General features: G+C 68.3%; 99 protein-coding genes, 1 tRNA gene and 1 riboswitch (1 of these 101 only partly in view). Of the genes, 48 read left to right on the plus strand and 52 right to left on the minus strand.

The window, feature by feature from the left end:
- Positions 1-116: 116 nt before the first annotated feature.
- From V7Q48_RS04775 to V7Q48_RS04810, 8 genes are all read right to left on the minus strand, one after another.
- Positions 117-773, minus strand: a complete 657-nt coding sequence (locus V7Q48_RS04775; protein WP_333836595.1) for a glutathione S-transferase family protein — start codon at positions 771-773, stop codon at positions 117-119.
- A gap of 68 nt (positions 774-841) precedes the next feature.
- The gene (locus V7Q48_RS04780) at positions 842-1,642 is read right to left on the minus strand and encodes a TrmH family RNA methyltransferase (protein WP_333836597.1); all 801 of its coding nucleotides are present in this window, start codon (positions 1,640-1,642) and stop codon (positions 842-844) included.
- A 54-nt stretch (positions 1,643-1,696) separates the two neighbouring features.
- Positions 1,697-1,993 carry an HPr family phosphocarrier protein gene (locus V7Q48_RS04785; RefSeq protein WP_333836598.1) on the minus strand — a complete coding sequence of 99 codons (297 nt, stop codon included), beginning with the start codon at positions 1,991-1,993 and terminating at the stop codon, positions 1,697-1,699.
- Positions 1,994-2,085: 92 nt separating this feature from the next.
- Positions 2,086-2,490, minus strand: coding sequence for a PTS sugar transporter subunit IIA (locus tag V7Q48_RS04790; RefSeq protein ID WP_333836599.1), 405 nt, complete (start codon positions 2,488-2,490; stop codon positions 2,086-2,088).
- 191 nt (positions 2,491-2,681) lie between these two features.
- On the minus strand, positions 2,682-3,647 hold the full coding sequence (gene rapZ, locus V7Q48_RS04795; protein WP_333836601.1) for an RNase adapter RapZ: 966 nt from the start codon (positions 3,645-3,647) through the stop codon (positions 2,682-2,684).
- A 61-nt stretch (positions 3,648-3,708) separates the two neighbouring features.
- On the minus strand, positions 3,709-4,125 hold the full coding sequence (locus tag V7Q48_RS04800; RefSeq protein WP_333836602.1) for an HPr kinase/phosphorylase: 417 nt from the start codon (positions 4,123-4,125) through the stop codon (positions 3,709-3,711).
- Entirely contained in the window at positions 4,122-5,762 is a 1,641-nt protein-coding gene (locus V7Q48_RS04805; RefSeq protein WP_333836603.1) for a sensor histidine kinase, read from the minus strand. Before V7Q48_RS04805 ends, V7Q48_RS04800 begins: the two co-directional genes overlap by 4 nt.
- Positions 5,763-5,772: 10 nt before the next feature.
- Complete coding sequence (locus tag V7Q48_RS04810; RefSeq protein ID WP_333836605.1) at positions 5,773-6,552, minus strand: response regulator transcription factor; 780 nt, start codon at positions 6,550-6,552, stop codon at positions 5,773-5,775.
- Positions 6,553-6,865: 313 nt separating this feature from the next.
- Here V7Q48_RS04810 and V7Q48_RS04815 point away from each other — a divergent pair, with 313 nt between their 5' ends.
- The gene (locus V7Q48_RS04815) at positions 6,866-8,470 is read left to right on the plus strand and encodes a phosphoenolpyruvate carboxykinase (RefSeq protein ID WP_333836607.1); all 1,605 of its coding nucleotides are present in this window, start codon (positions 6,866-6,868) and stop codon (positions 8,468-8,470) included.
- 90 nt (positions 8,471-8,560) lie between these two features.
- On the opposite strand, the gene V7Q48_RS04820 is transcribed toward V7Q48_RS04815, so the two are convergent.
- From V7Q48_RS04820 to V7Q48_RS04830, 3 genes are all read right to left on the minus strand, one after another.
- Positions 8,561-10,498, minus strand: coding sequence for a GtrA family protein (locus V7Q48_RS04820; RefSeq protein ID WP_333836608.1), 1,938 nt, complete (start codon positions 10,496-10,498; stop codon positions 8,561-8,563).
- Complete coding sequence (locus V7Q48_RS04825; RefSeq protein WP_333836609.1) at positions 10,495-11,577, minus strand: glycosyltransferase family 2 protein; 1,083 nt, start codon at positions 11,575-11,577, stop codon at positions 10,495-10,497. The genes V7Q48_RS04820 and V7Q48_RS04825 overlap by 4 nt, the downstream gene beginning before the upstream one ends.
- A gap of 210 nt (positions 11,578-11,787) precedes the next feature.
- Positions 11,788-12,444 (minus strand): alpha/beta hydrolase, encoded by a 657-nt coding sequence (locus V7Q48_RS04830; RefSeq protein WP_333836610.1) that lies wholly within the window; start codon positions 12,442-12,444, stop codon positions 11,788-11,790.
- 131 nt (positions 12,445-12,575) lie between these two features.
- Here V7Q48_RS04830 and V7Q48_RS04835 point away from each other — a divergent pair, with 131 nt between their 5' ends.
- The 3 genes from V7Q48_RS04835 to V7Q48_RS04845 are packed head-to-tail and all read left to right on the plus strand — an operon-like array spanning position 12,576 to position 15,019.
- Positions 12,576-13,604 (plus strand): cysteine desulfurase family protein, encoded by a 1,029-nt coding sequence (locus tag V7Q48_RS04835; protein ID WP_333836611.1) that lies wholly within the window; start codon positions 12,576-12,578, stop codon positions 13,602-13,604.
- The gene (locus tag V7Q48_RS04840) at positions 13,601-14,680 is read left to right on the plus strand and encodes a cysteine desulfurase family protein (RefSeq protein WP_333836612.1); all 1,080 of its coding nucleotides are present in this window, start codon (positions 13,601-13,603) and stop codon (positions 14,678-14,680) included. The genes V7Q48_RS04835 and V7Q48_RS04840 overlap by 4 nt, the downstream gene beginning before the upstream one ends.
- Positions 14,681-14,686: 6 nt before the next feature.
- Positions 14,687-15,019, plus strand: coding sequence for a 2Fe-2S iron-sulfur cluster-binding protein (locus V7Q48_RS04845; RefSeq protein WP_333836613.1), 333 nt, complete (start codon positions 14,687-14,689; stop codon positions 15,017-15,019).
- A gap of 108 nt (positions 15,020-15,127) precedes the next feature.
- Here V7Q48_RS04845 and V7Q48_RS04850 read toward each other — a convergent pair whose 3' ends face one another.
- The 4 genes from V7Q48_RS04850 to V7Q48_RS04865 all read right to left on the minus strand — a co-directional run bounded on the left by V7Q48_RS04850 (position 15,128) and on the right by V7Q48_RS04865 (position 18,896).
- Positions 15,128-15,598 (minus strand): molybdenum cofactor biosynthesis protein MoaE, encoded by a 471-nt coding sequence (locus V7Q48_RS04850; protein WP_333836614.1) that lies wholly within the window; start codon positions 15,596-15,598, stop codon positions 15,128-15,130.
- Entirely contained in the window at positions 15,582-16,397 is an 816-nt protein-coding gene (locus V7Q48_RS04855; protein ID WP_333836615.1) for a ferredoxin--NADP reductase, read from the minus strand. The genes V7Q48_RS04850 and V7Q48_RS04855 overlap by 17 nt, the downstream gene beginning before the upstream one ends.
- A 127-nt stretch (positions 16,398-16,524) precedes the next feature.
- Positions 16,525-17,838: a chloride channel protein gene (locus tag V7Q48_RS04860; protein WP_333836617.1), complete on the minus strand. Its 1,314-nt coding sequence runs from the start codon at positions 17,836-17,838 to the stop codon at positions 16,525-16,527.
- Positions 17,839-17,891: 53 nt separating this feature from the next.
- A riboswitch (Fluoride riboswitch) is annotated at positions 17,892-17,982 on the minus strand.
- 56 nt (positions 17,983-18,038) lie between these two features.
- Positions 18,039-18,896: a GGDEF domain-containing protein gene (locus tag V7Q48_RS04865; RefSeq protein ID WP_333836618.1), complete on the minus strand. Its 858-nt coding sequence runs from the start codon at positions 18,894-18,896 to the stop codon at positions 18,039-18,041.
- A 263-nt stretch (positions 18,897-19,159) separates the two neighbouring features.
- On the opposite strand from V7Q48_RS04865, the gene cobA reads away from it, so the two are divergent.
- The 7 genes from cobA (at position 19,160) to V7Q48_RS04900 (ending at position 25,561) form a co-directional block, all read left to right on the plus strand.
- Positions 19,160-19,927 (plus strand): uroporphyrinogen-III C-methyltransferase, encoded by a 768-nt coding sequence (gene cobA, locus V7Q48_RS04870; protein ID WP_333836619.1) that lies wholly within the window; start codon positions 19,160-19,162, stop codon positions 19,925-19,927.
- Positions 19,928-19,938: 11 nt separating this feature from the next.
- Entirely contained in the window at positions 19,939-20,238 is a 300-nt protein-coding gene (locus V7Q48_RS04875) for a DUF2849 domain-containing protein (RefSeq protein WP_333836730.1), read from the plus strand.
- Between the two features lies 1 nt (position 20,239).
- Complete coding sequence (locus V7Q48_RS04880; protein ID WP_333836620.1) at positions 20,240-21,874, plus strand: nitrite/sulfite reductase; 1,635 nt, start codon at positions 20,240-20,242, stop codon at positions 21,872-21,874.
- Positions 21,867-22,307: a DUF934 domain-containing protein gene (locus V7Q48_RS04885; protein WP_333836621.1), complete on the plus strand. Its 441-nt coding sequence runs from the start codon at positions 21,867-21,869 to the stop codon at positions 22,305-22,307. Before V7Q48_RS04880 ends, V7Q48_RS04885 begins: the two co-directional genes overlap by 8 nt.
- 5 nt (positions 22,308-22,312) lie before the next feature.
- A complete protein-coding gene (locus V7Q48_RS04890; RefSeq protein WP_333836623.1) occupies positions 22,313-23,110 on the plus strand; it encodes a phosphoadenylyl-sulfate reductase in 798 nt (265 codons plus the stop codon).
- 140 nt (positions 23,111-23,250) lie between these two features.
- On the plus strand, positions 23,251-24,663 hold the full coding sequence (locus tag V7Q48_RS04895) for an MFS transporter (RefSeq protein WP_333836625.1): 1,413 nt from the start codon (positions 23,251-23,253) through the stop codon (positions 24,661-24,663).
- A 67-nt stretch (positions 24,664-24,730) separates the two neighbouring features.
- Complete coding sequence (locus tag V7Q48_RS04900; protein WP_333836627.1) at positions 24,731-25,561, plus strand: 23S rRNA (adenine(2030)-N(6))-methyltransferase RlmJ; 831 nt, start codon at positions 24,731-24,733, stop codon at positions 25,559-25,561.
- Between the two features lie 62 nt (positions 25,562-25,623).
- On the opposite strand, the gene V7Q48_RS04905 is transcribed toward V7Q48_RS04900, so the two are convergent.
- The 5 genes from V7Q48_RS04905 to V7Q48_RS04925 all read right to left on the minus strand — a co-directional run bounded on the left by V7Q48_RS04905 (position 25,624) and on the right by V7Q48_RS04925 (position 33,237).
- Positions 25,624-26,559: an NAD-dependent epimerase/dehydratase family protein gene (locus tag V7Q48_RS04905; RefSeq protein WP_333836628.1), complete on the minus strand. Its 936-nt coding sequence runs from the start codon at positions 26,557-26,559 to the stop codon at positions 25,624-25,626.
- Between the two features lie 10 nt (positions 26,560-26,569).
- A complete protein-coding gene (gene proB / locus V7Q48_RS04910) occupies positions 26,570-27,703 on the minus strand; it encodes a glutamate 5-kinase (RefSeq protein WP_333836630.1) in 1,134 nt (377 codons plus the stop codon).
- A gap of 160 nt (positions 27,704-27,863) precedes the next feature.
- On the minus strand, positions 27,864-29,237 hold the full coding sequence (locus V7Q48_RS04915) for a class II 3-deoxy-7-phosphoheptulonate synthase (protein WP_333836631.1): 1,374 nt from the start codon (positions 29,235-29,237) through the stop codon (positions 27,864-27,866).
- Positions 29,238-29,560: 323 nt separating this feature from the next.
- A complete protein-coding gene (locus tag V7Q48_RS04920) occupies positions 29,561-32,470 on the minus strand; it encodes a M16 family metallopeptidase (protein WP_333836633.1) in 2,910 nt (969 codons plus the stop codon).
- A gap of 152 nt (positions 32,471-32,622) precedes the next feature.
- A complete protein-coding gene (locus V7Q48_RS04925) occupies positions 32,623-33,237 on the minus strand; it encodes an FKBP-type peptidyl-prolyl cis-trans isomerase (protein WP_333836634.1) in 615 nt (204 codons plus the stop codon).
- 373 nt (positions 33,238-33,610) lie between these two features.
- On the opposite strand from V7Q48_RS04925, the gene V7Q48_RS04930 reads away from it, so the two are divergent.
- The 6 genes from V7Q48_RS04930 (at position 33,611) to V7Q48_RS04955 (ending at position 37,582) form a co-directional block, all read left to right on the plus strand.
- Positions 33,611-34,186, plus strand: coding sequence for a NifU family protein (locus tag V7Q48_RS04930; RefSeq protein ID WP_333836635.1), 576 nt, complete (start codon positions 33,611-33,613; stop codon positions 34,184-34,186).
- Between the two features lie 19 nt (positions 34,187-34,205).
- The gene (tsaB, locus tag V7Q48_RS04935; RefSeq protein WP_333836636.1) at positions 34,206-34,883 is read left to right on the plus strand and encodes a tRNA (adenosine(37)-N6)-threonylcarbamoyltransferase complex dimerization subunit type 1 TsaB; all 678 of its coding nucleotides are present in this window, start codon (positions 34,206-34,208) and stop codon (positions 34,881-34,883) included.
- A complete protein-coding gene (locus V7Q48_RS04940; RefSeq protein ID WP_333836637.1) occupies positions 34,880-35,347 on the plus strand; it encodes a GNAT family N-acetyltransferase in 468 nt (155 codons plus the stop codon). Before tsaB ends, V7Q48_RS04940 begins: the two co-directional genes overlap by 4 nt.
- 173 nt (positions 35,348-35,520) lie before the next feature.
- A complete protein-coding gene (locus tag V7Q48_RS04945) occupies positions 35,521-35,979 on the plus strand; it encodes a MucR family transcriptional regulator (RefSeq protein ID WP_333836639.1) in 459 nt (152 codons plus the stop codon).
- Positions 35,980-36,228: 249 nt separating this feature from the next.
- On the plus strand, positions 36,229-36,651 hold the full coding sequence (locus V7Q48_RS04950) for a Fur family transcriptional regulator (RefSeq protein ID WP_333836640.1): 423 nt from the start codon (positions 36,229-36,231) through the stop codon (positions 36,649-36,651).
- Between the two features lie 55 nt (positions 36,652-36,706).
- The gene (locus V7Q48_RS04955) at positions 36,707-37,582 is read left to right on the plus strand and encodes a lysophospholipid acyltransferase family protein (protein ID WP_333836641.1); all 876 of its coding nucleotides are present in this window, start codon (positions 36,707-36,709) and stop codon (positions 37,580-37,582) included.
- A 29-nt stretch (positions 37,583-37,611) separates the two neighbouring features.
- On the opposite strand, the gene V7Q48_RS04960 is transcribed toward V7Q48_RS04955, so the two are convergent.
- Entirely contained in the window at positions 37,612-38,493 is an 882-nt protein-coding gene (locus tag V7Q48_RS04960; protein ID WP_333836642.1) for a homocysteine S-methyltransferase family protein, read from the minus strand.
- Between the two features lie 169 nt (positions 38,494-38,662).
- On the opposite strand from V7Q48_RS04960, the gene V7Q48_RS04965 reads away from it, so the two are divergent.
- Both V7Q48_RS04965 and V7Q48_RS04970 read left to right on the plus strand, forming a co-directional pair.
- Positions 38,663-40,000 carry an APC family permease gene (locus V7Q48_RS04965; protein ID WP_333836644.1) on the plus strand — a complete coding sequence of 446 codons (1,338 nt, stop codon included), beginning with the start codon at positions 38,663-38,665 and terminating at the stop codon, positions 39,998-40,000.
- Between the two features lie 193 nt (positions 40,001-40,193).
- Positions 40,194-41,048: a TorF family putative porin gene (locus tag V7Q48_RS04970; RefSeq protein WP_333836645.1), complete on the plus strand. Its 855-nt coding sequence runs from the start codon at positions 40,194-40,196 to the stop codon at positions 41,046-41,048.
- A gap of 24 nt (positions 41,049-41,072) precedes the next feature.
- Here V7Q48_RS04970 and V7Q48_RS04975 read toward each other — a convergent pair whose 3' ends face one another.
- The 4 genes from V7Q48_RS04975 to V7Q48_RS04990 form a co-directional block, all read right to left on the minus strand.
- Positions 41,073-41,357: a hypothetical protein gene (locus tag V7Q48_RS04975; RefSeq protein ID WP_333836647.1), complete on the minus strand. Its 285-nt coding sequence runs from the start codon at positions 41,355-41,357 to the stop codon at positions 41,073-41,075.
- Positions 41,358-41,541: 184 nt separating this feature from the next.
- Positions 41,542-42,807, minus strand: coding sequence for an N-succinylarginine dihydrolase (locus V7Q48_RS04980; RefSeq protein ID WP_333836649.1), 1,266 nt, complete (start codon positions 42,805-42,807; stop codon positions 41,542-41,544).
- Positions 42,808-42,825: 18 nt separating this feature from the next.
- On the minus strand, positions 42,826-43,863 hold the full coding sequence (locus V7Q48_RS04985) for an arginine N-succinyltransferase (protein WP_333836650.1): 1,038 nt from the start codon (positions 43,861-43,863) through the stop codon (positions 42,826-42,828).
- A 4-nt stretch (positions 43,864-43,867) separates the two neighbouring features.
- Positions 43,868-45,073, minus strand: coding sequence for a hydrolase (locus V7Q48_RS04990; protein WP_333836651.1), 1,206 nt, complete (start codon positions 45,071-45,073; stop codon positions 43,868-43,870).
- 442 nt (positions 45,074-45,515) lie between these two features.
- Between V7Q48_RS04990 and V7Q48_RS04995 the strand changes: the two genes are divergently transcribed.
- Together V7Q48_RS04995 and V7Q48_RS05000 are read left to right on the plus strand one after the other, a co-directional pair.
- Complete coding sequence (locus V7Q48_RS04995; RefSeq protein WP_333836652.1) at positions 45,516-47,672, plus strand: malate synthase G; 2,157 nt, start codon at positions 45,516-45,518, stop codon at positions 47,670-47,672.
- Positions 47,673-47,804: 132 nt separating this feature from the next.
- The gene (locus V7Q48_RS05000; protein ID WP_333836653.1) at positions 47,805-48,365 is read left to right on the plus strand and encodes a hypothetical protein; all 561 of its coding nucleotides are present in this window, start codon (positions 47,805-47,807) and stop codon (positions 48,363-48,365) included.
- 36 nt (positions 48,366-48,401) lie between these two features.
- Here V7Q48_RS05000 and V7Q48_RS05005 read toward each other — a convergent pair whose 3' ends face one another.
- Together V7Q48_RS05005 and uvrB are read right to left on the minus strand one after the other, a co-directional pair.
- Positions 48,402-48,974 carry a hypothetical protein gene (locus V7Q48_RS05005; protein ID WP_333836654.1) on the minus strand — a complete coding sequence of 191 codons (573 nt, stop codon included), beginning with the start codon at positions 48,972-48,974 and terminating at the stop codon, positions 48,402-48,404.
- Between the two features lie 201 nt (positions 48,975-49,175).
- The gene (uvrB, locus tag V7Q48_RS05010; protein WP_333836655.1) at positions 49,176-51,365 is read right to left on the minus strand and encodes an excinuclease ABC subunit UvrB; all 2,190 of its coding nucleotides are present in this window, start codon (positions 51,363-51,365) and stop codon (positions 49,176-49,178) included.
- Positions 51,366-51,561: 196 nt separating this feature from the next.
- Here uvrB and V7Q48_RS05015 point away from each other — a divergent pair, with 196 nt between their 5' ends.
- From V7Q48_RS05015 to V7Q48_RS05045, 7 genes are all read left to right on the plus strand, one after another.
- Positions 51,562-52,152 (plus strand): DUF3617 domain-containing protein, encoded by a 591-nt coding sequence (locus V7Q48_RS05015; RefSeq protein WP_333836656.1) that lies wholly within the window; start codon positions 51,562-51,564, stop codon positions 52,150-52,152.
- 261 nt (positions 52,153-52,413) lie between these two features.
- Positions 52,414-53,220: an esterase/lipase family protein gene (locus tag V7Q48_RS05020; RefSeq protein WP_333836658.1), complete on the plus strand. Its 807-nt coding sequence runs from the start codon at positions 52,414-52,416 to the stop codon at positions 53,218-53,220.
- 159 nt (positions 53,221-53,379) lie between these two features.
- Positions 53,380-54,813, plus strand: coding sequence for a circularly permuted type 2 ATP-grasp protein (locus tag V7Q48_RS05025; protein ID WP_333836660.1), 1,434 nt, complete (start codon positions 53,380-53,382; stop codon positions 54,811-54,813).
- A gap of 23 nt (positions 54,814-54,836) precedes the next feature.
- The gene (locus tag V7Q48_RS05030) at positions 54,837-55,784 is read left to right on the plus strand and encodes an alpha-E domain-containing protein (RefSeq protein WP_333836662.1); all 948 of its coding nucleotides are present in this window, start codon (positions 54,837-54,839) and stop codon (positions 55,782-55,784) included.
- Positions 55,785-55,903: 119 nt separating this feature from the next.
- Complete coding sequence (locus V7Q48_RS05035) at positions 55,904-56,719, plus strand: transglutaminase family protein (protein WP_333836663.1); 816 nt, start codon at positions 55,904-55,906, stop codon at positions 56,717-56,719.
- A gap of 77 nt (positions 56,720-56,796) precedes the next feature.
- Entirely contained in the window at positions 56,797-57,534 is a 738-nt protein-coding gene (locus V7Q48_RS05040; protein ID WP_333836665.1) for a proteasome-type protease, read from the plus strand.
- A 173-nt stretch (positions 57,535-57,707) separates the two neighbouring features.
- Entirely contained in the window at positions 57,708-58,322 is a 615-nt protein-coding gene (locus tag V7Q48_RS05045) for a response regulator transcription factor (protein ID WP_333836666.1), read from the plus strand.
- A gap of 156 nt (positions 58,323-58,478) precedes the next feature.
- Here V7Q48_RS05045 and V7Q48_RS05050 read toward each other — a convergent pair whose 3' ends face one another.
- Positions 58,479-59,405, minus strand: coding sequence for an SDR family oxidoreductase (locus V7Q48_RS05050; RefSeq protein WP_333836667.1), 927 nt, complete (start codon positions 59,403-59,405; stop codon positions 58,479-58,481).
- Complete coding sequence (locus V7Q48_RS05055) at positions 59,402-60,901, minus strand: carotenoid oxygenase family protein (protein ID WP_333836668.1); 1,500 nt, start codon at positions 60,899-60,901, stop codon at positions 59,402-59,404. The genes V7Q48_RS05050 and V7Q48_RS05055 overlap by 4 nt, the downstream gene beginning before the upstream one ends.
- Before the next feature lie 140 nt (positions 60,902-61,041).
- Here V7Q48_RS05055 and V7Q48_RS05060 point away from each other — a divergent pair, with 140 nt between their 5' ends.
- The 4 genes from V7Q48_RS05060 (at position 61,042) to V7Q48_RS05075 (ending at position 70,177) form a co-directional block, all read left to right on the plus strand.
- On the plus strand, positions 61,042-62,277 hold the full coding sequence (locus V7Q48_RS05060) for a TIGR04063 family PEP-CTERM/XrtA system glycosyltransferase (RefSeq protein WP_333836669.1): 1,236 nt from the start codon (positions 61,042-61,044) through the stop codon (positions 62,275-62,277).
- 91 nt (positions 62,278-62,368) lie between these two features.
- On the plus strand, positions 62,369-63,832 hold the full coding sequence (locus tag V7Q48_RS05065; RefSeq protein ID WP_333836670.1) for a hypothetical protein: 1,464 nt from the start codon (positions 62,369-62,371) through the stop codon (positions 63,830-63,832).
- A 258-nt stretch (positions 63,833-64,090) separates the two neighbouring features.
- Positions 64,091-68,731, plus strand: a complete 4,641-nt coding sequence (gene gltB, locus V7Q48_RS05070; protein WP_333836671.1) for a glutamate synthase large subunit — start codon at positions 64,091-64,093, stop codon at positions 68,729-68,731.
- A gap of 12 nt (positions 68,732-68,743) precedes the next feature.
- Positions 68,744-70,177: a glutamate synthase subunit beta gene (locus V7Q48_RS05075; protein ID WP_333836672.1), complete on the plus strand. Its 1,434-nt coding sequence runs from the start codon at positions 68,744-68,746 to the stop codon at positions 70,175-70,177.
- 98 nt (positions 70,178-70,275) lie between these two features.
- Here V7Q48_RS05075 and V7Q48_RS05080 read toward each other — a convergent pair whose 3' ends face one another.
- Positions 70,276-71,304 (minus strand): aromatic ring-hydroxylating dioxygenase subunit alpha, encoded by a 1,029-nt coding sequence (locus V7Q48_RS05080; protein ID WP_333836674.1) that lies wholly within the window; start codon positions 71,302-71,304, stop codon positions 70,276-70,278.
- 71 nt (positions 71,305-71,375) lie between these two features.
- Here V7Q48_RS05080 and V7Q48_RS05085 point away from each other — a divergent pair, with 71 nt between their 5' ends.
- Positions 71,376-71,927 carry a TetR family transcriptional regulator gene (locus V7Q48_RS05085; protein ID WP_333836676.1) on the plus strand — a complete coding sequence of 184 codons (552 nt, stop codon included), beginning with the start codon at positions 71,376-71,378 and terminating at the stop codon, positions 71,925-71,927.
- Between the two features lie 2 nt (positions 71,928-71,929).
- Here the strand turns inward: V7Q48_RS05085 and ung are convergent, their stop codons facing one another.
- A complete protein-coding gene (ung, locus tag V7Q48_RS05090; protein ID WP_333836678.1) occupies positions 71,930-72,613 on the minus strand; it encodes a uracil-DNA glycosylase in 684 nt (227 codons plus the stop codon).
- 126 nt (positions 72,614-72,739) lie between these two features.
- Between ung and V7Q48_RS05095 the strand changes: the two genes are divergently transcribed.
- Positions 72,740-73,030: a putative quinol monooxygenase gene (locus V7Q48_RS05095; RefSeq protein WP_333836679.1), complete on the plus strand. Its 291-nt coding sequence runs from the start codon at positions 72,740-72,742 to the stop codon at positions 73,028-73,030.
- A gap of 25 nt (positions 73,031-73,055) precedes the next feature.
- Here V7Q48_RS05095 and V7Q48_RS05100 read toward each other — a convergent pair whose 3' ends face one another.
- The 4 genes from V7Q48_RS05100 to V7Q48_RS05115 are packed head-to-tail and all read right to left on the minus strand — an operon-like array spanning position 73,056 to position 77,659.
- Positions 73,056-74,327, minus strand: coding sequence for an MFS transporter (locus V7Q48_RS05100; RefSeq protein WP_333836680.1), 1,272 nt, complete (start codon positions 74,325-74,327; stop codon positions 73,056-73,058).
- Positions 74,324-75,382 carry an amidohydrolase family protein gene (locus V7Q48_RS05105; protein WP_333836681.1) on the minus strand — a complete coding sequence of 353 codons (1,059 nt, stop codon included), beginning with the start codon at positions 75,380-75,382 and terminating at the stop codon, positions 74,324-74,326. Before V7Q48_RS05105 ends, V7Q48_RS05100 begins: the two co-directional genes overlap by 4 nt.
- Positions 75,379-76,665: a fumarylacetoacetate hydrolase family protein gene (locus V7Q48_RS05110; protein WP_333836682.1), complete on the minus strand. Its 1,287-nt coding sequence runs from the start codon at positions 76,663-76,665 to the stop codon at positions 75,379-75,381. Before V7Q48_RS05110 ends, V7Q48_RS05105 begins: the two co-directional genes overlap by 4 nt.
- A complete protein-coding gene (locus V7Q48_RS05115) occupies positions 76,655-77,659 on the minus strand; it encodes an MBL fold metallo-hydrolase (protein ID WP_333836683.1) in 1,005 nt (334 codons plus the stop codon). The genes V7Q48_RS05110 and V7Q48_RS05115 overlap by 11 nt, the downstream gene beginning before the upstream one ends.
- Positions 77,660-77,797: 138 nt before the next feature.
- On the opposite strand from V7Q48_RS05115, the gene V7Q48_RS05120 reads away from it, so the two are divergent.
- Entirely contained in the window at positions 77,798-78,391 is a 594-nt protein-coding gene (locus tag V7Q48_RS05120; protein ID WP_333836684.1) for a TetR/AcrR family transcriptional regulator, read from the plus strand.
- Between the two features lie 4 nt (positions 78,392-78,395).
- On the opposite strand, the gene V7Q48_RS05125 is transcribed toward V7Q48_RS05120, so the two are convergent.
- From V7Q48_RS05125 to V7Q48_RS05140, 4 genes are read right to left on the minus strand one after another with little or no spacing between them, the layout of a single operon-like run.
- Complete coding sequence (locus V7Q48_RS05125; protein WP_333836685.1) at positions 78,396-79,352, minus strand: fumarylacetoacetate hydrolase family protein; 957 nt, start codon at positions 79,350-79,352, stop codon at positions 78,396-78,398.
- Between the two features lie 17 nt (positions 79,353-79,369).
- The gene (locus V7Q48_RS05130) at positions 79,370-80,485 is read right to left on the minus strand and encodes an FAD-dependent oxidoreductase (protein ID WP_333836686.1); all 1,116 of its coding nucleotides are present in this window, start codon (positions 80,483-80,485) and stop codon (positions 79,370-79,372) included.
- Entirely contained in the window at positions 80,482-81,387 is a 906-nt protein-coding gene (locus V7Q48_RS05135; RefSeq protein WP_333836687.1) for a VOC family protein, read from the minus strand. Before V7Q48_RS05135 ends, V7Q48_RS05130 begins: the two co-directional genes overlap by 4 nt.
- Before the next feature lie 50 nt (positions 81,388-81,437).
- A complete protein-coding gene (locus tag V7Q48_RS05140) occupies positions 81,438-83,930 on the minus strand; it encodes a TonB-dependent receptor (RefSeq protein WP_333836688.1) in 2,493 nt (830 codons plus the stop codon).
- 223 nt (positions 83,931-84,153) lie between these two features.
- Between V7Q48_RS05140 and V7Q48_RS05145 the strand changes: the two genes are divergently transcribed.
- Positions 84,154-85,407 carry a Rieske 2Fe-2S domain-containing protein gene (locus V7Q48_RS05145; RefSeq protein ID WP_333836689.1) on the plus strand — a complete coding sequence of 418 codons (1,254 nt, stop codon included), beginning with the start codon at positions 84,154-84,156 and terminating at the stop codon, positions 85,405-85,407.
- A gap of 24 nt (positions 85,408-85,431) precedes the next feature.
- On the opposite strand, the gene V7Q48_RS05150 is transcribed toward V7Q48_RS05145, so the two are convergent.
- Positions 85,432-85,965 (minus strand): Lrp/AsnC family transcriptional regulator, encoded by a 534-nt coding sequence (locus V7Q48_RS05150; RefSeq protein WP_333836690.1) that lies wholly within the window; start codon positions 85,963-85,965, stop codon positions 85,432-85,434.
- Positions 85,966-86,121: 156 nt separating this feature from the next.
- On the opposite strand from V7Q48_RS05150, the gene V7Q48_RS05155 reads away from it, so the two are divergent.
- Positions 86,122-88,437: a transketolase gene (locus tag V7Q48_RS05155; RefSeq protein ID WP_333836731.1), complete on the plus strand. Its 2,316-nt coding sequence runs from the start codon at positions 86,122-86,124 to the stop codon at positions 88,435-88,437.
- Positions 88,438-88,616: 179 nt separating this feature from the next.
- Positions 88,617-89,810, plus strand: coding sequence for an acyltransferase family protein (locus V7Q48_RS05160; protein WP_333836691.1), 1,194 nt, complete (start codon positions 88,617-88,619; stop codon positions 89,808-89,810).
- Positions 89,811-89,911: 101 nt separating this feature from the next.
- Here the strand turns inward: V7Q48_RS05160 and V7Q48_RS05165 are convergent, their stop codons facing one another.
- Both V7Q48_RS05165 and V7Q48_RS05170 read right to left on the minus strand, forming a co-directional pair.
- On the minus strand, positions 89,912-91,261 hold the full coding sequence (locus tag V7Q48_RS05165) for an aldehyde dehydrogenase family protein (RefSeq protein ID WP_333836692.1): 1,350 nt from the start codon (positions 91,259-91,261) through the stop codon (positions 89,912-89,914).
- Positions 91,262-91,525: 264 nt separating this feature from the next.
- Positions 91,526-91,618: transfer RNA gene (locus tag V7Q48_RS05170), tRNA-Ser, on the minus strand.
- Positions 91,619-91,927: 309 nt separating this feature from the next.
- Here V7Q48_RS05170 and V7Q48_RS05175 point away from each other — a divergent pair.
- Both V7Q48_RS05175 and V7Q48_RS05180 read left to right on the plus strand, forming a co-directional pair.
- On the plus strand, positions 91,928-92,731 hold the full coding sequence (locus V7Q48_RS05175; RefSeq protein WP_333836693.1) for a DUF1134 domain-containing protein: 804 nt from the start codon (positions 91,928-91,930) through the stop codon (positions 92,729-92,731).
- 107 nt (positions 92,732-92,838) lie between these two features.
- Positions 92,839-94,014, plus strand: coding sequence for an amino acid aminotransferase (locus V7Q48_RS05180; RefSeq protein WP_333836694.1), 1,176 nt, complete (start codon positions 92,839-92,841; stop codon positions 94,012-94,014).
- 70 nt (positions 94,015-94,084) lie between these two features.
- On the opposite strand, the gene V7Q48_RS05185 is transcribed toward V7Q48_RS05180, so the two are convergent.
- From V7Q48_RS05185 to V7Q48_RS05210, 6 genes are all read right to left on the minus strand, one after another.
- The gene (locus tag V7Q48_RS05185) at positions 94,085-94,708 is read right to left on the minus strand and encodes a riboflavin synthase (protein WP_333836695.1); all 624 of its coding nucleotides are present in this window, start codon (positions 94,706-94,708) and stop codon (positions 94,085-94,087) included.
- A 22-nt stretch (positions 94,709-94,730) separates the two neighbouring features.
- Positions 94,731-95,705 (minus strand): bifunctional diaminohydroxyphosphoribosylaminopyrimidine deaminase/5-amino-6-(5-phosphoribosylamino)uracil reductase RibD, encoded by a 975-nt coding sequence (gene ribD / locus V7Q48_RS05190; RefSeq protein WP_333836697.1) that lies wholly within the window; start codon positions 95,703-95,705, stop codon positions 94,731-94,733.
- Positions 95,702-96,202, minus strand: a complete 501-nt coding sequence (locus V7Q48_RS05195; RefSeq protein WP_333836698.1) for a hypothetical protein — start codon at positions 96,200-96,202, stop codon at positions 95,702-95,704. Before V7Q48_RS05195 ends, ribD begins: the two co-directional genes overlap by 4 nt.
- A 266-nt stretch (positions 96,203-96,468) precedes the next feature.
- Positions 96,469-97,149, minus strand: coding sequence for a M48 family metallopeptidase (locus V7Q48_RS05200; protein WP_333836699.1), 681 nt, complete (start codon positions 97,147-97,149; stop codon positions 96,469-96,471).
- Between the two features lie 89 nt (positions 97,150-97,238).
- Positions 97,239-97,751, minus strand: coding sequence for a YcgN family cysteine cluster protein (locus V7Q48_RS05205; protein ID WP_333836700.1), 513 nt, complete (start codon positions 97,749-97,751; stop codon positions 97,239-97,241).
- 1 nt (position 97,752) lies between these two features.
- Complete coding sequence (locus V7Q48_RS05210) at positions 97,753-98,415, minus strand: SCO family protein (RefSeq protein WP_333836701.1); 663 nt, start codon at positions 98,413-98,415, stop codon at positions 97,753-97,755.
- A gap of 157 nt (positions 98,416-98,572) precedes the next feature.
- Between V7Q48_RS05210 and V7Q48_RS05215 the strand changes: the two genes are divergently transcribed.
- The 5 genes from V7Q48_RS05215 to ssb all read left to right on the plus strand — a co-directional run bounded on the left by V7Q48_RS05215 (position 98,573) and on the right by ssb (position 102,780).
- Positions 98,573-99,172: an ankyrin repeat domain-containing protein gene (locus V7Q48_RS05215; RefSeq protein ID WP_442947089.1), complete on the plus strand. Its 600-nt coding sequence runs from the start codon at positions 98,573-98,575 to the stop codon at positions 99,170-99,172.
- 34 nt (positions 99,173-99,206) lie between these two features.
- Positions 99,207-99,911 (plus strand): COQ9 family protein, encoded by a 705-nt coding sequence (locus V7Q48_RS05220; RefSeq protein ID WP_333836703.1) that lies wholly within the window; start codon positions 99,207-99,209, stop codon positions 99,909-99,911.
- A 108-nt stretch (positions 99,912-100,019) separates the two neighbouring features.
- A complete protein-coding gene (locus V7Q48_RS05225) occupies positions 100,020-100,277 on the plus strand; it encodes a FeoA family protein (RefSeq protein WP_333836704.1) in 258 nt (85 codons plus the stop codon).
- A complete protein-coding gene (gene feoB, locus V7Q48_RS05230) occupies positions 100,274-102,133 on the plus strand; it encodes a ferrous iron transporter B (protein ID WP_333836706.1) in 1,860 nt (619 codons plus the stop codon). The genes V7Q48_RS05225 and feoB overlap by 4 nt, the downstream gene beginning before the upstream one ends.
- A 98-nt stretch (positions 102,134-102,231) precedes the next feature.
- Positions 102,232-102,780: a single-stranded DNA-binding protein gene (gene ssb, locus V7Q48_RS05235; RefSeq protein ID WP_333836707.1), complete on the plus strand. Its 549-nt coding sequence runs from the start codon at positions 102,232-102,234 to the stop codon at positions 102,778-102,780.
- Between the two features lie 107 nt (positions 102,781-102,887).
- Here ssb and V7Q48_RS05240 read toward each other — a convergent pair whose 3' ends face one another.
- Complete coding sequence (locus tag V7Q48_RS05240; RefSeq protein WP_333836709.1) at positions 102,888-105,335, minus strand: hypothetical protein; 2,448 nt, start codon at positions 105,333-105,335, stop codon at positions 102,888-102,890.
- 199 nt (positions 105,336-105,534) lie between these two features.
- Between V7Q48_RS05240 and V7Q48_RS05245 the strand changes: the two genes are divergently transcribed.
- A complete protein-coding gene (locus tag V7Q48_RS05245) occupies positions 105,535-107,073 on the plus strand; it encodes a glycoside hydrolase family 125 protein (RefSeq protein ID WP_333836711.1) in 1,539 nt (512 codons plus the stop codon).
- A 24-nt stretch (positions 107,074-107,097) separates the two neighbouring features.
- Here the strand turns inward: V7Q48_RS05245 and V7Q48_RS05250 are convergent, their stop codons facing one another.
- The 3 genes from V7Q48_RS05250 to acs all read right to left on the minus strand — a co-directional run bounded on the left by V7Q48_RS05250 (position 107,098) and on the right by acs (position 112,427).
- A complete protein-coding gene (locus V7Q48_RS05250; RefSeq protein WP_333836712.1) occupies positions 107,098-108,666 on the minus strand; it encodes a carboxylesterase/lipase family protein in 1,569 nt (522 codons plus the stop codon).
- A 94-nt stretch (positions 108,667-108,760) separates the two neighbouring features.
- Entirely contained in the window at positions 108,761-109,939 is a 1,179-nt protein-coding gene (locus V7Q48_RS05255) for a carbohydrate porin (RefSeq protein ID WP_333836713.1), read from the minus strand.
- A gap of 538 nt (positions 109,940-110,477) precedes the next feature.
- Positions 110,478-112,427, minus strand: a complete 1,950-nt coding sequence (gene acs / locus V7Q48_RS05260; RefSeq protein ID WP_333836714.1) for an acetate--CoA ligase — start codon at positions 112,425-112,427, stop codon at positions 110,478-110,480.
- Positions 112,428-112,640: 213 nt separating this feature from the next.
- Here acs and V7Q48_RS05265 point away from each other — a divergent pair, with 213 nt between their 5' ends.
- The gene (locus tag V7Q48_RS05265) at positions 112,641-113,927 is read left to right on the plus strand and encodes a Xaa-Pro dipeptidase (RefSeq protein ID WP_333836715.1); all 1,287 of its coding nucleotides are present in this window, start codon (positions 112,641-112,643) and stop codon (positions 113,925-113,927) included.
- Between the two features lie 115 nt (positions 113,928-114,042).
- Positions 114,043-114,414, plus strand: the start of a protein-coding gene (gene acpA, locus V7Q48_RS05270) for an acid phosphatase (protein ID WP_333836716.1). Its footprint extends 1,260 nt past the window's final position; only the first 372 of its 1,632 coding nucleotides appear in the window; it begins with the start codon at positions 114,043-114,045; its stop codon lies beyond the right edge, outside the window.

Raw genomic sequence — 114,414 nt, forward strand, 5'->3', positions numbered from 1 at the left:
TGCGCGAGGCCTTCGAAAAGCTGAGGCCGAACGTGGCAGGGATTGGTGTTTTCTTCCGGCGCCTCGCTGACCGCAATCGCCGCCTCATAAGCGCGCGCCCGCATGCACAACCCCGCTCAAGCACCTGCCGCGAAAGCCTCGCGTTGCGCGGCGTAGGCCGCAACAAACCCGGGCCGTGCTTCGCCGCGATCGACATAGGCGCGCAAGGTCGCGTGCTCGTCGAGAAGTCCGCCCCGGCCAAGCCTGCGCAGCACGCAGACCATCATGAGGTCGCCGGCGGTGAACGTGTGTTCCAACCATTCGTGCTGACCCAGGTGATCGGCGAGGGACGCAAGCCGCACGCGTACGCGGTCGTCCAGCATCGCCTGGCGCGCATCGAACCACGGCTTGTTCCGCTCCAGCATCAGAGCCATGCTGCGCTCGACGATCGGTGGCTCTACCGTCGCGACGGCGGCGAACATCCAGGCGATGGCCCGCGCGCGTGCGGTGCCCGCATCATCCTTGCCCTTGGGCAGAAGGACGCCGTGCCGCTCGGCCAGGTACAGCACGATCGCGGCGGACTCGAACAGCGTGACGCCGTCATCTTCATAGGCCGGGATCTGGCCGAAGGGCTGGCGCGCGCGATGCGCCGGTTGCTTGAGCGCCTCGAACGACACACCGCGCGTGGCATAGGGCTGGCCCACCTCGGCCAGCGCCCAGCGCACCGCCATGTCGCGCGCCAGGCCGCGACCGCCATCGGGCGAACGCGCGAAGACGGAAAGGATCGGAGTCATGCCGCGCACGATCTCACGGCGGTGACGCGCCGGCAAGCCACCGGCAAGCGAGGCGCGCTCCTCGCTTGTCAGTCCAGGCTGGCGAGTACCTCGTATGCGAGGACGGCCGCGGCGACGGCGGCGTTGAGGCTGTCGGCGCGGCCCTTCATCGGCATGGTCACACGCAAGTCGCAGGCGCGCTCGTAGTCCTCGGGCAGCCCGCGCGACTCGTTGCCGACCATGACGAAGCAGGGCGCGGCATAGGGCGCGCCGCGATAGGGCACGGCCTCGCGCAGCGATGCGGCGACCAGTTGCCCCGATCCGCCACGCAGCCAGGCGATGAAATCCTCCCAGCGCGCCTGGGCCAGCCTTTGCGTAAAGATCGCGCCCATGCTGGCGCGCACCGCTTCGACCGAGAAGGGATCGACGCTGTCGTCGAGCAGGATCAGGCCGCCCGCGCCCACGGCATCGGCGGTGCGCAGCATCGTGCCGAGATTGCCGGGATCGCGCATGGCTTGTGCCACCAGCCACAGCGGCGCCGCATCGCGGTCGATCTGGTCGAGGCCGGTGTCCCACTCGGCAAAGACCCCGGCCACGGCCTGCGGGTTTTCCTTGCCGGTGACCTTGGACAGGATGTCCACGGGCAGCTCGATCACGTCGCCGCCCGCCGCATCGACCGCCGCCTCCAGCTCGTCGAGCAGAGGATGCGCGTCGCGCCCTTGCGCCATCAGCAGGATTTCGGGCAGGCGCCCGCCCTCGCGGGCATCGGTCAGCAGGCGCAGGCCTTCGGTCAGGAAGCGCTGCTCGCGCCGGCGGTGCTTCTTGTCGCGCAGGCTGCGGACGAACTTGACGGTGGGGTTGGAGAACCCGGTAATCGTGCGGCGGGACATGGGGCTGCCATGCGCCAGCCGTGCTGGCCGGGCAAGAGGGCAAAGGCCCCGGGATCAATCCTCGCCGAAGCCGTCCTTCACCAGGCCAGCCAGCTTGAGCAGGACCTGGTCAGCCTCCCCCTCGGGGCCGGCAACATGCACGTCGATGGTATCGCCCTTGGCCGCGCCCAGCATCATCAGGCCCAGAATCGACCCGCCATTGGCCTCGGTCCCGTCCTTGAACACCTTGACGTCGATCGCGTCAGGCAGCTTGGCCACGGCATTGACGAACTTGGCACTGGCGCGGGCGTGAAGACCGCGCTGGTTGACGATCGTGATCGTCTCTCGGGCAACGTAGCTTTGCGTCGTCATCGGCGATCCTCTCTCTTCCCCGCCCGGTCCCAGGCTGTGCCGCCGCGGCTTCGCGTCCGGCTCATGTCGCTGCGTTAAAATCCCGGCGCGGATCAGGCGTCCTGGCCGAGAAATTCCGATGCGATCGTTATGTAGTTGCGCCCCGCATCGCGCGCGGCCGATGTCGCCTCGCGCACGTTCATGCAGCCGCGCGCCTTGGCGAGGCGGATCAGCATGGGCAGGTTGATGCCGGCGATCACCTCGACGCGCCCAGCCTGCATCAGCGAGATGGCGAGGTTCGACGGCGTGCCCCCGAACAGGTCGGTGAGGATGATGACGCCATCGCCGCTGTCGACACGGCGGATGGCATCGGCGATCTCCTTGCGCCGCCGCTCCATGTCGTCGTTGGGGCCGATGCAGACGCCGATGACGTCCTGCTGCCGGCCCACGACATGCTCCATCGCATGGATGAATTCGTCGGCAAGGGCGCCGTGGGTAACGAGAATTAGACCGATCATGAAGGGAACGGGCTCCGAAATGCAGCCGGGCACTTTGCCATGGCGAACCTTAACATCGCCTTGGCGGGCGCCCTCCGGCTACCAGGACTCTGGTAATCACAAAGCATGTCTTTCGAAGCAGCCCCGTCCCGTTCGCGCCTCGTTGCTCGTGCGCGCTCATTGTATGGCAATCGTCGTGTCGCAATCGTCGATCAGACCTGAACCGCCTGCGCGCCTTCCAGCAGGCTGGCCGTGCGCGCGCTCAGATTGCGATGCAACAATGTGGGTGAAAATCCGGCATCGCGCAAGCCTTGTCCGATCTGCTCGGCCATGAAGACCGAACGGTGGCGTCCGCCGGTGCAGCCGAAGGCGATGTTGACATAGGCTTTGCCCTGCGTCTCGAAGCGGGGCAGCAGCAACAACAACAGCCCGAGAATGCGCTCGTAGGCCTCGGCAAAGGCCGGATCGCGGCGGATGTAATCCCCCACCGGAGCGTCCTTGCCGGTCATCGGGCGCAGCGCATCGTCCCAGTGTGGGTTGTTGAGAAAGCGCATGTCGAACACCAGGTCGGCCAGCGGCGGGGTGCCGCGCGCGAAGCCGAAGCTGCTGATCGTCAGCGTCGTGCGACTCGGAGAGATCGACGCGAACTGCTGGCGGATCGCCTGCTGCAGGTCGTTGGTGGTGAAGTCGGTGGTCGAGATGACCACGTCGGCCCAGCGACGCAACGGCGCAAGCAGGTCACGCTCGGCCGCGATGCCGCCGGCGGCCGGCTTGTCCTCGCTCATCGGGTGGCGGCGCCGCGTCTCGTTGTAGCGCCGCTCCAGTTCGGCACCACCGCAGTCGAGGAACAGGGTCGTGACCGACAGATCGGGCCGCGCCGCCAGCGCCTTGACCTTGGCGATCACGGCCTGCGGATCGAAGCCGCGGGTGCGCGTGTCGAAGCCGATCGCCAGCGGCGTCGCGTCCCCGTCGGCCTCGCTCTGCCCCGGCTCGGGCTCCAGCAGGCGATCGAGCAGGCGCAGCGGAAAGTTGTCGATCGCCTCCCAGCCGAGGTCCTCGAGCGTGCGCAGTGCCGTGGTCTTGCCCGCGCCCAGCAGGCCGGTCACGAGCAGGACGCGTTGCGGCGGGACACGTTGGGGCAGGGCAGCGGAACTGGCGGAATCGGTAACGTGCGACATGGCGGCTTTGTGCGCGCAATCGGCCTGGATGGGAAGATGTTCGCGCGACGGTGTTTCGCCCTCAGGGCAGGCCGTAGTGGCGCAGCGCCAGTTCGGCCCGCAGCGCCAGGACCGGGCTGTCGGGCCACAGTCGCACCATCGGCACGGTCGCACCGCCGCGCACGACCCACTCGGGCGACTCGACGAAGCGGGGCGCGCCGCGATCGAGCAGCAGGGCCAGCGCGACCGGCGCTTTGGGCAGGGGCGTCATCGGGACGAGGCCAAGGTTGCGTACCTCGATGAGACCGGTGGTGTTGGGATGGGGCCGGGCCATCGCCGTTGCGCCGACCGTCTCCAGCATCACGCCGTCGTCACCGATGAGGGCGGCGCCACGGTCGATCAGCGCCAGTGCCAGGCTGGACTTGCCGCTGCCCGGCGGCCCTTCGATCAGCACGGCGCGTCCGCCGATGGCGACGGCGGTGGCCTGGTATGCGATCATGGTTGCAGGTCTCCGGCCTGGGGCAGCGAGAGGACGAGGCAGGCGCCGCTTGCGCCATCGGCACGATCGACGATCGCCAGCTCGCCATCGTGTCCCTCGGCGATGGTGCGCGCGATGGCGAGGCCCAGCCCGCTATGCGCGCCGAACGCCTCCTCGGCCGGGCGGACCGAGTGGAACCGCTCGAACACCTTGTCGCGCTCGGCCATGGGGATGCCGGGGCCGGCGTCGGTGACACTGAGCAGCACGCGCGGATCATCGCGGGTGTCGTCGCTCGCCGGCTCGGTCCACACCGCCACGTCGACCAGCCCGCCCGGAGGCGAGAACGACACGGCATTGTCGAGCAGGTTTTCGAGCACGCGTTCGAGCCGCATGGCATCGCCCAGCACCAGCGGCGGTAGCGCGCTGCCAGCCGGTCGCAGCAGCCGGATCACCGCGCCGCCCCGCGTTTCGCGTGCGCCGCGGGCGCCCACGACTTGCGCGGCGAGCGCGGCGAGGTCCAGCCGCACGAATGTTGCGCGGCTCAGTTCGGCATCGATGCGGCTGGCGTCGGCGATCTCGGTGATGAGCCGGTCGATGCGCTGCACGTCGTGCGTGGCGATCGCGGTCAACTGGCGGCGCAACCCCTCGTCCTCGACCCGGTCGAGCGATTCGATCGCACTGGCCAGGCTCGCGAGCGGGTTCTTGAGTTCGTGCGCGACGTCGGCGGCAAAGCTCTCGACCGCGTCGATGCGGTGGCGCAGCGCCATGGTCATGTCTGAAAACGCGCGCGCCAGCATGCCAATCTCGTCGCCGCGATCGGGCAGGCGCGGGACGACCACCTCGCGGTCGCGCCCCAGCCGGACGCGCACCGCGGCGCGGACCAGCTGGCGCAGCGGCTGGACGATCGTGCGCGCGAGGAACAGTGACAGCTGGACCGACAGCATCAGCGCCAGACCGATGATGATGACCAGCGTCTGGCGCGCATCGCGTACCGCCTGGGTAACGTCGGTCGCATTCCGCATGCTCAGCAGCATGGCGCCGCTCCGGCCGACCGGCGTGGCGGCGGTCAGGATCGGGGTGCGATCGGGGGCATAGCGCAAGTGCACCTCGGTTGCGCCGGCGTTGCGGGCGCGCAGCACTTCGGGCCAGTTGTCTGCGCCCGATGTCGCCGGTTCCGCATAGCTCTCGATCGGCGGCGCCCCGACGATGAAATCGACCCCGCGATCGAGCAGCCGGGCAGCACGCTGCAGCCAGGTATCGTCCGCAGTGTCGGCCAGCACGAACGAGGGCGGCGCCAGGGCAAAGCTGTCGGCGATGAGCTTGCCCGCCGGGTCGAACAAGCGCAGGCGCAGGCGCTGTTCGCGGCCTATGCGCGCGAGTAAGTGCTTTTGCTGCGGCGCAGCATTGCCGTCTAGCGCGTCGGCCGCGATCTCCGCCTCGGCGCGGGCGAGCTTGAACCGTTCGCCGATCAGCTGGGTACGATAGCTGTCGAGGTAGAAGAAACTGCCCGCCAGCATGGCGAGCGCAATCACGTTGACCGCGAGGATGCGGGTCGTCAGCGAGAGGCCGCGGGGGCGCAGCGTACGCGGGACCCGCAGGCGCGGTGCATGCGCGGGCTGGCTTGTAGATTGAGCCGCAGAAGGGGGCGTGGCACTCATCGCCAGCGGATCATTCGTCGGTATAGCTGTAGCCGGCGCCGTACAGCGTCTCGATCGCGCTGAACTGCGGGTCGACCGCGCGGAACTTGCGCCGCAGGCGCTTGATGTGGCTGTCGATCGTACGATCGTCGACGAAGACGTCGTCGTCGTAAGCGGCGTTCATCAACTGGTCGCGGGTGCGCACCACGCCGGGGCGGACCGCAAGCGCCTCGAGAATCAGGAACTCGGTCACGGTCAGCGACACCAGCTTGTCCATCCAGGTCACGACATGGCGGGCGGGGTCGATCACCAGGCGGCCGCGGCGCACGGGTTCGGGCAGAGCCTCGGCCACGGCAGGGTCGGTCATGGCAGGATCGCGCTGGACGATGTCGCTGCGGCGCAGGATCGCGCGGATGCGGGCGATCAGCAGGCGCTGGCTGAACGGCTTGGCGATGTAGTCATCCGCGCCCATGGCCAGGCCGAGGGCCTCGTCGGCCTCGTCGTCCTTGCTGGTCAGGAAGATGATCGGCAGGTCGCTCGCCTCGCGCAGGCGGCGCAGCAATTCGAGGCCATCCATCCGCGGCATCTTGATGTCGCACACCGCAAGATCGGGCGGATTGTCGAGCAGCGCCTTCAGCGCAACGTCGCCGTCGGTATAGAGCCGGGTGGCGAAGCCCTCGGTCTGCAGCGCGATCGACACCGTCGTCAGGATGTTGCGGTCGTCGTCGACCAGCGCGATCGTACGGTTGGCCCGCTTGGCCGGGGCCGGAATGTCCGGAGGCGAGGCGGTGTCGGAAGGCGCAGTCGGCATGGCGATCGTGGATGTCCCGGGCGATGGCCGCGCAGGGTAGGCGTCCGCTCGTGCGCTGGCAAGAATCCTCCCGGTCGCACAGCTGCGCCGTCCGTGGCCTACGGGTGGTCAGTTGTAAATTGTGCAACTTGCTGCGCAAAAAACTTGCGCTGTTGCGGTTTGACGGCGGGAGGCCCCTCAATTATCCGAAGGAAGAATCGCGCATTCGTATTCGCAGTTCGATCGGCAAGATAGCAAATGAGTGTCCGCTTGGCGCCGCGCCGGATAACAGGCGAGACGGCTTCCTGACGGACCCGCCAAAGGGAGCCATGTGATGTCCGCCAACACGCTCAATATTTCGCTTTCCGAACAGGGCTTTCCGCAGAGCGCCGAGCTGTTTGCCAACCTCGGCACCGCGCCGCTGGTCGAACATGCCGTCAAGAACGGCGAAGGCGTTCTTGCCAAGGACGGCCCCTTCGTCGTCGCCACCGGCAAGCACACCGGCCGCTCGGCCAAGGACAAGTTCATCGTCCGCGATGCCGAGACCGAGAACACCGTGTGGTGGGGCAAGACCAACGTGGGCATGACGCCCGAGCACTTCGCCGCGCTCAAGGAAGATTTCCTCGCCGCGCTCGCCACCAAGGACAAGCTCTACGTCGCCGACCTGTTCGGTGGCTCGCAGCCCGAGCACCGCGTCAACGTGCGCGTCATCAACGAGTTCGCGTGGCACAACCTGTTCATCCGCACGCTGCTGGTGCGCCCCACGGCCGATGAACTCACCAGCTTCGTGCCCGAATATACCATCATCGACCTGCCCAGCTTCCGCGCCGACCCCGCGCGTCACGGTTGCCGCACCGAGACGGTCGTCGCGGTCAATTTCACCGAGAAGCTGATCCTCATCGGCGGCACCTCCTATGCCGGCGAAATGAAGAAGTCGGTCTTCGGCATCCTCAACTACCTGCTGCCGGTGAAGGGCGTCATGCCGATGCACTGCTCGGCCAATATCGGTGCCGACGGCAAGACCGCGGTGTTCTTCGGCCTTTCGGGCACGGGCAAGACCACGCTCTCGGCCGATGCCAGCCGCACGCTGATCGGCGACGATGAACATGGCTGGTCGGATACCGCCGTGTTCAACTTCGAAGGCGGCTGCTACGCCAAGATGATCCGCCTCTCGGCCGAGGCCGAGCCCGAAATCTTCGCCACCACGAAGCGCTTCGGTACGGTGCTCGAGAACGTGGTGATCGACCCCGAGACCCGCGAGATCGACCTCGACGACGCCTCGCTCGCCGAGAACAGCCGCGGCTCCTACCCGATCGACTTCATCCCCAATGCCTCGGCCGACAACCTCGGCCCGGTGCCGGCGAACCTCATCTTCCTCACCGCCGACGCCTATGGCGTACTGCCCCCGATCGCGCGGCTCACGCCCGACCAGGCGATGTACCACTTCCTCTCGGGCTACACCGCGCGCGTCGCGGGTACCGAGATCGGCGTGACCGAACCGGAAGCCACGTTCTCGACCTGCTTCGGCGCGCCGTTCATGCCGCGTCACCCGTCGGTCTACGGCAACCTGCTCAAGGAACGCATCGCCAAGGGCGGGGTCAAGTGCTGGCTGGTCAACACCGGCTGGTCGGGCGGCAAGGCCACCATGGAAGGTATCAAGCGCATGCCGATCAAGGCCACCCGCGCTCTGCTTAACGCGGCGCTCGACGGCAGCCTCAACAACGCCGAGTTCCGCGAAGATCCCAACTTCGGCTTCGAGGTTCCGGTCGCCGTGCCGGGCGTCGACACCGCGCTGCTCGACCCGCGCGGCGCCTGGGCCGACGGCGATGCCTACGACCAGACCGCACAGGACCTGGTCAAGAAGTTCATCGACAACTTCGAGCAGTTCGCCGACCACGTCGACGAAGGCGTCCGCAAGGCAGCGCCCGTCGCCGCTTGACCCGCGCGGCGGCCTGTTTAGGCCCTAAGCATCGAAAAGACCCCGGCGCGCGATGGCACGCCGGGGTCTTTTCGTGTCGGTCCTGTCGTCTCAGTGCAGCGCGGGGCAGTCGCGGTCGGTGAACGCTGGTGGCATCGCCATGCGGCGATACCCCGCGATCGAGCGCGTCATCGGCACCGGGGCGTAATAGCGCGCCAGCGTGTCGTGCAGCGCCGGTTCTTGCTCCAGATAAGTGCGCAAGTCGAAGCCTGCCGGCTGATAGGCGTACATGCGGCGGGTTTCGAACAGGATCAGCTCGGGCCTGCTGCATCGAACCTCTTTGGCAACCTGGCGACGCAGGGTGGCGGACAGATCGCGCAGTTCCGGCGTCTGCGGCCCGAGCATCCGGGCATGGGCGATCGCCGGAATCATCCACAGGCTGTAATAGCGCGAGCGCCATGCCAGGCCGTGGTCGGTCACGGTCGGCCAGGCCCACATCGGGTCGGTGGCGGCGATATAGACCGCAGCGCCGGGGCTGACGGATGCCAGCAATGGATCGACTTCGGCACGCAACGGGTTGTGATACCGCCCCGACGCAAACGGCAGCAGCAGCGGCAAAGCCACGCAGAGCGCGCCTAGCGCGAGCGGCAGACGGCGTGACTGCGACGGTGTGCCAACCGGCGCAGCGGTCAGGCACAGCGCCACGGCCAGCCCCATCATCCCCGTCACCGGGACGCTGTGGTACATCCAGCCCTTGTCCTGCAGGAAATAGGCAAAGGCGAAGCCGGCCGCACCGATGCACAAGGCATGGAGCAGCGTCGCCTCGCGGGACGGGATACGGCGGCCATAGGCGATCAGGTACAAGGCGCCGGCCAGCCACGCGATAGTCCACGGACGCAGCACAACCATGCGCCATGGCGATTCATAACCGGCGTAGGCAGCCCGGACCATCGGCACCACGCGGGTCATGAAATCCGGGGCGAAGCGCAGAACGGCCAGTGCATAGAGCACGGCGGCAATGCCGATCACTACTGTCTCGATCCGCAAGGGCCGCCAGCGCCGGCGCAGCCCGGCAATGAGCCACAATTCAAGCCCCAGCGGGATGGTCACGAAGAAATGCTTGAGCGCGAAGCCATAGGCCGCCGCCAGCGCGATGGCGAGCGCCAATCCGGCCGGGATCGCCTCGCCGCGCCGGCGCGCTGCCAGCAGAGCCACATAAGGCAGTGCCGCGATCAGCGCGAGTTGTTCGCGCTGGCCAAAATCATAGATCGGATTGACGGTGCACAGCCACAGCGCCAGCAGCATCAGCGCAAGCCGTCGCGACGGCGCGGCGATGCCCGACAATCGGCCCAAGGCCCAGGCAGCCAGCCCGGCCCATGCGACGATGATCGGCACCAGGATGCGCAGCGGCGCGAGGTGCATGGCATCGCTGAGCGCCACGATCGGCCGCGCGCTCCAGAACCACAATGGCGGGTTCAGTTCGAGAATGTCGCGATAGAGCACGGCGCCATGGCTCATCTGCCGGGCGATCCAGAATTGCCAAACGACGTCGTGCGTCAGCGGGATACCCCAGAGCGCCAGGGCAGTCGCGGCCGTCGCCACTGCCAGCAGCACGTCCGGGGCGTGCCGGGCCAACCATGGGGTCGGCTGGGTCATCGTCGGACGCGCATTGTCTGCCGATGGCGCGGTAAAGACGAATACGCGCATCGCGGCGAAGAAGGCGACCGAATAGACCGCCATGCCGGCAAAGTGGACGATCGGCTGGCCTATCATTCCTGCCGCCCGTCCACAGGCTATGACCAAAAGGTTGCAGCCGTAGGCCAGGGCGGCCGCCCCGACAAAGCGTGCGAATTCGAGCGGGCTGGGCGGCACCGCCGCGGCGAAGGTCACGCGGCGGTTGAGCAGATAGGAAACCACGATGCCAACGGCATAGCCGCAGGCGTTAGCGATATAATCGCCAAGGCCGATCCCGATGCACGCGATGATGATGAGAAAGCTGATCGCGGTATTGATGATCCCGACGCCGGCAAACCTTGCCAGAATGCTCATGCAGCGCGCTCCGGCGCCAAACTGCCGTTGGACGGGCTGTCAACGACAGGCATGGCCATGGCCGTGTGCACGATCGCCGGCGTCGCCGCGCGCACTTCGTCAATGATGAACAGCGGCCGGCGCTTGCTTTCCATGTACATGCGCCCGAGATATTCGCCGAAGATACCCAGCATGACCAGTTGCAGGCTGCCGATGATGAGGACGATCCCCGCAAGGCTGGTCCAGCCGGCCAGCGTGCGGCCCAGCAGATAGCACGCAAATACCCAGCCCAGCGTCACGACGCCGAGCGCCCCGGCGATGAAGCCGAGGTAGGTCGTCAGGCGTAGCGGCACGGTGGAGAAGCTGGTGATCGCGTCGAACGCGAAAGCGAGCATCTTGCGCAACGGATACTTGCTTTGCCCGGCAAAGCGCGCCTCGCGTTCATAAGGCAGGGCGACCTGGCTGAAGCCGATCAGGCTGACCATGCCGCGAATGAAGCGATACCGCTCGGGCATGGCGTTGAGATGGTCAACGACACGGCGGGTCATGATGCGAAAGTCGCCGGTGTCGCGAGGGATCGGCACATCGACCATGCGCTGCATCGTGCGGTAGAACAGACTGGCCGTCGCGCGCTTGAACACCGTTTCGCCCGCACGCGTCACGCGCTGGCCATAGACCACATCGTGCCCCTCGGCGAGGCGCTCAAGGAAATCGGGCAGCAGTTCGGGCGGGTCCTGCAGGTCGGCGTCCATCACGAGGACAGCATCGCCCCGGCAGACCTGAAGCCCGGCGCTGAGTGCCAGCTGGTGGCCATAATTGCCCGCCAGATTGACGAGCGTGAGATGCGGGTGCCGCTGTGCGAGCGCGGTCATGATCGGCCATGTGCGATCGCGCGAACCGTCGTTGACCAGCACGAGTTCGAAATCGTCGCCGACGCACGCGGTGCAGGCCGCCGTGACCCTGTGGACGAGGTGCGCGAGGCTCTCTTCCTCGTTGTAGCAGGGCACGACCACGGAAAGGGCGGGTGCGGTTGCCAGACCATGCGGGCCCAGCGCGCGGGCCGAGGCAAAGGTCGAGGGGGGCCAGGGTTCCATGTTCATGCGCAGCGCCTTGGTTCAGCGGGCCGGCCGTGACGGCGTGCGGCGTGATGGCCCCCTCTCGGCCGCTGCGGCAACTTACGGATGGAATGGTAAATGCGCGGTAAATCATGCCCGTCCCGCCATGCGGGGCCACGCGCTGCGGCGATACGAAAAGCCCCCGGCAACACGAGCGCTGCCGGGGGCTTGTCTGTCAGGTCTTGGGCTTGCGCCTCAGCGGATCGGGCAATCCGGCGAGAGGCGGAAGTCGAGGTAATTGTCGACCGACTTCATCATTTCGTCGAGTTCGTTCTCGAAGAAGTGATTGGCACGCGGGATCTCGTCGTGGTGGATCGTGATGTGCTTTTGCGTACGCAGCTTGTCGACCAGCTTCTGCACCGCGCCGGGGGTCACCACCGTATCGGCGGCACCCTGGACGATGATGCCCGAGGCGGGGCAGGGCGCGAGGAAGCTGAAGTCGTACATGTTCGCCGGCGGCGCGATCGAGATGAAGCCGCGGATCTCCGGGCGGCGCATCAGCAATTGCATGCCGATCAGCGCGCCGAACGAATAGCCCGCGATCCAGGTCGACGAGGCTTCGGGATGGATCGACTGCACCCAGTCGAGCGCGGCGGCGGCATCGGACAGTTCGCCCACGCCGTTGTCGAAGCTGCCCTGGCTGCGGCCCACGCCGCGGAAGTTGAAGCGCAGCGTGGCAAAACCGCGCGCCACGAAGTCCTTGTACAGCGCCTGGGTGATGCGATCGTTCATCGTCCCGCCCGCCTGCGGATGCGGGTGCAGGATCATGGCGACCGGGGCGCGGCTGCGCGTGGCGGGCTGGAAGCGGCCTTCAAGGCGGCCTTCGGGACCGGGGAAGATGACTGCGGGCATCGTTGGCTGATGAACCTGTTGGCTGGGCACGCGGCCTTGGACATGAAAAAGCGCAAGGCCGGGGCTGGGCATGGAACTGACCGCTATATAGAAACGATGCCCTGAAACGCAACTTTTCCGGGACATGCCGATTGCCGCCCTCGCTCTATCTCGATCATGCCGCGACCACGCCGCTGCTGCCCGCCGCGCGCGATGCGCTGGTGGACGGACTGGCGCGCTGGGCCAACCCGTCCAGTCCGCATGCCGCCGGGCGTGCCGCGCGCGCCGCACTCGAAAAGGCGCGCACGAGGATGAAGGCGGCGCTTGGCTGGGGCGGCGAGGTGGTCTTCACCAGCGGCGCCAGCGAAGGACTGGCGCTGGCGATCGGGCGCAGCAAGGCGCCACTGGCCGCGGTGAGCGTGGTCGAACACGAGGCGGTGTTGCGGCTGGCAGGCGATGCGGCGCGTCTGCCGGTCGATCGGCATGGCCTGGTCGATCCCGCCGCCTGCGCACTGCCGGGCCTCGTCGCGGTGCAGCAGGTCAACAACGAGACCGGGGTGATCCAGCCCCTGGCCGAAATCGCAGCGGCGGTGCGGGGTGCGGGCGGCGTCCTGCTGGTCGATGCGGCGCAAGGGGCGGGCAAGCTGCCCTTGCCCGAGGCGGATCTGATCGTGCTGTCGGCGCACAAGTTCGGCGGGCCGATCGGCACCGGCGCGCTGCTGGTGCGCGACTGGGCGATGCTCCACCCGGCCGGCGGGCAGGAGCGGGGTTATCGGCCGGGGACGGAGAACCTGCCCGGCGCACTGGCCATGGTCGCGGCGCTCGAGGCTGGCGCGGGCTGGATGGAACGCGCCGCGGCGCTGCGCCAGCGGCTGGAGAGCGCGCTGGTGGCGGCCGGGGGCGAGATCGTCGCGGCATCGGCCCCGCGCCTGGCCACGATCGGTTCGGTGCGCATGCCCGGCCGCTCGGCCACGGCGCAACTGATCCGCTTCGACGGCATGGGTATCGCGGTCTCGGCCGGAAGCGCCTGTTCGTCGGGCTCGCTGCGCGCGAGCCACGTCCTTACCGCGATGGGTGTGCCGCATGCCGGCGAGGTCATCCGCGTGTCGCTGGGCCGCGAGACGACCGAGGCCGACGTCGACCGCTTCGTCGCCGCATGGACCGAGGTGGCGCGCGCATGATCTATCTCGATTACCAGGCGACGACGCCGCTGGCGCCCGAGGCGCTCGATGCGATGCTGCCGTGGCTGGCAGGGCCGGCTGCGCCGGGCTTCGCCAATCCGCACAGCCCGCACCGCGCCGGGCGCGCGGCCGCCGCCGCGGTCGAGGTGGCGCGCGCGCATGTGGCGGCCTTGCTGCCGCCGGGCGGGCGCGTGATCTTCACCTCGGGCGCGACCGAGGCGCTCAACATCGCCCTGGCCGGCAGCGGCGCGCGGGCGCTGGCCGTCTCGGCGATCGAACATGCCGCCGTGCTCGACACCGCGCGCGCGCTCGATCCAGACCTGTGTGTGCTGCGCGTGAGCACCGACGGCCGCGTCGCGCCCGACGTCGCCATCCCGCACGGCACCGGCCTCGTCGCGGTGATGCAGGTCAACAACGAGATCGGGACGATCCAGCCGATCACACAGCTTGCTGCGCGCGCCCATGCCATGGGGGCGCTGTTCGTGTGCGACGCGGTGCAGGGCGCGGGCAAGCTCGCCGCGCCAGACGGCGCCGACATGGTGGCGATTTCGGCCCACAAGCTCCATGGCCCCAAGGGCATCGGCGCGCTATGGGTGCGCGACGGGGTTGCGCTGACGCCGCTGATCCACGGTGGCGGGCAGGAAGGCGGCTTGCGGTCGGGCACGCTGTCGCCGGCACTGTGCGCCGGGTTCGGCGCAGCGGCCGCCCTGTGCAAAAGTCGGTGGACAAGCGATGGAGAGCATGTCGAGCGCCTGTGGACGAAGGCCCGGGCGCTCTTCTCGGACTGGACGCTCAACGGCAGCGCCGACGAGCGCTGGCATGGCAATCTCAGCCTGCGCCGCCCCGGCCTCGATGTCGGCCGACTGTTGTCCGAATGTCGCAACATCGCCTTTTCGGCAGGATCGGCCTGTGCCAGCGGCTCGGGCCGGCCCAGCCATGTCTTGCGCGCGCTGGGACTTTCCGACAGGGATAGCAAAAGCACGATCCGCATCGGTTTCGGACGTTATACCCGGGAAGAGGAACTGGAGCAGGCAGCGGCCGTGTTGAACGCGGCGGCGCAAGCGCAGGGAGTCTAGTTGCCTATGGTCCGCGTCACCTTCCTCACCGCCGATGGCCGCAGCGTCGCGGCCGAGGGCGAGGCCGGTCAGGCCCTGCTCGAGGTCGGGCAGAATGCCGGGTTGCCGCTCGAGGGCACGTGCGAGGGGCAGATGGCCTGTTCCACCTGCCACGTCATCGTCTCGCCGGAATGGTTCGATCGCCTGCCCGATGCCTCGGACGACGAGGAAGACATGCTCGATCTGGCCGCCGGGGTCACGCGCACCAGCCGCCTCTCGTGCCAGGTCCTGCTCGAGGCGGGCCTCGATGGACTGGAAGTACGCCTGCCTGCCGAAGCGCGCGATATGCAGCCACGCTAGAGTGCGATGACAAAAAGTGGGAACCGGTTTTTGTCAAAAAATTGCACGATCACAAATATCTAGAGCGTGATGGCGGTTCATTGAAACGTCAACACGCTCTAAGCCGAATCAGTCCGCTTTCCAGCGGTTGCGATCGGCGAAGTCCACCGCGCGCGGTTCGATCCAGCGCCAGCCCTCGGCCGTCTTCTCGCGCTTCCAGAACCAGCTGTCGCTCTTGAGGTGATCCATCACGAAGTCGGTTGCGGCAAAGGCGTCGCGACGGTGACGCGCGGCGGCGGCGACCATGACGATCGGATCGCCGGGCCGCATGACGCCATGGCGGTGCAGCACGAGCAGCCCTTCGAGCGTCCAGCGGCCGAGCGCGGTCTGCGCAAGGCCGGTCATGCCGGGAAGGGTCAGCGGCGCGTAGTGCTGCAGCTCCAGCGCCTCGACCGCATCGCCGGCGCGGACCTGGCCGAGGAAGCTGACGATCCCGCCCGCCCCGCCGTGGGCCGCCGTGAATGCCGCCAGCTCGGCGGCGGGGTCGAACGGCTCGGCCAGGAGCCGGACGTCGGCTGAAAGATCAGCCGACGAAGGCACGTTCGATCACGAAGTCGCCCGGCTTGGCGTTCGAGCCCTCGACGAAGCCCATGCCCTCGAGCAGCGCGGCGAAGTCCTTGATCATGTCCATCGAGCCGCAGAGCATCACGCGATCGGTGGCCGGATCGAGGCGCGCCTCGCCGGGAATGCCCTCGAACAGCGCACCGCTCTCGATCAGCTTGTCGATGCGGACGTTGTTGCGGAACGGCTCGCGCGTGACGGTCGGCACGTAGTGCAGCTGCTGCGACGCCTGCTCGCCGACCAGCGGGTCTTCGGCAAAGCCGCTTTCCAGCTCCTCGTGGAACGCCAGCTCGCTGACCTTGCGCACCGAATGCACGACCACGACCTGCTCGTAGTATTCGTAGACGTCCGGGTCGCGCGCCAGCGACAGGAACGGCGCGAGGCCGGTGCCGGTCGAGAGCATGAACAACCGTTTGCCGGGCAGCAGCGCGTCGGTGACGAGCGTGCCGGTCGGCTTCTTGCCGAGATAGATCTGGTCGCCAGGCTGGATCAGCTGCAGGCGCGAGGTCAGCGGGCCGTCGGGCACCTTGATCGAAAGGAATTCGAGTTCCTCGGCCCAGGCCGGGCTGGCGACCGAATAGGCGCGCAGCAGCGGGCGGCCATTGTCGCCCTGCAGGCCGATCATCACGAACTCGCCCGAGCGGAAGCGGAACGAGGCGGGGCGCGTGATGGTGAAGCTGAACAGGCGCTCGTCCCAGTGCTTGACGGTCAGCACGGTTTCGACCGTGGCCGCGGCCGTGGGTTCGAGAGTGGCGAGGGGCGCCTGGGGTTCGGACATCGCGAGAGCTTTCCTTGGGCTGCGGCCGCGGGGCGGCCGGGGTGCCGGGTGGGAACGGCCCGGCAAGCGCCGCCCCCATAGGCAGAGCGGGCGGCGCTGTCAAAAACCTCGGCGGCGAATTTAGCTTTCAGGTGCTAAAGCGCTCTTGCCGCGCAAGGCGGCGCGCCTCGCGCAAGGCGCGCAGGCTCTCCCCGCCGGTGCGGCGCGGCCACTTGGGCCGGGCGATCCGCTGCGACAGATAGATGCCGCCATGCCCCGAGGCGAGATAGGCGGCGACGCAGCCGACGATCAGCGGCGGCGCCACGTCCAGTCCGAACAGCTCCAGCCCCATGATCGCGCAGGCGACGGGGGTGTTGGCCGCCGCGCCGAACAGCGCGACCATGCCCACGGCCGCGAGCACGGGCACCGGCACGCCCAGCACTGGCGCCAGTGCACTGCCAAGGCCCGCACCGATGAAGAACAGGGGCGTGACCTCGCCGCCCTTGAACCCGGCGCTCAGCGTCGCGACGGTGAAGACCAGCTTGGCCAGCCAGCTCCACCGGTCGGACGGCATGGCAAAGAAGCCCGGCAATGTTGGCGCACCAGGATGCGGGGAGAGCGTGCCGAGGCCGAGGTAATCCTGCGTGCCGAACGCGAAGGTCAGCGCAATCACCAGCAGCCCGCCGATCACCGGCCTCAACCACGCCCGCGCGACGAAGCGCTTGTAGAGATCGCCGAGGCCATGGTTCGCCTCGGCAAAGGCCCGCGCAACCGCTCCGCAGGCAAGGCCGAGGCCTGCTGCCTTGAGCAACAGGAGCGCGAAACCGGCGATGGCAAGGGCCGGCAGCGTGACATGCGGATAGGGCGTGTGATGGATGCCCCAGATGCGACAGCCGAAATCGGCTACAAAAGCGGCGGCGAGGCAGGGCACCAGCGCGGACAGTTCGAGCCCGCCCAGTGCCAGCACCTCGATTGCGAAGACCGCGCCGGCCAGCGGCGTGCCGAACACTGCGCCAAAGCCTGCCGCGACTCCGCCCATCAGCAGGAGGCGCCGCGCCTTGTCGTCGAGGCCGAGGCGCGTCACGAAGCCGTGGGCGAGGCTTCCGCCGATCTGCACCGCGGTCCCCTCGCGCCCGGCCGAGCCGCCGCACAGGTGCGTGGCCACCGTGCCGATGAAGATCAGCGGCGCCATGGCCAGCGGCACCCCCGCGCCAGGCTTGTGGATTTCATCTAGGACGAGGTTGTTGCCCGCCTCTGCGCGCGTGCCGAAGCGACCATAGAGCAGCGCAACCCCGGCGCCGACCAGCGGCAGGGCGTAGAGCAGCCAGGGTGCGGCAAAGCGCAGCCGCGTCACGGCATCGAGCGACCACAGGAACGCAGCGCAAACGCTGCCGACGAGCAGCGCCATGGCCACCTGGGCCAGCGTGAAGCGGATGCGGGACGGGGTGAAAAGGGCGCGCACGGGTTCCTCCTGGTGCATGTGAGCCATCCGATGTCATCTGGCTCAGGGCAGTCGATCAGGCAGGAATCATCAGCCCGGACCGGCACGAGGCAGGAACGGGCGGTTCGGCCGAAGGCCCGGCGGAAATCCATCGCCGTGGCCTGCGTATGTCGTGCCGGTGGGGCCGGGTCAAGATGGCCGGGGTCATGCCGGGAGGCGGATCAGGCCTCCATCGGGCTGCGCGCCAGGTTGCCCTGCGTCATCACGCGGTTGCGGCCACCGTGCTTGGCGGCATAGAGCGCGGCATCGGCGCGAGCGAGCGCGGCCTCGAGATTGCCGTCGTCGCATTGGCTGGTGCCGCCCGATACCGTGACCGGCCGGCCAGCGACCACGCCGATCGGCTGCTGCTGCAGCACGCCGGCGATGCGCGTCAGGATGTCGGCGGCGACATCCTCGGCGCAATCCGGCAGGAACAGCGCGAATTCTTCGCCGCCCCAGCGCGCCACTAGGTCGACCCTGCGGGTCTGCTTGACCAGCTCGCTCGCCAGCGCCTTCAGGATGCGGTCGCCCTCGTCGTGGCCAAGCGTGTCGTTGACCGCCTTGAAATGGTCGACGTCGATCAGCGCCACGCCGCCGCGCGCGCCCTGCTCGATCAGGGCATTGACCTCGTGCAGGAACCCCCGGCGGTTGAGAGCGCCGGTCAGCGGGTCTTCGTGGGCGGCGGCTTCGAGCGACTGCAGCCGCGCATCGGTGGCGCGGGCGGCGCGGTGGACCCCGGCGTAAAGCGACTGGATCACGTCCATCGCCTCGGGCAGCACGGGCGAGTCGGCGTGGTGCAGGCTGTCGGCCAGCGTGTGGATCGGGTTGAGCAGGGCGCCGATCCCGAGCAGCGCGAGGATCGTGCCGAACACCGTGGCGAGCGTCAGCAACACGAAATCCGCCAGTTCGATGCGCCCGGTGGCGAGGCCCCAGATGCTGTAGGCGATCAGCGGCATGTGCGTCGTGGCAAAGCACACGGTGAACAGGCGCAGCCGCAACGAGCGCGGAAAAATGAACGAAGTGACGAGATAGAAGCGCAAGATCGCAGTGTCCGTCTGATCGCGTGTCGATCAGCAAAATGCTTTGGTCCTGGTCAACAAAACACAGAAAACATTGGTTAATTGGTTTCCGATCGAGCGGCCGCGCAGGTTGCCGGGGCAGGTGCATTGCTGCGCGTGGGGCGGTCAGGGGCCTCGTTAACCCATCCAGAATGGCAGCGAATCCCGTGCCGCTAAAGTTTGCCTAGCGGGCATCCAATCGATTCTCGCTGGTATCGCCAGGCCCGCGCGCCCACATCGCGGCCATGAATCATGCCCCCTCCATCGGTACCGTGTATCTCGTCGGTGCCGGCCCCGGCGATCCGGACTTGCTGACCCTGCGCGCGGCGCGGCTGCTGATGCATGCGCAGGTCGTGGTCCACGACGGGCTGGTCGAGCCGGCCGTGCTGGCGATGGCCCCGCGCACCGCGCGCTTCGTCTCGGTTGCCAAGCAGCGCGCGCGCCATACAATGCCGCAGGACGAGATCAACGCGCTGCTCGTGCGCGAGGCGCTGGCCGGGCACGACGTGATCCGGCTCAAGGGCGGCGACCCTTTCATCTTCGGGCGCGGCGGCGAAGAGGCCGAGGCGTGCCATGCGGCCGGCGTTCCCGTGCAGGTGGTGCCGGGCGTCAGCGCGGCGCTGGGCGCGGCGGCGGCGGCGCAGATTCCGCTGACGCACCGCGAGAATGCCTCGATCGTCTCGTTTGTGGCGGGCCAGTGCAAGGGTCTTGCCGACCAGGACTGGGCCGGGCTGGCCGGGGTCGGCCGCACCTTGGTGATCTACATGGGCGTCGCGACGGCGGGCATGATCGCCGAGAAGCTGATGGCCGACGGTCTCGCCCCCGACATGCCGCTCGCGGTGATCGAAAATGCCTCGCGCCCGTCCATGCGCGTGGTAAGGGGCGCGCTGGCGGGACTGGCCGAACTGGTCGCGCGTGAAGCGGTGAAGAGCCCGGCGCTGATCGTCATCGGCGAGGTCGCCGCCCGAGGAGACATCATGGAATTGCAGCGGATGGTGGAGACGGCGCGGTGAGCGAGACGAAGATCGCGGTAATCACCGGCAACGAATTGCGCACCGGCGACGTGATCTGGTGGACCGGCGAAGGCTGGTCGCGCCATGTCGACGAAGCCGCGGCGGTGGACCACGATGCCGACGGCATCATCGCGCGCGAAAACGCCAAGCAGGTGGTGACCGACACGCATGTCATCGACGCCTTCCGCGGCGCGGACGGTACCGTGCGCCCGGCGCACATCAAGGACCGCATCCGTGCGCTCGGCCCGACCGTGCGCCTCGACCTGTCGCTGAAGCCTGCCGATCCCGCCGCCGGCAACTGGGTGATCTGAGATGTATCAATACGACCAACACGACCAGGCCATGGTCGATGCCCGCGTCGCGGAATTCCGCGGCCAGGTGGCACGCCGCCTCTCGGGCGAGCTGACCGAGGACCAGTTCAAGCCGCTGCGCCTCAAGAACGGCCTCTACCTCCAGCTGCATGCCTACATGCTGCGCGTGGCCGTGCCCTACGGCACGCTCAATTCGCAGCAGATGCGCACGCTGGGTGACATCGCCGACAAGTACGACCGCGGCTACGGGCACTTCACCACGCGCCAGAACATCCAGTTCAACTGGATCAAGCTGTCCGACACGCCCGAGATCCTCGAGGAGCTGGCCAAGGTCCAGCTTCACGCGATCCAGACCAGCGGCAACTGCATCCGCAACACCACGGCCGATCACTTTGCCGGCGCCGCCGCCGACGAAGTGACCGACCCGCGCCCCTATGCCGAGCTGCTGCGCCAGTGGTCGACCTTCCATCCGGAATTCGACTACCTGCCGCGCAAGTTCAAGGTGGCGATCATCGCCAGCGAAACCGACCGTGCGGCCATGCGCCTGCACGACATCGGCATCCAGATCGTTAAAAACGAGGCCGGCGAGATCGGCTGCAAGTTCTTCGCCGGTGGCGGCATGGGCCGCACCCCGATGATCGCGCCGTGCATCGCCGAATTCGTGCCCGCGCTGCAGATGATCTCGTTCCTCGAGGCGGCGCTGCGCGTCTACAACCGCCACGGCCGCCGCGACAACAAGTACAAGGCGCGGATCAAGATCCTCGTTCACGAAATCGGCGTCGCCGAATATCGCCGCCAGGTCGAAGAGGAATTCGCCCACATCCTGACCCTCGGGCTCGAGCCGCCGCCGGCCGAGTTGGAGCGGATCAAGGCGATGTTCGGCGACCCCGGCCTCGAAGCCGGCCTGTCCGACGATCTCGACCTGACCGACCCCGACTTCGCGCTGTGGGTCGACCAGAACGTCGATGCGCACAAGCAGCCGGGCTATGCGATCGTCACGGTCAGCCTCAAGCCCGTTGGCGGCATCCCGGGCGATGCCAGCGCCGACCAGATCCGCCTGCTGGCAGACCTGGCGCGCGACCACAGCCTCGACGAACTGCGCGTCACGCATGCCCAGAACATCGTGCTGCCGCATGTGAAGAAGGCCGATCTCTACGGCCTGTGGCAGACCCTGGAAGCGGCGGGTCTTGCCACGCCGAACCTCGACCTCATCACCGACATCATCGCCTGCCCCGGCCTCGACTATTGCGCGCTTGCCAATGCGCGCTCGATCCCGCTGGCGCAGAAGATCACCGACCGCTTTGCCGACATCGGCCGCCAGCGCGACCTCGGCGAGCTGAAGGTGAAGATCTCGGGCTGCATCAACGCCTGCGGGCATCATCACGCCGGCCACATCGGCGTGCTCGGCGTCGATCGCAAGGGCGTGGAGAATTACCAGCTCTCGTTCGGCGGCGCCGAAAGCGCGGATACCTCGCTCGGCACGATCACCGGCCCCGGCTTCACCGAGGACGGCGTGGTCGACGCCATCGAGAAGGCGACCGAGCTTTATCTCGCCCAGCGCGAGGAGGGCGAGCGGTTCCTCGATACCTATCGCCGCATCGGCATGGCCCCGTTCAAGGAGGCGATCTATGGTTGAGCTGGTCCTGCGCTATCGCGACGACGAGCCTGTGGGCGACCCGGCGGTGACAGTCGATGCCTTCGCCGCCCAGGCCAATGCCACCGCCGTGCGCATCGAGCCGGGCGACGACGCGTTGGCGCTGCTGCCGCATCTCGACCGGCTGGCGCTGATCGAGGTCAACTTCCCCTCGTTCGGTGACGGGCGCGGCTATTCGGCGGCGCGTTCGCTGCGCGAGCGCGGCTATGCCGGCGAACTGCGTGCGGTGGGCGACGTGCTGGTCGACCAGCTCAGCCACATGCGCCGCTGCGGGTTCGACAGCTTCGCGCCCGACAAGCCGATCTCGGCCGAGGCGGCGCAAGCGGCATTCGCCACCTGGCCCGAAGTCTATCAGAAGACCGTCGACGGCCGCGCCCCGATCTGGGCCGCGCGCCACGGCGTGACACAGGACTGACGCCCATGGCTGCCACCGCTCCCCGCATCCGCGACGTTCTCGACACGGCACCGCGCTTCACTGCGGCCGACGTCGAGGCGCTCAACGCCCGTTTCGAGGGCGTGAGCAGCGAGGCGATGCTGGCAGCGGTGCTGCGCGAGGGATTGGCGGGCCGGGCCGCGGTGGTCTCGAGCTTCGGCGCCGAAAGCGCGGTGCTGCTGCATCTGGTCGCCGCGGTCGACCCGGCGACGCCCGTGGTCTTTCTCGACACGCACAAGCACTTTGCCGAGACGCTGGCCTACCGCGACGCCCTGGTCACGCGGCTGGGCCTGACCGGCATGATGGTCATGGAGCCGGACGAGGCGGTGCTGGCCAAGAAGGACGAGGCGGGGCTGCGCTGGTCGTGGGATCCCGACGGCTGCTGCGCGATTCGCAAGGTCGAGCCGCTGGCGCGGGCGCTGGCAGGTTTTGATGCCACGATCACCGGCCGCAAAGGCTTCCAGTCGGCCACGCGCGCAGGCCTTGCCCGGTTCGAGCTGGATACGAGCGACGCGGCCGGGCGGCTCAAGATCAACCCCCTGGCCAACTGGGACAAGGCCGCGCTCGACGCCTATTTCGCGGCGCATGATCTGCCGGTCCATCCGCTGGTCGCACAGGGCTATCCTTCGATCGGTTGCGCGCCGTGCACCAGCAAAGTGGCCCCCGGCGAAGACCCGCGTTCGGGCCGCTGGAAGGGCTGGGACAAGACCGAATGCGGCATCCACGTCCCCGGCGGCAAGGACGGCGACAACGATCTCCCGCCCGAGTACCAGCCGGCGTTCTGACCGCGCGCGCTGTCGCGTCGATTTGCACTGGGCTTGACGACCACATCGGCTAGAGCGGGCCCCGCATACGCCCCCGCATATGCCCCTGCCTCAAGGAGCCCCCGGCCTTGACGTCACCCGCCTCCGCGTCCTCTCCGTCCGTGACAGACGATGCACCCGTGCCCATCGCACCGCTGCGTCGGCGCCTGATGATGGCGCTGGTTACCGGCGCGCTGTTCATGGAAATCCTCGATGGCACGATCCTGACCACGGCACTGCCGGCGATGGCGAGGACCTTCCACACCTCGGCGGTCGCGCTCGATATCGGGATCAGTGCCTATCTCCTCGCGCTGGGCGTGCTGATCCCCGCCAGCGGCTGGCTGGCCGACCGGTTCGGAGCACGATCGGTGTTTGCCGCGGCGATCGCGATCTTCACCATCGCCTCGGCCCTGTGCGGGCAGGCGCAATCGGTGCCCGAATTCGTCGCGCTGCGCGTGCTGCAGGGGGTGGGCGGTGCGATGATGACGCCCGTCGGGCGGCTGGTGGTCATGCGCCACACCCCGCGCGACCAGTTGATCGCCACGCTTTCGGCGCTGATCTGGCCGGCGCTGTTCGCGCCCGTCGTCGGCCCGCCGATCGGTGGCCTCATCACCGAGCATCTCGGATGGCGCTGGATCTTCTGGTTCAACGTGCCGATCGGCGCGGTGGCGCTGGCTGCCGCGCTGTGGCTGATCCCGGACGTGCGCGGGGTGCAGCGCCGATTCGACTGGCCGGGCTTCGGCCTCGTCGCGCTCGGCGTCGTGTTGTTGCAGGTTGGGCTGGAGCGCTGCGCGCGCGCGGTCGAACCCGTCGCCCTCACGCTGGTCGGCGGTGGGATTGCGGTGCTGGCACTGGCCGTCGCCCACTTGCGGCGCAGCGAACGGCCGCTGATCGACCTTGGTGCACTGGCGATCCCGACGTTTCGCGTGGCGGTGGGGCCAGGGCTGCTGATTCGCATGGCGATCGGCGCCGTGCCGTTCCTGCTGCCGCTGATGATGCAGGCGGGGTTCGGGTTCAGCCCGGTCCATGCCGGTCTGTTCGTCGTCGCGCTGTTCGCGGGCGACATCACGATGAAGTCGCTGGTCGAGCGCATCCTGCGCCGATTCGGCCACCGCCCCGTGCTGATGGTCAACGGGCTGGTCGCGGTGGCTTCGCTACTCTCGCTGGCGGTGATCACCCCGGCGATGCCCACCCTGGCGATCGCCGCGCTGCTTTACGTCAACGGGCTTACCCGCTCGCTCCAGTTCTCGACGCTGTCGACGCTGGCCTTCGCCGACATCGGGCAGGAGGCGATGAGCGATGCCAACGGGTTGTTCAACACGCTGCTGCAACTGGGGGCCGCCGCGGGTGTGACGGTCGCGGCGATGTGCGTGCATGCGGGGGCGCGTGCGGCAGGCATGCTGGGGATCGACGGCAGCGGCGCGGACTACCGTTTCGCCTTCGTCGCCATGGCCCTCGTCGCGCTGGCGGGTCTGCTGGGGGCCTGGCGCCTGCCGGCCGATGCCGGGCGGGCATTGACCGAGGCGCGGGCGTAGGGCGGGCCGTAGGCGGGGGCCCAGGAGCGTCTTGCATCGCGGCGGACAGTCTGGTTTCAGCACTGCGATGAATTACCGCCACGCCTTCCACGCCGGCAACAACGCCGATGTCGTCAAGCATACCCTGCTGATCGCCCTCCTGCAGGCGCTGCAGCTCAAGCCGAGCGCGCTGACACTGATCGACACCCACGCCGGTTGCGGGATCTACGATCTCGGCGGCGACGAGGCGCAGCGCACCGGTGAGGCGGCGCATGGCGTGATGCGGGCAATGGCGGATGCGAACCCGCTGCTGGACGACTATCACGCCGCCGTCCAGGCGGTGAATGCGGACGGCGAACTGCGGCTCTACCCGGGCTCGCCGCGCTTCCTCGCGCAGTTGCTGCGCGAACAGGATGCCTTGATCCTCAACGAGAAGCACCCGGTCGACGCCAACGCCTTGCGCGGCGCGATGCGCGGCACCGGTGCCGCAGTGCACGAGCGCGACGCCTACGAGGTCTGGCTGGCCATGCTGCCGACGCGCACGCCGCGCGGGCTGGTCGTTGTCGACCCACCCTACGAACAGACCGACGAGCGCGAGCGCATCACGGCGACGCTCGCCAGCGCGCACCGCAAGTGGTCGCACGGCGTGACGGCGATCTGGTATCCGCTCAAGGACGGCGGCACGCACTTGCGCTGGAAGGACCAGTTGCGCCGGCTGGGCATCCCCAAGATCCTCGCGGTCGAGCATTGGCTCTACGACCAGTATCAGCCGGGCGCCTTCAACGGGGCCGGGCTGTTCTTCGTCAACCCGCCCTATGCCTTCACGCAAAGTCTGCCGCCGCTGCTCGAAGCCTTGCGTGCCGCACTGGCGCCGGAGGAACAAAAGGGCCGGATCACGATGGAGTGGGTCGCCGCCTAGGCGGCCAGCTGCGCGCCACATTGATCCTCCCCGTACCTGCGGCACAGGGAGGATCTGAAAGGTCAAAGCCAGCCGGCTTCCTTATACCACGCCGCCGTGGCGTGGAGGCCGATCGTCGTCTCCACCTGCGGCTCCCACAGGCTGGCGGGAGGGCGGGCGCCGTCGCTGACGGTCCAGTCGGGGTGGCACATGTAGCCCACGCGATCGAGCGTCAGCTTGGCCTTGTCCTTGCGCGCCCAGCCGTCGGCCTTGGCGGCGAATTCCAGCACGCCGCGCGGCAGGGGCAGCGGGCGCACGCGCTTGCCCACCGCCATGCCGATCGCGCGGGCAAGGTCGGGGTGGCTCCAGCCACCGGGGGTGCCGTCGTCGGGCTCGAAGGTCTGGCTGGTCACGTCCTCGCCGCCGGGGACGAGCGCGATCAGCAGGCGGGCGAGGTCGTTGACGTGGATGATCGAGGCGCGGCCCTGCGGCGGCAGCGGGACCAGGCCCTTCTTCGCCAGCTTGAACAGCTCGAACATCTCGGTGTCGCGCGGGCCATAGACCGCGGGCGGGCGCACCACCGTCCAGTCGAGGCTCGAGGCGCGCACGATCATCTCGCCCTTGCGCTTGCTGGCGCCATAGACCGACAATTGCGGCTCGCGCGCCGAGAGCGAGGAGACGTGGATGAAGCGTTCGGCTCCGCCGGCCAGCGCGGCATTGACCATGTTGAGCGTGCCGGTGACGTTGCCGGCATGAAAGCCGGCCGAATCGGGTGCGTTGACCACGCCGGCGATGTGGACGACGACAGCGGCGCCGCGCACGAGGCGGGCGAGCGCTGCGGTGTCGTTGAGGTCGCCCTGGACCCATTCGACGCCTTCGCGCGCCGGTTGCGGGCGGCGGGTGAGGGCGCGCACGTCGAGACCGGCGCGCGACGCGATCTCGAGCACGGCCTGTCCGACGAAGCCGGTCGCCCCGGTCACCGCGAGCAGTTCGCCTGGACGCTGGCGCAGCGCCATCATGCCGCGATGCTCACAACAGGACCAGTTGGTCGCGGTGGATCAGCGCGGAGCGGGGCGCATAGCCGAGGATCGCCTCGTGCGCCGTGGAGGGGTGGCCGATCAGGCGCACCGCGTCGGCCGCATCGTATTCGCTAAGACCGCGGGCGAGCACAGTGCCATCGGGTCCATGCACCGCCACGGCATCGCCGCGCGCGAAGCTCCCCTCGATCGCGGTGACGCCGGCGGCGAGCAGGCTAGATCCGCGGCCGAGCGCGGCAGCCGCGCCGGCATCCACATGGACCGCCCCGCGCATGCGCAGCCGTCCGCCCAGCCAGGCCTTGCGTGCGGTATGGCGGCGGCGCGGCAGGAACAGCGTGCCGCGCGTGGCATCGAGCGCCGTGGCGATCGGCGTCTGCGGCTGTCCGTCGATGATCGCCAGCGCCATGCCGGCCATCTCCGCGATCTCGGCGGCTTGCAGCTTCGAGGTCATGCCGCCCGAACCAAGGCCCGACGACGATCCGCCGGTGGCCATCGCGTGGATTTCGGGCGTGACGCCCTGCACCACGGGAATCCGCGTAGCGCCGGGCTGGCGCGGGTCGCGATCGTAGAGCCCGTCGATGTCCGAGAGCAGCAGCACGGCCTGGGCCGCCGCGGCCTGGCCCACGCGCGCGGCGAGCCGGTCGTTGTCGCCGAAACGGATTTCCTCGGTCGCGACCGAATCGTTCTCGTTGATGACGGGCACGGCGCCGGCGGCCAGCAAGCGGCCCAGCGTGGCGGTGACGTTGAGGTAGCGGCGCCGGTCTTCGAGGTCCTCGAGCGTCAGCAGGATCTGCGCCGCGGTGATGCCGTGTTCGCCCAGCAACCCGGCCCACAGGCCGGCCAGCGCAATCTGCCCGACCGAGGCGGAGGCCTGCGCGTCGGCCAGGCTGCCGCGACCGCCCTTGGCCAAGCCAAGGCGGCGCGCACCCAGCGCGATGGCGCCCGACGATACGATGATGACTTGTTGCCCGGCTGCGCGCGCGGCGGCGATCTCCGCCACCAGCGCGGCCAGCCATTCGCGGCGCGGCTGCCCGTCGCGACCGACCAGCAGGGCCGAGCCGACCTTGATGACGATGCGGGGGCAGAGCGCCGGATCGGCGACGTGGGCAAGCTGGCGGATGCGCATGATCGGCGCGGCTTAGGGCAAATGGGGGGCGGCGGAAAGGCCGCTTGAAGGAAATGTGACACGGCCCGGCGCTGTCCGTGGAAGGGGTCCGTGGATGGGGGCCTGAAATGACGCGGCCCCCTCCCGCCGGGCGGGAGAGGGCCGGATCATGATTGTGCGATCAGGCCGCTTCGGCCTTGCGATCGGCATGCTCGAGGTTGAGCATCTCTGCCAGCAGGAACGCCAGCTCGATCGATTGCGCCGCATTCAGTCGCGGGTCGCAATGGGTGTGGTAGCGGTCGGCCAGGTTTTCCTGGGTGATCGCCACCGCACCGCCGGTGCATTCGGTCACGTCGCGGCCGGTCATCTCGATGTGGATGCCGCCGGCATGCGTGCCCTCGGCGCGGTGAACGGCGAAAAAGCCCTTCACTTCGCCCAGGATGCGGTCGAACGGGCGCGTCTTGTAGCCGTTATCGGCCTTGATGACGTTGCCGTGCATCGGGTCGCAGCTCCACACCACCTGATGGCCCTCGCGCTTCACCGCGCGGACCAGCGCGGGCAACCCGGCCTCGACCTTGTCGTGGCCATAGCGGCTGATCAGCGTGATGCGCCCGGCCTCGCGTGCGGGGTTGAGCGTATCGAGCATGCGCAGCAGCGCATCGGGCGTCAGGCTCGGCCCGCACTTCATGCCGATGGGGTTGCCCACGCCGCGCAGGAACTCGACGTGTGCCGAGCCTTCGAAACGCGTGCGGTCACCGATCCACAGCATGTGCGCGCTGGTGTCGTACCATTCGCCGGTCAGCGAATCCTGCCGCGTCATCGCCTGCTCGTACTGCAGCAGCAGCGCCTCGTGGCTGGTGTAGAAGCTGGTGCCCTGCAGTTGCGGGACGTTCGACGGATTGACCCCGCAGGCTTCCATGAAGTCGAGCGCTTCGCCGATCTTGTCCGCCATCTCGCCGAACTTGGCGGCCCAGGGGCTCTTGGCGATGTGGTCGAGCGTCCAGCCATGGACCTGGCGCAAGTTGGCGTAACCGCCACCCGCGAAGGCGCGCAGCAGGTTCAGTGTCGCCGCCGCCTGGCTATAGGCGCGCAGCATGCGGTCCGGGTCGGGGATGCGCTGCTCGGGCGTGAAGTCGATGCCGTTGATGTTGTCGCCGAGGTAGCTCGGCAGCTCGACATCACCCTGCCGCTCGACCGGCGAGGAACGCGGCTTGGCAAACTGCCCGGCCATGCGCCCGACCTTGACCACCGGCTGCTTGCTGGCGAAGGTCAGCACCACCGCCATCTGCAGCAGCACGCGGAACGTGTCGCGGATGTTGTTGGGATGGAACTCGGCAAAACTTTCGGCGCAGTCCCCGCCCTGGAGCAGAAAACCCTTGCCCGCCGCCACCTGGGCCAGATCGGCCTTGAGCGCGCGTGCCTCGCCGGCAAAGACCAGCGGCGGAAAGTTGCCGAGGGTCGCTTCGACCGCGTTCAGCTTCTCCGCATCGGGATAGACCGGCAGATGCCGCGCCTCGTGATCCCGCCAGCTCTTTGCATTCCAGTTTTGTGCCACTGTCCTCTTTCCTTTCAAGAGGCGCGGCCATACTCCGGCCCCGGCGGGAATGCAAAGAAAGCATTCTGCATAGAGTAATCGTAATTTTATTGCGTGAGTGGCGCGGCAAGGGCTGCCCCTCCACCACCGCTACGCGGCGGTTCCCCTCCCCATGGCATGGGGAGGATCTCGCTTGCTCCTCCCTGCCGAAGGCGGGGAGGGGGACCGCCCGCGAAGCCGGTGGTGGAGGGGCCTGAGACGGCCTCGCCCCTCCGTCAGTCGCGTACCGCGCCTGCCACCTCTCCATCGACGATGGGGAGGACCTGAGGTGCCGTTGCGCCTGCCTACTTCCCCTTGGGCAGCACTTCCACGCGCCACGACCGGTCCTTGACCAGATAGCGCGCGGCCAGCGCCTGCATCGCCTCGGGCGTGGTCTTGCTGTAGTCGACCAGGATCGAGCGGATGTCGTCGAACTTGCCCGGTTCGAGCGCGCCGCCGCCAAGCAGCGACATGTAGAAGGCGTTGCCGGTGCTCGCGCGGGTGATGAGCTGCTTGAGCGGCTCGGTCACGCGTTCGATCTCGTCGGCAGTGGGCGGCGCGGTCGCGAGGTCCGCGGCGATCTTGTCGGCGGCGGTGAAGAACGCCGGCAGGTCGCCGGGGCGCAGCTGCACCGTGGCGCCGAGGTATCCGCCCGAGGGCAAGTCCATCGGCCACGAGGATTCGACCTGCGGGGCATAGGACGCGCCGATCTTCTCGCGCATCTCGTCGAACAGGCGGTTGTTGACGATCTGGGCCAGGATCTCGAGCTGGCGCGATTCGTGAACCCCGGCGCGGCCGCCCCCCGTCGGCCATACGACCATCGCCGCGGCGGTGTTGGGGTCGCCGGTATGCGTCAGCACCACCGGCGTCTCGTTGTGCGCGGGGATGTGCGGGTTCAGCGGCGGGGGCGCGGCGGCCGGGCGCGGGGCGAGTTCGCCGAAGGTCGCGTTGAGCGCGGCCAGCGCCTGCTCGCGCGTGAAGTCGCCGAACATGTCGACCTCGATCGGGCCTTGCGCCAGTAGCGGCGCCCAGACGCGCTTGAAGTCCTCGGGCGTCACGGTGTCGAGCGCGGCGGGGTCGGCGACCTTGTAGCGCGGGTCCTTGTCCTTGAGCAGCCAGCCGATGTCGCGCTGCAGCGCGGCCATTGGCGAGGCGTCGCTGCCCGCATATTGCAGGCGGGCGGCGGCGACCGCGCGGACAATCGGGTTGGGGTCCCAGCGCGGCTGCGCCAGCTTGGCGGCGAACAGGTAGAGCTGGTCCTTGAGGTCGGCGGGGCGCGTGTCGGCCGAAAACTCGAAGGCGGTATCGTCGAGCTTGAAGTTCAGGTTGAACTTGCGCCCCGTCGCCAGCACGTCGAGCGCGTTGCGGTCGACGTTGCCGAAGCCGGTCTCCATCAGCGCCATGTCGCCGAGCGGCGCATAGATCGCGTCCTTGGGCGCGATCGCGGCCAGCCCGCCGCCAAAGCGGACGCGTACGATGATGCGCCCCGGTTCGGCATCATTGGCCCAGAGCAGCGCCTTGACGCCGTTGGACAGCGTCAGCCGCTCGATGCCGAGGATGCCGGTGGGCTGGGCTTCGGTGACGGTGGAGGGCTGGCCGAGCGCGGGCAGCTTGGCGAACGAGACCGCATCTCCGGGGAGGCGCACGCTGGTGGTCGGCACGGGCTTGGCGACCAGCGCTGTGCGCACGTCCGCCGCGGTGGCGCCGGTGTCGGTCGGGGTGGTCAGCATGCCGCGCACCACGGTGCCCTTGAACAGCGCGCGGGTGTGCTCGAGCACGGCCTTGGGCGTGAATAGCGCCGTCGACTTGCGGAAGATCGCGTAGACGGTGTCGGGATTGGCCACGGTCTCGCGGATGTCGACCGCCTGGGTGATGTCGTCGGCGAGCGCAGAGCCGGCCTGGGTGCGCTGCGTCTCGACCGGCACCTTGTACGACACCTCGAACTCGGCGACCTCGCGGTCTATGTCGGCCTGCGAGGGCGGGGCGGCCAGCGCATCGTCGATCACCGCGCGCACATCGGCGACCGAAGCCTTCCAGTCGTTGCCGAGCGGGGTGACGCTGACCAGTGTGGTGTCCGCCGAACGCGCATAGTTCTGCTGGTCGACCGAGGCGCTGAGGAAGCTGCCGCCGGCGCGGGCGCGCACCGCGAGGCGACGGTTGATGACCGCCATGGCCAGACGGTCGATCATCAGGCCCTGGTTATAGGCGATGGTGTCGGCGTGCTTCTTCCACGGGCGCACCACGGCATAGTTGAATTGCAGCGGCACCGTCGGCTCGACGATCACGCGGGTCTCGCCCACCGGGTTGGCCGGCGAGGCCCCCCTCGGCGCCACCGGCTTGCCGAAGTCGACCGGCTGCAGCTTGCTCGCCGGAGCCTGCCACGGGCCGAACCACTTGGAAATCTGCGCGATCATCGCCTGCGGGTCGGCATCGCCGGCCACGACGATGATCGTATTGTCGGGGCGATACCACTTGTCGTGGAATGCCTTGACGCTTTCGGGCGTCGCGGCCTGCAGCGTCTCGACCGTGCCGATGGGCGAGCGCGTCGCGGCGGGCTGTCCGGCGAAGAACAATTCGCGCGTCGCATCCATCACCCGGGTCTGCGGGCCGGAGCGCTCGCGCATCTCGGCCAGCACGATCGGCACCTCGGTCTTGACGCCCTGGGGCGTGAAGATCGGGTCGGCGATCATGCCCGACAGCAGCTTGAACGTCTCGTCGAGCTTGGCCGGCGTCGCGCCGGGCAGGTCAAGCTTGTAAACCGTCTGCGTGCCGCTGGTCTCGGCATTGGTGTCGCTGCCAAAGGTCGCGCCAAGGCGCTGCCAGGTCGGGATCGCCTCGCCCGACTTGAGATACTTGGAATCGCGGAAAGTCAGATGTTCGATGAGGTGCGCAAAGCCGCGCTGGCTGTCGGTTTCGTAGAAGGCGCCGGCATCGACCAGCACGCGGACCGAAACCTGGTCAGGCGGTACGCCGTTGTGGCGCACGGCATAGCGGATGCCGTTGGGCAGGCGGCCGAAGATCCACTCCTTGTCCTGCGGCACATCGCTGCCGGCATAGAGCCAGTTGGCGCTGGTGGCGGCAGCGGATGTGGAGGCAGGCGCTGCAGCCTTGGCCGCGGGCCGTGCAAGCGCGGGCGCTTGCGCCAGGGCCGTGCTCGCCAGAAGGGGGAGGACGAGAAGAACGAAGCGCCGCGACGGCCGGATTTTCGATCGCATGGGCTTTGTATAGGGAGCGTGAATGTGAAGGGCCAGTGAATAGAAGGGAGGGCCGATTGGCGCCCGCCTCCCGCGTTGCCCGGCTCCTCGTATGCCTGTTTTCGTAGCGGGCTGCCTCCTTCCGTTCGGGAGAAGGAGGCAGCCTTCGCGGATCAGGGCTTGGGCGGGGTTGCCGCGGCCGGGGCAGGGGCCTGGCCGGGTGCGCCCTCGGCGGCGCCGGGCTGGCCGGCCTGGGCCGCGGCGCGCATCGCCTCGACTTCGGCCGCGGTCTTGTAGTCGACCAGTTCGACCTGGAAAACGAGATCGGCATTGGCGGGGATCGTGTCGCCCGCGCCCTTGGCGCCATAGCCGATCGCGGCCGGCACGCAGAAGCGCCAGATGCTGCCCTTGGCCATCAGTTGCAGGCCTTCGGAGAAGCCGGGGATCACGCCTTCGACCGGGAAGGCGGCGGCGTTGGCCTGATCGAACACCTTGCCGTCGGCCGCGAGGTAGCCGATGTAATTGACCAGCACGAAGTCGGCCTTGGTCGGCATGGCGCCGGTCGCGGGCTTGAGCGTCATCGTGCCGAGGCCCGAAGCGGTCTTGGCGGTGCACTGGCGCTGGCCGGCCGCGATGATCGGCTGCAGCGGCACGGGCAGGATCGCGGCCGAGGCGGCCGGGGCTGCCGCAGCGCGCACCGGTGCCGGCGCGGCGATAGCGGGCGCGGCGCCCAGCACGAGGGAGAGAAGGGCGGCGGCGGGCGCGAGGCGCTGGCGGATATGGCTCATGGCCGTCGTCATAATCGGCGGCGAGGCCGCATTCCAGCGAAATAGCGGGCGTTTGCGGCCTTTAGGCGGCGTGGACAAATTCCACAACGCCACGGTTGCCCTGTAAAAGGCCTTGGCGAGGCGCGAGGACGCAGGAGGAGTGGGCTTCCTTCAAGGACGAGCAACGCTGCCAGGGCCTTTTACAGGGCAACCCCTTTCGGGGCTGGAGGCAAAAACCGCCATTTCCGCGTCGGCTCGTCGCGCAATATTCCCGATATTGTGCTTCCTCACCTCCTTGAACTGGCGGTTTTTGCCTCCAGCCGTGACGCTGTGGAATTTGCCCACGCCGCCTAAGGCCCTTGACCCATGCCCCCCCGGTCCTAAATGCAGGGGCATGTTCATCGAAACCGAAACGACGCCGAATCCGGCCACGCTCAAGTTCCTGCCCGGCGAACTGGTGATGACCAGCGGCACGCGCTCGTTTACTTCGCCCGAAGAGGCCGAAGTATCGCCGCTCGCCAGCGCGCTGTTTTCGCTGGGCGACGTGACCGAGGTTCTGTTCGGCCGTGAATTCGTGTCGGTGACGATCGCGCCGGGCGCCGAATGGGCCAGCGCCAAGCCGCAGGTCCTGGCGATCCTGCTCGACCACTTCGTGTCGCAGGCGCCGCTTTTCGCCGGCGGCAGCGCGGCCGAGATCGCCGTCCCGGCCGAGGACGAGGACATGGGCGACGATCCGGCCGATGCCGACGTGGTCGACCAGATCAAGGACCTGATCGAGACCCGCGTGCGCCCCGCCGTGGCCAACGATGGCGGCGACATCATCTATCGCGGCTTCCGCGAGGGCGTGGTCTATCTCAAGATGCAGGGCGCATGTTCGGGTTGCCCCTCGTCGACGGCGACGCTCAAGCACGGCATCGAAAGCCTGCTCAAGCACTACGTCCCCGAAGTGACCGAAGTCCGCGCGGCCTGACGTCGCGGGGGCGGGGCGCTTGGCCAACGAACCGGATATCGCTGCGCGCCGCCTGGTGATCGACAGCGCCACCGAGAATTGCTCGGTCGCGCTGTTCGAGGGTGACAGGCTGCTCGCGCATCAAGGCGCGATGCTGGGGCGCGGCCATGCCGAGGCGCTGGTGCCGATGATCGCCGCATTGCCCGATCGCGGGCGGGCCGCCACCGTTGTCGTCGACGCGGGCCCGGGCAGCTTTACCGGTATCCGTGTCGGCCTGGCCGCCGCCCGCGCGCTTGCGCTGGCATGGGGTGCGCGCGTCGAAAGCTACGAAAGTCTGGCGCTCGTCGCGGCCATGGCGCTGGCCGAGCGCGGCGACTCCGCGCGCCCCATGACTAGCGGCGCGGCCGTCGACGTGGTCATGACCGGCGGCCACGGCGAATGGTTCTTCCGCCCCTTCAATGCGGACGGCCTGCCGCTGGCGCCGCTGGCGTCACTCCCGCCCGAGGCTGTGCTGGCACGGCTCACCGCGCCGCTCGTTGCCGGCAGCCAGGCGGATGCCTGCGCCGCCGCGCGGCCGGATGTCATGGCCTATCCGCTCTGGCCCGATGCGCGCCACGCCGCCCTGCTGCCGGCCTCGGCGCTGGGTGATGGCGCCGCGCCCGCCTATGGCCGCGCGCCCGATGCCAAGCTGCCGGCGGGGGCGACGCTCCCGACATGAGCGCGCCCGCCGACGACTTGGACCGGATCATGGCGGTCATGGTCGCGGCCTTCCCGCCCGAATATGGCGAGGCATGGAACCGCCGCCAGGTCGGCGACGCCATGTTGATCAGCCGCACGCGGTACGGCCTCATCGGTGCCGACGGGGCTTTCGACATCGCCGACGATCAACCCGCAGCGGGCTTCTTTCTTTCGCGCAGTATCTTCGATGAAGAAGAACTTCTTCTTTTCGCGATAAGCCCTTCCCACCGCAGGCTCGGCCTTGGCGATGCATTGCTGGCTCGTTTCATTGAAGAGGCGCGCGGTCTTGGCATGGCGCGACTTTTCCTCGAAATGCGCGACGGCAATCCGGCCGGACATCTCTATCACAAGCACGGTTTCCGCCAAGTCGGCGTGCGACGCGGATATTATCGCTCTTCGGATGGCACCCGTATCGATGCGATCAGTCAGGAACTAAAGCTCTGAACAACCACGATTGCACTAAAGCACAGTGCGATCATTTCGTCGTATTTCGCGAAAACCGACCGTTCCGACATTGAATATCCCATGCGATGGCGTATAGATGTGGTTGATGGTCTGTGATGGGATGGATCCAGCAGAATTCGCAACGCCATCCATAAAAACGAAAGCGGTTCGCAATGACTGAAATCGAAAACGATATGCGTGAAACCCTGATCACGCTCACCTCCGACATTGTCGCGGCACATGTCAGCAACAACAGCGTGTCGGTTGGTGATCTCCCAACACTCATCTCGAACGTGTATTCCGCGCTCGCTGGTCTCAATCCGTCCGAACCGGTTGCCGAAGCGGCGCCCGAACCCGCCGTCTCGGTGCGTGCCTCGGTCAAGAACGACCACATCGTCTGCCTTGAAGACGGCAAGAAGCTGAAGATGCTCAAGCGTCACCTGGCCACGCGCTACAACATGACGCCGGAACAGTATCGCCAGCGCTGGAACCTGCCTGCCGACTATCCGATGGTCGCGCCCGCCTACGCCGAAAAGCGTCGCGAGCTGGCCAAGAAGATCGGTCTCGGCCGCAAGCCCGCCGAAACGCCGGCACCGGCCAAGCGCACCCGCGCCAAGGCAGCGGCGGACTGACCGGCACACCCGATCGGTGGCGCCAGGCGCACGATGACGCCGGCGTGTCCCGATGGGGATGCGCCGGCTTTTTCGTGGTCATGGCCTCGTCCTTGGCCCCCTTTCGCGGCCTGCATCCGGCAGGGCGCCGGCCGGGCCGCGTCGCCGGTTAACAACCGCGAAAAACTCCTGTAAGGCAGCTATCCGAATGACGTGGAACGGCGATCGCGCCGGCCTTGATCATAACGAGATGCCAATGACGAGATCCGTGTGCACCGATTGATTGACCTGGAAGCCCTCTGCGCCGAACGTGGCCTGCGCATCACCGACCAGCGCCGCGTGATCGCCCAGGTCCTGTCGGAAAGCACCGATCATCCCGACGTCGAAAAGCTGCACGAGCGCGCCGCCGCGCGCGATCCGCGCATCTCGATCGCCACGGTCTATCGCACCGTGCGCCTGTTCGAGGAGGCGGGCATTCTCGACCGGCATGATTTCGGCGACGGACGCGCCCGTTACGAGGCCACGCCCGAGGCGCATCACGACCACCTGATCGACGTGGAAACCGGCAAGGTGATCGAATTCGTCGATCCCGAACTGGAACAGTTGCAGCGCCAGATCGCCGAGAAGCTTGGCTATCGCCTGGTCGATCACCGAATGGAACTTTACGGCGTAAAGCTCGGCCGCGACGGCTGAGCTTGCGATCCACGCACCTAGCGACGCAAGCATCCTGGGAGGGGAGCCCGTTTCGATGATAGCATTCCGCCGCAAGAGCCGCAGTGTCGGCCCCGAGCGTGGCCGGCCGATCGATGCACTGGGCTGGTTCCGCGTCAGCTGGCGCGCCGCTGGCCTGCTGATTGCCCTGCTGATCTGCGTGCCGGTGCACTACATCTGGCGCGCGATCCACTACGGCTCGCCGATGCCACGCGTATTCCTCTACTGCGCAGCGCGGCTGTGCGGCGCTCGCCTGCGGGTCCATGGCACGCCGCTCAAGCGCGACGTGTTCTACATCAGCAATCACCTGTCGTGGGTGGACATCCTCGCGCTGGGCGGGGCGAGCGGCACGGCCTTCGTGTCCAAGGCCGAGATCGGCCAGGCGCCTTTGGTGGGCTGGCTCGCCAAGCTGAACCGCACGGTCTTCGTCAGCCGCGAGGATCGCCTGGGCGTCGCCGAACAGATCAATCGCCTGCGCGAGGCGCTGGCGGACAACTGGGCAATCACGGTATTCCCCGAAGGCACGACGACCGACGGGCAATCGCTCCTGCCGTTCAAGACCTCGATGCTGCGCGTGCTCGAGCCGCCGCCGCCCGGCGTGCTGGTACAGCCCGTGGCGCTCGATTACGGCGAAGTGGCGGAGTGGATCGGCTGGATCGGCACCGAAAGCGGCAAGGACAACGCCCTGCGCATTCTCGGCCGCCGCGGCTCGTTCCGGCTCGACATCCACTTCCTCGATCCGTTCGACCCGCGCGACTTCCCGGGCCGCAAGGCGATCGCCGCCGAGGCGCGCAATCGCATCGTCCCCGCGATGGAGCGCAATCTGGGCAAGGCGCTGCGCCCCTTCGCGCACGACGTGCCGCAGGTCGGCTATACCGTCGCCTCGGCCCGGCAACAGGACCGGGCTGCCTGACCTGATCGCCCCGGCCAAGTAGCAGGCCCTCAGCGCAACGCGGCGTGAAGCTGCGCGATATGCTCGGGGCCGATGCCGCAGCACCCGCCGATAATGCCCGCGCCCGCGCCGGCCCAGCCTCGCGCCAACGCGGCATAGCCTTCGGGCGTGAGGTCGGCGCGGATCGGGCTAAGGCCGCTGTTGGCTTCTGCATCCGCGCCCTGGGGCGGGAAGGCATTGGCATAGACGCCGATCGGCAGGGGCGCTTGTTTCCCAAGCGCTTCGCGCGCGTCCGTGATGGCCGCGGCCATGACTTCGGGCTGGCTGCAATTGAACAGCAGCGCCTCGGCGCCCAGCCGCCGTGCAGCGATGGCTGCCTGTGCCACCGTCTCGCCGGAGCGCAGCATCGGCGGCGCGGCCAGGTCTTCGTCCGCCAGGGTGAACGACAGCCATAGCGGCGCGCCGGTTCCGGCCACGCAGTCGGCGACCAGTTCGGCTTCGACCACGGCGGACAGCGTTTCGGCCAGCCAGAGGTCGACATGCGCGGCCAGCGCGCCGACGAGAACCGACAGCACCGCCCGGCTGCGCGCCTGGTCGATGAGATCGGGCCGGTAGGAGCCCGAGACCGGCGGCAGCGACCCTGCAACGCGCACCACGCGGGGCGCCGTGTCGGCGACGGCGCGGGCCAAGGCACCGGCCCGGTCGGCCAGCATGGCGCCCTGTGCGTCGAAGCGCTCTTGCCCGATATGGAAGGGGACGAGGGCATAGCTGTTGGTCGTGATGACGTCCGCGCCCGCGTCGACATAGCGCTGGTGAACGCGGGAGACGAACTCCGGCGCCTCGATCAGGGCGAGTGCCGACCATTCGGGCTGGCGGAACGGCGCGCCGATCCGCGCGAGTTCGCGGCCGGTGCCGCCATCGAGAATGAGCATGAGCCGCAAGCCCCCTATGCGATTGGTCCTGCGATCCGCGATGCCACAATGGCCGCAGGGCTGCTACCTCGGCGTGAAGGTGCCCCTTGATGGCATCCTGCAAATCCGCACTATGCGGCGACCGGGCCGATTGCGGCCCGCCCATTGCCAGTTGCCGGACAGACCCCGCTTGACCCGAACCACTTCGCCGCCTCCCGGCACCGCGCGTCCCCTGCCGCATCTCGGCCTTCCGCAGGCCTTGCTCGTCGCGCTCGGTATGGTCCTGTCGACCGACAGCCTGAAGACGGCGCCGACCGTGGCGGCGCATGCGCCAGGCGGGCATGTCTTGCTGCTGTGGGTGGCCGGGGCGCTGGCCAGCATGGTCGGTGCGTTGTGCTACGTCGAGATGGCGGCGGCATTTCCGGATTCGGGCGGGGAATATGCCTTCCTGCGCCGCGCCTGGGGGACGCGGCTGGCGCGGCTCTATGCCTGGTCGCGCTTTGCCATCATGCACACCGGCTGGATCGCGCTGATGGCGCATCTTCTCGCCGACTATGCCACGGCGATCTGGCCGATGGGACACGGCGGCCGTGGGCTGCTCGCACTCGCGATCGTCGCGGCGCTGACCGGGCTCAACCTCGTTCACGTACGCCTCGGTTTCCTGACTCAGGCCATGCTCGTGGCGCTCGTGGCCGCAGGGTTTGCCGGGATCACCATTGCCGGGTTCAGCACCGTTCCGGCCGCGGGCCAGGCGGCATCGCTGCCCGTAGCCGGCGCCTCCGGCGGTCTCGGCACAGCACTGATCTATGTCTTCCTCGCCTATGGCGGATGGAGCGACATGGCGACGCTGTCGGGCGAGGTGCGGGGCGGGCGGCGCGCGATGCTCGTCGTCGTGATCGGCGCGCTGGCGCTGCTGATGGTGATCTATTGCGCGCTCAATGCCGCGCTGCTGCATGGCCTCGGGCTTGCCGGGCTGGCCTCTGCCACAGCGCCCGGTGCCGAACTCGCCCGTGCCGCCTTTGGCCCGGCCGCGGCATGGATCACTGTCGCTATCGTCGCCATCTCGGCGACGAGCAGCATCAACTCGACGCTGATCGTCTGCTCGCGCGTGACGGCCGCCGCCGCCCGCGACCATCCCGCGCTGGCAGCCGTCGGCGCATGGCACCCGCAGCGCGGCACACCGGCCCGGGCCACGCTCGCGGTCGGCGGATTCGCGCTGCTGCTCACCGCGGTGTCGGGCTTGTCGGAAAGCGGGTTCGCCGCGATGGTCGACTACATGACGCCGGTCTACTGGGTCTTCGTGCTGCTGGGCATGGCCGCCTCGATCCGGCTGCGACGCCGGGCGCCCAAGCACGACTGGCCGGTGCGCACGCCGCTGTTTCCCTTGTTTCCAGCGGCCTTCATCGTCCTTTCTGCCGCGATGCTGTGGTCCTCGCTGACTCAACTCGGACCCGGCGCGCTGGCCGGTGCGGCCGTGTTGGCGCTGGGACTGGTGCTGGAGCGCATCGGCCCAAAGCCCGCCCGCTAAGACCGGGTGTTGCCTGAAAGGCACAGCGGAAACATGGCAATCTTTCGTCGCAATTGAGCAAAAAAGCAGACAGTCACGCGGCGTACCTATGGACTCGTCGCCGCAACCTGCAGCCGGATCACAGGTCCGAGACGAGCAGGCGGCGACACGCAGGCGGAACCGTTTTTTTGACCCATCCGGGAGGACGTTTCCGATGACTATCCGCACTGCGCTTGCCGCTGTTCTCGCTGGCGTGGCGATGGCCGCAGCCTCCAACGCCATGGCGCAGGATACCGCGCCTCCGTCCGCCATCACCGTCTCGGGCAGCGCTGCCGTCGTCACCGATTACCGCCTGCGCGGCGTGTCGCAGTCGAACAACGGCTTTGCGTTGCAGGCCGGCGTGACCATCGCGCACGAAAGCGGCTTCTACGTCGGGACCTGGGGTTCCAACCTCGCCGGCTGGGGTACCTTCGGTGGTCCCAACCTCGAACTCGACGCCATCGGCGGTTTCAAGAAGACCTTCGGTGCGGCAACGCTCGACGTCGGCCTGACCTGGTACATGTATCCGGGTGGCGCGGCGAAAACCGACTTTGCCGAACCCTTCGTCAAGCTGTCGGGCACCGTCGGCCCGGTTTCGGCCCTCGCCGGCGTCGCCTACGCGCCCAGCCAGCAGGCGCTCGGCAAGTGGTACGACAGCGGTGCCTCGGCGCAGACCGGCATTCCCGACCACCCCGGCGCTAAGAAGGACAACCTCTACCTCTGGGGTGACGTCAGCGGCGCGATCCCGAACACGCCGGTCACACTCAAGGGCCACCTCGGCTACAGCAAGGGCAACTCGGGCCTTGGCCCCAACGGCACCAGCGTCGCGCCGACCGGCGAATATGCCGACTGGCTGCTGGGCGCCGATCTCGCGCTGGGCAAAATCGTACTCGGCGTTGCCTATATCGACACCGATATCAGCAAGGCCGAGGCGGCGTACCTCCAGCCCAACTTCTCCAAGTACCAGGTGCCGGGCGGCGACTCGATCTCGTCCTCGCGCGTGGTCGTCACCGCGACGGTCAACTTCTGACACGATCGCGCAAAACCTGAACCGTCAGGAGGGGATCGTGTCCGGCGATCCCCTCGCTGGTGTGCCCGAATTCCCATTACGCTCAGCGGCTTGCCGCTCCTGCTCGAACCGCAGGCAGTCGAGGATCTTGGCGCCAGCCATGAAGACGGCGCAGGTCGCGGCCAGGAACAGCAGCTTGCCGCCATATCCCGGAAAACGCGTCAGATAGGCCTGCCCACGCTCGACCGCGCCGAGCGCGAGCGCATAGATCACCGCGAATGCCTCGAACCGGTTCTTGATGATGAAGAGTCGGCTGAATTTCCGAAGCATGCGGCCCTGTCCTTGTGTCCTCTCGACCTCGCAACGACCGTGCCAACCGCGCGGGCGCACCGTCAACGCAGGGTGCGATACGGTTAACCGCGTCGCAACTGTAAAACGCGGCGACAAGTGTGCCGCATTTCCCAAAAGAGGAACGGTCGGGCCTGCGCGCCAGTTCCACGCGCGGCCGAGGCCATCACAGCAGTTCGGTCAGTCCAAGTGTCCCGAGCAGGGACTGGCGGGCGGCGATCACGGTTCGGGCGAGCGCCTCGTTGCCGATGTCGCGCGGGTCGATCTGCTCGGGCCAATGCTGCGCCACCACGGCCGCGATCTGGTCGATGCGATCGTGGTCGAGCAGGAAGCGCGGGTCGACCGTGGCGGGATCGGCGACGACGCGCAGACGCAGGCAGGCTGGGCCGCCACCATTGGCCATCGATTGGCGCACGTCCACGGGCAGGACCTGCCGGATCGGACCGTTGCCGGCGAGCATGGTGTCGAGCCAGCCACGGACCGAGGGCATCTCCCAGGCCTCGAGCGGGATCACCAGCGCCATGCCGCCATCGGGCAGTGTCAGCAGTTGCGCATTGAACAGGTACGAGCGGATCGCGTCGGCAAGGCTAACCGCGCTGGCGGGCACGATCACGATCTCGGCCTCGGGCAGCCGGTCACGAATCGCGGCATAGGTGCCCTCGGGATCGGCGAAGGCCTGTTCATGCGTGAACAGCACGCGTTCGTTGGCGACGGCGACGACATCGTTGTGAAAGGCTCCGGCCGCGATCGCCTCGGGCGCCTGCTCGACGAACAGGCAGCGCGCGGGATCGAGGCCGTGCAGGCGTGCCACCGCACGGCTGGCCTGTTCGTGCTGGCGCGCGGGGAAGGCCCCGCCGGGGCGGCCGTAGACGAAGATCTCGAGGCCCGGCGCATCGTGGCTTGCGGCCATGCGCATGTGGTTGGCCGCGCCCTCGTCGCCGAAGCAGGCAGGGACGGCATCGTGCACCGCAAAGTGCGCGGCATCGGCAAAGGCGAGGCGCAATTGGCGCACCGTGTCGACCCATTCCTGCGAGCGGTGCGGCATGGTGACGAGATTGGCGGCGGTCAGGTGGCAGCGCCCGTCGGCGGTGTCGGGAGCGGGGCTGACCGTGGCGGCATTGGCGGTCCACATCGAACTGGCCGACCAGGCGGCGGCGCGCAGGCGCTTTTCCGCCTCGTCCGTCGGTGCGCGCGCGTCAAGACCGAGGGCATCGAGCAGGCCGGGGTTGGGGCGCGGCAACGGCACGAACAGGCCCTGCACCAGCTCGAGGTCGAGGTTGTGGCGCATCTTCGCCAGCCCCTGCAGCGCGGCGGTGCGCGGGTAAGAAGGGTCGCCGGCATGGCTGGCGGAGGCCAGGTTGCCCAGGCTCAGGCCCGCGTAGTTGTGGCTGGGCCCGACCAGCCCGTCAAAGTTGATTTCCACCAGTGCCATCGTCGTTCTCTTCTGTTGTCAGCGGGCCACGTGCCACACGGTATCGCCGGCGCGCACGTCGAGTGCGGCAGCGGAAATGGGATCGAGCACGAGGCCGTCGGGGCCATCGGCCACTTCGCCCAGGGTGCAGCGGAAATCGGCAAGGCGCCCGGTCGCGACCAGCACCTTGCGCGCCGGCCCGCTGCCTTCGGGTGCCGCAACATGGGCGATCGCCGCTTCGCGCGCATCGGCGATCGAGCGGACCTGGTCGGTGCGCGCCGCCATCGTCGGGCCACCGTCGAAAATGTCGACATAGCCTTCGTAGGCGAAGCCCTCGTTCTCGAGCATGCGCATCGCCGGGCGGCCATTGGGGTGCGGCATCCCGATCGCGGTGCGTGCCGCCTCAGGCAGCATCGCCACGTAGACCGGATGCTTGGGCATGAGGTCGGCGATGAACTGGTGCCCGTTCAGCGCGTTGAAATGATCGGCCTCATGAAATCCCATGCCGAAGAACTTGCCGCCGACCGCATCCCAGAATGCCGAGCCGCCGCGCTCGTCGATTACGCCGCGCAGTTCGGCCAGGATGCGCGGGCCGAACCGGCCGCGATGCATGGCGATGAACAGATAGCGGCTGCGCGCCAGCAGCAGGCCGAGGCCGCCCGCCCGCTCTCCGGGATGGAGGAACAGCCCGCCGACCTCGCTCGATCCTTCGAGATCGGTGACGAGGTGCAGCATCTCCGCGCGGACCGTACGGTTGAGCTCCTTGGAATGCTGGGTCAGCGTCGTCAGGCGATAGGAATAGAACGGATGGCTGTGGCCGACGCAGGCGAAGATCTGCGCCGTGCCACGCACGTCGCCGGTCTGCGTGTTTTCCAGGATAGTGACGAACAGCTCGTCGCCCGGGCCTCCGGGCAGGCTGTCGCGCGGATCGGCATAGGCCGCAGCGGCGCGGGCCAGCTTGGCCGCGAGCGAGGCCTTGTCGGCGGGCAGGTTGGTGAACCCGCTGCCGCCGAGCTTGGCCATTTCGTAAAGCTGGTCGAGATCGTCGGGATTGGCTGCGCGAATACGGAACGCCATCGTCTCATTCCCCTCCCGAGAGGCGATGGAGCACCAGCGCGGAAAGCGCGGCGCGTTCGGCCAGCGAGGCCACGATCAGGAACTCGTCGGCGGAGTGGATCGCTCCGCCGCGCACGCCCATGGTGTCGACCACCGGCACGCCGAGCGCGGCGATGTTGTTGCCGTCGCAGACCCCGCCGGTCGCCTTCCAGCGGATGTCCTGCCCCAGTGCCGCCCCGCAGCGACGCACCAGCCCGAACAGGTCCTCGGCCTCGGGCGTCAGGGGCTTGGGCGGGCGGCTGATCCCGCCGTGCACGTGGATCGCGACTTCGTGTGCGACTTCGACCGCCGTCACCGCCTCGCCCAGCGCGCGGGCAAAGGCGTCGGCGTCGGCCGTGGCGGCAGGACGAATGTTCCAGCGCAGCACCGCCTTGTCCGGCACCACGTTGTTGGCGCTGCCCCCGTCGATCCGCGCCGGGTTTACCGAGAGGCCGGGGCGGTGCAGCGCCTTGAGCCGCAGCGCGAGATCGGCGGCGGCAACCAGCGCGTTGCGACCCTCGTCGGGGTTGCGCCCGGCATGGGCAGAGCGCCCGGTGACCACAGCTGAATAATTGCCGCTGCCCGCGCGCGCGCCGGCCAGCGTGCCATCGGGCAGGGCCGAGGGCTCGTAGGTCAGCGCCGCCGCCTTGCCGCGCGCCAGCTCGGCGATGAGCGGGGCGGAGGCGAGGCTGCCGGTCTCCTCGTCCGAATTGATCAGCACGTCGTAGCCGACCGACGCAGCGACAGGGCTGCGCTCGAACGCGGCCAGCGCGGCCAGCAGAACCGCGATGCCGCCCTTCATGTCGGCCACGCCCGGTCCGTTCAGCGTTTCCCCGTCGAGCCAGGAGGTGTGCTGGAACGGGTGCCCGAGCGGGAACACGGTGTCCATGTGCCCGGTCAGCAGATAGCGGCGCGGCGCCTCGGGGCGTACCGAGACGACGAGGTGCGCGCCGTGGTCGAGCGCGGTGACGGCCCCGTCGGCGGTAACCGTCTCGACCGGGGCGGGGGCGACCATGCTCAGCGTGCCGGGCAGCACGGCAAAGGCATCGGCGAGCGCCTGCGCCTGCACGGCCAGGCCCGCCAGATTGCGCGTGCCGGTGTTGATCGCACTCCACGCCAGCACCTGCGCCAGGAGCGGCGCGGGGTCGATCGGAGCGAGCAGCGCCTGTTCGGCGGGAGAAAGCTGTTGCATCGGCAACCAGCCTAGCGGTTCCCTCGCGCGGGGTGAACCCCTCCCCGACGATCGCGCCCATGATAGAGGCCTCGGCGCATGGTCTCGCCCCTCCGTCAGTCGCTGGCGCGCCTGACACCTCCCCATCGGGGATGGGGAGGATCGGTGGGGCACGATCCTCCCTGCCGGAAGGCGGGGAGGGGGACCGCCGCGAAGCGGTGGTGGAGGGGCCCTTGCTTAAGGCCTCACCCCTCCGGTATGCGCTGGCGCGCCTGACACCTCCCGATCCACGATGGGGAGGATCAGAACGGCACGATCCTGCCCCATTGCCAATGCCCGTCTTTTGCGTCATCATCGCGTCTGTTCCTCCCCAGGTTCAATTGGCAAGTCGGTCCGGCTCCTGCAAAAGCAGGGAGTTCTGGCCGATCGCGCCGTGCCCGTTTGACGACAAAGGCAGATGACCATGGGTGAGTTTACCGACATTTCCGACCTGCGCCCCCGCACCGACCGGGCCGGCCTCAAGGTGGATGCCGCGCTGGCGACTTTCCTAGAGACCGAAGTGCTTGCGCCCGTGGCGCAGGACGTCGATGCCTTCTGGGCCGATTTCGCCGCGCTGCTGGCGCGCTTCGTGCCGGTCAACCGCGCGCTGCTCGCCAAGCGCGAGAGCCTGCAAGCAGCGATCGATGCCTGGCATGTCGGCCGCAAGGGCCAGCCGCACGACCCGGCCGCCTATCGCGCGTTTCTGACCGAGATCGGCTACCTGGTGCCCGAGCCGGCGCCCTTTGCCATCGGCACGCAGCATGTCGATGCCGAGATCGCGACGATGGCCGGGCCGCAGCTGGTCGTGCCGGTGCTCAACGACCGCTTCCTGCTCAATGCTGCGAACGCGCGCTGGGGCAGCCTCTACGATGCGTGGTACGGCACCGACGCCCTCGATGCCGCGCCGGCGCGTGCGGGGGGCTATGATGCGCAGCGCGGCGCGGCGGTGATCGCGGCGGGGCGTGCGTTCCTCGATGCCGCGCTGCCGCTGGCGCAGGGCAGCTGGACCGATTGGGACGGCGAGACGGTTCCGGCGCTGGCCGATCCGGCGCAGTGGGTCGGGCACAAGCCCGACGGCCTATTGTTCCGCCACAACGGCCTGCATATCGAGCTGTGCCTCGACCGCACGCATCCGGTGGGCGCGACCGATACGGCCGGGCTGGCCGACATCGTGCTCGAAGCCGCGCTGACCACGATCGTCGACCTCGAGGATTCGGTCGCCGCGGTCGATGCCGAGGACAAGCTCGTCGCCTACCGGCACTGGCTGGGCCTGATGCGCGGTGACCTGACCGCGCAGTTCGCCAAGGGCGGGCGCACCATGACCCGCACGCTGGAGGCGGACCGCGCCTGGCACGGCCCTGACGGGAGCGAACTGGTGCTGCCGGGGCGCAGCCTGCTGTTCGTGCGCAACGTCGGCCACCTGATGACCAACCCGGCGATCCTGCTGCCCGACGGCGGCGAGATTCCCGAAGGCATCATGGATGCGGTCGTCACATCGGCGATCGGGCTGCACGACCTGATGGGCCTTGGGCTGCATCGCAATACGCGCGAAGGCTCGATCTACATCGTCAAGCCCAAGATGCACGGGCCCGAGGAAGCCGCCTTCACCAACGACCTGTTCGACGCGGTCGAAGACCTGCTGACGCTGCCGCGCCATACGATCAAGGTGGGCGTGATGGACGAGGAGCGCCGCACCAGCGCCAACCTTGCCGCCTGCATCCACGCGGTGCGCGAGCGCGTCGTGTTCATCAACACCGGCTTCCTCGACCGGACCGGTGACGAGATCCACACCTCGATGCAGGCCGGGGCGATGATCCGCAAGGGCGCGATGAAGCAGTCGGGCTGGATCGCCGCCTACGAGGCGCGCAACGTCGGCATCGGTCTGGCTTGCGGTCTCTCCGGCAAGGCGCAGATCGGCAAGGGCATGTGGGCCGCGCCTGACCGGATGCGCGCGATGGTCGCGGAGAAGATCGCGCATCCGCTGACCGGCGCCAACACCGCCTGGGTGCCGTCGCCCACGGCCGCGACGCTGCACGCCACGCATTATCACCAGGTCGACGTCTTTGCAGAGCGCGAGGCGATCGCGTCGCGGCCCGTTCCTGCGCTGGACGCCCTGCTGGCGATCCCGCTGGCCGAAGGCGCCAACTGGTCGGACGAGGACATCCGCGCCGAGCTCGACAACAATGCCCAAGGCCTGCTCGGCTATGTCGTGCGCTGGATCGACCAGGGGGTCGGCTGCTCGAAGGTGCCCGATCTCGACGACGTCGGCCTGATGGAAGACCGTGCCACGCTGCGCATTTCCAGCCAGCATCTCGCCAACTGGCTGCTCCACGGCGTGTGTACGCGCGACCAGGTGATGGAGGCGCTGCAGCGCATGGCCGCCAAGGTCGATGCGCAGAACGCCGGCGATCCGCTGTACGAGCCGATGGCCGGGCAATGGGCGCAGAGCTACGCTTTCCGCGCGGCCTGCGACCTGGTGTTCGAAGGCGTGGGCCAGCCCAGCGGCTATACCGAGCCGCTGCTTCACGCCTGGCGCCGACGCAAGAAGGCCTCGCTGCTCGCAGTGGCTGAACCGGCCTGAGCCAACCCGTCTGACTTCGCGGGGGCATGACATCGCGGGCATGCGGCACCGGGCGCCGCATGCCCGCGCTTGCCCCGCGCGGCGCTTGTTGCCATGGCATGGGCTTTGATCGATCCGAACGGAACCTGTGACATGCTGCAACTGATCGAGGCCAACTGGCCGCTGGTGGCAGGCGCGGTGGCGGTGCTGCTGCTGCTCGCCGTCCTGCTGCTGCGTTCGCGCACCAAGACGCCCGAACGCCGCGAATTCAACGACGTGCTTTCCGAAGGTGCCGCGCCGGCGCAGCGCAACACCGCGCTGATCGATGCACCGCCCGCTGCCGCCATCGTCCCGCCGCCAGCCCCTGCCGCACCGCCGCCCCCGCCGGTGGACATGGCTCCGGCCGAAGTCGCGCCCGTCGACGTGGCCCCGGCTCCGGCCGCGCCCGAGGCGAATGTCGTGCCGCCGCCGGTTGTGGAAGACGACCTCACCCGCATCAAGGGTCTGGGTCCCAAGCTGCGCGCAACGCTTGCCGGTCTGGGTGTGACCCGCTTCGCGCAGATTGCCGCCTGGAGCGAGGCCGACATCGCGCGCATCGACGCGCAGCTCGGCGCCTTTGCCGGCCGCCCGACGCGCGACAACTGGGTCGAGCAGGCACGCCTGCTCGCTGCCGGAGAGACCGGCGCCTACGAAGAAAAGTTCGGCAAGCTGTAACGAAAGTACGCTCTCGCCCGCCGCGGGAGCGTGCGCCTATTCCTGCGCCTGCGGTGCCGCTGGCGCCGCGCCGGTCGCCGGCCGCGCGCCGCAGCGGCGGATCAGCGCACGGACCAGGTCGCTGCCGGGCACGCTGATCTTGCCGGCATCGGGCAGGGTGCCGGTAAACGGCCCCTCGAACACTTCGGACGCCGGATCGCCCGCCGGCAGGCTGCCCTGCCACAGATAGCCGCGCGAGCCGGGGACGGCGGTGGCATCAACCGCCAGCCGCACGATGCGCTTGCGCCCCTGCAAGGCGAACAGCGCCTGTGCGCCGACCTCGGCCGGTACATGGCGCGTCACCACCAGAACCCCCTGGCGGCAGGCCAGCGACAGGTCCGGCCCGGCGCCGGGCTGGCCGAAACGCACGCTGTCCCCGCCCGGCGCACCGGCCCATAGCGGCTTGCCCCCCAGTGGTTCGCCTTCGCCCGCCACCGGCAACGGCTGGCTTTCGGGCAGGGCGACGCGCACGGCATTGAGCGGCGTGCCGCTGTCCTGCGGGGCCGGGGCCTTGGACGAGCAGGCAGCGAGCAGAAGCAGCACGGCGGGGGCGATCGAGCGGGCGGTCATGGCATGCGTGCTATCGCGGCGGCGAGGGCGGTGCAATGTGGTTCGGGGCGGTTCGGGCGTGGGAATGACCCCTCCGTCAGGCCTTGCGGCCTGCCACCTCCCTGCCGCCGTGCGGCAGGGAGGATCTTGGCGATCCTCCCCATGCAATGGGGAGGGGGACCGCCGGCGGAGCCGGTGGTGGAGGGGTAAGGGAGCAACCCCCTACTTCTTCCCCCACTTCTTCTGCACCTTGCCATAGCGGGTCTTGCGCGTGCCGGGCTTGCCCTCGTTGCTGCGGCCCACGATCGGCGCCTTGTGCTCACTCTCGGGCAGGCCGAGTTCGGTCGCCTCGAGACGGCGGATCTCGTCGCGCAAGCGGCCGGCTTCCTCGAATTCGAGGTCGGCGGCAGCGTTGCGCATGCGCTTTTCCAGGTCCTCGATGTAGCCGCGCAGGTTGTGGCCGACGAGGTTGTTGGTGGCATCGTCCTCGAGATCGACCACCACGCCATCGCGGCTGGCGGTGTCGGCGATGATGTCGGCGATCCCGCGCTTGATCGTCGCCGGCGTGATGCCGTGTTCCTCGTTGTAGGCGCTCTGGCGCGCGCGGCGGCGGTCGGTTTCGGCGATCGCGCGCTCCATGCTGCCGGTCATGCGATCGGCATAGAGGATCACGCGCCCGTCGACGTTGCGCGCGGCGCGGCCGATGGTCTGGATCAGCGAGGTTTCGGAGCGCAGGAAGCCTTCCTTGTCGGCATCGAGGATGCAGACCAGCCCGCACTCGGGAATGTCGAGGCCCTCGCGCAGCAGGTTGATGCCCACCAGCACGTCGTAGACGCCTAAGCGCAAGTCGCGGATCAGCTCGATGCGCTCCAGCGTCTCGACGTCGGAGTGCATGTAGCGCACGCGCAGGCCCGCCTCGTGCATGAACTCGGTCAGGTCCTCGGCCATGCGCTTGGTCAGCGTGGTGACCAGCGTGCGATAGCCGTTGGCGGCGGTCTCGCGACACTCGTTGATGCAGTCCTGCACCTGGTCCTCGACCGGGCGGATCAAGACCGGCGGATCGATCAGGCCGGTGGGGCGGATGACCTGCTCGGCAAAGACACCGCCGGTCTGCTCCATCTCCCAGTTGCCGGGCGTGGCGGAGACCGCGACGGTCTGCGGGCGCATCGCGTCCCACTCGTTGAAGCGCAAGGGGCGGTTGTCGATGCAGCTGGGCAGGCGGAAGCCATATTCCGCCAGCGTGATCTTGCGACGGTGGTCGCCTCGCGCCATCGCGCCGATCTGCGGCACGGTCTGGTGGCTCTCGTCGACGAACAGCAGCGCGTTGTCGGGCAGGTATTCGAACAGCGTCGGCGGCGGCTCGCCGGGCAGGCGGCCGGTGAGGAAGCGCGAGTAATTCTCGATGCCGTTGCAGCTGCCGGTCGCCGCGATCATCTCGAGGTCGAAGTTGGTGCGCTGCTCCAGCCGCTGCGCCTCGAGCAGCTTGCCTTCGGCCTCCAGCTCCTTGAGCCGCTCGGTCAGCTCGAAGCGGATCGCTTCGCTCGCCTGCTTCATCGTCGGGCCGGGGGTGACGTAGTGCGAGTTAGCGTAGACGCGCACCTTTTCCAGCCGCGTGCCGGCCTTGCCGGTCAGCGGATCGAATTCGGCGATTTCCTCGATTTCATCGCCGAAGAAGGTGATCCTCCAGGCCATGTCCTCGTAGTGCGAGGGGAAGATCTCGAGGTTGTCGCCACGCACGCGAAAGGTGCCACGCTGGAAGGCGTGGTCGTTGCGCTTGTACTGCAGTGCCACCAGCTTGCGGATGATCTCGCCCTGGTCGACGCTGTCGCCCTTCTTGAGGTCGAAAATCATGGCCGAGTAGGTTTCGACCGAGCCGATGCCGTAGAGGCACGAGACCGAGGCCACGATGATGACGTCGTCGCGTTCGAGCAGCGCGCGCGTGGCCGAGTGGCGCATGCGGTCGATCGCCTCGTTCACCGAGCTTTCCTTCTCGATGTAGGTATCCGACCGGGGGACATAGGCCTCGGGCTGGTAATAGTCGTAGTACGATACGAAGTACTCGACCGCGTTCTCGGGAAAGAAGCTGCGCATCTCGCCATAGAGCTGCGCGGCGAGGATCTTGTTGGGCGCAAGGATCAGGGCGGGGCGCTGCAGTTCCTCGATCACCTTGGCCATGGTGAAGGTCTTGCCCGAACCGGTGACGCCAAGCAGGACCTGCGTGATTTCACCGTCCTTGGCGCTGGCCACGAGATCGGCGATCGCGGTGGGCTGGTCGCCAGCGGGCTGGTAGTCCGAGATCACGCGGAACGGCTTGCCTGCGTCGACCTTGGCGGGACGCTGCGGCTTGTGCGGGACGAAGTTGCCCGAGGTATCGGGTTCCTCGAGTCCGCGTCGGATGATGAGTTCGGCCATGGGCAACATATGGGGAACGCGGGGGCGCGAAGACAAGGGGGCTTCGCCGCATCCAGGCACTTCGGGCGGCGGGGGAACCGAAGCCCGTCGGGGCAATTGATTGCCGCGATGGTCGGGCGCGGTTAGCGGGCGATGCTTTGCGCAAGCCAGTGCCGCAACCTTGTGACATGATGCGCGCACGAGAGGGGAAGAGACGATGTACCGCATGCCGATGAAGCTGGCTTTCGTGCCCCTGGCTCTCGCTGACCTTTGGCTTAGCGGTTGCAGTAAGCAGCCGACGGTCATCGCGCGCGACGCCGATGCCGGCGAAGTGGCCGCCAAGGTCGCCAGCGCGGGCGTCAAGTTTGCACCCGGCGCCTGGCAGACGCAGGTCAAGGCGCTCGACATCTCGGTTCCCGGCATGCCTCCCGAAATGGCCGAGAGGATGAAGGCGGGGATGGGCGAGGCGCACCAGCAGCGCTCGTGCCTGACCCGCGACAAGGCCGCCCGGCCCGATGGCGATTTCTTCGGGCAGGCCGACAAGTCGTGCAAGTACAAGACCTTCACCATGGCCGGCGGCAAGATCGACGGCACGCTGGTCTGCACGCACGGATCCTCGACCCAGACGATCAAGCTCGACGGCACTTATGCGGCCGACAGTTTCGTGATGGACATGGACATGCAGGGCGCCGGCCCCGGCGGCAAGGCCATGCGGGTCCGGGTCAAGACTGAGGCGAAGCGTGTCGGCGAATGCACCGCGCAGGAAAAGGCCCAGGCCGAGGCCGACGAGAAGGCCGCAGCGATCTGATTTTTTTTGGGGGGTGTGCTGCGCCTACCCCTCCGTCAGCCGCTTACGCGTCTGCCACCTCCCCATCGTGGATGGGGAGGATCTTGTGCGATCCTCCCTGCCGCAGGCGGGGAGGGGGACCGCCGCGCAGCGGTGGTGGAGGGGAAGGATCCCGCCCACCGATCTCAAACCGGCCCAAGGCGATTATGACAGAAATATGAAACTTCCCGCCGTTTGTGGCGTTTTGCGGTCACCCCGCCTAGAGCGCCGCAGGTGACACAGATGGCTTCGCTTCCTTCCCCCAACCGCAGCACCTGGCAGCAGCTGGGCACGCTTGGCGTTGAACTGGCGCGCCGGCGCGCGCTGGCGTTCGAGCCGCGGCCCGAGGGCGTGCGCGGTCCGGCATGGCAGCGGCTGCTGGGCGAGCTGGCGACGCCGATCGAGCATTGGCAGGCGGCGCGCCGCGCGGCGGCACTGGCCGCGGCCATGCGCGAGGCGCCGCAACCGGTGCCGGCGCATTCGCGTCCCGTCATGCTGTTACCCGGCTTCGGCACGCACCCGGCGCGGATGAAGCCCCTGGCAACGACGCTGGAGCAGGCGGGGCACCGCGTCAGCGACTGGGGCCTCGGTTTCAATTTCGGGCCGAGCGAAGACCGCTTTGCCCGGCTGGTCGATCGTGTGGCGACGATGGCCCGGCGCGAGGAGCAGCCGCTGGTGCTGGTCGGATGGAGCCTCGGCGGCCTGTTCGCGCGCCAGATCGCCAAGGCGCTGCCCGACGAGGTCGCGCTGGTGGTGACGATGGGGACGCCCTTCTCAGGTGATCGCCGTGCCAACAATGCCTGGCGCGCCTATCAGCTGGTAGCCGGCCACAGCGTGGACGAGGCGCCGCTGGCGCAGGACCTGGCGACCAAGCCGCCGGTGGCCACGGTGGCGTTGTGGAGCCCGCGCGACGGGGTGATCCATCCTCGCTCTGCCGCCGGCTGGCCGGGCGAGCGCGATGCGGCGCTGGCGCTGCGGGTCACGCACCTGGGTTTTGCCGCGCATCCCGAGGTCGCGCGCACACTCGTCGATGTGATCGCACGCTACTGATCCCGCGGGCCTAAGGGCCGAAGCGCGCGGATGCTGCCACGCAGGCCTGACCTGCGCAAGTCCTGTTCTGTGATCGCTCAAATTGTTTCGCATGCGCAGCATCTGCGCTTGCGGCGGTTCCCGACGTGTGCAAGCACTGTTGCAGACGGGAGGTTCTGCATGACCATTTCCTCGCTCTCGTCCTATGACGAGATGCATGATGCCGACGGTAGAACGCGCGGCGCATACAGTGGATATTGCGAATGGCTGCAACAGCAGCCGGACGAACTCCTGCAACGCAAGTCCGGCGAGGCCGAGGCCTTCTTCCGCAAGACCGGGATCACCTTCAACGTCTATGGCAGCGAGGACGCCGAAGAGCGGCTGATCCCGTTCGACATGGTCCCGCGGATCATCGACGCGGCCCAGTGGCGGCGGCTGTCGCGTGGGATCGAGCAGCGGGTGCGCGCGCTTAACGCCTTCTTGCACGACCTCTATCATCGCCAGGAAATCGTGCGCGCAGGGCGCCTGCCCGAACGCGTGCTCAAGGGCAATTCCGCGTTCCTGCCGCAGATGGCCGGCTTCGTGCCGCCCGGCGGCGTCTATACCCACATCGTCGGCATCGACCTCGTCCGCACCGGCGAGGACGACTTCATGGTCCTTGAAGACAATGCGCGCACCCCCTCGGGCGTGTCGTACATGCTCGAGAACCGCGAAACCATGATGGCGATGTTCCCCGAGCTGTTCACCAAGGTGCGGGTGCGCGAGGTGTCGGACTATCCGCGCCGGTTGGCACGCAGCCTCGCCGCCTGTGCGCCGCCCGCGGCCAAGGGGCACAAGCCGGTGGTGGCCGTGCTCACCCCCGGCACGTTCAACAGCGCCTATTACGAACACGCCTTCCTGGCCGACCAGATGGGCGCCGAACTGGTCGAGGGCAGCGACCTGCGTGTCGAGGACGGGCGCATCGCCATGCGCACCACGCGCGGGTGGGAGGCGATCGACGTGCTTTATCGCCGCGTCGACGACGACTATCTCGATCCGCTGACGTTCAAGGCCGACAGCGTGCTGGGCGTGGCCGGTATCATGGACGTGTACCGTTCGGGCGGCATCACCATCGCCAATGCGCCGGGCACCGGGATCGCCGACGACAAGGCGATCTACAGCTTCATGCCCGAGATCGTCGAATTCTACACCGGCGAGAAGCCGATCCTCGCCAATGTGCCGACCTGGCGCTGCGCCGAGGTGGACTCGCTGGCCTACGTGCTCGACAATCTTGCCGACCTCGTGGTCAAGGAAGTCCATGGCTCGGGCGGCTACGGCATGCTGATCGGCCCGACCTCCTCGCGCGAGGAGATCGAGACTTTCGCGCACAAGCTGCGCGCCAACCCTGACAATTACATCGCGCAGCCCACGCTGTCGCTGTCGACCGTGCCGATCTTCACCGAGGCGGGGCTTGCCCCGCGCCATGTCGACCTGAGGCCCTTCGTGTTGGTCTCGCCGCAAGGGATCGACATCACGCCGGGCGGGCTGACCCGCGTGGCGCTGAAAGAGGGATCGCTGGTGGTGAACTCGTCGCAGGGCGGGGGCACCAAGGACAGCTGGGTGTTGGACGACTGAGGCAGCAAGGACACAAGACGATCATGCTCGGACGTTCCGCCAACGGCATCTTCTGGCTGTTCCGCTACCTCGAACGCGCGGAGAACGTGGCGCGCCTGGTCGAGGCCGGCTTTCGCATGGCCCTGACCCGCGCGGCCAGCGACGCGAGCGACGAATGGCGCTCGGTCATCGTCACGCTGGGTCTCCAGGCCGCGTACGAGGCCAAGTACGGCGACGACTACAACGGCACGCAGGTCTACAACTTCGTGCTGCGTGATCGCGACAATCCCGGCAATGTCCTCGCGATCGTCGAGCAGGCGCGCCACAACGCGCGCATGGTCCGCACCGGCATCACGCGCGAGGTGTGGGAAGCGGTCAACGAAAGCTGGATGATCCTCAAGCACGAGTTGGGCCGCAGCGTGACCGACACGCGCGTGGGCAGCGTGCTGGGCATCATCCGCAGCCAGTCGACGCTGGTGCGCGGTGCCATGGAAGGCACGATGCTGCGCAACGACATCTATTACTTCGCGCGCGCGGGCAGCTTCATCGAACGGGCGGACAACACCGCGCGCATCCTCGACGTGAAGTACTACGTGCTGCTGCCATCGGTGTCCTACGTCGGCACCAGCCTCGACAACGTGCAGTGGGAAAACGTGCTGCGTGCGGTGGCCGGGGATCGCGCCTATCGCTGGCTCAACGCCGGGCGGATGGAGGCGCGCGGCATCGCCGAATTCCTGATGCTCGACGACCGCTTCCCGCGCAGCCTGGCGTTCTGCTACGCCCAGTTGCGCGACTACCTCGACCGGCTGGGCGAGGAATATGGCGCCCGGCTCGACACGCACCGGATCGTCGCCGAGACGCACGACAGCCTGCAGAGCCAGACCATCGAGTGCGTCTTCGACAAGGGTCTGCACCAGACGATCGGCCAGTTCATCGCCCGCAACAACGCGCTCGCGCAGCAAATCCAGCGCGACTATCGCTTCATCGACTAGAGCGTGATGACGTTTCCATGAAACGCCATCACGCTCTAGATATTTGTGATCGTGCGATTTCTGACAAAAACCGGTTCCCACTTTTTGTCATCGCACCCTAAGGGAAAGGCAGGCGGTCCATGCGCCTCGGCATCAGCCACACCACCCGCTACGGCTTTTCCGGGCCGGTCAGCCACGGCCTGCAGCGCTTGCGGCTCACCCCCTTGCGGCTGGCGGGGCAGACCGTGGCGTCATGGTCGCTCGACCTTGAAGGTGCGCGGCACGAGGCGGGCTATACCGACGCCTACGGAAACCGGGTCGACCTCATATCCTTCCTGCCGGGGGTGGAGGCGGTGAGCATTCACGCTCATGGCGTGGTGGATACGCGCGACAATGCCGGCGTGATCGGCACCGCGCAGGGCATGCTGCCGCTGTGGCACTTTACCGAACAGACCCCGCTGACCGAAGGCGGGGCGGCGATGGCGGCATTGCTCGACGGGCTGGGCGGCGGCGAAGACGACGTGCTGTCGCGGCTTCATGCGCTGGCCGGGCTGGTGCGCGAGGCCGTGGCCTACGAGCCGGGCCATACCGACGTCGCCACCACCGCCGAGGCGGTGCTGGAGGCGGGGCGCGGGGTGTGCCAAGATCAGGCACACGTCTTCATCGGCGCGGCGCGTTCGCTGGGCATCCCGGCGCGCTATGCCAGCGGCTATCTGATGATGGACGAGACCATCGAGCAGGAGGCCAGCCACGCCTGGGCCGAGGCGCACGTCCCGGGCCTGGGCTGGGTCGGCTTCGACATCGCCAACGCGATCTGCCCCGATGCGCGCTACGTCCATCTCGCCACGGGCGCGGACTATACCGCCTGCGCGCCGATCACCGGGCTGCACCAGGGCGCCCGCGACGAGGCGATGCACGTCAGCCTTGCGGTTGAACAACAGCGCGTCGAACAATAAGGCGTCGCACATTAAGGCAGGGCTGCCGCGCGCCGGGTGAGGGACCTAGCGCCAGGGCGGCCGACCGGGGGCGGATCATGACGTATTGCGTGGGGATGATGCTCGACAAGGGGCTGGTCCTGATGAGCGACACCCGCACCAATTCGGGCGTCGACAACATTTCGGTGTTTCGCAAGATGCACACGTGGCAGGTCCCGGGCGAGCGGATCATCACGATCATGACCGCCGGCAATCTCGCCACCACGCAGGCGGTGGTCAGCCAGATCGACGAGCGCAACAAGGCCCCGGGCGAGCGCCGGCCCTCGATCCTCGAGGAGCCGACGATGTTCCAGGTCGCGACGCATGTCGGCAACCTGCTGCGCGGGGTGATCGAGGGGCGCCAGTCCGGCCCGGTCCAGGGCGAGGGCGCGCGCTTCACCGCGACGATGATCGTCGCCGGGCAGATTCGCGACATGGAGCCGCGGCTGTTCATGGTCTATCCCGAAGGCAACTTCATCGAGGCCAGCTTCGACACGCCCTTCTTCCAGATTGGCGAGACCAAGTACGGCCGCCCGATCCTGCTGCGCGGCTATGACAAGGCGATGGAGTTCGAGCAGGCGGTCAAGCTGCTGATGGTCTCGTTCGACTCGACGCTGGCGGCCAACCTCTCGGTCGGGCTGCCGTTCGATCTGACGGTGATCGCGCGCGATTCCTTCGAGCCGCTGCACCAGCGCCGAATCCAGGCGGACGATCCCTATTTCCGGGCGATTTCCTCGGGATGGAGCGAGGCGCTGCGCCAGGCGTTCTATCAGCTTCCCGACTACAGCTTCGGCTGATGGCGGCGGGCCAATGCCACCGAAGGTAAACGCGCTGCGCTAAATCGTCTCCGCATCGGAGGTGAAATCCCTCAGGCAGATGCGAAGGGTGCGCCGCCTCCCGCCGGTTGAAGCGTTCAGAACGAAGCATTCGCGCGTGGCGCGTGAGGGTGGTCCGGTGGTTACCTCGGTCCATGGTCGAACGTGTCACACTCCACATCCTCGATAGCGATTCCGCCCGCCGGGCGCAGCTCGCACGCCTCGCCTTCGCCGCCGGCCACCATGCCGAGATCTATGGCAGTGCGGAGGAGCTGCTGTCGCATGCGCCCAGCGGGGGATTGCTGCTGGCGCACGACGACCCCGCGGGGGAGGCCGTCCCCGCGCTGATCGCGGCGATGATGCGCGCCGGGCACTGGCTCCCCGTGATCGCGATCGGCAACGCGCCCGAAACCGGCGCCGTGGTGCGCACGATCAAGGCCGGCGCGCTCGACTACATGGGCATCCCCACCCAGATCGCCCCGTTGAACGACGCGATCAGCCGCGCCGCGCACGAAGCCGAATCCCACCGCGCCCAGCGCGCCCGCGCGGCAGAAGCGCGCCAGCGCATCGCCCGCCTCTCGATGCGCGAGCGCGAGGTCCTCGACCGCCTCGCCGAAGGCTGCAGCAACAAGGCCATCGCCCGCGACCTCGAGATCAGTCCGCGCACCGTCGAGATCCACCGCATGAAGATGATGGGCAAACTCGGCGCCCGCCACGCCGCCGAGGCCGTGCGTCTGCGGATCGAGGCGACGGGGCTGGATGCGGCGTGAGGCGGGGGTGGTGGAGGCATAGCGCAACCCACCCGTCTCGACGGGTTTGGGCGGGCATCGCGCGACCGAGCGCGGTGTCCCGCTAATGGCAATAGCCCAGCGCCAATCGGGCGTAGCACCGCACCTTGCTCCGCCCCACGGCCTGTTGCCCCACCATCACCCCGCCGCCGCCGCGCGCAAGATGGCGACATTCTCTTCCACCATCTGCCGCGTGCTGCGCGCGGGCCGGCCGGTCAGGCGCTCCACGTCGCTGCTGCACACTTCCAGGAAACCCTCGCGGATGGCGCGGCCGAAGGTGACCATGTCGTCGCTGTTCCACGGCACGCCGGCGACGGTCTGGTCGTCGACCGGGCGGCGCGGAATGCCCATGGCATCGAACATGGCGTATTGCGCCTCGTCGCTCAGGTCCTCGTAGCGGACGGGGCAGCCGGTCACCTCGGCCATGATCGCGGCGACTTCGGCGAAGGTCTCCAGCGTGGGGCCGGTAATGTCGTAAGTCCGGTTCTCGTGCCCCGGCGTGGTGAGCACGGCGACGGCGCTGGCGATGCAGTCGTCGCGCCAGACCATGGCCTCGCGCCCGTCACCGGCATTGCCGTACCACACGCCGCTGCGCATGACCTGCGGCCCGGCCATCAGCAACATGGCGTCGGCATAATGCGCGTCGCGCAGCATGGTCCAGCGGCAGCCGCTGGCGCGGATGAGGCGTTCGGTCTCGATATGGTCGTGGCGCACTTCGGCCGGGTTGGCCGGGTCGTCGATGCCGATGAAGCTGGTATAGACGATGCGGGTGACGCCCGCCGCCGCCGCTGCGTCGATCGCGGCCTTGTGCTGGACGACGCGCGCGCCGACCCGCGTGCCTGAAATCAGCAGCATCGTGTCGGCCCCGGCGACGGCTGCGGCCAAAGTCTCGGGCCGGTCGAAATCGCCTTCGCGCACGGTGCAGCCCTGTGCGACGCGGTCCGCCAGCTTGGCCGGGGTGCGGGTGATAAGGATGAGGTCGGCGGCGCGCCCCTGGGCCACCAGCGCGTCGGTGACGCCGCGGCCGTAATTGCCCGAGGCGCCGGTGATGACGATCCGCGTCACGCAGCGACGCCTGCCGTGGACGGGGCATCGAGCTGCGCCTGGGGAACCCACCAGCCATGCACTTGCGGACGCAGCCGCGCCGGGATGTGCACGCTCGCCACCGGCCCGGCGCCGAGGTTGCCTGCATCGAGCACCCAGGCGAAATGCTCGAACGCGTCCTCGCCCAACTGGTGATCGACCATCGTCACCAGCCAGCCGTCATGGCCGGGGGTGGCGGCCGGGACGTGGACCGGTTCGTTATAGCACCAGCCGGGCTGCATCGGCAGCGCCTGCGTGACCTGCGGCGTCGCGGTGTCGAGACCGTCGAGCCGCAGCAGCATGTCGAACATCGCCAGCACCGGTCCGCCCATCACCGGCGGGCCCTGCCGTTCGGGGTTCATCGTCAGCATCCAGCCGGTCTGGTAGGGGCGGCCTTGCTTCGCGGCGGGAATCACCGGAAAATCGCCCGGCGGGCCGATCACGGTTTCGGTCACCTCGCCAGCGGGGCCCTTGGGATCGACGGTCCAGCGGGTCAGGCCACCGGTAATCTCCCAGGGGTTGAGGAACAGCCCGGCGGGCTCGCGGATGAAGGCGAAGGCATTGCTGCTCGACAGGCACTGGTCGAAATGCAGCAGGCCGTCCGCATCCTCCCACGCGTTCATCATGTGGTAGCTGTGGACGCCCTTGGGCCCCTTGAACCACTTGATGTCGGCCACGTCGCCATCGCGCGGCATCACGCCGAGCCAGGAATCGAGATCCTGCTCGTGATGCCAGTGCTCGCCGCCGGCACGCAGCCGGTCGAGATCCGCCGTGGTCGGATAGATCGGGAACAGCGCCCAGTTCCGGCTGATGGTGAAGTCGTGCATCATCGCGCAATAGGGCGCATCGAACCACTGTTCGGACTTCAACTCACCATCGGCACCGACGCGGGCATAGGCGACCTTGGTCGAGGCGAGGCCATCGGCTTCGTACCCGTAGAAATAGAGGTCGCCGCTGTCGGGATCGATGCGCACGTGCGCGGTCATCGTCTCGGAGCGCAACAGGCCGTCGAAGTCGTAGCTGCCCAGCGTGTCGAGCGATTGCGGGTCGATGCGATAGGGGCGCCCGTCCTCCTTGGTCATTAGCAGGCGGCCGGCGTGCCACACCGGGGTGGTATTGGCGACGGTGCGGTCGACCCCAGCCATGGTCTCGTCGTCGGTGAAGGGGTTGCGATACTTGCCGAACAGGGCGCGGCCCGCGGCTTTTTCCGCCTTGTGGCGCGCGGTCTCGACGAAACGGATCGCGTAGTCCGCGGTGTTGTTGGCGTTGAAGCGCACGCGGCTGATCATGCCGTCGGCGGACAGCGTGTGGTCGTCGGCGAACTTGGGCGCGAAGGCCGGATCGGGCACGGCGCGGAAGAAGGCGCCATGCACCTCGGGCGGCAATGTCCCGGTGACGGTCAGGCCCTCGAGCGAAACCTCGGTGCGCACCGGCGCATTGAGCCCGGTGAAATAGGGGGTCGGCGGAAACGCGCCCATGGCATCCTCATCCTATCAATTGTTACAATGATCCTATCGTTCGGGACCGCGTCGATCAAGCGGATTCGGGTGTCGCGTGCGATCGGCCGGTGAGGCATCAGGGTACGGACTTTTAAGGCTTGCCGTGGCATGTGCGGGGCATGACCCGGATTCTCCACGTCCTCGATCACGCCCTGCCGCTGCACAGCGGCTATACGTTCCGCACCCGCGCCATCCTCAAGGCGCAGGAGGGGCACGGGCTGGAGGTGCGCGGCGTGACCGGGCTGCGGCACAGTGCGCCGATCGAGGCGCAGGATCCCGGCTGGCACGACGGGCTGGCGTTTCATCGCACCCCGGGCGAGGCGGGAGGGCCGCCGGGCCTGCGCGAATGGCGCGAGGCCGAGGCTCTGGCGGATCGCATCATCGCGGTGGCGCAGGACTGGCGCCCCGATGTGCTCCATGCCCATTCGCCGGCGCTGTGCGGTCTGGCGGCGGTGCGCGCCGGCCGGCGGCTGGGCCTGCCCGTGGTCTACGAGATCCGCGCGTTTTGGGAGGATGCAGCGGTCGGCAATGGCACGGGGCGCGAGGGCAACGCCCGCTATTGGCTGACGCGCCAGCTGGAAAACCACGTCGTTGCGCGCGCCGATGCCGTCGTCACGATCTGCCGCGGGCTGAAGGACGATCTCGTGGCGCGCGGGGTGGCTTCCGACAAGATCACGATCATGCCCAACGGCGTCGACCTGACGCTGTTTGGCACGCCGCCGGCACGCGACCCGGCGCTGGCGGCCGAACTCGGGCTGGATGGGACAGGGCCGGTCATCGGCTTCCTCGGCAGCTTCTACCCGTACGAGGGCCTCGACGACCTGATCGCGGCGATGCCGGCGATCGTCGCGGCGGTGCCGGGCGCCCGGCTGCTGCTGGTGGGTGGTGGCCCCGCGGCCGAGGCCTTGCGTGCGCAGGCGGCGGCCTCTCCGGCTGCCCACGCCATCCGCTTCGTCGGCCGTGTGCCGCATCACGAGGTCGACCGCTATTACGCGCTGGCCGACGTCGTCTGCTATCCGCGCAAGGCCATGCGGCTGACCGACCTCGTCACCCCGCTCAAGCCGATGGAGGCGATGGCGCAGGGCAAGCTGGTCGCGGCCAGCAATGTCGGCGGGCATCGCGAACTGATCGTCGATGACGAGACGGGAACGCTGTTCGCCCCCGACGATCCCGCCGCGCTGGCGGAGGCCATGGTGGCGTTGTTCGGGCGGGCCGACACCTGGGACCGGCAGCGCGCCATCGCGCGGGCCCATGTCGAGAACGCCCACGACTGGGCGCGCAACGCCGCGCGTTATCTTCCCGTTTACCAACAGCTGATAGCTCCGGGTAATGGCAGGAGCCGCTGCGCCGCCTGAAAGATCAGGCTGATTATGCAGCAAAGGTGCTTGCCACAAGGCCGATTCGCCCTGCATCAGGGGCGGCTCGCCCATCAGGGGGTACGCACAGGTGACGATGACCAAGGGCATGTCGGACAAGAAGCGCAAGACGACGACCAAGCGTTCGAGCCGCCCCATCGCCGCGCATCGCCTGTTCCCGGTGATGACGGCGCTGTGGTGCGCAGCCCTGCTCGGTCTGGTCTGCGCGATCCTGCCGGCCGATGTGCTGGGGCGTATCGTCGCCGCCACCGGCTTGCCGCACCTGATCGCTGCTGCCGCGCCGCCGCTGGGCTTTACCGCAAGGGTTCTTTCCACCGTCGCCATGGCGGGTCTGGGCGCGCTGCTCGGCCTGCTGGTGGGCTTGCGCTTGGCCGCGCGCCATCGCCTGCCCGAAGGGGTTGCGCCGCCACAGGCCGCGCCCCGCCGCGAAACCGATGCGACACGCGGCGCCGCCGATGCCCCGCGCGTCCGTGCCCGCGACGCCCATCCCGATGCCCCGCCGCGCCGCCCGCTGGTGGTCAGCGACGACATGATCGATGATGCCGAGACGCAGATTCTCGATGACGCGCCGGTATTCGGTCGGCGGCTAGCGGTCGATGCCGGCTTCGATCCTTTCGCGATCTACGAATCCGACGCGGCCGAGGCCGCGCCCTTCGCCCCGCCGGCATTCCTGGCCGATGCGCTGGCCCGCGAGCCTGTGGCCGATGGGGTGGAAGAAATTGCCACCCCCGACCTGGCCGAACCGGCTAGCGCAGTGATCGAGATCGAGCCCGAAATCGTCGAGCCTGCGATCGTGGTGGAAACCCCTGCCGCCATCGCGCCAGAGCCCATCGAAGACGAAACGGCGCACGACCAGGCCGAGGTCGAGCCTGCTGCGCCGATCGCGAGTGCACCGCCCGCTCCCTCGCTGTTCGCCACCGCCGGCGCGCTTCCCGAAGAAGGCGCGCGTACGGTGCTCGCGCGTGCCGACGTCGACGGCATGGGGCTGGTCCAGCTGGTCGAGCGGCTGGCGCTGGCGATCGCCGAACATCGCGCCGCGCTCGACGTGGCCGTGCAGGAAAGCGGCGAGGCATCCGACGCTGTTTCAACTGCTTCGCCGGCCAGCGATGCCGCGCCGGTCATGCCCGCCCCTTCGACCATGCTCGAAATGCGCCAGCCTGCCGCCGCCGGGAGTGCCGCAGTGGTCGAGCTGCCGCGCCTGCTCCGCCCGATTTCGGCCGTGGACACGACCGGCGAACCCGAAGCCGCTCTCGAGGACCGCTACTCCTCGCTGCTCGACATGGCCGCCGCCGTGCGCCGGATCGATACGGCGCGCGCCACGCGCCAGCCCGTGGTCATGTTCCCCGGCACTGCCCGTGATGGCGTGGTGCGCGATGCGATCGGTGCGGCGGAACGCCCGCACCTCGCCGCTGTGCCCTCGCGCCGCGATGCCGGCGATGAAGCCGACGCGGGCGAGCCGCGCGATGCCGAGCGCACCGAACAGGCGCTGCGCGACGCGCTGGCGACCCTGCAGCGGATGACCGCCAACCGTTGATCCCGGCGAGGCGGCACGAGCGGCAACGCACGTCCAGCGCAGTGCAACAGGCCCGTCGGCACCCCGGCGGGCCTGTTGCACTGCGACATTTGCGCATCGCCTGTGTTTTTCGCGGCATTCTTTGCCCGTTGCGTCGTGCAGACAGGTTGCAAAATAACTTTCCTGCAGTCATGGGGGTTTCTCGCGCAACTTTTGGCACTTCTCCGCGCCATGATTCGTGCGAGCTGTCTTTTTTCGAGTGTAGGGACGATCAACGCGATGGGATTTCCGCCGGTTCAGGGCCTGTATGATCCGCGTAACGAGCATGACGCATGCGGCATGGGCTTCATCGCCCATATCAAAGGCGTAAAAAGCCACGCGATTATCGGCCAGGCCCTGGAGATTCTGCGCAATCTCGACCACCGCGGTGCGGTAGGTGCCGACCCCTTGCTGGGTGACGGTGCCGGCCTGCTGATCCAGCTGCCCGACGCCCTGTTCCGCAAGTGGGCGGCGAGCGAAGGCAAGGAATTGCCGCAGCCCGGCGATTATGCCGTGGCGATGTGCTTCCTCCCGCAGGAGGAGGCCGCGCGCAATTTCGTCACCGAGTTCTTCGAGAAGTTCATCGCCAAGGAAGGCCAGGAGCTGATCGGCTGGCGTGACGTGCCCGTCACGCTCGACGGCCTCGGCAAGACCGTGATCGAATCCATGCCGGTGATCCGCCAGTGCTTCATCAAGCGTGGCGAGAACTGTGCCGACCAGGACGCGTTCGAGCGCAAGCTGCTGGCGATCCGCAAGCAGACGCAGAACCCGCTGGCGGCGATGGCCGAAAAGCATGGCCTGCCCGGCGTGACCGAGCTCTACCTGCCGAGCTTCTCGACGCGCACCATCGTCTACAAGGGGCTGCTGCTGGCCGGGCAGGTCGGCTCGTTCTACGACGACCTGCGCGATCCCGACTGCGTCTCGGCGCTTGGCCTCGTGCACCAGCGCTTCTCGACCAACACCTTCCCGAGCTGGAAGCTGGCGCACCCGTTCCGCTTCGTCGCGCACAACGGCGAGATCAACACCGTGCGCGGCAACGTCAACTGGATGAACGCGCGCCGCCGCACCATGGAATCGGAGCTGCTCGGCCCCGATCTCGACAAGATGTGGCCGCTGATCCCGCACGGCCAGTCTGACACCGCCAGCCTCGACAACGCGCTCGAGTTGCTGGTCGCCGGCGGCTACGGCATCGCGCACGCGATGATGATGCTCATGCCCGAGGCCTGGGCCGGCAATGCGCTGATGGATGCCAAGCGCCGCGCCTTCTACGAATACCACGCCGCGCTGATGGAACCGTGGGATGGCCCGGCCGCCGTCGCCTTCACCGACGGGCGCCAGATCGGCGCGACGCTCGACCGCAACGGCCTGCGCCCCGCGCGCTTCTCGATCACGCGGGACGATTTCGTGTGCATGGCCTCGGAAAGCGGCGTGCTGCCGTTCCGCGAGGAAGACATCGTGCGCAAGTGGCGCCTCCAGCCCGGCCGCATGCTGTTGATCGACCTCGAGCAGGGCCGCATCGTCGAGGACGACGAGCTCAAGGCGCACCTGTCGTCGGCCGAGCCTTACGAGGAATGGCTGGGCGCGGCGCAGTACAAGCTCAAGGAACTCGAGGTCGTCGATCCCGAGGTCGTCGCCGTCCCCGCGCCGGCCGACAGCCTGCTCGATCGTCAGCAGGCCTTTGGCTACACCCAGGAAGACGTGACCAGGTTCCTCGAGCCGATGGCCGCGATGGGCGAGGATCCGATCGGCTCGATGGGCACCGACACGCCGATCGCGGTGCTGTCGAAGCGGTCGCGCCTGCTCTACGACTACTTCAAGCAGAACTTCGCACAGGTCACCAATCCGCCGATCGATCCGATCCGCGAGGAACTGGTGATGAGCCTGGTCTCGATGATCGGTCCGCGCCCGAACCTGCTGGGCCGTGACGCGGGCAGCCACAAGCGGCTCGAGGTCGACCAGCCGATCCTGACCAACGACGACGTCGCCAAGATCCGCTCGGTCGAGGCCGCGCTCGACGGCGCGTTCCGCACCGCCACCATCGACACCACCTGGGATGCCGCCAGCGGCGCCGCGGGCCTCGAGATGGCGATCAAGGAAATGTGCTGGGCCGCGACCGAAGCGGTGCTGGCCGACAAGAACATCCTGATCCTGTCGGACCGCGCACAAGGTTCGGACCGCATCGCGATCCCGGCGCTGCTGGCGACCGCGGCGGTGCACCACCACCTGGTGCGCCAGGGCCTGCGCATGCAGACCGGCCTCGTGGTCGAGACCGGCGAGGCGCGCGAGGTGCACCACTTCTGCGTGCTCGCGGGCTATGGTGCCGAGGCGGTGAACCCCTATCTGGCGTTCGAGACGCTCGAGGCGATCCGCGTCGAGAAGGGCCTGCCGCTGACCCCGTACGACGTCCAGAAGAACTACATCAAGGCGGTCGGCAAGGGCATCCTCAAGGTCATGTCCAAGATGGGCATCTCGACCTACCAGTCGTACTGCGGCGCGCAGATCTTCGACGCGGTCGGCCTATCCTCGGCATTCATCGACAAGTACTTCACCGGCACCGCCGGCACGATCGAGGGCGTCGGCCTCAAGGAAGTGGCCGAGGAGACGGTGCGCCGTCACCAGGTCGCCTATGGCGACAACCCGGTGTACCGCAAGATGCTCGACGTGGGCGGCATGTACCAGCTGCGCCTGCGCGGCGAGGAACATGCCTGGACGGCGGGCAACGTCGCCAGCCTGCAGCATGCCGTGCGTGGCAACATTCCTGAAAAGTACCAGGAATTCGCGCAGACCATCAACGACCAGTCGGAGCGCATGCTCACGATCCGCGGGCTGATGGAGCTGAAGAAGGCGGACAAGCCGCTGTCGATCGACGAGGTCGAGCCGGCCAGCGCCATCGTCAAGCGCTTCGCCACCGGCGCGATGAGCTTCGGCTCGATCAGCCGCGAGGCGCACACCACGCTGGCAATCGCGATGAACCGCATTGGCGGCAAGTCGAACACCGGCGAGGGTGGCGAGGAGCCGGATCGCTTCAAGCCGCTGGCCAACGGCGATTCGATGCGCTCGGCGATCAAGCAGGTGGCCTCGGGCCGCTTCGGCGTCACCGCCGAATACCTCGTCAATGCCGACGACATCCAGATCAAGATGGCCCAGGGCGCCAAGCCCGGCGAAGGCGGCCAGCTGCCGGGCGACAAGGTCGACAAGGTCATCGGCAAGACCCGCCACTCGACGCCGGGTGTCGGTCTGATCTCGCCGCCGCCGCACCACGACATCTACTCGATCGAAGACCTTGCGCAGCTGATTCACGATCTCAAGAACGTCAACACCAAGGCGCGCGTCTCGGTGAAGCTGGTGTCGGAAGTGGGCGTGGGCACCGTGGCCGCGGGCGTGTCGAAGGCGCGTGCCGACCACGTCACGATCTCGGGCTACGAGGGCGGCACCGGCGCCTCGCCGCTGACCTCGCTGACCCATGCCGGCAGCCCGTGGGAAATCGGCCTGGCCGAAACCCAGCAGACCCTGCTGCTCAACAACCTGCGCAGCCGCATCTGCGTGCAGGCCGATGGCGGCCTGCGCACCGGGCGTGACGTCGCCGTGGCCGCGCTGCTCGGCGCCGACGAGTTCGGCTTTGCCACCGCGCCGCTGATCGCGGCCGGCTGCATCATGATGCGCAAGTGCCACCTCAACACCTGCCCGGTCGGCGTGGCGACGCAGGACCCGGTCCTGCGCGCACGCTTCACCGGCCAGCCCGAGCACGTGATCAACTACTTCTTCTTCGTCGCCGAAGAGCTGCGGGCGATCATGGCCGAAATGGGCTTCCGCACCGTCGCCGAGATGGTCGGCCGGGTCGACCGGCTCGACACGCGCAAGGTCGTCTCGCACTGGAAGGCCGACGGCGTCGACCTGTCGCGCCTGCTGCACAAGGTCGAGCCGGTCGAGGGCACCGGTCTCAACTGGACCGGCCACCAGGATCACGGCCTCGATGCAGCGCTCGACAACGACCTGATCGCCGCGGCCGAGCCTGCGCTCGACAGCGGCGAGCCGGTGCGCATCGAACGTCCGGTCATCAACGTCAACCGCACGGTCGGCGCGATGCTGTCGGGCGAAGTGGCACGGCGCCATGGTCATGCCGGTCTGCCCGACACCACGATCAACATCGCGTTCAAGGGCGTGGCGGGCCAGTCGTTCGGCGCGTTCCTCGCCCATGGCGTGACGCTCGATCTCGTCGGCGATGCCAACGACTATGTCGGCAAGGGCCTGTCGGGCGGGCGCGTGATCGTGCGCCAGCCCTCGCATGTCGACCGCGTGGCGGACGAGAACATCATCGTCGGCAACACCGTGCTTTACGGTGCGATCGCCGGTGAGGCGTTCTTCAACGGCGTGGCGGGCGAACGCTTCGCGGTGCGCAACTCGGGCGCCCTTGCGGTGGTCGAGGGCACCGGCGATCACGGCTGCGAATACATGACCGGCGGCGTGGTGGTGGTGCTCGGCAAGACCGGGCGCAACTTTGCCGCAGGGATGTCGGGCGGCGTCGCCTATGTCTACGACGAGGCCGGCACGTTCGCGCCGCTCGTCAACGGTGCGATGGTCGACATCCTGCCGGTTTCGGCCGATCGCGACGAGGAGGATGGCGCAGGCCGTCCGCAGCAGCGCGGCGTGGACGTCAACGACTTCGGCATGGGCGACATGCTGCGTCACGATGCCGAGCGCCTGCGCGTGCTGATCGAGCGCCACCTGCTGCACACCGGCAGCAAGCGCGCCCGCGCGATCCTGGACGATTGGGACCAGGCCGTGCAACGCTTCGTCAAGGTCATGCCGCGCGACTACGCGCGTGCGCTCCGCCAGCTCGAGGCCGAGCGCCTCGAAGCCGCGTCGGTCGCTGCGGAATAAGGATAGAATACGATGGGTAAGGCAACCGGCTTTCTCGAACTCGACCGCAAGGACCGGAGCTACGACGCTCCGGCCGAGCGTCTCAAGCACTATCGCGAGTTCATCGTCCCGCACGACGACGCGTCGCTCAAGGGGCAGGCGTCGCGCTGCATGAACTGCGGCATTCCGTATTGTCACAACGGCTGCCCGGTGAACAACCAGATCCCCGACTGGAACCATCTGGTCTACGAGAACGACTGGCGCGAGGCGCTGGACAACCTGCACTCGACCAACAACTTCCCCGAGTTCACCGGCCGCGTCTGTCCTGCCCCGTGCGAGGCGGCGTGCACGCTGAACATCGTGGACCAGCCGGTGACGATCAAGTCGATCGAATGCGCAATCGTCGACAAGGGCTGGAAGGAAGGCTGGATCGAGCCGCAGGTCCCGGCACGCCGCACCGGCAAGTCGGTTGCTGTCGTCGGCTCGGGCCCTGCCGGCATGGCCGCCGCGCAGCAGCTGGCGCGCGCCGGCCACTCGGTCACGGTGTTCGAGAAGTCGGACCGCGTCGGCGGCCTGCTCCGCTACGGCATCCCCGACTTCAAGATGGAAAAGCACCTCATCAATCGCCGCCTGGTGCAGATGATGGCCGAAGGCGTGGATTTCCGCACCTCGGTCGAGGTGGGCGTGACCGTCTCGGTGGATTCGCTGCGCGAGAACTTCGACGCGGTGGTGATGGCGGGCGGCGCGGAAGATCCGCGGCCGATCAACATCCCCGGCTTCGAACTGCCGGGCGTGCGCTATGCCATGGAATTCCTGACCCAGCAGAACAAGCGTGTCGCCGGTGACGACGAGATCCGCGCCGCGCCGCGCGGCTCGCTGACCGCCACGGGCAAGCATGTCGTCGTGATCGGCGGCGGCGACACCGGGTCGGACTGCGTCGGCACCTCCAACCGCCAGGGTGCGCTTTCGGTCACGCAGCTGGAGATCATGCCCCAGCCGCCCGAAAAGGAAGACAAGGCGCTGAGCTGGCCGAACTGGCCGCTCAAGCTGCGCACCTCGTCGAGCCACGAGGAAGGCGTCGTGCGCGAATTCGCCGTGCTGACCAAGCGAGTGGTCGGCGAGAACGACGTGAGCGGCCTCGAATGCGTGCGTGTCGAATGGGTCGACGGCAAGATGCAGGAAGTGCCGGGCAGCGAATTCGTGCTCAAGGCCGACCTCATCCTGCTCGCCATGGGCTTCGTCGGCCCGCGCAAGCAGGGCCTGCTCGAGCAGGCCGGCGTCGCGCTGGATGCGCGCGGCAACGTCAAGGGCAACGTGGTCGACTACAAGACCAGCGTCGAGGGCATCTTTGCGTGCGGTGACATGCGCCGCGGCCAGAGCCTTGTCGTCTGGGCGATCCGCGAGGGCCGCCAGTGCGCCCGTGCGGTGGACGAGGCGCTGATGGGCGTGAGCGAACTGCCGCGCTGATCCCGACCCTGCGCTTGCGCTGCGGGCGGAGGTGTCCCACGCCCTTCGCCCGCCCAATACCGAAAAAGCCTCTCCGTAATCCGGGGAGGCTTTTTTCGTCAGGCCTCCTCGCGCGCCAGCTTTTCGACCAGCCGGTTGAACAGCGTCACCCCGCGATCATGGACGGTGGGCATGATCCGTGGTTCGGGCGTCATGTCGATCACGCGCTGTTGCGCCTCGATCATCGTCTTGTCCTCGGCGAAAGCTTGGCCCGCCATGACCATGAGAGCATCGCGCAACTTTGCATCACCATGGTCGCGGTGCGGCCCCCAAGAAAAGAAGTAGCGCGCCGTATGGCCCGCCATCGGCGTCACCGCCTGGCTGGTGAAGGTCACGCCACCGGTCGCCAGCGCAGGATCGGGCACGCAATGGCCACAGCCTCGTGCGGTGCCCAGCGGATACGTCCCCCCGGTCATCAGCAGCACGCCGGGAATCAGGAAATCATAGGTCATGTAGACGTCGGCGGGCTCTGCGCTGCGCCGCGCGGAGGAGCCTCGCGAGTTCTCGTTCCAGCGTTCGTAACGGATGCCGCGCGGGAGGGGCGTGATCCGGCCCGGGGTCTCGGCAAATTCCGGCCCCGAGCCGAAGCTCTGGGCATGGACGAAGCTGAGGTGGCTGAAATCGAGCAAGTTGTCGTTGATCAGCCGCGCCTCGGCCGCATAGTCCAGCTGGCCATGCCCCAGCACGTAGTCGGGATCGTTCAGCCCGACTGCAGGCGGAATCAACGCCTCGTCGGCGCGGGCCGGATCGCCCATCCACACCCAGATCCAGCTGTGGCGCTCAGCCACGGGATAGGCGCGCACCCGCGCCTGGGGCGGAACGGTGTCCTGCCCGGGGATGGCCAAGACGCGGCCATCGGGGGCAAACAGCAGGCCATGGTACATGCACCGCAGGCCTGCGTCTTCGCAGCGCCCGAGCGAGAGTGGGGCGAGGCGATGGACGCAGCGGTCTTCCAAGGCGTGCACGATGCCATCCCCGTCGCGCCACAGCACCAGCCGCTCATCAAGGATCGTGATGGCAAAGGGGGTGTTGTTCGGCAGGTCGCGATCCCAGCCGGCGACGTACCATGCATTGCGAACGTAAGGCATCACGGTCTCCAGATCATCGCTCTCCTTGGCCGACGTTGACTTAACACCGTTAAGGAGTCAATCGTCGAGCCATGGCGCCACGACATCAACCTGGCTTGGATCGCGATCGCGTTGTCGCGGCGGCATTCGAGCAACTCGAGGAGGATGGCCTCGAGGCGCTGAGCATGCGGCGCCTCGCCGCACGCCTCGGCGTGCAGGCGCCGGCGCTGTACTGGCATTTCGGGGACAAGGCCGAACTGCTCGGCCTGATGTCGGCACGGATCTACGCGATGGCCCTGGCGGAAACCCAAGGCGCCATCGATTGGCGAGGGTGGCTTGTCGCTTATGGCGAAGCCCTGCGTCGCAGTTTCGCCGCCCATCGTGACGGCGCCCTGCTCTGCGCGCGAGCCCGGCCGCCCCAGGCCATCGAACCCGATGTCCAGGCGGCGCGGCTGGCGGCGCCACTCGTGGCGCTGGGGCTCGACCAGGCGAGGGCGCTATCGGCGCAGGCTGCCGTCATCGCCTTTGCGCTGGGCTGGGCGATGTATGCCGCCAATGGGCCGATGCGCGACCACCTCGCGCAGATGCTCGACTTTGACGCAGCCTTTGCGCAAGGCCTTGCGGCGCTCGTGCGCGGGCTTTGACCTCAGGGTTGCCAGTCGATCGCCCCGCGCCCTTGCGCCTCGAGGAATGCATTGGCCTGGCTGAAGTGGCGGCATCCGAAGAAGCCGTTATGTGCCGAGAGCGGGCTGGGATGCGCGGCCTGCAGCACCAGATGGCGCGTGTCGTTCAGCCCGGGCAGGCGCGCGGCTTTCTTCTGCGCGTGGTTGCCCCAGAGCAGGAAAACCACCGGGTCGGGCCCCGCCGCGACCGCCGCAACCGCCGCATCGGTAAACTCCTCCCAGCCTTTGCGCTGGTGCGACCCGGCCTTGCCTTCTTCCACCGTCAGCACGGTGTTGAGCAGCAGCACACCCTGTTCGGCCCAGCGCACGAGGTTGCCGTGATCGGGCCGTGGCAGGCCGAGGTCGGCGTGGAGTTCCTTGTAGATGTTGGCAAGGCTGGGCGGTACGCGCACGCCGCGGCGCACCGAGAATGCCAGGCCATGCGCCTGCCCGGCGCCGTGGTAGGGATCCTGCCCGAGGATCACGACCTTGACCTGCGGCAGCGGCGTCAGGGCCAGCGCCGCCAGTCGTTCGCCCTCGGGGGGAAAGATCGTGGCGCCGCGTTCCGCCTCGGCACCCAGAAAGGCGGTCAGCCTGGCGAATGCGCGACTGGCGACCACGGGATCGAGTGCGGGCGCCCAGCTGGCGGGAGGAGAAATCTGCGTCATCGCCACGGGACCTAGCACGGGGCGTCGGGACCCGTCACCGACCGGGATCGGCGAAAAAGAGGCGGCGCGATCGATGCACCGCGACTATGGTCGCGGCCCGGGCCGTCGCCCTCAGGAGTTTCCCCAATGATCCACGAAGTCGCCATCCTCACCATCGACCCGGCCAAGGCCGACGCGTTCGAAGCCGCGGTTGCGCAGGCGAAGCCCTATTTCGAGGCCGCCGAGGGCATGAAGTCGTTCGGCCTGCGTCGCTCGATCGAAACGCCGGGCCGCTATCATCTCGTGATCGAGTGGACCTCGGTCGAGGCGCATATGGTCGATTTCCGCGAGTCCGAGAACTTCCAGCGCTGGCGCGAACTGGCCGGGCCATTCTTCACCGGCCCGGTGGAGATGGAGCACGTCCTCACGGTCATCTGACCATCGCAGCAACCCGGCCGGGCGTTCAGCTGCCGGCCGGGTTGCGGCGGGTGGCCAGCACGAAAAGCGCTGTCGCCACCGGGATCGACACGAGCATGGTGGCAAGCCCGTAGCGCAGCGATTCCGCGCCGAGGCTTGCGGCCAGTGCATCGCTGGTGACCCCGACGACGAAGGGACCGAGTGCGCCGCCGACGAGGCCCAGCGCGGTCAGGACGATGGTCGCGGCGAGTGCGCGGTCGGGCGGCGGGGCGACGTTCACCACCCAGCTCATTGTCGGCGGCACGGCCGCGCTCAGCAGCAGGTTCATGACGCCGGCGCAGATCATCGCCGGGCCGAGCGACGGGGCGAAGACGAACCCGGCCATGAAAGGCAGGGCGAGCGGAACACAAACCAGCGGAATGCGCAGGACGCGGCCCGGCGACGCGCTGGAGCGCAGCAGCCGGTCGGCAAGGAACCCCGACAGGATCGTGCCGACGATGCCGCCGAGCCCCACTGACGGCCCGATCACGACGCCGACCTCGGCCAGGGGTACACCGTGCGAGCGTTGCAGGAAGGCGGGGGCCCAAGCGCCCAGCACCGAGCCGACCATCATCGCCACGCCAAGGCCCAGGGCGAGCGCGACGAAGCCCGGGATCGCCAGCACGCGGCGGGTGCCTGCGACGAGATCGGGCCAATAGGCGACCGGCTCGCCCACGGTTTCGGCCTGCCGCGCCGGCTCGCGCACGGTGAGCACCAGCACGAGTGCCAGGGCCACGCCCGCCAGCCCGCAGGCCTGGAACATCCCGCGCCAGCCCAGCGCTGCCGCCAGGATCCCGGCGAAGACCGTGCCCGCGACGATGCCGACGAAATTGCTCGACTGGAACAGCGCCAGCGCCCGGCCGCGCGCGTCGGCGCGAAACAGGTCGGGAATGAGCGACAGCGCCGCCGGAAAGGCGCTCGCCTCGCCGATGCCGACCGCGATGCGCGCCAACGCGAGGGTGCCGTAGCCCGTGGCATATCCGGTCAACGCGGTGGCGGCGGACCACAGCGCAATCCCGGCGGCCAGGATGCGGATGCGATGGCCGCGGTCGACGAGGCGGGCGATGAATAGCCCGCCCACGAGATTGACCAGCACGAAGAACAGCCCGCTGGCGAGCGACAGCTGGGTGTCGGACAGCGCGAGGTCATGCTTGATCGGCTCGGCCACCACGCCGAACAGCATGCGGTCGCCCCAGTTGAGGGCATTGGCGAGAAACAGCAGGAGCAGCGCCCACCTCGCGGCGATCCGGCCATGCGGCCTGGGCGCTGCGATGGTCACGCCCCGGCCGGTTTCGGTGCGAGGCCGAGCAGGTCGGCGGCGTTGAGCCCCATGATGCGGTCCTGGACCTCGGGCGCGAGGTGGGCATGGAAGCCGACCGGATCGGGCTCCGACATGTCGAACGGATAGTCGGTACCGAGGCACAGCTTGTCCGCCCCGTGCGTGCGGATGAGGCTGTCGAGCTGGTCGCGGTCGAAGACCAGGGTGTCGAACCACAGCTTGCGCAGGTAGCTCGAGGGTTCGTGCCGGCAATGCTCGCTGCAGTCGGCACGCGCGCGCCAGCCGTGGTCCATGCGGCCCCAGTAGCCGGGCATGTAGCCGCCGCCGTGCGCCACGCAGAGGCGCAGGCCGGGATGGGCATCGAGCACGCCGCCGAAGATGAGGTGCCCGACCGCCAGCGTCGATTCGAGCGGATTGCCGATGAGGTTGTTGAAGTAGTACTCGCTCATCCGCTGGCCCTGGGTGAAGCCCAGCGGGTGCAGGAAGACGAGCACGCCCAGGTCCTCGGCGGCGGCCCAGAATGGGCGCAGCGCGTCCGCATGGAGGTCGGTGCCGTTGACGTTGGAGCTGATCTCGATGCCGCGCAGGTCGAGGTCGCGCACGCAGCGGCGCATTTCCTCGATCGCCATCTCGGTGTTCTGCAGCGGCACCGTGCCCATGCCGACGAAGCGCTCGGGATTGCTGGCGACGGCTTCTGCCATGCCGTCGTTGACCGCACGCGCTGCATCGCGGCCGGTCTCGGGATCGGTGTAATAGAAATACTGGCCGGGGCTGGGCGAAATTGCCTGCACGTCGATGCCGAGGCGGTCCATGTCGGCCAGCCGGGTGTCGAGTGTGTTGAGCGTGCGGCCCATGGAAGCGAACTGCGCGCGGTTCACTTCCGAGGTCTTGGCGCTGGTAAAGTCGTTGATCCCCGGCGGCGGGCCGGGATAGCGCGCCTGGACGATGGCATCGGCGGCGGGGATGCCGAGGTGGCAGTGGATGTCCACGACCAGTCGGTTTCCGCGCGCGGACACGGGGATCGGGCGGCGATCGCCGCAGGTGAAAACGCTCATGCCGGGTTCCTCGAAGGATGGATCGTCCCGGCGCATTCGCCGAAGCCGATCGAAACGAAACCGTCTCGCCGCGCGCGGCCGCGCAGGACCAGCGTGTCGCCGTCCTCCAGCATCGTACGCGTGCTGCCGTCGGACAGGGTGATGGGCGCGCCGCCACGCAGCGTGATCTCGGCAAGACAGGCGCGTGCCTCGTCCTCGGCGCCCGAGACGGTGCCGGTGGCGATGAGGTCACCGGTTTCCAGCGGCGCGCCGTTGGAGGCCTGGTGCGCGACCATCTGCGCCAGCGTCCAGTACAGGTCGCGCAACTGCGTGCGCACGATGCGCTGCGGGGCGAGGCCCGGCCCGGCCAGCTCGGCGGTCAGCTCGACATCGAGCCCGCCGTGTTGCGCGTCCTCGGCATCGGCGAGGTGGGCCGCGACTGCGGGCTCGCCCTCGGCACGCCCGGGCGCGGCGGTGCGGAACGGGGCGAGGGCGGCCGTGGTGACGATCCACGGGCTGATCGTGGTGACGAACGACTTGCCGAGGTGCGGGCCGAGCACGGATTCGAAGAACTGGATGCCGCGCGCCGACCAGTCGTTGACGAGGCAGAACCCGAACAACGCGTCGCGCGCCTGCGCCATCGACAGCGGCGTACCCAGCGCGTTGCCACCGCGCAGCCAGGCGCCGAATTCGAGTTCGAAGTCCAGCATCGGCTCCGGCCCGTATTGCCGCTCGCCGCTGCCGGGCCTGGTTTCGAACTGGCCGAGCGGGCGCACCACCGGCGTCCCCGTCACCGCGACCGAACTGGCCCGCCCGTTGTAGGCGACCGGCAGCGCCAGTGCGGCAAGGCCGGGCTTGCCCTGCGCCATGCGGGCAATGTGATCGTAGGAGGTGCAGAAGTCGGTGAAGGCGGTTGGCCTCAGCGGCAGCAGCATCCGCGCCTGTGCCATCGGCACGAGCACGCCTTGCAGTTGTGCCACGTCGCCACTGCCGCCCTCGCGGAACAGGTCCGACAGTTCGTGGCGCAGGGCATCGGTGGCGGCAGGGGCACAGGCGAGCAGCGGCGCCAGCGTCGGGCCCGATGCCGCGAGTGCGGCCTCGCGTGCCTCGTCGCCCAACACGCCGAGCGCCGCCAGCGCGCCAAGGTCGATGATCTGATCGCCCAGCGCCACCCCGCCGCGCGCGCGGCCTTCGTGCTCGAACAGCCCGAACGGCAGGTTCTGGATCGGGAAGTCGGTCTCGTCCGCATTGGCCGAGGCAAGCCAGGCGCGGCGCGCGGGATCGTGGGTGGCGTCAGTGGGCATGGCCGCAGCCTTCGCCGTGGTTGCACGTCTCGCCATGCGCGGCGGTTTCGCGGGCATAGCGGCCCATTTCGCCGAACAGGTCGCGGCCATCCTCGGGTGCGATCGGTCCGCCCCACTGGCGATAGAGCGCAAAGACGTTGGCGACGATGCGTTCGGGATCGGTCCAGTGCGCATAGCGGCGCATGTCGATGTCGCGCGCGGCGTCCTTCCAGCCCATGCCGGCGTCGAGGCGCTGGCGCGTCTGCTCGCTGACGTAAGTGAAGTAGTCGGCCATGCCGGCGACCGCCGAGGTGTCGGTGATCGGGCCATGGCCGGGCACGACGATCTCGGGCTTGAGCGCGATGATCCGCTCGCAGGCGGCGATCCAGTTTTCGACCGGACCGTCCCACATGATTGGATGCCCCTCGTTGAACAGCAGGTCGCCGGTAAAGACCACGCGGTCGTCGGGCACCCAGGCGATCGTGTCCGATCCGGTGTGCGCGGGGCCGAGGTCGATCAGCTCGACCGCCTTGTCTCCCACCTCCAGCGTCAGCGCGCGCTCGAACGTGCGGTCGGGCTTGGGCAGCGGCTCGAGGTCGGTCCAGTCGAACTTGCGGCCCATCGTCTCGTAGAGGAACGCGCCGGCGTCGCCCATGGCCTGCCAGTTGTCGACCAGGCTGGCAAAGCGGACGGGATCGAATTCGCCCATCTCGCGCGCGGTCTCGGTGGTCATGATGATCTCGGCGCCCTCGACCAGCCCGTTGCCGACGAAGTGGTCGGGGTTGGCGTGGGTGTTGACCAGCCGGTCGATCCGCGCGCCGCCGTCCACCTTGGCGAAGTCTTCGAGCATTATGCGGGTCAGGCTGCGGCTCATCAGCGTGTCGACCAGCAGGGTCTGGCCCTGCGATACGACGAGGCCGGCGTTGGACCAGCCCCAGGTGCCATCGGGCTGAATATACCCGTAAATTCCGTTGCCCAGATCCTGGACGCCCTGCGTGAAGGGTCTGTTTGCCATGGTCGCTCCTACTCCTTGGGGAAGCCTAGACGCTTTATTCCTGTTCTCAAGAATTTTTTGCCGGATTATGGCTCCTGGATGCCGAATCAAACGAAGCAGAAACGCGGACAGGGTCGACCATCAGGAACAACGCCAGCCGTGGGACGCGATGTCCTCGTGGCCGCCGCGCGCCGCCTGTTGCAGGATCTGCCGCCGGCCCAGGTCACCAATGCGGCGATCGGGCGCGAGGCGGGGGCCGACCCGGCGTTGATCCGCTACTACTTCGGCTCGCGCGAGGCGCTCTTGTTCGAAGTGGCGCAGCAGATCGCCTCGTCCGCCGAGCCGATGGGCAGCTTCGAGAAACGCACCCCCGAGGAACAGGTCGAACTCCTCATTCACCAGACCTTCCGCTTCACCCGCTCGGCCCGCTACGTGCAGCGCCTGATCGGCGAGGAACTGAGCCAGGCCCGCTCCCCCGAAATCCGCGACAGGTTGCGCAAGTGGCAGCGCATCCCGGTGCAGCTTTACGAAAAGGCTCGCGACAGCGACCAGGGCGAACAGCTGACCGAATTCGATCCGCTGTTTCTGCACCTGGCGGTCATCGGCATCAGCGACTTCTTCCAGTCCGGCGAGGAAGTCGTGAAGATGCTGGTGCCCGAGGGGACGGACCTTGCCGCGCTGGAACGCGACTACGAGACCTTCATCAAGAACCTGCTGCTCGACGGCTTGCGCCGCCGGGCCGGGCAGGACTGATCGCCTATTCGGCGCGGCACGGATTGCGTTGGGTGCCGAGCCCGGCGATCGTCCCTTCGATCACGTCCCCGTCCTTGAGATAGACCCCGAAGGCCGAGCCGTTGCCATAGGGCGAGCCGGTGCAGATGACGTCGCCGGGCATCAGCTCGGTGATCTGCGACAGGAACGAGACCTGCCGCTCGATGCCGATCATCATGTCGGCGGTCGACTCGTCCTGATAGACCTTGCCGTTGACCGAAAGCCGGATCGAGAGGTCGTAGGGATCGCCGATCTGGCCCCGCGGAACAATCATCGGTCCGAACGGCAGGAATGTCGGGAAGCTCTTGCCCGCCAGCCAGTCCGCGCCGATGGCCGAGCCGTCCTTGCGGAAGATCAGCTCGCGCGCGGTCACGTCGTTGACCACGGCGTAGCCTGCCACGTAGTCCATCGCTTCCTCGGGCGAGACGTAGCGGCAACGCTTGCCGATCACCACGCCCAGCTCCAGCTCCCAGTCGGGCTTTTCCACCGCGCGCGGCAGGACCACCGTATCGTTGGGGCCGATCACCGAGGAGGGCAGCTTGATGAAGCAGAACGGCGTGGAGGACCGCGCCTTCTCGTCCATCACCCGCTCGGCATGGGCGCGCAGTTCCTCGGGCGACTTGGCCTGCATCTCGGGCGTGCGCATCGAGGGATCGCCCATCATCAGGCCGATAACGTGCTTGCGATAGTTCGCGCCGGTGCAGAACACCTGCCTCGGGATGTAGGGGACAAGCGCCGCGTGCTCGTCGAAGGCAGGCGCATCGCCCCATGCCTCGGCGGGCAGGGCGGCGATGGCGGCAAGCACCGCGTCCCAGTCGTCGAGCAGGGCGAGAATGTCGCCCGAGAGGCCGGCGGCGGATACGGGCAGGGCACGGTCACCGCGGACCAGCACGGTCTGCGGGGTGCCATCGAGGGTGGTGCGGGCGAGGGCGACAGGGGGCATGGGTTCGGCCATCTCGTTCAATAGGGTTGCTGAAGCATGGCGAGCGTGCTGCCCAGCATGCGATTGGCCTCGACCTGGTCGCCGCCGGTCATCTCGATCTCGCCGATGCGCACCGAATTCTCGACCACCGCGCGGGCCCGCTCGAAGCGGTGCGCGACGAAGGCATCGAGCGCCTCGGCGACACTGTCGTGGCGGGCTATCTCGCGCGCGAGAACGATCCCGTCCTCGATCGCAAGGCCCGCGCCCGAGGCCATGTGCGGCGTGGTGGCATGCGCGGCATCGCCGATCAGCACGACGCGGCCCTTGTGCCAGGGCGCCGGGCGCATGTGCCATTCGAGCGGGCGATAATTGACCATCGACCCCGGGCCGATCGCATCGCGCACGCGCGGGACGTCGCCGCCGAAGCCCTCGAGCAGCGCCTTGAGCCGGTCTACCAGTTCGTGGTCGGCGTAACGCGGGTTGTCGGGCACGTGCTCGAGCGCGAAGAGGTACATGTCGGTGGCCGAGACCGGGTTGAAGCCCAGCTTGACCTTGCCGCCGAAGACCATCTCCGTCCCGGTCATGCCCTCGCGGCGGGGGACCACCGCGCGCCAGCAACCCTGCCCGGTGAAGACGGGGGGTGGCGTCTCGGGAAACAAGGCGCGCCCCGTCGCCGAATAAATGCCGTCGGCGCCGACAACGAGGTCGTAGCGGCCTTGCCGGCCATCGTCGAAGCGCACGGTCACGCCTTCGCCGTCGTCGTCGAACGCGGCGACACGGCAGCCGAGGTGGACGGATATCCCGGCGGCGCGCACGCGGGCGGAGAGGATGTCATGCAGCACGGGGCGCATGATCCCGCCAGAGGACTGGACCGGCTCAGGGTTTTCCAGCGGCGGGACCGCGAAGATCACCGTGCCGTCGGGCGCCAGGCCGCGGATCCCCGAGCCGATGTGGCTGCGGGCGCGAACCTCGTCGAGGACGCCGAGATCGTCCAGCGCACGCAGCGCTATGCCGGTCATGCTGATGCCGGCGCCATAGACCTTCCAGTCGGGATCGGCGTCGATCAGATCGACCGACACGCCGGCGCGGTGCAGGGCAAGCGCCGCGGACATGCCGCCGACGCCGCCACCGACGATGAGAGCCGAGCCGATCAAGCTGGAATCTGCCACAGGCCCGCGTCGGGCGCCATTTCGGCATGCGGCTTGGTGCCCGGCAGCAGGCGGCCCGTTCCCCAGTTGTCCATCGTCTCCAGTCCCGGAATGTGCACCTTGGGTTCCCAGGTGTCTTCGTCCACCACCTCGAGGTCGGAGGTATATTCGACGGTATTGCCGCCGGGGGTGGTGTAGTAGGTGAAGGTGTTGTTGCCGGCCGTGTGGCGGCCCGGCCCCCACTGCAGCTCGATCCCCGCCTTGGTCATTCGCGCTAGCCCGCGCATCAGCGCGTCGACCGAGGCGACGTCGAAGGCGATGTGGTTGAGCGCCGGCGGCCCGGGCAGGATGGCGAGGCGGTGATGCGCCGGGTTGCAGCGCAGGAACACCATGAAGTCGCCCAGCCAGTCCGACAGGCGGAAGCCCAGCACTTCGCGGTACCAGCGCTCGAGATCCTTGTGCGCGGGCGAATGCAGCACGACGTGGCTGATCCGCAGGGGCACCCCGGTGTCGGGTGCGAGGGTGTCGACCGTGCGCTGGGTAGCGCCGGCGATCACCTCGAACGCGCGTCCATCGGGATCGAAGGCACGGAAGGCGCGGCCCCCGGCAGGCCCGTCGGCCGGGCCGGGCTCGGCGATGATCTTCGCCCCCGAGGCCTTGACCTGTCCGAACAGCGCGTCGAGGTCGGCCTCCTCGGCCGAGAAGCCGATCAGGTCGGTCTTGCGCACCGGCCCTTCGCGCAGGCGCAGGACATAAGGATGCGACGAGCCGGCGGCGGCGAAATACCGCGCGCCCCCGCTCTCGCCCGCATCGACGAGTCCCCAGGTCTCGACGAAGAACGCACTTTCTGTAGCCAGGTCGGGCACGGTGAGTGCCACGTATTGCAGATCGGTAACGCCGGTCACCATGACGGATAAGCCTTCCCTTGCCGCAGGCCGAGGCCTGCGGCGTTGTCGTTTCAGAACTTGAAGCTGGCCCTGACGCCATAGGTCCGCGGCTGTTCGGCGTTGGTCTGGATCAGGTTGGCAGAGGTGGCGGTCGGGTTGAGGATGCGTTGGTTGTTCTCGACGTTGAACACATAGGCGGTGAGCGACCAGCGATCGTCAGCCTGCGCGACCGTGGCCGACAGCGTCGTCACGAAGTTGGACGCCGCCTTGAGGTAGCTCAGATAGTCGGCGCTGAGGTACGTCGCGGTGCGGAACCGCGTGCCGGCCTGGAGCACGAGCTTGTAGTCGCCGAGCGGAACGGTCTGCTGCCCGTCCACGGTGACCGACCATTTCGGCGCGTTGAACGCCGGGCGGCCCGAGCAATCCACCGCGAAGACCGAAACCGTGCCGCCGGGCGTGGTCTGCGTCGTCGGGGTGAAGCCGCAGGCGGTGTTCGGCGGCAGGCCCTGGTTGGGGACGTAGTAGACGAAGCTGTCGTACTTGGTGTCGAGGTACTGCACCGTGCCCGACAGGCGCGTGTTCGGCATCGGCTGGAATTCGAGGTCGAGGTCGAAGCCCTTGAGCGTGCTGGTGCCGATATTGCGCGTCAGGAACACCGTCGAGGGCGGGTTGCCGAGGTCGTAGCCGAACTGCGTGAACTGCTGATTGCGATACTTCCAGTAGAACGCCTCGAGGTTCACTTGCAGGCGGTTGTCGAGGAAGCGGTTCTTGGTGCCCAGCGTATAGGCGTCGAGCGTCTCGGGCGCGAAGGTTTCGAGCCCGCGGGCGAACGAGAAGCCGCCGGCGTGATAGCCGGTCTCGAAGCTGGCGTAGATCATGTTGCGCGGGCTGAGATCGTACTGCGCGGCGAGGCGATAGGTGAACTTGTTGTTCTTGAGCCCCGAATTGATCACGATCGGCGAGCGCAGGACGAAGGGCGCGGTCTGCGACCCACCGGCAAACGGCGGCAGCACGAACAGCGGCACGTTGGTTACCGGAACGCCGGCGCGGGCGTAGAACGCTTCGACGTCGGCCCCGCTCTGCACCGCCGGGATAAACGGCAGGTTGGGGCAGGAATTGCCCGCTGCCGGGTTGCCGCAGAACAGGATGTATACGTCGGAGCGGCCATCGAAGGTCTTGCGGTCCGAGGTATAGCGACCGGCTGCGGTCAGGCTGAGGTTCTCGACCGGGCGGAACGTCAGCTTGCCGAACCCGGCGGCGGATTCGGTCCGGGTGCGGAAATTCTGGAAGGGCGACAGCGACCACTGGTTATAGCGCGCCACGGCCGAGATGCGCTCGTCGAAGTAGATCCCGCCCAGCAGGTAGTCGAGCTGTGTGCCGATCTTGCCGGCCCAGCGCGCCTCGATGCTGGTCTGCTTGTCCTTCTCCTTGGTCGCGGCATCGCGGAACAGGTTGGTGAAGGCATAGTCGAGGCTGGCTTCGCGATAGGCGGGCTGCACCGTCAGCGTCCCGGCATCGGTGTGAAGGTTGAATTCGGCTGTCGCGCCGAAGAAGCCGTTGTCGTTGCGCGGCCGGCCATCCTGCACCGCACCGGCACGGCCGACCTGGGCATAATAGCGCGAGGCGAGCAGCGCCTGCGAGCGCGGGTCCTGCGTGCCCTGCTGCGGCGAGAAGCCCGAAGGCACGAACTGGTAGCCCGCGAACCCGGTCGGGCCGAAACGAGGGTTGACCGAGCCGAGGTAGAACCCGGTCGCACTGGCGCCGCCCTGGTGGGCATAGTCGATCGACAGGCGCGCGTCGAAATCGGGGCTGGGCTCGGCATAGGCCTGGAAGCGTACGCCCGCCTCGCGCTGATTGCCGGTACCGTCGCTCTGGAAGGCATCATGGCGCGAGAGGCTGCCCGCGAGGCGCAACGCGACCTTGTCGCCCACCGGCACGTTGATCGCGCCCTGCGCGGTCAGCCAGTTGTAGTTGCCATAGCCGACGGTGCCCTCGGCGCTCATGCTGTTCAGCTTGGGACGGTTGGGGATGACGTTGATCGCGCCGCCGGTGGCGTTGCGGCCATAGAGCGTGCCTTGCGGGCCCTTAAGCACCTCGACGCGGGCAAGATCGTAGAACACCCCCGAGGTCGAGCTGGGGCGGCCGATGTAGACGCCGTCATAGTTGAAGGCGATCGCCGGGTCGGAATAGGAGTTGAGCGTATTGTTGCCCACGCCGCGCAGGTAATAGACCGTCGTGCCGCCCGCGCCGCCGATCGCGGCGAGCGCCGGCGACAGGCGCGAGAGATCCTCGGCGCGGGTCACACTCTGCTTGACGAGGTCCGCCGAGGAGATGACGTCGATCGCCAGCGGCGTCTTCTGCGCGCTGGTGGTGACGCGCTCGGCCGTGACGATGATTTCCGCCAGCTGGCCATTGGCGGTGGTCGCCGGCTGCTCCGCAGTGGCGGGCGCCTGAGGGGCGGATTGATCCTGTGCCTGATTTTGTGACTGGGCCAGGGCCATGCCCGGGGCCAGGGATGCGATGCCCAGGGCCATCGCCGATACGCCGCGCGCAAAACTTTTCATGCAAGCTCTCCCTACTTGCTCGCCCGCTATTTCCGGGTCGAAGGAATATTTATTCCGGCTAACATGAATATGGGGGGGTGTGCAAGCCGCGGGGACGGGCGGACACAAATACATACAGTTATTCTTGATAACAGGAATATCGAGGCATATGCTCGCCCCAACGGCCGGCAAAGGCATGGGCAGCGGCGGCGAATCGCGGCGCTCGACAAATGGGAGAATGGGCGTGAACCAGGCGGATAACGAACTGCTGACGCGAATCGGACCCGGATCGGCGATGGGATCGCTGCTGCGCGAGTATTGGGTGCCGGCCTGCCGGTCGGCCAAGCTCGTCGCCGATGGCGCCCCCGAGCGTGTGCGGCTGTTTGCGGAAAACTTCGTGGCCTTCCGGGCGACCGATGGCCGCGTCGGCTTCCTCCAGGAAGCCTGCCCGCATCGCTGCGCCAGCCTGCGTCTCGCCCGCAACGAGGGCAACGGCCTGCGCTGCATCTTCCACGGGTGGAAATTCAGCGTCGACGGCGAATGCGTCGATGCGCCGACCGAGCCACGCGCCCAACGTGAGAAATTCGCGCGCAGCGTGCCCGTCCGCCATCATCCCACGCACGAGGCCGGCGGCCTGGTCTGGGTCTACATGGGCAAGGAGGCGGTGCCGCCCCGCTTCCCCGACTTCGAGTTCACCCACCTGCCGGTCGACCGCGTCGCGCCGTATCGCGGCATCATCCGCACCAACTGGCTGCAAGGCCTCGAGGCGCTGCTCGACTCCGCGCATGTGGGCATCCTCCACGGCACCAACCTCGACAGCGCCGCGGGCCGCGCCCTGTTCCAGGACGAGAGCGACCTCATGCTGGGTGATGGCGCGCCCATTTTCGAATTCGACGAGCAACCCTATGGCTTTCGCGAAGGCGCGGTCCGGCAGGAATTGGGCGACAATCACTATGCCCGCGTGCGCGAGGTGGCGCTGCCGTTCTTCAGCTTCATCCCGGCCGCGCCGCGCGGGTCGCGCATTGCCTGCTGCTCGATCCCGATCGACGAGACGACCACCGCGCAGTGGTACATCTCGTACAATGCCGATGGGCCGCTGTCGCCCAACGCCATCTCGATGCTGGGGCGGTGGAGCGAAGACCCGGATCACTTCAACGCAGACATGGGCGATGCCGACAACCTCTGGCACCAGGATCGCGAGGCCATGGCCGCCGGGCACTGGTCGGGCATCGTCGACCGCGGCAACCCTTACGAGGACTTCGCGGTGCAGGAATCGATGGGGCCGATCGTCGATCGCACCCAGGAATACCTCGGCACCTGCGACCGCGTGATCTATCGCGCGCGCCAGCTGCTGCTCGACGCGGTGCGGCGGCATCAGGCGACGGGCGCGGTCGCCTTCCGCGACGAGGTCGTCGACTTCGCCAGGATCCGCGCGCTCAGCTATGTCTTCCCGCGCGAGGGCGACTGGCGCACCGCGCATCGCGAATACGCGATCTGAAGGTGCCTGTCCGCGGGCCTGCGCTCACACCGGAAGAGCGGTGCGGTAGACGATCGGCCTGAGCGCAAAGCTGGTCGTCACCCCGGCAACCCCCGGAATGCGCGTCAGCCGCTGGCGCAGGAAATCCTCGAACGAGCCGAGCGAGCGCACGACCACGCGCAGTTGGTAGTCGGCGTCCCCGGTCATGAGGTAGCATTCCATGACTTCAGGAAACTCCGCGATCGCCTGCTCGAACCGGGCGAGATGGCGATCGTCCTGCTGGTCGAGCCGGATGCGCACGAAGGCGGTGACGCTGAAGCCGACCGCCTCTGGATCGACCAGCGCGACATAGCGCGAAATCACGCCGTCGGCTTCCAGCTGGCGCAACCGGCGCAGGCAGGGCGAGGGCGAGAGGCCCACGCGCTCCGACAGGTCCTGGTTGGTCATGCGGCCGTCGGACTGCAGTTCGGCGAGAATGCGGCGATCGGTGCGGTCGATCGTCGCGGCCTCGCGCTTTTGCACGTCTGGGGTGGAATCTGTCGTCGAATGCTCCATGACCGGCAGTGTCTGCCAAATCATGCGGAATGCAAGGCTGATTTCGCAAGGACACGGCAGGCCTTCCGCGCATAGACTGAACCTCTCGCGGGTCTTGAGAGCCCGAGCCGAAAAGGTGCCCCGATGACCGCCGACACTGCCACCCTTTCCGCCAGTTCGCCGGCCACGGCGCCGTCGTCGATGGACCGGGAGGATCTGGTCGCCACGCTCGAGACGCTCGAGCAGCGCCTGCTGTGGCTGTCGTCGTGGACGATCCACAACGCCAATCACATCCGTGAAAAGCGCGACGGGCTGAAAGTGGGCGGTCACCAGGCCAGCTGCGCCTCGATGACCGCAATCATGGCGGCGCTCTATTTCCATGCGCTCGGGCCGAACGACAAGGTCGCGGTCAAGCCGCATGCCGGGCCGGTGCTCCAGGCGATCCATTACCTGCTCGGCAATCAGAGCCTCGAGCGGCTCGAGCGGTTCCGCGCGCTGGGGGGCGCGCAAAGCTATCCCAGCCGGACCAAGGACGCGATCCCGGTGGATTTCTCGACCGGCTCGGTGGGCCTGGGCGTGGCGATCACCGCGTTCAGCAGCCTGGTGCAGGACTACCTCATCGCGCATGGCCAGCTGGCCGAAGCCGATGCGGGCCGCATGATCGCGCTGATGGGCGATGCCGAGCTGGACGAGGGCAACATCTACGAGTGCCTGATCGAGGGCTACAAGCACGACCTGCGCAATTGCTGGTGGGTGGTCGACTACAACCGCCAGTCGCTCGACGCGACGACCGCGGATCGCATGTTCCGCCGGTTCGACGACATCTTCGAGACCTGCGGCTGGCGCGTGGTCACGCTCAAGCACGGCAAGTTGCAACGCGCCGCCTTCGCCCGGCCCGGCGGGCAGGCGCTGGAGGCGTGGATCGACACTTGCCCCAATGCCGAATTCGCGGTGCTGACTTACCAGGGCGGGGCGGCCTGGCGCGAACGCCTGACCGCCGACATCGGCGACCAGCCACACGTTGCCGCGCTGCTGGCCGACTACGACGACGATGCGCTGGCGCAGATGATGACCAACCTCGGCGGGCATTGCATCGAGACGCTGATCGACGCCTTCGACGCCGCCACCGGCGACCAGCCGACGCTGTTCATTGCCTATACCGTCAAGGGCCACGGCCTGCCGCTCGCCGGGCACAAGGACAACCATTCGGGCATGATGAGCCCGACGCAGATGGACGTGTTCCGCGAGCGGCAGGGCATCGCGGCCGGCGAGGAATGGGCCAAGTGGGGCGCGCTGGGCGACAATGCGGCGCAGCGGCTGGAAGCCTTCGTCGCGACCAGCCCGATCGCCCGCCAATTGGCCGAACCCATGGCGCCGGCCGTCCCGGTGCCGGCGATCCCCGTGCCGGCAGGGGCCGAGCAATCGACCCAGGCCGCGTTCGGGCGCGTCATGCTCGACCTTGCCAAGTCGGGCGAGCCGCTCGCCGACCGGCTGGTGACCACCGCGCCCGACGTCACTCAAACCACCAACCTCGGCGCATTCGTCAACCAGCGCGGGCTGTTCCGCCGGCAGGAACTGGCCGACGTGTTCATGAACGCGCGCATTCCCTCGGCGCAGAAGTGGGTGCAGCATGCAGCCGGCCAGCACATCGAGCTGGGGATCGCCGAGAACAACTTCTTCCTCGCGCTCACCGCGCTGGGCCTGGCCGCACCCCATTTCGGCACGCGGCTGCTGCCCGTGGGCACGGTCTATGATCCCTTCGTCGCGCGTGGCCTCGATGCGCTGAATTACGGCTGCTATTCCGATGCGCGCTTCCTGCTGATCGGCACGCCTTCGGGCATCACGCTTGCGGCCGAGGGCGGCGCGCACCAGTCGGTCAACACCCCGCTGATCGGCATGGGCCAGCCCGGCCTGACGACCTACGAACCCGCCTTCGCCGATGAAGTCGCGCTGATGATGGGCCACGCCTTCGATCTGATGCAGCGCGAGGGGGGCTCGTCTGTCTACCTGCGGCTCTCGACCCGCGTGATCGCGCAGGAGACCCGCGAGACGGACGACTGGCAGGCCGACGCGCTGGCCGGCGGCTACTGGCTGCGCCGCCCGGGCGAAGGGACCGGCGCCGCCGTGGTCTTCTCCGGCGTCGTCGCGCCCGAAGCGATCGCCGCGTGGGAGCAACTGGCTGATGACATTCCCGGCCTCGGCCTTTTGGCTGTGACCAGCCCTGACCTGCTGCATCGCGGCTGGTCGGCGGCCCGCGCCGCGCGCTGGCAGCACGGCGCGCCGCAGCAAAGCCACGTAGAGCGCCTGCTCGCCCCGCTGGCGCGCGATGCCGGCTTCGTCACCGTGATCGACGGCTCGCCCGCCGCGCTGTCGTGGCTCGGCGGGGTGCGCGGCCATCGCGTCAGCCCGCTCGGCACCGACCGCTTCGGGCAGACCGGCGACCTGCCCGATCTGTATCGCACCTATCGCCTCGATACCGACGCGATCATCGACGCCGCGGCAGAGCTGTTCCTGTAATCGCGAGCGCGAATGGGGGGGCGTTTCCCCTGCGGCCCAGACACGGCGTAACCGTAAATTTGCAAATGGTCCCTAGGGCGTTTGCCGATACGTCGGCGGGCTGGATCGTCCAGGTCCTCAAGCCCACCGGTGTCACTCGACTTGGGGGACGGGGGACATGAAGCGACGGAAATGGCCGCGTGGTTGACCATTACCTGCTGGCAGGTGTGGCCGTCTCGACGCTGTTCGCGATAGTCATTGGCGCGGCGCTGGCGACCTGTGGCTTTCCACTACCGCGGGGTGTCCGCTTCGGCTGTGTGGATGGCTTGCGCGGTTATCTGGCGATATTCGTCGTTTTCCACCATTTCGTCATATCGATCGCCTGCAAGACGGACCACCTTTGGGCCGAGCCGGCCGCGAACGTCTACAACGAGTTCGGAAAGGCGGCCGTAGCCTTGTTCTTCATGGCCACGGGACTGGTTTTCTACCCGCGGGTAGTCGACGGCTTTGTCAAGACGGATTGGCCGTCGGTTTATAGCGGGCGCCTGTTCCGCATCATTCCAATGCTTCTGGTGTCTACCTTGCTTTGCGCGTTGATCGTTGCGACCGAACATCGCGTGACGCTATCGGCGCACTTGCCAGTAGAAATCCTGGAATGGCTCGAAGGACAGCAAGTCCCGCTGTTCGACGTCAGGACCAGCTATCAGGTCAATGCCGGGGTATTCTGGTCGATCTGGTGGGAATGGTTGTTCTATTTCCTTGTCCTGCCGCTCACGGCCTTGATCCGCCAGGCTTTCGCGCGGGATGGCATGCGCGTCATGCTGATCCTGCTGCTGACCCTGTCCCTGCTGGGGCGGTTGAGCGGCATGGCGGTATTCACGTATCTCCCCCTGTTCGTCCTTGGCATGCTGATCGCCGAAATCGCCGCGTATGCTCGCGTGCGCCAGGTTTTCTCGCAGCCATGGGCGTCCCTGCCACTGCTAGCGGCGCTGGTCTGTGCGGCGACCTTGTTCCACGTCCCTTACGGTGTCGTTCCCATGGCGCTGCTGGGCGGCGTTCTGCTGGGCATCGCTGCCGGAAACGATCTGTTCGGTTTGCTGTCGAACCGCGGGGCGAGGATGCTGGGAGAAATATCGTTCTGCATTTACGTGCTGCACGGCATCGTCCTGCATATCGCTTTTCGCTTCTACCCAGTCGAACGGAACCAACTTGCGGTTCTGCCGATTCTCGTGGCGGTCATCGTTGTCGCTTCCGCCCTGTTGAGCCTCGCGGTGGAGAAGCCGGCGATAAAGATAGGCAAGCAGAGCAATGCGGCCTTGCCGCGCTATCGCGCGCGTTTGACGCGGCTGGGGCGTGCGAATGCAGTCCGGCAGGGCGCCCGCCCCACGGTCTGACGCCGCGCAGCCCACTACGCGGCGACCAATAGTCAGGCATGGCATGCCGGAGGCATTGTGCCCCCGGAATGCCATGTTCGCTGCATTACTGGTGGCGCCGGTTACTGGTGACGATAGACCGCGCGTTCGTGGCTGAAGCACTTGAAGCCGAAGTAGCCGTGGTAGCTGCCCATGCCGCTGGTGTTGACGCCGCCGAACGGCAGGTTGTTTTCCAGATAGTGCGAGAACACGCCGTTGACCGTGACCCCGCCCGACGAGGTGCGCGCAAGCACGGTGTCGACCACGGCTTCGTCGGCGCTGTAGACATAGAGCGCGAGCGGCTTGTCGCGGGCCTCGATGTAGCCGATCGCCTGGTCGAGCGTATCGTAGGTCATCACCGGGATGACCGGCGCAAAGATCTCGTCCTGCAGGATCGTCATCTGCGGGGTGACGTCGGTCAGCATGGTGGGGTGAACGGTCAGGTCGTCGGCCTCGAACGTCCCGCCGACGGCGACCGTCGCGCCCTTGGCGACGGCATCGTCGAACATGCCCTTCACGCGGTCGAAGTTGGCGCGGTTGACGACCTGCGCGATCCCGTCCTTCTTGAGCTGCCCGTCCTCGCCATAGAGATTGGCGCGGACGCTGGCGGCGAAGCCATCGACCAGCGCGGCCTTCTGCGCTTCCTTGACGAAGACGTAGTCGGGGCTGATGCAGGCCTGCCCGCCGTTGAACTGCTTGGCAGCGGCGAGTTGCGCCGCGACCTTGGCGATGTCGGCGCCCTCGTCGACGATGACCGGCGACTTGCCGCCCAGTTCGAGCGTCACCGTGGTCAGGTGCTTGGCCGCGGCTGCCATGACGATCTTGCCCACGCGCGGGCTGCCGGTGAAGAAGATGTGCGAGAACGGCAGGTCGAGCAGCGCGGTCGCGACCGAGACATCGCCCTCGAACAGCGCGACGTCCTTTTCATCGAAGGCTTCGCGGATGATCGTGGCCGCGACCCGCGCGGTCGCCGGGCAAAGGTCGGTCAGCTTGACGATGCAGGTGTTTCCTGCCGCGACCGCCGCCGCCACAGGCCCCAGCGCGAGGCCGAGCGGGAAGTTCCACGGCCCGAGCACGAGGCACACGCCGCGCGCTTCGTAGATGATCTGCGCGCGGTCGGCCGGGTTGAGCGAGGGCGTCACTTCGGTGGGCGCCATCCACGCATCGAGGTTGTCGATGTTGCGCTGGATGTTGCCGGTCACGTTGAGCACTTCAGTCACGCGGATCTCGCCGACGGGCTTGCGCGTATCCTCGAGCACGGCGGCGACGATGTCGTCGGCATGCGCCTCGACCGCGGCCTTGAGCTTGGCCAGCTTGGCCTTTCGGACCTCGGCGCTCGAAGCCTTGGCTTCCCACTGGTGCGCCTGCTGCAGGTCGAAGACGCGACGGATGTCGTCGGCAAGGTCTGCGGCGGTAGGGGCAGTCGTCGTCATGGCTGGGGTATCCTGCTCGGAGCTTATGGTTCGTTAGCGTAACTAACGAGTTTGCGCGGCACTGGCAACGCTGTCCGGAAGGGGCCGTGCACGCCGCTGCGCTGCCGGCTCAGCCGAGCGAGGTCCATTTGATCGGCTTATGCGCACGTCGCAATGCGGAACCCGCAAACGCGCGAGGGGCAAGCGCTTCGCGCGTTTACATCGGTTTTGGTCGGGATTGGCGCCGCGCGGATCGATTTCCACCTGTCATGGAAAGCGATGCGGTGGCGGAGACGGAGGGATTCGAACCCTCGGTACCGGATTTACCAGTACGACGGTTTAGCAAACCGTTGGTTTCAGCCACTCACCCACGTCTCCGGATCGCAGCGGCGAGGGCGGCCTATAACCGGGGTTTTCGGGGCGGGCAAGGGGTGGGTGATTTTTTCCCCAGCCCTGTTTTCGTGGGCCAGCCTTGCTGGGTTGCTCGTGTGGCACGGGCCTTGCGGCGCCGGCGGCTTGTCGCATGGCGGGTTTCGGCTCATCGTCGGTTCATTGTGCGGACGCGAGGTTGGGGCGTACGGCGCGGGTTCGCGGTTGACGGGGCCGGCGTGTTGGCGAAGGTGGAAAGGGCGGGGGCGTGCTGCAGTGGCGGTGCGTGGCCGGCGCCCTGGAGGGGACGGATACGAGATGAAGATTGCCATCCATCAACGCCTGACGCTGCTGGCGGCCGGGCTGTCGCTTGCCATTGCGCCCTCGGCCGGCGCGCAGGTGCAGACGATCGATCCCAATTCGGCGATCGACAGCGACCTGGCGCCGCAGCCGGGCACGACGCCGGCACGACCGGCCCCGCGCCCTGCGCCGACCACACCGCCCGCATCGGGGGCCAGCTATGCGAACCTCGTGGGCAGCGAGCGCGCACCGGACGCGCCGCCGGCGCGCGACCCGGGGTACATGCCGGGCGCAGGCATGGTGCCGCCACCGGCCGGACAGCAGGCGGGTGCGCGCGGCCAGTCCTGGCACGAGGACGACCTGATCGGCGCGGCCGAGGGGGTCTTCGGCAAGGGCGCCAAGGGCCTGGCGATGATGATCCGCGACGTTCTCAAGAAGCAGGGCGAGCCGATCGGCTACATCACCGGGCGCGAGGCGGGCGGCGCGCTCGTCGTCGGCCTGCGCTATGGTTCGGGCACGCTGCACCACAAGATCGAGGGCGACGTGCCGGTCTACTGGACCGGGCCCTCGGTGGGCTTCGATGCCGGGGCCAACGCCGGCAACACGTTCGTGCTGGTCTACAACCTCTACGACACCGCCGAGATGTTCCATCGCTATGGCGCAGGCGAGGGGCAGGCCTACCTGATCGGCGGCTTCAACGTCAGCTACATGCGCCGCGGCGACATCGTGCTGATCCCGGTGCGCATGGGGGCGGGCCTGCGCCTGGGCGTTAATGCCGGCTACATGAAGTTCAGCCGCAAGCAGACCTGGATGCCGTTCTGATCGACCCGGCGGCGCGGCGCCGCATGCTGTATTTTCTTGCGCCGCCGCGCCCCCGGCGGCATGGGGGCGGCGCTCTTTTCAGTCAGATTTGAAAGAAAGCCACAGCCATGCTCGAAAACCTCGCCCCGCAGCCGGCCGATGCCCTGCTCGCGCTGATCAAGCTGCACAACGCCGATCCGCGGGCGGACAAGATCGACCTGGGCGTGGGCGTCTATCGCACGGCCGAAGGCGCGACCCCGGTGTTCCGCGCGATCAAGGCGGCCGAGGCCAAGCTGCTCGAGACGCAAGGGTCGAAGGCCTATCTCGCCCCGGAGGGCGACATGGGCTTCGTCAACGCGCTGGTGCCCTACGTGTTCGGCAAGGACTTCGACACGGCGCGGGTCGACGGGATGCAGGCGCCGGGCGGCACGGGCGCGGTGCGCCTGGCGATCGAGGTGGCCAAGCGCGCCGGCATCAAGCGGGTGTGGATGGGCACGCCGTCGTGGCCCAACCACGCGCAGATCGTCGCTGCAGCGGGTCTCGAGCTCAAGACCTTCGCACATACCGCGGCGGATGGCACGGCCGACCTTGCCGCGCTGAAGAATGCCCTGGCCGAGGCTGCGGCCGACGACCTCGTGCTGCTGCACGGCTGCTGCCACAACCCCACCGGCGTCGACTATACCCCGGCGCAATGGGACGAGATCGCGCCGCTGCTGGCCACGCGCGGCGTGCTGCCGCTGATCGACCTCGCCTACCAGGGCCTGGGCGAGGGCATGGAGGCCGACGCCTATGGCCTGCGCAAGGTGCTGTCGGCAGTACCCGAGGCGCTGGTCGCCTATTCGTGCGACAAGAACTTCGGCCTCTACCGCGACCGCGTCGGTGCCTTCTATGCCGTGACCGGCGATGCGGATGCGCTGGCGCGCGCCATGTCGAACGGTGCCACGATCGCGCGTGCGTCGTGGTCGATGCCGCCCGATCACGGCGCAGCGGCCGTGCGCCTCATCCTCGAGGATGCGGACCTTACCGCGATGTGGTTGGCCGAGCTCGACGAGATGCGCGACCGCATGCGCTGGGTGCGCGATCGCCTCGCCGCCGCCGGGCAGGTCGGTCCGATCGCGATGGAGGTGCTCGGCACCCAGAACGGGCTGTTCTCGATGCTGCCGCTGTCGGGCGAGCAGATCCTGGCGCTGCGCGAGGCGCATGGCATCTACATGGCAGGCAGCGGGCGCATCAACATCGCCGGGCTGACCACGGGCAACATCGACCAGTTCGTGGAATCGCTGCGCGCGGTGACGGCGGGCTGAGGCCAAAAAAGGGGCGAGGCCGCAATGCCTCGCCCCTCTTTTTCCATGTGAGGCAGCCTTCTGCCGGCGCTCAGGCCTTGGCGGACAGACTCTGCATGCGCTGCAGGTAGCGTGCCAGCACGTCGATCTCGAGGTTGACCTTGCGGCCGACCGCCAGCTGGCCAAGGGTCGTGACTTCTGCCGTGTGCGGGATGATGTTGAGCAGGAAGTGGCAGCTGCCGTCGCTCTGGTCCTCGACCGCGTTGACGGTGAGCGAGACGCCGTCGACGGTAATCGATCCCTTGCCGGCGATGTAGGGTGCCAGTGCCGGCGGCGCCGCGACGGTGACGCGCAGGCTGCCGCCCTCGTGCGCCAATGCGGCAATCTCGCCCACAGCGTCGACGTGGCCGGTGACGATGTGGCCGCCCAGTTCGTCGCCCAGGCGCATCGCCGCCTCGAGGTTCACCGGCGCGCCTTCGGACCACTGCGCGGGCGCAGTGCGGCTGATCGTCTCGCCCGAGACGTCGACCGCGAACCAGCTTTCACCCGCGACGCCGCCCTTGTCGACCACGGTCAGGCACACGCCCGAACAGGCGATCGAGGCGCCCATGGCGATCCGGGCTGGGTCCATGGCGCAGGAGATCGTCACGCGCTTGTCGCCCTTGTCGGCGATGGCGATGACGTTGCCCACTTCGGTGACGATCCCGGTAAACATGGCCTGCTCGGTTCCTTACTGTTCAGCGCCGGCGGTGGTAGACGGTGAGGGTGTCGCTGCCAAGCCGGCGTTCATCGGCCCTGTCCCATCGGTCATGCGCATCGGCCAGCGCAGCGAGTCCGAAATCGCCCACCGCGGGAAGGCCCGGTCCGACGAGGATGGGCGCGCGATAGAGCAGCAGGCGGTCGACCATGTCCGCCGCCAAGAAAGCGGCCGCAGCACCGGCCCCGCCTTCGACGAAGAGCCACTGCGTGTCACCGAAGGCGCCTGGCTCGGTGATGTCGGCCACCGCGTGCCAGTCTGCCGGTGCGACGCCTCGGGTCAGCACCCAGCGCCGAGGGCTGCGCGCCTCGAGGCCGGGCAAGCGCACGTCGAGCCGGGGCGCATCGGCGCGCAGCGTGCCGCCGCCCACCAGGATGCCGTCGGCGCGGGCGCGCTCGGCATGGCAATGCGCGCGCGCCGAGGCCCCGGTGATCCACTGGCTGCTGCCATCGGGCAGCGCGATCATGCCGTCGAGCGTCAGCGCCAGCTTGAGCGTCACGTGCGGGCGTCGTGCCGTGGTGCGCAGGAGGAAGCCGGCCAGGGCCGCGCGGCAGGCGGGCGCATCGACGAGATCGGTGGCGATGCCCGCCGCACGCAGGCGCGCCCGCCCGGCGCCGGCGGTGCGGGGATCGGGGTCCTGGCAGCCGACGACGATCCGCGCCGGCCGGGCTGCCACCAGCAGGTCGGCACAGGACGGGCCGCGCGGCGAGGCATGCGCGCAAGGCTCGAGGCTGACATAGACTGTGGCGCCGGAGACGTCGCCCGCCGCAGCGAGCGCCATGGCCTCGGCATGGGGGCGGCCGCCGGGCTGGGTCCAGCCGCGAGCGATCACCCGGCCCTCGCGCACGACCACGCAGCCGACGGCGGGATTGGGATGGCTGAGCGGACGGCCACGCAAGGACAGCGCGGCGGCCACGTTCAGCCAGCGCGCGTCATCGTCGCCCGCAGGGGTCACTGCGATCCCGGAGGCGAGGCTGGGGTGGGAGCGACGGTCGGCGAGGGGGGAACCGGCTTGCCGGTGATCTGGCGCAGCAGCGCGGCGTTGCGCTCCTTCTCGGCCTTGCGCTCGGCGGCGCGTTCGGCCGTGCCCTCGTCGTACATCTTCTGCGTGTCGATGCCGGTTGCAGCGCCGACGGCCTTGTACATCCTGCGCACGTCTTCGGTGCGCTGCTCTTCGGCGGCCTCTTCCTCGTCAGCCTTCTTCTGCGCGGCGATGTTGCCGGCGATGATTTCCTTGTCGCTGCGGTCGGCACGCCACGATTCGAAATAGATGATCGTCGGCGGCTTGGGCAGGCCGCGCCCTTCCTGCTGCGTCATCAGGTAGAAGATGCCGCCTGTGACCAGCGCCGCCATGAGCAGCGCACGGCCGCGAAACTCGCTCGGCGCGCCAAGCACGTTCCAGAGATCGACCACCGCGCGGCGGGGGGAGACGTTGCGGAGAAAGGCCTTCATGCCCACCAGATAGGCATCGCGCCGGAATAAGGCAATTGCCCGCAGCCGCTTGGCGGTGTCTCGGGGGGCGGGGGGCTATCGGCTGGGCATGTCATCCCAATTCGGCGCCCCAGCTTGACCCGGACGCCGTCACCCTGAACTTGTTTCAGGGTCCAGGTCGCCACCTCGCGCTATCATCGAAGGCATTGCCAGCGTTCAAGCTGGACCCCGGACCAAGTCCGGGGTGACGAGGAGAGCATCAAAGCCCTGTCGCGACCGCTCTCTGCCTAAGCCAGGCTGTAGAGCCCGCGTCCCTCGTTCTTGAGCCAGCGGTTGGCCGACGCCAGGCTGCCTTCAAAGAGCTGGCCTAGCAGCGCGTGGAAGGCGGGGCTGTGATCGAAATGGACGAGGTGCGCGACTTCGTGCGCGACGACCGAGCGGCGCACGAAGTCGGGCGCCATGATGAGGCGCCAGTTGATGCGGATCGTGCCGTCGGCGGCGCAACTGCCCCAGCGGCGGCGTGCGCTTGAAAGGCCGAGCGGGGGCACTGGTTGTCCGGCGCGGGCGCAGTAACGGGCCAGATCCTCGGTGCACAGCCGCAGCGCCTCTGCGGCCAGCCAGCGGCGGACGCGGCCGGGCAACTGCTCCGCCGGGCCACCCACCAGCAGCGCGCCGTCGTCGACAACGGGCTTGCGCGGATGGGCGGTGTCCCACGCGATGGTCAGGCTGTCGCCGCGAAACGGCAGCACGGTGCCGGGTGCGAGCATGATCGCTGCGGGAATGCGGACCAGCTGCGCGGCCAGCCAGTCGTGGCGGTCGCGCACGAAGGCGAGGGCATCGCCCAGCCGGGCATCGGGCGGGATCGAGATGCGCGCCGCGCTGCCATCGGGGGCGAGGCGCAGGGTCATGCGCCGGGCCTGGCGCAGGCGGCGCACCTCCACCGGCAGATCGCGGCCCGCGACCGTCACGGTCGGGAGCGTGCCGGCGGCCGGAGGGGCAGAAGGGGCGGCAGCGGGCCTGCGCGCACCCGGACCCGCGGGGCGACGCAACCAATCCATCACGGAAAACGGAACCCCATCGGCGCGCGTGGTGCGGGCGCGCTGCCGCCGTCCCATTCGCGATCGGAGACGATGTGGTTCTCCAGCGGGCCGGCGACGACTTCGCTGATCGCCTTGCCGACCACCGACACGCCGGCACGATGCACCGCGTCGCGATCGCCGGATTCAAGGTAGTGCCAGTCGGGCAGGGGCTTGCCGTCGGCGCGCAGGCGATAGGCACAGGTCGAGGGCAACCAAGCGACTTGCGCGACCAGCCGCGGCGTCAGGCGCAGGCAGTCGGGCACCATCGCGCGGCGATGGCGATAGTCCGAGCAGCGCGCGGTCCGGGTGTCGAGCAGCCGGCAGGCGACATTGGTGTGATGCACCTCGCCGGTGTCCTCGTCCTCCAGCTTGTGCAGGCAGCACTTGCCGCAGCCGTCGCACAGCGCTTCCCATTCGTCGCGGGTCAGCGTCTCGATTGGCTTGTCCCAGAAGCGGTCGTCGGGGCCTGGGGGCGTACCGCCAGCGGTCATGTCAGTGGACCCAGTGCGCCAGTTCGGCAGCGACGGCATCGCCGTTCTGCTCCACCGGAAGCAGCGCGACCGGCTTGCCGTCGGGCCCCATCAGGTAGGCGGCGCGGCTGTGGTCCATGAGGTAGGCGCTGGCCGGCGCGCCGGGGGCGGCGGGGCGCTTCTGGTAATAGACCGCGAACTTCTTGGCGATGGCGGCAACCTGCTGGTCGGTGCCGGTCAGGCCGACCAGCTCCTTGCCGAAGTTGGCGGTGAACTGGGCGAGCACTTGCGGCGTATCACGCGCCGGGTCGATCGAGACGAACACCGGCACGACCTTGGCGGCAAGGTCGGCGTGTTCGCGCGCGAAACGATGGTAGCCCTGCATGAGGTTGGCGGAATCGAGCGGGCAGACGTCGGGGCAGAAGGTGTAGCCGAAGTAGAATACCGTATATTTCCCGGCGAAGTCCGAGGCATGGACCGTCTTGCCCGCGGTGTTCACCAGCGTGAAGTCTCCGCCCAGCTGCGCACCCGCGAGCGGCGGCTCCTCGGCTTGCGGCGTGCTGCTGCCGCACCCGGCGAGGGTGAGGGCAAGCGCCAGCAAGGGGAGGCGTGCGGCGCGCAGCACGCTGTTACGGCGCGCAATATTCGACAGGGAAGCGGGGTGATCCATGGCGTGCCGGTTCATGCTCTGCTAACAGCCCGCTTGCAAGGGGCTTGGCCGGAACGCGGCCGCGCCGCCGTCGATACCAAGCCATAACCGGGCCAGCAGGAGGGCCAGTACCGTGCCGTTGAACAGGGTTTCCGCCATCCGTCCCGGTATCCGTCGTCCGGCCGTCCGCCGCATGGCGCTCGCGCTCGTCGCGGCGTCGCCGCTGGCCGTTGCCCTCACGGCCACGCCTGCGCTCGCGCAGTTTTCCGAGAGCTACAAGTTCCTCGACGCCGTCCGCAAAAAGGAAGGCGACAAGGTCAACGACGCGCTGCAGAACCCCGCCTCGCAGATCATCAACACCCGCGACGTCAGCACCGGTGAAAGCGCGCTGCACATCGTGACGCAGCGCCGCGACCTGCTGTGGATGCAGTTCCTCGTGGGCAAGGGCGCCAACGTCAACGCGCGCGACAACAAGGGCGAGACGCCCCTGGTCAAGGCCGCGAACCTCGGCTTTCTTGAAGGCGTCGATTTCCTGATTTCGGTCGGCGCGCGGGTCGATGATCCCAACAACACCGGCGAGACGCCGCTGATCACCGCGGTCCACGGGCGCAACATCGCGCTGGTGCGCTCGCTGCTCAAGGCCGGCGCCAATCCCGATCACCCTGACAATTCGGGCAGGTCCGCGCGCGACTATGCCGCGCTGGACAAGTCGACCGCGATTGCCGATGAGCTGGAAGCCGCCGCGAAGAAGAAGACCGGCAAGGCCGCGCAGACCTACGGCCCGACGTTCTGACCACGCGCGCGGCATCCGAAGAGGACAACAGCCGATGATCGACACCGCCGCCACCCCAGAGCTGGACACGACGACGCTGGATACGCTGACGCTGGACGAGCTGCGCGTCGAACTGGCGCCGCTGGTTGCCGAGGCGGCGATGTTCGACGGCTGGACCGAACTGGCGGTGGACAACGCCGCGTTTTCGGCGGGCGTGGAGCCGAGCGTCGCGCGCCTGGCCTTCGCGACCGGTGAGCGCGGGGCGGCGATGCGGATGATCGCCGCGTGGATCGAGCGCATCGATGCGGACATGGCACGCGCCCTTCCGCCCGAGCATATGGCGACACTCAAGATCCGCGAGCGTATCCGCCAGCTGGTGCAATTCCGGCTCGATGCGCTGACCGGCATGGAAGAGGCGCTGCGCCGTGCGCTGATCGAGATGGCGCGGCCGGTCAATGCCGCACGCACGCTGCAGCTGGGGTGGCACAGCGCCGATGCGATGTGGCGCCTGGCCGGCGATACCGCCACCGACCTCAACCACTATACCAAGCGCACCACGCTCGCCGCGCTCTATGCCGCGACGCTGGCGGTCTTCGCCGAGGATCGCAGCGAGGATCACGCCGATACGCGGGCGTTCCTCGATCGCCGGATCGAGGGGGTCATGCGCTTCGAAAAGGTCAAGGCGCAGTTCTTCAAGCCCGGTGCCGAGCGGTTCAGCCCGGTGCGCCTGCTCGGCCGGCTGCGCTACCCCGCACGCTGATCGCCGGCCCGGCTTCTGCCCCGGACATGAGGGGGTGGGACAATTTGACCGCGATCAATTATTGCGAACGACTTGCATAAGCATCGTCGCTATGGCAGCGAGCCGTGCGTGACGCTCGATGAACTTCCGCAGGGCCGGATGGCCCGACTCGCCGCGATCGACTGGTCCGCGCTCGTCCCCGAAGAGGCGGAGCGCCTGCGCGCGCTGGGCTTCGATACCGGAGCCGAGGTGCGCCTCGCGTATCGCGGCGTGCTGTTCGGGCGCGATCCGCTGGCGATCGAAATCGGGCGCATGACCGTGGCGCTGCGCCGTGTCCATGCCCGGGCGATGCATGTCGAACAGCCGGCGGAAAGCGCGACGGCATGAGCCGCGGGCCATTCACCGCCGCGCTGGTCGGCAATCCCAACGCCGGCAAGAGCGCGCTGTTCAACGCGCTCACCGGCGCGCGCCAGAAGATCGCGAACTATCCCGGCGTCACGGTGGAGCGCAAGGCAGGCCGCCTGCTGCTGCCTTCGGGCGAGCCGGTCGAGCTGATCGATCTGCCGGGTTCCTACGGGTTCAACACCACCAGCCCCGACGAGGAAGTGACCCGCCGGGTCATCATGGGTGAGCAGGCGGGACAGGCGCAGCCCGACGTGCTGGTCATCGTGCTCGATGCGTCCAACCTCGAGCAGCACCTCGTCTTCGCGCAGGAAGTGCTCGAGCTGGGCCGTCCGACCGTGGTCGCGCTCAACATGGTCGATCTGGCCGCGCGCGACGGGCTGGTGCTCGACGCCGCCGCGCTCCAGGCCGAACTCGGCGTGCCGGTGATCGAGACCGTCGCCGTGCGTCGGCGCGGGCTCGATGCCCTGGGGGCCGCGATCGGCGCCGCGCGTGATGTGGCGGCCGGCCCCACACCGCCGGCGCCGCGGCCGCATGTGACGCTGCCCGAACGGCGCCTCTTGGCACGGCAGATGGCGCAGGGCGCTACTTTGTCCGAAACCGCGCGGCATCGTGTCCATGCCCGCATCGACAAGCTGCTGCTGCACCCATGGCTGGGCCCGGTGATCCTGGCGGCGCTGCTCTTCGTGGTGTTCCAGGCGGTGTTCAGCTGGGCCGCGCCGGTGCAGGACCTGCTCGAGGGCGGGGCCAATGCGCTGTCCGACGGCGTGCGTGCGGTGCTGCCCGCCTCGCTCTTGCGCGACCTGCTGACCGACGGCGTGATCGCGGGCGTCGGGGCGGTAGTGGTGTTCCTGCCACAGATCCTCGTGCTGTTCTTCTTCATCCTGCTGATGGAAGCGACCGGCTACATGGCGCGCGCCGCCTTCCTGATGGACCGGATGATGGCCGGTGTCGGGCTTTCGGGCCGCAGCTTCATCCCGCTGCTGTCGAGCTTTGCCTGCGCCATTCCCGGCATCATGGCGACGCGCAGCATCACCGATCCCAAGGACCGGCTGACCACGATCCTCATCGCCCCGCTGATGACCTGCTCGGCTCGCCTTCCGGTCTATACCGTCATCATTGCCGCGTTCATTCCCAATTCCCGCGTGCTGCCGGGTGTCGGCCTGCAGGGGCTGGTGCTGTTCGGACTTTATGTGGTCGGCGTGATCGGTGCGATGGCGGTGGCGCTGATCCTGCGCCGCTCGATCACCAAGGGTGCGGCCTCGGGCTTCATCATGGAACTGCCCAAGTACCAGCTGCCCACGGTCAAGGACCTGGCGCTGGGCCTGTGGCAGCGCGCCTGGGTCTTCCTGCGCCGCGCAGGCACGATGATCCTGACCGTGGCGGTGGTCCTGTGGCTGCTGCTCAACTTCCCGCGCGCCGAGGAAGGCCGCAGCCAGGTCGATGCCTCGGTGGCAGGGCATATCGCCAATGGCCTGGCGGTGGTGATGAAGCCGATCGGGTTCAATCGCGACATCGCCCTGGCGCTGATCCCGTCGATGGCCGCGCGCGAAGTGGCGGTCAGCTCGCTCGCCACCAGCTACGCCGTCGACACCGGCGACGAGGCGGTCGAAGGGCAGATGCTGGGCGACCGGCTCAAGCAGCACTGGAGTCTCGCCACCGCACTGGCGTTCCTCGCGTGGTTCGTCTTCGCGCCGCAGTGCATGTCGACCATCGCCGTTACCCGGCGCGAGACCAATGGCTGGAAATGGCCAACCTTCATGCTCGGCTACCTCTTCGCGCTGGCCTACGTCTTCGCCGGCGTGACCTATTGGACGGCGGTGGCTTTCGGTCTCGGCTGACCCCATATTGCTGGTGAATTGGCGGTGGAAAGCGGGCTGGCACCGGCCGGCGACGATGCGCTACCAAGCAAACTGAGAATTCCAAGGGACACGATTCGATGGCAGGCAGCGTCAACAAGGTCATTCTGGTGGGCAACCTGGGGGCCGACCCCGAAGTAAAGTCGTTCCAGAACGGCGGCAAGGTCTGCAACCTGCGCATCGCCACCTCGGAAAGCTGGAAGGACCGCAACACCGGCGAGCGCAAGGAGCGCACCGAATGGCACACCGTGTCGATCAGCTCCGAAGGTCTCGTCGGCGTGGCCGAGCGTTACCTGCGCAAGGGCAGCAAGGTCTACATCGAGGGCCAGCTGCGTACCCGCAAGTGGCAGGACCAGAGCGGCAATGACCGCTACACCACCGAAGTGGTCGTGGCCGGCATGGGCGGCACGCTGACCATGCTCGACGGCGCGCCCGGCGGCGGGGGCGGCGGCGGCGGTGGCCAGCGCTCCGGCGGCTGGAACGACGGCGGCTCGTCGGGTGGTTCGTCGGGCGGCGGTTTCGGCGGTGGCTCGCGCGGGGGCGGCAGCTCCTCGGGCGGCGGCTGGAACCAGGGTGGCGGCGGCGCCGGTGGCTTCTCCGACGATCTCGACGACGATATTCCGTTCTGATTGTCGTCTTTGGATAGTGGGCCTGCCTCAGGCTTCCACCACCCCCAAACCCCCTCCTCTCAAGAGGAGGGGGTCGGGGGGTGGCGGAGGCCTAAATCAGCGTCTCATTATCCCGCCGGCAACGTGACCTTCGCGCCCGGCGCATCGCGCAGGCGCAGATGCAGGGTGCCGTCCACCGCGCGCGGCACGCGCAGGCTCGATCCGGTGAAGCCCGGCTGGACGGTGGCGGCGCGGTTGAAGGCATCGTCGGCGGCCACTGCATCCAGCAGGAACAGGTTGCGCCCGGTCAGCGTGCAGGGCTGCGAGCCATTGCCGTCGCAGGCAAGGCCCGTGATCCGCGGCAGCCGCGCCAGTGTCGCCAGTGGTACCCAGGCGCCGGCCTGCCCGCCCTTGACCAGGCGATAACGCAACTGGCCATAGCTGGCGGGCGGAAGGTCGCCGGCGCGCAGCGTCGCCACCACGACTTGCGCATCGGTTGCCATCAGGCCCTTGCCGGCGCTCAGCACCAGCCCGCTCTGGCGTCCGGCGGGCGCGACCTCGATCGCATCGTCCGGGGTGAATGCCGTCCCCGGCGCCGCGCGCAGCGAGAAGACCAGTTCGCCATCCTCGGGCAGGAGGTCGTCGCCGGCAAAGCGCAGCGGGCGCGCGCCGGCCGGGACCGGTGCGGCATTGATCGTGCGGCTGACGATGTCGGCGCGCGGGCGGGCCGGCCCGATCTTGAGCGAGACCGTCTGGCTGCGCCCGTCGTCGAGCTTGACCACCGCCTTGACCGCCGTGCCGGCATCGCCCGCGCGCGCATCGCCGGTCGCGGCCAGGTGGAGACGGTCGATCCGTCCTTCGCGGGTCAGGCCGTCGGGCTTGAACTCGAGCGTGCCGACGCTGACCGAGACCACCTGTTCGAGCCGCTGCCCGGTGACCAGTGCCTCGCCTTCGCCGGCGCGCACGTCCACCCCGTCGATCCGGCTGCTTTCGGCGCGCGCGCGCAGGTTGACCGTCGCGCTGCCGTCCAGGCCCTGCTGGCGGATTTCCAGCCGCACGTCGCCGGTCTCGCCCTCGGCCAGCGGCACCGTCACTGCCAGCTTGCCGGCATCGACCGCGCGCCAGGTGACGCTGCGTGCCGGGCCATTGCCGACGCGCAGCGACACGTCCTCGACGCAGCCGGGCGAGGCGCCATCGAGCAGGACTTCGTTGTCGCGACCCGAGACGAGCGGGCCCGAGGCGCCCGCGCCGCGTGTCCAGCCGCCGCCATCGGGCCACTGGATGGTGAAGTCGGGGCCGTCGTAGGCGTCGAAGCCCCAGCGGCCGTGGAGGTGCAGCGCCACCGCGCCCGGCCCCTTGGGCAGGTCCGCGCCGGGCAGCAGGTATCCGCCGCGATCGGCGCGCGGATGCAGCGCAATGTCGACCGTCTTGCCATCGGGCAGGGTGGTGCGTGCCATCATCGCGTGGGCATAGCCGGTGGCGAAGACCAGCGGCGCCCCCTCGACCGGCAGGACCATGTCGCCGCCGCGTGCGCAGAGCGGCCCGGTCGTGCTGCCGCGCAGCTGTGGCGGGCTGTCCGCGCCGATCGCGGGCATGGCCATGACCATGACCGACTTGGGCTTGGTGAACGAGGGCGCTGTGTTGAGCCGCAGCGAGGTCGTCTCACCATGCAGCACCGACAGCGTGGGCAGGTAATTGAACTGCGGGTTGCTGAACGCGCCAAAGACGCGTGCCAGGTCGCGGATCACGCCGATATAGGGGCTGTAGACGCCCGCGCCGCCCTGCTGCGTCGCGCTCAGCGTGAAGGCCAGCTGGGTGGGGGCGCCGGTCAGCGTGTCGGTCAGCGAATTGGTGTGCACATCGCTCAGCACCAGCGTGTCGCGATCGTCGAGCAGGCACGAGGCCTGCTGTTCGACGACCTTCGACAGGCAATCCTCGTTGAGCTTGATAGACAGGCTCTTGGCCAGCACCGGCGCCAGGCGGCGCAACTGGTCGGGGTGCGCCTCGCCGTCGCCGCGGATGCCGGCCATGAACGCCTCGAGCCGGGCATGGTCGAGCGAGACCTGGTTGAGATCCTGGCTGGCGCGCACGAACTCGCCGGGCTTGCCGCGCACCGCGTCGACCAGCGTGCCCTCGGCGCCGTTGGTGTCGGGCACGATCAGCACCACCATCTGCCGCGCGCCCTTGGGCACCGTCAGGCTCAATGCCTTGTCGCGGGGCTTGTCCTTCCAGGTGCGCGCAACTCCCATCCACTCGCGCGGCGGCGGATTGGTCGCCCCGCGCAGGAAGGCCGACACGACCATCAGGTGCGCGCCCTGGTTCTGCCCGGGCACGGCGGCAATATCGACCTTGTCGCCTTCGGCAAGGCTCGGCACCTGCGACAGCGGCAGGGTCTGCGTGCCGCGCGTGACCGTGACGGCCAGGTCCGGTCCAACCAGCTCGAAGCGCGCCGCATCCGCATTGGCCGGCACCGCGTGAGCCAGCGCGAGTGCCAGGGCCAGGCTTCCACCGGACCGCTGACGGCGCAGCCGGTGAGGGGAGGGCAGGGTCGGGGCAACGGAGCGGAGGGACGTCATCGCGCGCAATCTGCTGGGTTGTCGGCCAAGGTCAATGGGAAAGCGACACCGTCGTGTCGCATGGCAAAATTCGTGATAGCGGTAACACGTCCCGGGTGGGAACGGTGCAGACCTTTCGGGCTTTCGGTTTCATTACCGTTAAGTGATGCCATGCCATGATGGCCGCACGATTTATAAAAACCTGCAGGAGTACCCCGCCATGACCACCCCATCGCTCGATCGCCGCACGCTGGTTCGCAGCGCGGCGGCGCTGGCAGGCGGGCTCACTGCGGGGCTCGTCGCACCCTCGGCGCACGCGGCGCAGACCCAGCCTGCCGGCAGCGGCAGCACGATCCTGCCCCGCCCGGCCCCGACGCCCGCCGCCGGCACCCCGCCGCCGGCGCGCACCGGCCGCCCGCCGCTTGGCCAGCGGCGCTTCACCAGCACGGCGGTGGAGGAAGAGATCACCCGCGTCTCGGGCATGATCGCCGATCCCAAGCTGCGCGCGATGTTCATCGCCTGCTATCCCAACACGCTCGACACCACGGTCGAGATGGGCATGGTCGATGGCCGGCCCGATGCCTTCGTCATCACCGGCGACATTCCGTGCCTGTGGCTGCGCGACAGCAGCGCGCAGCTGTTTCCTTACGTCCATCTGGTGCGCAAGGATGCGGTCCTGGCCGACCTGTTTCGCGGGCTGATCGCGCGGCAGGCGCGCTCGATCCTGATCGATCCCTATGCCAATGCCTTCATGCGCGATCCGACGGCTGGCACCAGCCTCGATTGGTCCAAGACCGACCAGACGCTGATGAAGCCCGGCGTCGCGGAGCGGAAATGGGAGGTCGACTCGCTGTGCTATCCCATGCGCCTCGCCTGGCGCTATTGGCAGGCGAGCGGCGATGCGCGGCCCTTCGACGATACCTGGGCGCAATCGGCGCGCACCATCATCGAGACCTTCCGCGCTCAGCAGCGCAAAGAGGATCGCGGGCCCTACAGCTTCCGTCGCAACAGCGACCGCCCGACCGAGACGATGATGCTCGACGGCTATGGTCCGCCCGCGCGCGCCGTTGGCCTGATCCACAGCGGCTTCCGCCCCTCGGACGATGCCTGCACGCTGCCGTTCCTGATCCCGTCCAACCACTTCGCCGTCACCACCCTGCGCGAGATGGCGCTGGTGGCTGAGGGCGCGCGCAAGGACAGCCAGCTCGCCGCCGATGCGCGCGTGCTGGCCGACGAGGTCGCCGGCGCGCTGGCGCAGTGGGGCACGATGTTCCTGCCCGACGGCAAGGGTGGCAGCCGGCAGGTCTGGGCCTACGAAGTCGACGGCTATGGCAACGCGCTGTTCATGGACGATGCCAACGTGCCCTCGCTGCTGTCGCTCGCCTATCTCGGCTGCGTTCCCGCGACAGACCCCTTGTGGCAGGCGACGGCCGAGGCGTGCTGGTCGCCGGCCAATCCCTATTTCTTCAAGGGGCAGGCGCTTGAGGGCATCGGCGGGCCGCACGTGGGCATGGGGCAGGTCTGGCCGATGAGCCTGATCGTGCGCGCGCTGTCCTCGACCGATCCCGACGTGATCCGCGCGCTGCTGCGCCAATTGCGCGATACCGATGCTGGCACCAACTTCATGCACGAGGCGGTGGACATGGATTCGCCCGCGCAGTTCACGCGCAGCTGGTTCGCCTGGGCCAATGGCCTGTTCGGCGAACTGATCGTCGGGCTGGCCGACCGTCAGCCGGCGGTGCTGACCGGCGCGATCTGACGTTTACGCTTTTGGGGCGAGCGATCACTCGCCCCAGAGCGCACGTTCGGCCCGATCGAGGTCGTCGACCACGCTGGCATTGCGCGCCACCACCATCGACGCGCGCCGATCGGCCTTGAAGCGTGGCCATGCGGGCCAGGCCGGGGTCGAGGGCGCACTGCCCTTGATGAAGGCGACCATCGCGCCGTGCCAGGCATCGGCCACCGGCTGCTCGGCCGCGGAATAGCCGAACATCTGCGCCGCGACCGGGTTGGTCACATGGTCAAAGGTCAGTGGCACGTCGAGCACGTGCGGGCTGCTGCCGCGGTGCGGTCCGCCCGGTGCGGGCAGGGCGAGGCGATAATGCCACACGCTCGCCCCGCGGGCAGCGTGCGCTTCGGCCAGCCGCAGGTTGGGCATGCCGTATTCCTCGGCAGTCAGCAGCTTCCAGCGACGCTCCGCCTCGCTCAATTCGGGATAGGCCTGCGCATAGCTGCGGTTGAGGGTCGCCATGCGCGCCATCGTCTCGTTCGAGACCTGCTGCGACCACAAGGGCTTGGCAGCCTGGGCGGGCGAGAGGAACAGGCGGCTTTCGTCGGCATTGGACCCGACCAGCAACGGCACGCGCGGTACGCGGCCCTCGACCATGCGCGTCAGCGGCATCTGCGGCAGGAACATGCCATCGACCACCGCACGGAACGCCATGTTGCGCGGCCACTCGCGCCGCGCGGCGACCTGGGCCTCGATGATCGCGGGGAATGGCGCCACCAGTAATCGCTCGCGCCCGCCGAGCCGCGCCACCACGGCATTGGCAAAGGCCGCGGCCTCGCCCGGGTTGTAGACGGTCTGACCGCCGCCGCTGCAGACGATGGCGCGGGCATAGAGGCCATCGGCCGCCGGTGTCGCCATCAGCGTGACCACGTTCTTGCCGCCCGCGGATTCGCCCATCAGCGTCACGCGGCCAGGGTTTCCGCCGAATGCCGCGATGTTGGCGCGCACCCATTGCAGCGCGAGGACGAGGTCGCGAATACCGTTGTTGCCGCTGCCGGCATAGCCGCGGCCGAGCACATGTCCCAGCTCGCAATAGCCCAGCGCGCCGAGGCGGTAGTTGACCGACACGCAGATCACGCCCTGCGCGGCAAAGCGCTCGCCGGTGGTGAGGGCGGCCCCGCTCCACCCGGTCTCGTTGGCGCCGCCGTGGATCCACACCACCACCGGGTAGCGACCGGGCGCGGCCGGTGCCCAGACATTGAGCTGGAGGCAATCTTCGGCCTGCGTCGCGGGCAGCGGGTCGAAGCCTTCGGGTTGTGGCGCGGCGCGGGGCGGGCGGGTCGCATCCCATTCGCCGTGCCAGGCGCGTGCCGGTCGTGGCGCGGCAAAACGGGCGGCGGTGCCATAGGGGATGCCGGTGAACACGCGCACCGCCTCGCCCTTGCGGCCCTGCATCACCTCTTCGATTCGGCCGCGCACGAGGCCGCCGCTCGTCGCCACCAAGAGCGGATCGCGCGGCGCCGCGGCTGCCAGCGCCTCGAACGGCAGGCCCAGTCCACCCAATGCCGCAACCCCGGCGCCGATGCTGCCTGCCAGCACGCTGCGCCGTGAAATCTCCTCCATGCCTGCTTTGCCCTTTTGCCCGTTGCGATCTGCCTTACACAGTCGGTTCGGGCGGCCAAGGTTCCGGCAAAATCTGCGGGCGGCAAACCGGCGTTCAGCGCGCCCAGTTCAGGCGCAGGCGCAGCCCGGCGACGAGGGCGTTGCGCAGGGCCAGGTCCCACGACGGGGCGATGACGTATTGCAGGTCGGGCTGGATCGTCATCCAGCGGGTCACGGCGCGTGCGGCGGTCAGTTCCAGTGCGGTCTCCGCTGTCCGGGCGCCAAGCGTGCGGCGCGTCTGCGCGCCAAGCCAGGCGCGCGCCATCGCCAGGCCCAGCTGCCAGTCACCGGCGTCGCGAACCACGCCCGCGCCGCAATAGCCCACGACCGCATTGGTCCGCGCATCCGCCAGCCCCGCACGCACCCAACCATGCCATTTCGGCGCGAACGATACCTCCACGAGTGCGAAGACGCCCTGTGACCAGGCCGCTGCGGTCTCATCGTCAGTGCGCGGTTGCGGGCGGGAATAGCGCCACGCCCCGAGGTGCACACCCCCGCCTTCGCCAAGCGCCGCCACCGGCACATCGACCTGCCCGATGACCAGCGCGCCGGTCGTGCCCGGCAGGCGCAGGGCGGGCAAGTTGGCATCATCGACACTGCCCGCCAGCGCGTCGAACACGCCGAGGCGCAGCATGGCATTGCCATGCGTTGCACCCGTCAGCACCACGCCGCTCGCCGCGACGGGAAAGACCGAGGGGCCGTTGGGGCCGGATTGGCCGAGCTCTGGTCCCGAGCCGTGGCTCGAGTGAATGAACAGCGCGCCGATCGCCTGGACGTCGAACTCGCTGTTGAGGTCGATCAGGCCGGCCTTGGCGGTGATGGCCAGCGGCGCGGCATTGTCGCTCAGCCGCCAGCGCAGCCAGGCCTCGAACAGGTGATGTTGCGGTGGCGCGGCAATGTTGCTGACCCCTTGCGCATCGCCGACCCAGCGTCCCGACAGGTCGGGGCCGTGCACCGCCATCAGGTCGACATGCGCCGATAGCGCGCCCAACCCGACGACCCCGCCGTCGACGTCGACCCAGGCATCGGCGCGCCCGATCACGACACCGCCACGCCCCGCACCGCCATCGAGCACGGTCACGGCGTCGGCGACGTAGCTGAAGCCGGGGGATATCGGCGGGGCGCCGTCGGCTTCGGCGGCATGCAGCGGCTGGATCGCGCGGACCATCACGCATAGCAGGGCGAGCATACGGCGCAGCGAGCGACGGGACAGGGCGGGGCGGGGATCGGACATGGCAGCCAGCCTACGTCCCCGCCGCCTACGTCCCGGCTATCCCGCGCTTAGGTAGGTCTGCGCTGCGCGTCGCTGCGGAGGGCGGCGCCAATCTGCCGTTTACCCGGCATGACCGGGACGCCCGCGGCGCAATCTTGCCGGACTGCGACAAGCGGGCTTCGCCCTGGCCTGTTGCTGTGGTGCATCACTGGATGGCAAAGAATAGGTATGCACTTTTGTGCTGGCAGGTCTCGCTTGAGCCGCTATGATGCCCGAGCATAAAATGCACAAAGCCCGGCGCGGCGGTGGGAGAGGACGCCGTTAAAATCCACGCGCCGGGCAAACAATCTGCCATGCAGATTTTCCCCAAAAAACCCGGTTTTGCTAGATTTACCGCAGATGCGGCGTGAGCGGTCTGGCGTCACGCGTGCGAATCGCACGACGGAGCTCAGGCGGCGATAACCCTTCACTCCGCTGCGAGTATCAGCGCGGCGAATCGACTGGGAATCGCGACGCCGGGCCTCCCCCAGGCCAGAGGGGGAGGCCCGGCGTCGCGGTGTCAGGCGCTGGCCAGTTCGGGCCGGTTGGCGATGAGGTTGTCGACCACCGAGGGATCCGCCAGCGTCGAGGTGTCGCCCAGCGAGCCCAGGTCGTTTTCCGCGATCTTGCGCAGGATGCGGCGCATGATCTTGCCCGAACGGGTCTTGGGCAAGCCGGGGGCGAATTGAATCACGTCGGGCGTGGCGATCGGGCCGATCTCGTGGCGCACCCACTGGACCAGTTCGCGGCGCAGCGCTTCGTCCGGCTCCACCTCGGCATTGCAGGTGACATAGGCGTAGATGCCCTGGCCCTTGATCGCATGCGGCATGCCGACCACGGCTGCTTCGGCGACCTTGGCGTGGGCGACCAGCGCGCTCTCGATCTCGGCCGTGCCCATGCGATGGCCCGAGACGTTGATGACGTCGTCGATGCGGCCGGTGATCCAGTAATAGCCGTCCTCGTCGCGGCGGCAGCCGTCGCCGGTGAAGTACCAGCCCTTGAACGTGGTGAAATAGGTCTGGAAGAAGCGCTCGTGATCGCCCCAGACGGTGCGCATCTGGCCGGGCCAGCTGTCGCCGATGACGAGGCACCCGTCGGTCGCGCCCTCGAGCGTCACGCCGTCGTTGTCGAGCAGGGCGGGGCGCACGCCGAACATCGGCTTGCTGGCCGAGCCGGGCTTGAGCGCGGTCGCACCGGGCAGCGGGGTGATCATCGCGCCGCCGGTTTCGGTCTGCCACCAGGTGTCGACGATCGGGCAGCGCGCATCGCCCACGACCTTGTGATACCACTCCCAGGCCTCGGGATTGATCGGCTCGCCCACCGAACCGAGCAGACGCAGCGACTGGCGGCTGGTGGTGTGCACCCATTCGTCGCCCTCGCGCATCAGCGCGCGCAGGGCGGTCGGGGCGCCATAGAAGATCTCGACCTTGAACTTGTCGACCACCTGCCAGAAGCGGCTGGGGTTGGGGAAGTTGGGCACGCCCTCGAACATGACGGTGGTGCCGCCGTTGGCGAGCGGGCCATAGACCACGTAGGAGTGCCCGGTGACCCAGCCGATATCGGCCGCGCACCAGTAGATCTGGCCCGGACGATAGTCGAACACGTACTGATGCGTCATCGAGGTCCACACCGCGTAGCCGCCGGTGGTGTGCAGCACGCCCTTGGGCTTGCCGGTCGAGCCCGAGGTGTAGAGGATGAACAGCGGATCCTCGGCGTTCATTTCCTCAGGCGCGCATTCGGCGCTCTGGCGGCCGACCGCCTCGGCCCAGGCCAGGTCGCGGCCCTCCTGCATCGGCACGGCCGCACCGGTGCGCGCCAGCACGACGACGGTGTCGACCGAGGGGCAGTGCGTCAGCGCTTCGTCGACGTTCTTCTTGAGCGGAACGCGCTTTCCGCCGCGCAGACCCTCGTCGGCGGTCAGCACGATGCGGCTGTCGCAATCCTCGATGCGACCGGCCAGCGCATCGGGCGAGAAACCGGCGAAGACGATCGAATGGATCGCACCGATGCGTGCGCAGGCCAGCATCGCCACCGCGGCCTCGGGCACCATCGGCAGGTAGATCGTCACGCGATCGCCGCGGCCCACGCCGCGCTCCTTGAGCAGGTTGGCGAGGCGGCAGACATCGGCGTGCAGTTCGCGATAAGTGATCGCGCGCGAGGCATCCTCGGGGCTGTCGGGCTCCCACAGGATCGCCACGTCGTCGCCGCGCGTGGCCAAATGCCGGTCGAGGCAGTTGGCCGAGAGGTTGAGCGTGCCATCCTCGAACCAGCGGATGCCGAAGTCTTCCTCGTGGAACGAGGTGTTCTTCACCTTGGTGAAGGGCTTGATCCAGGTGATGCGCTGCGCTTCCTCGGCCCAGAACGCTTCCGGCTCCTCGATCGAGCGGCGATACATCGCGTCATAGCGCGCCTCGTCGATCAGCGCGCCTTCGGCCCAGGCGGCAGGAACGGGATAGACGGCTTCGGCCATGGACGTACCCTCTCTGGTATCTTGCTTGGTGCAATTCGTGTGCCCGTCACGCTACTCGCTCGCGTCGCGCACCGCCAGTTGGATATAAGTATTGCACGGCGTGCCTGTCGCGCTGGCGACACAGATCGTGGCCATGCCGCATCGCGCAACGATCTGACGCGCGGCATGCAAAAGCACTCCCCCCGGCGGAATGTGCGCGCTAGGCTGGTGCCCATGTCGCGCCTCACCCCCGTCATCGCCGCGCTCTGCGCCTCCGCCCTGCTTTGCGCCGCACCCGCAAGGGCCGAAACCGTCTGGGTCCGCGCCGGGCATCTCGTCGATCCCGAGGCGGGCAAGGTCTGGCCCGCGCGCCTGATCCGGGTCGACGACGGGCGCGTGACCGCCGTCACGCCCGACGGGCCAGTGCCCGCCGGCGCCAGGGTGATCGACTGGTCGGCCTATACCGTGCTGCCCGGGCTGATCGACATGCACGTCCACCTGCCCGATCTCGACCAATCGGAGAACGTCGCCGAGCCGCTGCTTCATTCGGCGATGGAGAGCGCCTTCGTCGGCGCACGCCATGCCCGCGCCACGCTGATGGCCGGCTTCACCACCGTGCACAACTGCGGTAACTTCCGTGCCTATGCCGATGTCGAGCTGCGCAACGCGATCAATCGCGGCGACGTGATCGGCCCGCGCATCAGTACCGTGGGCGCTTATGTCACGATCCCCGGCGGCGGCGGCGAGGTGACGGGCTTCGCCCCCGACGTCACCGTGCCCGCCGACATGCGCGCCGGCGTGGTCGTCGATGCGGCGGACACCACGCGCAAGGTCAACGCGCTGTTCCAGCACGGCGTCGATTCGATCAAGCTGATCGCCACCGGCGCGGTGCTGGCGCAGGGCACCGAGCCGGGCCAGCAGGAGTTGAGCGACGCGGAAATGCGCGCCGCGGTCGAGGTGGCCAGGGGGCGCGGATCGTGGGTCACGGCCCATGCCCATGGCGCCAGCGGGATCAAGGCCGCGATCAACGCCGGGGTCAAGGCGATCGAGCACGCCAGCCTGATCGACGACGAGGGGATCGCGCTGGCCAAGGCCAAGGGCGTCTGGCTCGACATGGACATCTACGATGGCGACTTCATCGCCGAATACGGCCGCGCGCACCGTTGGCCCGCCGACATGCTGCGCAAGAACGACGACACCACCGAGGCGCAGCGCATCGGTTTCCGCAAGGCGGTTAAGGCCGGGGTCAAGCTGTCGTTCGGCACCGATGCCGGGGTCTATCCCCACGGCCTCAACGCGCGGCAGTTCAAGTACATGGTCCGCTATGGCATGACGCCGATGCAGGCGATCCAGGCCGCCACCACCGTCTCGGCCGACCTGCTGGGGTGGAGCAAGGACGTCGGTGCGCTCTCGCCGGGCCACTATGCCGACATGATCGCGGTGAGCGGCGATCCGCTGGCGGACATCACGGTGCTCGAGCGCGTCGACCATGTGGTGAAGGGCGGCGTCGAGGTGAAGTGATGGGTTGGGTTGAGCGAGGCCTCGCCGCCTTGCGACACTTCGCGACCATGCAGCCTTGGACAGGCGACGCCCGCGCGCCTATCGCAGCCGCGATTCCCCCCAAGGATAGTCCACGATGACCGACAGCCCCGCGAAATCCGGTACCCTTCCGCTCGACCGCCGCAGCCTGCTGGCGGGGCTTGCCGTCACTGGCGCGGCCAGTGCCGTCGACGCGCACGCCGCAGGTCCCGCTTCGCGCGCCAAAGTCGATGCCGCGCTGCGCGCCAAGATCGAGACCGTCGTGGTGATCTTCGCCGAGAATCGCAGCTTCAACAATCTCTTCCCCGAGTTTCCGGGCCTTGCGCAGCCGCTCTCGCAAGTTCCGCCCGAGCGTGCACGTCAGCGCGATCGCGATGGCCGCGTGCTCGAGACGCTGCCGAAAATCTGGGAGGGCATGGTGCCCGACAAGCAGGTGGTCGAGCACAGCGAGATCGTGATCGGCGAGGAT

Source organism: Novosphingobium sp. (assembly GCF_036803765.1).
In the GTDB taxonomy this organism is placed as follows: Bacteria; Pseudomonadota; Alphaproteobacteria; order Sphingomonadales; family Sphingomonadaceae; genus Novosphingobium.

What these genes read in the sequence shown, in the direction of transcription:
- V7Q48_RS04775 (WP_333836595.1), bottom strand. Translation starts at nt 773, where the DNA reads ATGACTCCGATCCTTTCCGTCTTCGCGCGTTCGCCCGATGGCGGTCGC.
- V7Q48_RS04780 (WP_333836597.1), bottom strand. Translation starts at nt 1,642, where the DNA reads ATGTCCCGCCGCACGATTACCGGGTTCTCCAACCCCACCGTCAAGTTC.
- V7Q48_RS04785 (WP_333836598.1), bottom strand. Translation starts at nt 1,993, where the DNA reads ATGACGACGCAAAGCTACGTTGCCCGAGAGACGATCACGATCGTCAAC.
- V7Q48_RS04790 (WP_333836599.1), bottom strand. Translation starts at nt 2,490, where the DNA reads ATGATCGGTCTAATTCTCGTTACCCACGGCGCCCTTGCCGACGAATTC.
- rapZ (WP_333836601.1), bottom strand. Translation starts at nt 3,647, where the DNA reads ATGTCGCACGTTACCGATTCCGCCAGTTCCGCTGCCCTGCCCCAACGT.
- V7Q48_RS04800 (WP_333836602.1), bottom strand. Translation starts at nt 4,125, where the DNA reads ATGATCGCATACCAGGCCACCGCCGTCGCCATCGGCGGACGCGCCGTG.
- V7Q48_RS04805 (WP_333836603.1), bottom strand. Translation starts at nt 5,762, where the DNA reads ATGAGTGCCACGCCCCCTTCTGCGGCTCAATCTACAAGCCAGCCCGCG.
- V7Q48_RS04810 (WP_333836605.1), bottom strand. Translation starts at nt 6,552, where the DNA reads ATGCCGACTGCGCCTTCCGACACCGCCTCGCCTCCGGACATTCCGGCC.
- V7Q48_RS04815 (WP_333836607.1), top strand. Translation starts at nt 6,866, where the DNA reads ATGTCCGCCAACACGCTCAATATTTCGCTTTCCGAACAGGGCTTTCCG.
- V7Q48_RS04820 (WP_333836608.1), bottom strand. Translation starts at nt 10,498, where the DNA reads ATGAGCATTCTGGCAAGGTTTGCCGGCGTCGGGATCATCAATACCGCG.
- V7Q48_RS04825 (WP_333836609.1), bottom strand. Translation starts at nt 11,577, where the DNA reads ATGAACATGGAACCCTGGCCCCCCTCGACCTTTGCCTCGGCCCGCGCG.
- V7Q48_RS04830 (WP_333836610.1), bottom strand. Translation starts at nt 12,444, where the DNA reads ATGCCCGCAGTCATCTTCCCCGGTCCCGAAGGCCGCCTTGAAGGCCGC.
- V7Q48_RS04840 (WP_333836612.1), top strand. Translation starts at nt 13,601, where the DNA reads ATGATCTATCTCGATTACCAGGCGACGACGCCGCTGGCGCCCGAGGCG.
- V7Q48_RS04845 (WP_333836613.1), top strand. Translation starts at nt 14,687, where the DNA reads ATGGTCCGCGTCACCTTCCTCACCGCCGATGGCCGCAGCGTCGCGGCC.
- V7Q48_RS04855 (WP_333836615.1), bottom strand. Translation starts at nt 16,397, where the DNA reads ATGTCCGAACCCCAGGCGCCCCTCGCCACTCTCGAACCCACGGCCGCG.
- cobA (WP_333836619.1), top strand. Translation starts at nt 19,160, where the DNA reads ATGAATCATGCCCCCTCCATCGGTACCGTGTATCTCGTCGGTGCCGGC.
- V7Q48_RS04880 (WP_333836620.1), top strand. Translation starts at nt 20,240, where the DNA reads ATGTATCAATACGACCAACACGACCAGGCCATGGTCGATGCCCGCGTC.
- V7Q48_RS04885 (WP_333836621.1), top strand. Translation starts at nt 21,867, where the DNA reads ATGGTTGAGCTGGTCCTGCGCTATCGCGACGACGAGCCTGTGGGCGAC.
- V7Q48_RS04890 (WP_333836623.1), top strand. Translation starts at nt 22,313, where the DNA reads ATGGCTGCCACCGCTCCCCGCATCCGCGACGTTCTCGACACGGCACCG.
- V7Q48_RS04900 (WP_333836627.1), top strand. Translation starts at nt 24,731, where the DNA reads ATGAATTACCGCCACGCCTTCCACGCCGGCAACAACGCCGATGTCGTC.
- V7Q48_RS04905 (WP_333836628.1), bottom strand. Translation starts at nt 26,559, where the DNA reads ATGATGGCGCTGCGCCAGCGTCCAGGCGAACTGCTCGCGGTGACCGGG.
- proB (WP_333836630.1), bottom strand. Translation starts at nt 27,703, where the DNA reads ATGCGCATCCGCCAGCTTGCCCACGTCGCCGATCCGGCGCTCTGCCCC.
- V7Q48_RS04920 (WP_333836633.1), bottom strand. Translation starts at nt 32,470, where the DNA reads ATGCGATCGAAAATCCGGCCGTCGCGGCGCTTCGTTCTTCTCGTCCTC.
- V7Q48_RS04925 (WP_333836634.1), bottom strand. Translation starts at nt 33,237, where the DNA reads ATGAGCCATATCCGCCAGCGCCTCGCGCCCGCCGCCGCCCTTCTCTCC.
- V7Q48_RS04930 (WP_333836635.1), top strand. Translation starts at nt 33,611, where the DNA reads ATGTTCATCGAAACCGAAACGACGCCGAATCCGGCCACGCTCAAGTTC.
- V7Q48_RS04940 (WP_333836637.1), top strand. Translation starts at nt 34,880, where the DNA reads ATGAGCGCGCCCGCCGACGACTTGGACCGGATCATGGCGGTCATGGTC.
- V7Q48_RS04945 (WP_333836639.1), top strand. Translation starts at nt 35,521, where the DNA reads ATGACTGAAATCGAAAACGATATGCGTGAAACCCTGATCACGCTCACC.
- V7Q48_RS04955 (WP_333836641.1), top strand. Translation starts at nt 36,707, where the DNA reads ATGATAGCATTCCGCCGCAAGAGCCGCAGTGTCGGCCCCGAGCGTGGC.
- V7Q48_RS04960 (WP_333836642.1), bottom strand. Translation starts at nt 38,493, where the DNA reads ATGCTCATTCTCGATGGCGGCACCGGCCGCGAACTCGCGCGGATCGGC.
- V7Q48_RS04970 (WP_333836645.1), top strand. Translation starts at nt 40,194, where the DNA reads ATGACTATCCGCACTGCGCTTGCCGCTGTTCTCGCTGGCGTGGCGATG.
- V7Q48_RS04975 (WP_333836647.1), bottom strand. Translation starts at nt 41,357, where the DNA reads ATGCTTCGGAAATTCAGCCGACTCTTCATCATCAAGAACCGGTTCGAG.
- V7Q48_RS04980 (WP_333836649.1), bottom strand. Translation starts at nt 42,807, where the DNA reads ATGGCACTGGTGGAAATCAACTTTGACGGGCTGGTCGGGCCCAGCCAC.
- V7Q48_RS04985 (WP_333836650.1), bottom strand. Translation starts at nt 43,863, where the DNA reads ATGGCGTTCCGTATTCGCGCAGCCAATCCCGACGATCTCGACCAGCTT.
- V7Q48_RS04990 (WP_333836651.1), bottom strand. Translation starts at nt 45,073, where the DNA reads ATGCAACAGCTTTCTCCCGCCGAACAGGCGCTGCTCGCTCCGATCGAC.
- V7Q48_RS04995 (WP_333836652.1), top strand. Translation starts at nt 45,516, where the DNA reads ATGGGTGAGTTTACCGACATTTCCGACCTGCGCCCCCGCACCGACCGG.
- V7Q48_RS05000 (WP_333836653.1), top strand. Translation starts at nt 47,805, where the DNA reads ATGCTGCAACTGATCGAGGCCAACTGGCCGCTGGTGGCAGGCGCGGTG.
- V7Q48_RS05005 (WP_333836654.1), bottom strand. Translation starts at nt 48,974, where the DNA reads ATGACCGCCCGCTCGATCGCCCCCGCCGTGCTGCTTCTGCTCGCTGCC.
- uvrB (WP_333836655.1), bottom strand. Translation starts at nt 51,365, where the DNA reads ATGGCCGAACTCATCATCCGACGCGGACTCGAGGAACCCGATACCTCG.
- V7Q48_RS05015 (WP_333836656.1), top strand. Translation starts at nt 51,562, where the DNA reads ATGTACCGCATGCCGATGAAGCTGGCTTTCGTGCCCCTGGCTCTCGCT.
- V7Q48_RS05020 (WP_333836658.1), top strand. Translation starts at nt 52,414, where the DNA reads ATGGCTTCGCTTCCTTCCCCCAACCGCAGCACCTGGCAGCAGCTGGGC.
- V7Q48_RS05025 (WP_333836660.1), top strand. Translation starts at nt 53,380, where the DNA reads ATGACCATTTCCTCGCTCTCGTCCTATGACGAGATGCATGATGCCGAC.
- V7Q48_RS05030 (WP_333836662.1), top strand. Translation starts at nt 54,837, where the DNA reads ATGCTCGGACGTTCCGCCAACGGCATCTTCTGGCTGTTCCGCTACCTC.
- V7Q48_RS05035 (WP_333836663.1), top strand. Translation starts at nt 55,904, where the DNA reads ATGCGCCTCGGCATCAGCCACACCACCCGCTACGGCTTTTCCGGGCCG.
- V7Q48_RS05040 (WP_333836665.1), top strand. Translation starts at nt 56,797, where the DNA reads ATGACGTATTGCGTGGGGATGATGCTCGACAAGGGGCTGGTCCTGATG.
- V7Q48_RS05045 (WP_333836666.1), top strand. Translation starts at nt 57,708, where the DNA reads ATGGTCGAACGTGTCACACTCCACATCCTCGATAGCGATTCCGCCCGC.
- V7Q48_RS05055 (WP_333836668.1), bottom strand. Translation starts at nt 60,901, where the DNA reads ATGGGCGCGTTTCCGCCGACCCCCTATTTCACCGGGCTCAATGCGCCG.
- V7Q48_RS05060 (WP_333836669.1), top strand. Translation starts at nt 61,042, where the DNA reads ATGACCCGGATTCTCCACGTCCTCGATCACGCCCTGCCGCTGCACAGC.
- gltB (WP_333836671.1), top strand. Translation starts at nt 64,091, where the DNA reads ATGGGATTTCCGCCGGTTCAGGGCCTGTATGATCCGCGTAACGAGCAT.
- V7Q48_RS05075 (WP_333836672.1), top strand. Translation starts at nt 68,744, where the DNA reads ATGGGTAAGGCAACCGGCTTTCTCGAACTCGACCGCAAGGACCGGAGC.
- V7Q48_RS05080 (WP_333836674.1), bottom strand. Translation starts at nt 71,304, where the DNA reads ATGCCTTACGTTCGCAATGCATGGTACGTCGCCGGCTGGGATCGCGAC.
- V7Q48_RS05085 (WP_333836676.1), top strand. Translation starts at nt 71,376, where the DNA reads ATGGCGCCACGACATCAACCTGGCTTGGATCGCGATCGCGTTGTCGCG.
- ung (WP_333836678.1), bottom strand. Translation starts at nt 72,613, where the DNA reads ATGACGCAGATTTCTCCTCCCGCCAGCTGGGCGCCCGCACTCGATCCC.
- V7Q48_RS05095 (WP_333836679.1), top strand. Translation starts at nt 72,740, where the DNA reads ATGATCCACGAAGTCGCCATCCTCACCATCGACCCGGCCAAGGCCGAC.
- V7Q48_RS05105 (WP_333836681.1), bottom strand. Translation starts at nt 75,382, where the DNA reads ATGAGCGTTTTCACCTGCGGCGATCGCCGCCCGATCCCCGTGTCCGCG.
- V7Q48_RS05110 (WP_333836682.1), bottom strand. Translation starts at nt 76,665, where the DNA reads ATGCCCACTGACGCCACCCACGATCCCGCGCGCCGCGCCTGGCTTGCC.
- V7Q48_RS05115 (WP_333836683.1), bottom strand. Translation starts at nt 77,659, where the DNA reads ATGGCAAACAGACCCTTCACGCAGGGCGTCCAGGATCTGGGCAACGGA.
- V7Q48_RS05125 (WP_333836685.1), bottom strand. Translation starts at nt 79,352, where the DNA reads ATGCCCCCTGTCGCCCTCGCCCGCACCACCCTCGATGGCACCCCGCAG.
- V7Q48_RS05135 (WP_333836687.1), bottom strand. Translation starts at nt 81,387, where the DNA reads ATGGTGACCGGCGTTACCGATCTGCAATACGTGGCACTCACCGTGCCC.
- V7Q48_RS05140 (WP_333836688.1), bottom strand. Translation starts at nt 83,930, where the DNA reads ATGAAAAGTTTTGCGCGCGGCGTATCGGCGATGGCCCTGGGCATCGCA.
- V7Q48_RS05150 (WP_333836690.1), bottom strand. Translation starts at nt 85,965, where the DNA reads ATGATTTGGCAGACACTGCCGGTCATGGAGCATTCGACGACAGATTCC.
- V7Q48_RS05155 (WP_333836731.1), top strand. Translation starts at nt 86,122, where the DNA reads ATGGACCGGGAGGATCTGGTCGCCACGCTCGAGACGCTCGAGCAGCGC.
- V7Q48_RS05165 (WP_333836692.1), bottom strand. Translation starts at nt 91,261, where the DNA reads ATGACGACGACTGCCCCTACCGCCGCAGACCTTGCCGACGACATCCGT.
- V7Q48_RS05175 (WP_333836693.1), top strand. Translation starts at nt 91,928, where the DNA reads ATGAAGATTGCCATCCATCAACGCCTGACGCTGCTGGCGGCCGGGCTG.
- V7Q48_RS05180 (WP_333836694.1), top strand. Translation starts at nt 92,839, where the DNA reads ATGCTCGAAAACCTCGCCCCGCAGCCGGCCGATGCCCTGCTCGCGCTG.
- V7Q48_RS05185 (WP_333836695.1), bottom strand. Translation starts at nt 94,708, where the DNA reads ATGTTTACCGGGATCGTCACCGAAGTGGGCAACGTCATCGCCATCGCC.
- V7Q48_RS05195 (WP_333836698.1), bottom strand. Translation starts at nt 96,202, where the DNA reads ATGAAGGCCTTTCTCCGCAACGTCTCCCCCCGCCGCGCGGTGGTCGAT.
- V7Q48_RS05205 (WP_333836700.1), bottom strand. Translation starts at nt 97,751, where the DNA reads ATGACCGCTGGCGGTACGCCCCCAGGCCCCGACGACCGCTTCTGGGAC.
- V7Q48_RS05210 (WP_333836701.1), bottom strand. Translation starts at nt 98,415, where the DNA reads ATGAACCGGCACGCCATGGATCACCCCGCTTCCCTGTCGAATATTGCG.
- V7Q48_RS05215 (WP_442947089.1), top strand. Translation starts at nt 98,573, where the DNA reads ATGGCGCTCGCGCTCGTCGCGGCGTCGCCGCTGGCCGTTGCCCTCACG.
- V7Q48_RS05220 (WP_333836703.1), top strand. Translation starts at nt 99,207, where the DNA reads ATGATCGACACCGCCGCCACCCCAGAGCTGGACACGACGACGCTGGAT.
- feoB (WP_333836706.1), top strand. Translation starts at nt 100,274, where the DNA reads ATGAGCCGCGGGCCATTCACCGCCGCGCTGGTCGGCAATCCCAACGCC.
- ssb (WP_333836707.1), top strand. Translation starts at nt 102,232, where the DNA reads ATGGCAGGCAGCGTCAACAAGGTCATTCTGGTGGGCAACCTGGGGGCC.
- V7Q48_RS05240 (WP_333836709.1), bottom strand. Translation starts at nt 105,335, where the DNA reads ATGACGTCCCTCCGCTCCGTTGCCCCGACCCTGCCCTCCCCTCACCGG.
- V7Q48_RS05245 (WP_333836711.1), top strand. Translation starts at nt 105,535, where the DNA reads ATGACCACCCCATCGCTCGATCGCCGCACGCTGGTTCGCAGCGCGGCG.
- V7Q48_RS05250 (WP_333836712.1), bottom strand. Translation starts at nt 108,666, where the DNA reads ATGGAGGAGATTTCACGGCGCAGCGTGCTGGCAGGCAGCATCGGCGCC.
- V7Q48_RS05255 (WP_333836713.1), bottom strand. Translation starts at nt 109,939, where the DNA reads ATGTCCGATCCCCGCCCCGCCCTGTCCCGTCGCTCGCTGCGCCGTATG.
- acs (WP_333836714.1), bottom strand. Translation starts at nt 112,427, where the DNA reads ATGGCCGAAGCCGTCTATCCCGTTCCTGCCGCCTGGGCCGAAGGCGCG.
- V7Q48_RS05265 (WP_333836715.1), top strand. Translation starts at nt 112,641, where the DNA reads ATGTCGCGCCTCACCCCCGTCATCGCCGCGCTCTGCGCCTCCGCCCTG.